The sequence below is a fragment of the Streptomyces sp. NPDC020747 genome, assembly GCF_044334695.1.
Classification (GTDB): domain Bacteria; phylum Actinomycetota; class Actinomycetes; order Streptomycetales; family Streptomycetaceae; genus Streptomyces.
Map to the genome: position 1 here is coordinate 1 of NZ_JBIRTJ010000026.1, position 97207 is coordinate 97207.

The window sequence follows — 97207 nt, forward strand, 5'->3', positions numbered from 1 at the left end:
CCCTCCGCCACACCGGCCGCGACTACCACCGGCCCCTACGAGCCCTCGGCCTCACCTGACGAACCCAGACAGATCCCGATCATGCAATGACCCTGAGGCGACGTCGAGGGTATCCAATTGAAGCCGCGCGGACTTGAGCCGTTCAGCCGCGGCTGATGCCCTCTCGCCGACGGACGAGTCCTCTGGATACCTGGACTCGTGAAGCACGGCGATGATGCTGTCCAGACCTGCCCCGACGCGGGCCCTGTCACGGAACGTACGGCCCAGTTCGTCGTTGATTGCCACGATGGTACGACTGATCTCCTCTTTCGCCCTGCTGCCGAGTTGCATCTCGGGGAGTTCGGATTGAAGCGTGGTTACGGCAGACCGTACACCTTGATATATGGCCTTGACCTGTTGTTCTGTGGGGGCCATGCGTTGGGCCACAGATTCGATAACAGTCGCAGACGTGCCCTTTTGCTGCCGCCCGCCCGGGAAGGTCGTACGAAGGAACTCATCCCGATCAGCCGTGAGTTCTTCGCGGAACTTGCTGGCCGCTTCCTCGATTTCGTTCTTGAAATCATCCTGTGTCAGCGTTTGCGTGACGTCTCTGTTGTTGAAGGCCCAGTTCGTGTGACTGACTGGGCCGTTGATGATGATGTTGACGGATCCGTCAGACGAAGGCGACTCGATCTGAGTCTGCTCGTACTGGGGTTCGGTCCACCGCGACGCGGTCTCCTGCTGCGGCATCTGTCGAAATGTATCGCGGACCTGGCGTGACTCGGTGTCCCTGGACAGCGACTCGCGCCGCGTCACCCCCTGCTTCGGCTGTTCGGCACGTGTCGTCCGTGTCTGCTGCATCCGATACATGACATCCCCCGTTCGGCACTGCGTTTCTAAATCCTAGTGACTCGGCCAGGAAGGGCAATCCTTTTTCGATAAATGTGACGTGCTGAATACCTGACGGCGAGCGGGTGCCACTTCCTTACCGAAATCATCTCGCGACACTCGAACCTCAACTCCTCGAACCAGGGATGATTTTTCACTTCACTCCCTCGTTTCGTGCCGGTTTCGAGTGGGCTGCCGTGGAGTGGAAGTCAGGTTGGCCGTGCCGTTCAGTGATAACTGGCCATGTGCATCGGTAGTTGGCCACAAACCAGGAACTGACCGAGCGCAACCATGCGTGGTATGGACGGACGAGCCCAAGCCGGCAAGGACCAGTGGAGCCGCCACGCCATGAGTACGCCACTGAGCCCATTCCAACTTCAGGCGACAGCCGATCGGCGCTGTGTCACGGGCATCTGGTAGACCCTGGCTATGACGTTTCTGGCGGTGGTCGAGGGTGATGCGGGCGGGTGGCGCATCGATCGAGAGGCACTGACTGACGCGATCTGTGCCCGGTGGTCTGGGGTCGAGATCGACTCGGTGCACCGCAGTGAAGTGCGCAGCCTCATTTGGCAGTTCGAGACGGAGAACGGCCCCGGTGAGGCGTATCTGCACGAGGACAGTACTTGCCTGTACATGGACGTCTGGGAGGAAGACGCCATCTGGTTGGCGATCGTCTTCCGCAGGCTGACACCCGTGGATCTCGACCTGGTGTTCTGCGATGAGGGCTACACCTTCGACGTTCGTCTGCGGGCCGGGACGACGGAGGCCGAATTGACGGTTCTGGTGAATGCTGCGGGTTGATCTCAGCGCGTGGCAGCGAGCTGGAGGACCAGGACGGCTTGGACGAGGCTCGTGATCCGAGTCGTCGAGCAGCGGAGTTTGCGGAGGAGTCGCCAGGACTTGAGGGTGGCGATGGCTTGTTCGACCAGTGCACGGATCTTTGCGTGGGACCGGTTGACGGCCTGCTGGCCGGTGGAGAGGCTGTCCCATCGGCCGCGGTAAGGGAGGCAGACTGTGCCGCCTGCGCCCTGGTAGCCCTTGTCGGCCCAGCAGCTGATGCCGGCCTCGGCGAGGGCGTCGATGATGCCGTGCTCGCGCGCGGCTCGGACGTCGTGGATGGCGCCGGCCAAGGCTGGTGAAGCCCACATCAGACGCCCCTTCGGGTCGGCTATGACCTGCACGTTCATGCCGTGCTTCTTGTGTTTTCCCGAATAGAACGGGCGGTCGGCAGCGATTCGGTCGATGGGCAGGAGGGTCCCGTCCAGGATCACGTACGCCTTCGTCGATGCCGCTCGTGCGGCTTCGGTGAGGGTGGGGGCGAGGGCGGCCAGGAGGTTGACGGCCTCGGTGATGTACCGGTAGGCGGTGGTGGTTGCGATCCCGAATCCGGCCGCGAGCTGGGCGTAGGGCTGGCCGGCGCGCAAGTGGGCGAGGGTGAGCAGGGCCTGTCGGCCTGCGTTCAGGCGCCGCCATCGGGTTCCGAGAGCGCGGCGGTGTTCCCTCAGGCGGGCGGCGAGGAAGCGCAGGGTAGAGCTGGACACGTCGACGCCGGACGGGTAGACAAGCATGCGAAGCCCCTGGTGGAGACGGTTCTCTTGGTCGAAAACCCATCTACCAGGGGCTTCATCTGTCTGTCAGCCCAACTGCCCGGCTGGCACGTGAGGTTGGAAAAGGGCTCACTGGGAGTTGGAGTGACTCGAACGTGAACCGGCCAGCGGCGGATACGTGATCTGCCTGCTTCGATAGCCAGGACGGTTGATCTGGAGCATGATCTGGCAGTCGGGGCGCGGGGCCGCTCGTGCGGGGCCTTGTCCAGGCGGCCCGTGAGGCCCGCCCTGGTATCCGGCCGCCTACGCCGGCTGCAGCGGGCGACCGGACACGAGAGATCGGGGCTAGGACGAGTTTCCGCCCGTCAGCACCCGTTGTTCGCCCGCCGGGATCGCGCACGGTGTGCCGCCCGCGTTGGTGAGGCCTTCCGGGCTGAGGGACCAGGTCGAGATCTGGCCGCCGGAGTAGCCGCTGTGGATAGTGTTGTTGAAGAAGCGGTCGTGGTACGAGGCGCACTGCCGGGAGATCTTGTTGTCGATCGCGCACTGCGTGTCGCAGAACTCGCCGCGATAGTACGACGCCCGCCCCGCGCGCGTGATGTCGTTGTACTCAATCGAGTTGTAGTTGCTCATGTTCCGTGACTTCACCACATAGCCGCTGACGTAGGAGAACTTGTTCCGCACCACCTGGTTGTTCGAGCTGAAGTGCGTGATGTACAGGCCGTGGATGTTCCCCTGATACGGGGCGGCGTTCTCGATGTTGATGAAGTGGCTGTTCTCCACCCGGTTGTTGGACGAGTTCGTGAGGACGATGCCGCCGTAGCCGAAGGTGGAGCCGCCGCTCCACTTGCTGCCCAGGTTGCGGAACTGCATCCCAAAGAACGTGTTGTGGTTCAGGCCCTTACTGCCGCGCACCTGGAGTGGCGGGTTGTAGTTCTCGTCGGTGACGTCACGCTCGGAGTCGCCGTAGACCGAGACGCCGCCCGCTGAGTAGTACTCCACCCGCAGATAGCGGAAGTCGAGATTGCTGTCGCCGCCGCCGTACAGCGGGTCGCCGGTGTCCCTGGGCAGCCGCGGCTGCAGCCAGAAACCGGCACAGTACGCCGTGCCGCATGTGGCGTTCTTGAAGACCGGCAGCCCGCCCGCCGGGACCCCCTGCCCCGGCACGTAGTCGATCGGCATGAACGACACCTTGTGCCCGGGCACGTAGAAGCGCCACTCGTGGAACGGCGGCGCAATGTAGGTGCCCTGCTTGATGCGCACCTCGACGTCGGTGGTCGGCTTCTGCTGCTGCAGCACCTGCTGCACCCGCGGCAGCGTGGCCACCGCCTTGCCGGAGCTTAGCCCGTCGTTGGCGTCCGAACCGCCGGCGCCCGCGGGCGCCATGTAAACTGTGAAGGCGGCCGCCTCCGCAGCGGCCGGGGCGGCCTTCACCGTCGTGACCGTGCCGACAACCAGCAGCACGGCCGCGCCGAGGCCAGCCAGAATGCCGCGGGTGATTCTGGTACGTCTCTCCCGAATACCCATGATCACCTTCCTTGTAGGGTGATGCGCAGCGTCTTCGTCTCTCCGGCCGTCCCGGTCACATCGACCGTGAAGGTCAGCGGATTGAGCGAGCCGACCGTGATGCCCTTGTCGGCGGAGACGACCTTGGCGGCGGCCACCGCGACCTCGAGCCTGACCCGGGTGCCATGGCGCGTCGGATCCGCCACCGACACGGCCAGTTCACCGTCGTCACGCCGCAGCACCACCGACCCCGCGTCGCGTCGGCGGGGTGCTGGCCGCGAACTTCTGGGGCGCCGGGCGCGGCCGCGGAGCTCTCCAGTTTCGCGCTGGGCGACCGTGTAGACCAGCGGCTTGCCGACGGCATCCGCGCCCACCGCGCCGCCGACGCACATGGCAGAGCTCATCGGACGCCCAGCGAAGTCAGTTCGCCGTTCGGGGCCGCGGCCAGCGCCGGACCCGCGGTGCTGGCCCAGCCCGCCCCCGCCCCCGTCGCCAGCGACAGCACCAGGAACTCTCTGCGTGAACATGCCCTCACCATGCACACCCCTCCCAGGAGCCCCAGGCATTACGGCCATAGCCGAAAATAAGTAGAGGAGCGGAAACCGTCAATGCGTCCGGCGGCTGCTGTTCACCAATTCCGCCCGTGGCGTGAGCCTCGGCGAGCAGGTCATGGCCACTCTGAAGGGCTGGCGCCTTCTGCGGAAGCTCCGCTGCAGCACCAACCGCATCACCGCGATCGTCCAGGCCGTTCTTGCCCTTCACCACGCGTCAGCGTGAGGTTGGAAAAGGCTCAATGGACCCGCCTTGGCAGTCACAGCCGCAGCTGACTATCGGTGGCGCACGCGAGGCCTGGGCTTGTCGGGGTCTGCGGCAGGGCCGGCTCCTGCGGAGCATCCCGCGCAGCTAAACCTCGCCTGCTGCCGCTCGCACGAGTCGGTCAGGTCCGACGGAGAGGATGCCGCGGCGCCGGGCGGAGGGGCCCATTTTTTTCACCTTGAAAAAGTACTACTAACGCATGATGCTTGCTCTTTCCGGGTTGTAAAGCGCATAATCTCCAACAAAGATCAATAGGAGATGGTCCATGGCAGACGAGCGTCAGGTTTCGCGCAAGCAGTCGCAATCGCAGCAGCGAGTTTCTTTTACTGACCCTATCTTGATTAAGAACACTGAAGGTTTGCACTTCGAAGTTCTGTTGCAATATATTAAGCGTAGTGCTGGCGATCAGATTGCTCCGAAGCTGATTTACTACAAGCGAGCTCAGGGCGCTTTTAGAGTAGGGTTCCCTGTCGAGTTCACATTGCAGCATGATGAGGCGAAGGAACTCAAGCGCGTGCTTGAGGAAGGTCTAGCCGTTGCAGAAAGTAGCCAGGACGGAGACTTCTTGGTGCTGCGCCTAGACGGCACCGGTACCGGCCTTTCGGGACGTGACCCGAAAGCTGTGGGCAAAGCTATCGCGCCGCTCGTTGCGAACGAAGATGTTTTGCGGGCGCTCGCCGATACCGAGGATGGCGCCGAACTGCTAAGGGGCGTCCAATCCAGCGTTCGACTGACCGAACTCTCGTTGGCCATCGGGGAGCTTCGGTCAAATTTGCAGGGCAGTGTAACCGCGGAGCAGGCCTACCAAGAATGGTGCGAGCGGCACGGATGGGTATTCGGCAACGTCTACGCCATGCGCGATGAGGTGCGGACGATTGCCATCGGCGACTCAGTTGATGGCCTGCTGGAACAAACGGCTAACGGCTTCCGTGACATCTTCGAATTGAAGCGTCCGGATATGGAACCAATGAAGTACGACAGAACGCACAAGTCCTATTACTGGTCTCGTGATGTCTCGATGGCTATCGGGCAATGTCACCGGTACCTCGATGTACTGCATGAGGCTGCTGCGAACGGGCTTCGCGACCATCGCGAAGTGGTTGCCTATCACCCAAGGGCGGTCATCATCATTGGGCGCTCAAATGATTGGGACGAGGAGTGGAACCGTGCCTTGCACGGGCTTAACGCCCGGCTGCACGGCATCAGTGTTATGACCTACGATCACTTGCTTGCGCAGGCCGAGCAGCTGCTAAAGACATTGCAGGGCTAGCCATCGTGGAGGATGTAAAATGTGCTGTGCTCCAATTTCGTCAGGCCGTCGAGGATTTCCATGACACGGGACTGATCTCTTTCGAGGAATTTCCGCAAGGTTCGTGTGGTGACGCTAGCCAACTACTTGGGGGGTTTCTGCGATCGCAAGGTTTGGAGACTGGGTTTATGTATCAAAAGTGACTGACGGTACGAAGTTTGGTAGCCATCCTTGGCTAGAGCGAGGTAGTTGGATTGTGGATATCACTGCCGATCGGTTCCCCGATGTGACAGAGTCGGTGATCGTTACCCAGGACCGTGATTGGTACAACCGTTACGTTCACTATCTAGACTCCTGGAATGAAGTTGCGTGAATTGGAATGTTTGGCTATTACGTGGCATTAACGGAACAACTTACTGTCGCGTACAGGCGGATCATGGCCGTGTATGTAGAGCGGCAAGAAAGCGGCTCGACAACCGACCTCTGATCCTGCTGTGGTTCCACCGTTATATTTCATAATGCCGTAACTGCGACAGTCTTGCCCGGTGCCTGCAATGGAAAAATGCAGACAACTACCAATTGTGATCATTCCGAACTTCGTTGGATAGATTTGATATTCGGAGGCATTGTGTCAGTTGATTCTGTGCTCGCTAAGCTGGCCCAACTGAAGAAAGTGGAGGCTGACCTTAAGAAGGAAGCAGGAAAATATGAAACTGATGCAGCGAAAAAGCGGAGTGCGGCTCAAGCGAAGAGAAAGTCCGCTGACCGGACTTCTTCCGCTTCTTCTAAGAAGAGTCTTCTAGATGCCGCGCTAAAGCTGGAAAAGGAGGCGGGCGCGCTCTCTTTGAAGGCGGCTGTTGTTGCCGGAAAGTTGGCTGACAATTCAAAAAGACAGCGGCAGGAGAATTCCAATCTGGCGCGAGCCCGGAAGGGTGTGACTACAGCTCAAGACCGCACGGACAGCAAGCGTCGGGAGGTTGAGAAGCGGCATGCACGTGAAGTGGCTCGTATCGCGAAGCCTACTGTGAGGCATATCCACGAAGTACGCCATATTCCAACGCCCAAGCAAGAGCAGCTGCGAGTGCTGTACTTGACCGCTAATCCTAGGATCCTTGACCAGGACCCTGATGGGGCTTTGGTGGTAACACGTATCCGAGTTGACAAAGAGATTCGAGACGTGCGCGCCGAGGTAAAGAGTGCGCTTCTTCGTGATCTCATCGAGATTGATCACTGGCCTGCAGCAACGGCTATGGATTTGCTAAATGGTCTAAACGACAAGCGGCCACACATCGTCCACTTCTCCGGCCACGGCGGAGGTCGCTTTCTGGAGTTTGATGATGGACAGCTGGAAGATCCGCAAGCAGTAGACGTTAGTTTCGAACACCTTGCGCGTGTCTTAGGGGCGACAGATCAGCCGCCACTTGTTCTCGTGCTCAATGCCTGTGACACTCTCGACGGGGCTGAAGAGCTTCTGGCGGCGGTTCCCGTCGTTATCGCGACTACCACGGAGATCTCTGACCAGGCAGCGAGTCTTTTTTCTACAGTATTCTATCGGGCGATCGCTTCCGGTCAAAACGTTCGCGCGGCGATTGAGCAGGCGCGAGTTATCATTGACATGCTGGCGGGTGGGGGTGGGGACGTTATTGCCTCCGTTACTCGCGACGACATCGACTTGAATGAGTTGGTGCTCATTAAGGTTCCAGAGGAAGGCGATCTTGCGTAGCCTACGGGTGATGGGTAGAAAGCCTGCATACGTGACGGCTGTCGGCCTTCTTTGCCCTTGGCGTGGCAGACAATGAGTCCTCGAACGCGGACAAACCGGGTTGGGTTACCGTGCCGTGGGCGAGAGAGGCGAACGGGTGAACTGGGACTTTGCCTTGGCGCGATGGACCCGGCAGGGGCTGCGCGGAAGGACCCGCGGCCAGTTGAGCTGACTGTGCCCAGCCGTGGCCAGCATTGAGTTGGCGAGCGGATGTAGTGCTTGGCTCGACAACGGCCGTTGACTGTCCCCTCGGTCAACCAGGTCAGCCACAGCTCGGAGAGAAGTTGGGTGAGCGTCGAGTGACTCAGGAGCGAGAGCTGCTTCGCTGTCCGAGTTGGCACACGGGAATGGGGGACGAGGGCCTTCAACAACAGTTGGTCGGGCTGCCTGGTCATGATGCTTCTGCCTTGGGTGGTTTGAGGTCGGGCGGGTAGCTCTTGGCGCGAAGCCAGGCGTCGAGGGCGAGCGCGACGATGTCACCATGCTGGATGTCATGATCGGCGTGGTAGCGGCGTATGCGCCGCTGGAGTTGGAGTACGTCGGGGACGGCGTAGTTCAGCTGTCCGCGTTTGGTGTGCCGGTTGTTGACGACGTCCAGGGTGTCCGGGTGCGGGGCGAACGGGTCGCAGGCCGGTTCTGATTGGGCTTCGAGCGCGTCTGCCAGGTCCCGCAACTGTCCTACGTGCGTGGATAGATCAGGCACGAATGTTGCTCCGGTCGGTCCGGCTAGGCGGCTAGTTAGCCGCCTAGCGGGCTAATGGAATAGTCGGTGGAAGGGGCGGCCGCTCCGTGTGCTGGCGGCCGCCCCGTGCGGGCTACGTCCTGGTCAGAACCCTCGGGTGGTAAGCCACTCGTCCAGTGCGACCGAGACAATGTCGCCGATGGGCAGGTGGTCGAGTTCGTTGTCCAGGGCGAAGCGCTTGATCCGCTTCTTGATTTTCAGCGCGGCGGGGACCGATGCGTCGAGGCTCTCGCGCGTGATGATGCGCTGGTTGAGGACGATCGCCGCTTCGGGTATGTCCTTTGGACGCCCCGGCCCCTGTGCCCAAGGCGTCCTGTCGCTGGGGGCGGGGGCCGAGCTGACGTGCTGCTCGTACTGAGGGCCGGGCGCTCCGGCCCTCGCTGGGAACGCCGTACTGCTCGTAGGCGGCGCAATTGTCTGGCGCACGGCCACCTCGGCCCGCTGTGCCAGACCAACAGGAGGTGTGGCTTCCGGCGGCGGTGCACTCGGCGTGGCCTCAGTCGTCGGCTGCTCGGGGGAAGCTGCGGTGGCGTGGTCCGCATCCCCGACGTGCTGCGAGGGCGTTGCGGAGGCGTGGGGCTTGGCAGGTGAAGGGTCGGTCTCCGCTGCCTGCTGTTCGTGGGGAGCGACGGCAACCGCAGGCTGCGCTTTGGACTCGGCGACGGCAGGGTTCGGGGTCTGCAGGGCCTCCTGTTCGGCAGTGAGCTGCTCGCGAGTGAGTTCGGCCGACGGGGGAGGCGCACTCGCCGCCTTCCTGGCTGCTCCACCGAGGACACGGCCCTTCGGCCGGGCCGGGGGCTTCATTCGTTCGGTCATACTGAGTTCAGCTCCTTCATGAGTGCGGCGTACTCGCTCAGCTCGGTCGGGATCTCACCGAAGGCCTCCATGTAGTGCACCCACGCGTGGATGACGGTCTCCGAAAGCGGGAACGGCTCGTTGCGATCCGGACCGATGCCCTCACCCTCGGCGGGCTCCAGCAGCTTCTCCTTCGCCGCGCGGGGCAGACTGGTGCGGTCGTCGGCCTTCACCAGGACAACGTGGGCGGTGACGTCGCGGGTGTTGCGGGCGGCGGCGCGCTCGGCCTCGTCGAAGGTGGCGATGAGCTTGCGGCGTTCGATTTTGGTGGGGGCGACGGGCACGATCAGCCGGTTCGCCTCGGTGACGGCCTCGTGGAACAGCTTTGCGCTGCCGCCGCCGGCGTCGACCACGATCGCGCCGAACTCGGCACGCTTCTCACGGATGTACTCGGCGATGTCATCGAACGGGTACCGCTCAACCACCAGGTTGTCGGGGACCTCGAAGCTCTCGGCCTGGGCGACCTTGAACCAGTCATAGGCGGACTGGCTAGTCGCATCGGCATCCAACAGCAAGGTCGGCAGTCCGAGGACGACGGCGTAGTACAGGGCGATGAACCAGGCGGAGGTGGTCTTGCCGGTGCCGCCCTTGAGCATGCCGACAACGATCACGAAGGCGTCCCAGGGGCGGGCTGAGGCCGCCGCCAGGGTCTTGTGACGGGTGTTCTCATTCACGTGTGTTCGATCTCCAGAAAGTAGAAGGGTGTTGTCTGGTGCGGTCGGTGGCGGCGCGCACGCGCAGCGGCGTGGGGGTGGGGCGCGTGCGGCGAAGCTGTCCTGGGAATGGCGCCGCGGCGGAGTCGGCAACCGACGGGCACGCTCGGCACGACCAGCGAGCAGCCGACCTCGGCCGGTCATGACCGCGTCCTGGGTCGGCGAGCGGGGCCGTGCCGGTGCTGGGGCCGCATCCGGGTGCCTGCCTGGTGCAGAAGCCGGTAGACCGTGGCGATCGAGTAGTTGCACTCCTTGGCGAGTTCCGGCACTGAGGCGCCGGCCTCATACCGCGACCGCAGGGATACCGCGAGCCTCATACGCGCTGCGGCATCCGCCGCGGTACGGATGCGGAGTGTCTGCTGGGTGGTGCGGGGCCTGCCCCCGGCCTCGATCAGCAGCTGCCGCGCGGCGCGTCTTGTTCCGGCCCCGGCCGCGGCCAACTCGGTGAGTGTCGCGCCGTGCTGCTCGTAGAGGCGGCGCAGGTGGGCGGCGAGGTTGCGGCGGGCCTGCCCGTCGCGCAGCCTGCGGGTCTGCCACGAGGTGCGCATGACGGTCCCGGCCTCGCGTAGGCGGTTGAGGACCGTGCCGTACGACAGTTCACTCGTGGCGACGAGTTGGGTGACCGTGGCCCCGGCTTCGTACTGCTCACGCAGGCCTTGAGGAGTGACCTCTCCCGTCTCGGTACCAGCGGGTGGTGGGGGTTGCGGGTTCACGCGACGGACTCCCATTCACTGAGGGCTTCGGCATGGGCAGCTGCCAGCTCGTCGTAACTGCGCTGGTCAGTGGCGGTGATGAGGATCAGTCGGCCGTCGGTGGCCACGCGCCAGTCAGCGGCGGGACGTCCGGTCGTCGGGTCGAGGACGGACCCGTCGGGGGAGTGCCACGAGGCCGGGATCTCGTCGGCTCGCGGTGCCGGGACCAGGACCTGGCGACCGCCGTGGACGATCACTACGGCTTTGCTGCGGTGTTCCGCGAGCCGTTCCAGCGCCTCCCGGTACGCCGCACGCTCAGCCACATGCAGCGCCCTGCGCCGGGCAGCGCTACCCGCGGTGCCGTAGCAGTGGGCGACGGCGTCCCAGCCCTGTGCGAGCGGCCCGTCCGGGGTTGTCCCCGGTGCGTGGGTGGGCAGCCCGACGCCTTCGAGGGCGTGGGGTGTCAGAGTCCAGGTCTGGTCGGTCTGCCGGACCAGTCCATGCAGGGCGAGGCGTCGCAGCGTTCGGTAGGCCGTGGCGCGGGAGACGGAGGAGGAGCCGACGAGGTCATCGACGGTCTGCCCGGAGCGCAGGTGCAGCGCGCCGATGACCATCAGGGCGGAGCTGCCGAGGCCGTGGTGGGCGAAGGCATCGTGGCTCATCAGGCGGCCGATGACGGTGGAGTCGATGTCGGCCCCCGTGGCCGTCTCAGGGGTGGGCCACTCCTCAAGTGCCGGGTCGGGGGGGTACTGAGTGGTTCGGGAACGAGACGGCGAAGCGGGCATGCCGTGGCGGCCGGAACTGCTGTCGTTGAGGTACCAGGTGGAGCCCTCCCGGCCGTGGCCGACCCGTAGCCGGCGCAGCCAGCCCCGCGGCTTGAGGACGGTCTCGTAGACGGCCCGCAAGGTCGTCCGGGAAATGCCTGCTTCCTCCGCCGTCTGCCGCTCGCTGGCGTGGTGCAGAGGACCGCCCGCGATCTCCGCGAAGTTCAGATGCGCCCGCAGGACCCGCAGCGCGGTGCGTCCCCGCTCTCCGCGCCAGGGCGTTGTCTCGATACGGTCCCGCAGCGCGGCGAGAACCTCGTACGAGTCATGGCGCGACTCCAGCGACCGTGTACTGCAGACCGCTGCCGAGGAGCTGGCCCACACCCGGCGGATGTAGTCCAGGGCCCGCGTCTGCCCGGAGCGCAGCGCGATGTGTCGGGCGTGCCGTCCGCCCTCGTGCTCGGGGTGCAGGAGCATCCGCGTCAGCTCGTCGACGGTTCCGCCGGCGCGTGCCACATGGCAGGCGATGGCCGCCGTGATCCGGTGACCGTGCTCAGCCACACCGTGGCGGTCCTCGCGCCGGACCACGGTCCGGCCGTCGGAACTCAGTCTGCTGTAACTGCCCGTCGCATAACGGCCGGTGAGGTCCCCGAGCAGAATGAGATCAGCTGCAGCCGTAGGCAGCTGGTGAAGGCCCAGTCGCTCGCTCGGGTGAAATGGGCGCTGGGAAGAACCTGTCTGGTGGGTGCTGTGTGGCACTGTGGAGCCGTCCCGCAAGGACAGAGACGCCACCCAGGCCCGCTAAAACCGCGGATGGTGTCCGGTACCGACCTCCAATCGGTGCCAGCGAAGCCTCCAGGATGGACATCCTGGAGGCCTTCGTATGCCTGGCTCCGATGCTGGAGGCAGGCGTCCCCATCGCGGCTCGACCAAGGTCGAATCCGAGTACCTTCAGAGGATTCATCTCCTCATCAACACCGTCCGACCTGGCCGACTCGGACCAAACCAGAGGGTGGGTGCCTCTGATCTGCTCCGAGCAGCTCGGTTCGAATCGGGGTCGAATCAGAGCGGTTTCCTCTGACTGTCTCCGATCACCTCTGCAACCCGACCTAGCAGGTCACAACCGATTCGGCCCGCAAAGGAGCAGGTCAGAAGGGTGCCTCGGATAGACCCGGCGTACAGCCCGACTCGTCTGCCCCCCCAGGGCCCATGACCAGCGTAATTGCAGGTCAGGGGACTTTTCGTAGGTCGACGGGCTTCGCCGCACCCCGGTCCATACCCGTTCGAACAGGACCGCGCGGCTACGTACGTAGCCATGAATGCAGCCATGCCTGTGGGGCCGGAGACGGGCGTCGTGGGGAGTGCTCCTCGCCGCATCGCCCGCCGGTCACCTCATGCCGGAAGCCAGGGCTGCCCCTTCACCTCTCGGGACTGGCCTGTCGGGTCGTGCGTTCAGGAGCAGGTCTCAGACCCAGCGGGTCGGGAGTTCGGGAAACCCCCGGCCGATCGTCGAGAACCTGACGTACGGATCGGATTCGACGAATCCGGACCGGGCCGACAGTTCGGGGTCCGCCACCACGACATGGATCTGTGGCGGGCGGCCGGGGGAGGCGGTCAGATACGGCTCCTCCAGGACGGCCGCGTCGTCGAAGCGCACCCACCGGGTGATGCTCCCACCTGTCACCGGGTGAGACCTCCCCCGGGAGATGACCTCCACGGCATCGGAGAACCGGAGCGCGGCACTCTTCATGGCCGTCCATCCCCGCATCGTCGACCAGAGCGTCTGCGTCTCCATGAATTCCGCGAAGTCGGCGAACATGTCCAGATATTCGCCGCTCCACGAGACTCCGACCCTCCCGTCGCGACGCAGAACGATCGCGCAGGGAGCGTCCTGGTTTTCCGCGATGCGGATGAACTCGTCTCCATCAGGGGACGACGTCCAGCCGTTTCGGGAGACCGAGAGCAGGGTCCACCCGTAGTAGTTCCCTCCGTGGCAAGGAAGGGTGCTTCCCTCCCATTCCCCCCTGAGCAGTTCGACCAGGTCTCCCGCCTCTGCCGGGAATTCGATCGAGTCGACCTCAGGAAGCCCACGAGGGGTACGTACTTCCTCGTTCAGGAATCGGACGGACTCTGCTGTCAGTCTCACGGGACGCTCCATTCAGGGATGACGGATCAGTGGTCGACGTTCAGCAGAACCCTGCAGTGGGGCGGCACATCTGCCCGAGGCACGCCATGACGATCCCATCCGTACCCCTGGGACCCACCTCGGACGTCGACGGACTGCGTCCTGGATCCTCCGATCGGCAGACCACGACTCTCAAGATCGCACAGTGCGCCGATCTCCCCGCGCTCTTGCCGTCGACTTCGATCAACAACACCGGCCTGAAGCTCAGTCGGGCGGATCTGCTGCGGAACTATCTGTTCATGCGGCTGCCGATGCTCGGCGAGCAGGTGTACGAAACGTACTGGCTGCCCATGCAGGACAGCCTGAGCAACGGCGAGCAACAGCTCATGTGGCTGCAGTTGGTGCTCGACGGCGACGACCGGGTCCGCCGCCAGGACCTCTTTGCCGCGCAGCAGCAGCGATTCGAGCGCCCGGAGGTGAGCGAGGCCGACATCGAGGCGTACATCAGGGAACTCCACCGCCGCAGCGCCCACTTCCGCCGGATCGTCCGCCCCGAGAACGAACCCGATCCGCTGGTACGAGGACACCTGATCCGGCTGCAGGACCGGCAGGCGGTGGTGGCCTACCCCGCGCTGATGCTGCTGCTCGACCGTCGGGCACGCGGGAAGGCGGACGCCGCGGAGACGGCACGGGCCATGGAGTACATCGAGAGCTTCCTCGTGCGCCGGACGATCTGCCGGGTGCCGCCGAACAACCTGAACAGGATCTTCCAGGCCGTCCCCGCACAGTTCCCGCAGGGCGTTCCGGTCGCGGACGGCCTGCATCAGCTGCTCTCCGCGGAGAACCGCTTCTGGCCCGACGACGAGGAGCTGCGTACGAAGGTCCGGGAGGCGCCCTTCTACCGGTACGGCCTCCCGCATCAGCGCAGGCGTGTGCTGCAACGCCTTGAGGAGGGTTACGGCCACCCCGAGCCAACCATCCCTTCGAGGGGAGACAGGGACTGCTGCAGGGCAGTCACCTGGAAGTGAACCGCCGTATCGCCGCCACCGACCGCTGGGGTGTGAAGGAGATCCTGGCCCGGGCCGACGATCTCGCCGACCGGGCGATCAGGTTGTGGCCGCCCCGTTGCGCGGCGTCGGCCGCGCCGAGCGAAGCCGCGACTGGCACCTTTTGCCGGTATCGCCGGCGTGGCCAACGTGTACCGGGGTGCTCAACGCGGAGGGGAAAGGTCGCCGACGGCTTTCGCTGGGGCTCAGAGGACCAGGGCGACCTCCGCGCTCTGCTGACGGCCGACGGCATCCACTTCACGATCACCGGGGCCGCCGATCCCGCCCAGCGGCTCACCAGCGACGACCTCGCCCTGCTCGTCGCGGACGCGGAGGACGAGCCGGAGGAGGCCGGGGAGGTGGCGCAGCCCGTACCCGGCGGCCAGGCCGTGCAGACCCGGGCCGCGCGGTTCCTCCGGCAGCTCTCGGCGGATGACAGCGCGCAGACCGTGAGCGCGGTGAGTGAGGTGCTGGCGCGATGGGAAGAACTCGGCGGCTGGGTCGGCTACGGCACCGGGAAGGCGACGAACAGCGCCTTCCTGATGCTGGGTGAAGCGGGCCTCCCGGGCCGAGGCGTCTGGCCGCTCACCCTGTACCCGGGCGGCGGCCGGGGCGGTACTGCCGAAGTCGTGTTCCAGCACATGGCGACCCGGGAGCCGTTCACGGACCGTGCGCTGCGTGCCGAACTCCTTGCGCGATTCAACGAGTTGGCGGGCGTCGACATCCCGGAGGGCAAGCTCGAACCGCGGCCCAACTTCCCCCTGGCGCACCTGGCGCACCTGGCGGAGAGCGGCAACCGCGAGTTGTTGATCGGGACGCTCACCTGGTTCCGGGATCGCTGGCAGGACCGGGACCCCGTCTGTGGTGCTGGGAAGGTGGGAGTCCGTCCGATGCGAGCGCCAGGTGTCTCGCGCCGCGCGTAGCGCCGTACGGGCCCCCTCCAGCAACTCGCTCCGCCGTCGCGACCTTTCGGCCTGCGTCGGCTTCTCTATGAGCATGAACCAGGGCTCGTGCTCGGCGAGGAGCGGGTTCAGCCCCCCCCGGAAGACATGAGCGGAGTGCAGCTTCCACTGGCTGTTCCAAGGGGCGACGCCGTGTTCCGGGCTTCCTTGCAAGCCGGAGTGGCGGGCGTCAACTCGTGGTGACCAGCTCTTCGAGTAGCTGCTCCAGCAGATTGTTGTCACCGAGGAAGCTCTTCACCGAGGCGTCCTCGTTGCGTTGAGGGTCCATGCCCGACCAGTTCAGGGCGTATCCCGCGTCGGCGCTGAGTTGGGCGAGGAACGCCCGCTGGGCACGGCCGTTGCCCTCGCGGAACGGGTGGAGGACGTTCAGGTCGCCGTACAACGTGGCCAGTTGGATGACGAATGCCTGCCGGTGGAGATTCTGTAGATGACCGGAGGAGGCGAGACGGCCGAAGATCTCTCCGGCGTAGGGCACCAGGTTTCTTGCCGGGCAGAACGGTGTGCGTTTGGCGATGTTCACAGTGCGTAACTCGCCTGCCCACGGATAGATGTCACCGAAGATCGCGGCATGGAACGCTTGGAGATGGCCGAGGTCGTACGCGCCGGGTAGGGGGCGTTCGGCGAGCATGACGAGGCGTGCCCGGGTGATGTCCGCTTCCGCTGCCGCGAGCGGCTGATGGTCGGTGATGCCGAGCTTGTTGCGCAGCACGCCGTTGGGCATGGAGTACGGATCGTTCACCCGGCCCGCCGCTCCGAAGTCTGCTTGTGGCGGGCGATCGCGCGGGCGACAAGGGTGTCCGCGTCGAGGTCGCCCTTCACGTATGCCTCGGTGTCGCGGTCTGAGGCATCGGAGGCATGGAGCCCCTCGGCCTCAATGGAGCCGGTGGCCGAGGCGACGGCCGCACGCCGTGCCGCTCGGCCGCTCAGCGCCTCGAAGGCCTCGACGGACAGCAGGACACCCTGGGGCTTGCGGTGGGCACCGATCAGGACCGGGTCAGCATCCGCGCCGGACTCCGACAGGTCAGTCAGGATCCGCGACAGTCGCGCGCGCGCGTCGCTGACGGTCACGACCTCAGGAATCTCCATGCTGTCACCGTACCTATATAGAGGCTTGATTCTGTACAGATTCTAGTACGGATTCCGGTGGGCGTCCCGCCTCGGGCGGCCTTGGAGGTATCCCCAACCCCGTCCTGGAGGCTGCCATCAACCGAGACCGCGAGGTCCGCGCCGATGCCGGCGGGTTTGAACCGGACCACCGGTACATCGCGCCGGTTGAGTTCGGTGATCACCATGTCGGCGGTGATGCCGCTCGCCTCGGTGGCCACCAGAACCCGCCTCTCCGAGAACGACGAAGCCCCCGTTCCGGACCGCTCCGGCGCGGGGCGGCTCCTTGCGTAGCCGTCAAGGTAGTCACGGAAACGTTCTCCCTGCACGTTTGTGCAGGTCATAGCGCTGCGGTGATTCTCCCCGGCGTACAGCCCGACTCGTCTGCCGCCCCGCATTTCTGCAGGCCGGCGCCCATTCGCCCAAGCTGGGCAACCCATGGAAGGCCCTTCGAGGGGCCGTGCCGCATCACGCGGTGGACTCTTTCTGTTCTCCGCAAGCTCGGAGAGGTGCTCTCCAGTGCCCTCCAGCGGGTTCTTCGGCGGGATGGCGACACGGGTGGACGCGGATGGAGAGATTTGGCAGGGCGATTTGGCCAGGGGCAGTGCTCCAGCCGTAGATCATGATCATGGATGCAGAAGTCGCCGGCCCGGTAGCCTGCCGATGTGGGTGGGCCCTGGTATGAGCGGCAGTTGATCGCGGACGGTTTCGAGCGGGCGTACGCCGTCCTGGAGTGGTACGACGGGCCGCGTAAGGGCCTCGCGGTCATCGATGGGGTCCCGCACTACTTCGAGGGCTGGGACCATGACCCCGCCGACGCGGCCGACGAGTACTTCGTGTGGCCCGCGAGTGAGGTGGCGGTGGCGATGGAGCGCGAGCAGTGGGCGATCTTCGTCAAGTACGAGGTTTCCGAGGCCGGGAGGGACGAGCATCCGGCGAACGGTGGGATCGATGCCCGCTACGATGAACTGGAATCGCTCCTCGCGCCCCACCGCCAGGCGCCGGAGGGTGCTCGGCGGCTGGCGGGTGAGGTGCGGTTGGACGACGGGGACCGCTACCGGCCTGACGGGGGCGACCTCTGGCTCCGGTGGCGCCCGAGCAGGTGAGGCCGCCGTCGGTCACGTTCCGCACCGGCCTCGGCGTCAACTTCATCTCCACCGGCCAGAGTTCACGGGGTGTTCCCCGAAAAGGATGGTCATTGCGCCGACCCACCCCTGGACGGCGGACGGCATCAGTAGCATGCCGCCGGTCAGTAGTCGTGCGAGTGTGCGGAGGCGGGGCCCATGACCACGGTTGAGAGCTACTGGGACAGAACCGACGACGAGCTGTATGCCTTGCTGGGGGCGGAACTTCTGGGCGAGGGCCTTGGCCTGTCGCCGGAGGACGAGGAAAGTCACCGGGAGTTCGGCCGGGAGTGGTTCGCGGACAAGCACGCCGAGTTGCAGCGCCGGATCTGCCATCACGAGAAGGCACAGCCGTTTCTCGGTACGACGTCGACGGACCGGCTCATCGACGCCTTCACCGTGCAGGAACTGATTGCCGACTTCGCGGGGGACGCCAAGACCGCTGTCCTGATCGCCGTGTTGGTGGGCAGGGTCGGACTCGGTGCGTTCTGCCGCAACGCTCCGGCACCGGAACTGTCCGCGTGAGCGGCGAGAGACTCGCCTTCCTTCAGTACCAGAAGCTCAAGGTCAACCGGGCACGCCAGCTGTCCCAGATACGCGAGCGGCTCACGGAGTTGGGGGACGACCGCGGGCTGCGGGAACTCGAAACGATGATGACCGAGTTCGGTGCGACCGGGCCCCAGGCACCGGACGACCCCATCGGTGAGACGCTCGCCGAACTGGTCCGGCAGATGAAGGACACCCTGGCCGATCTCGGGGCGAGCCGCGCGACCCTGGACGACGTATGGGCCGTGGCTCTCAAGCGCGACACGTTCTCCGCCCGGATGACACGCTTCACCGACAACTCGGGACTCGTCGCCGTCTCGGACGCCACCTTGAGCCTGTGCGGTCTGTACGCCCAGGCCCTGGGCCTTGCCGGGCAGCGCGGCCCCGAACCGCAGGTGCTGGCCGGTCTGCTGCGCTACTACAACACCCAGCAGAGGGTGTTCGGGCTCGCCGGGAAGATGGAGGTCCGGCTGGAGCCGGCGGCCGCGGAGCAGGCCGCCTTCTTCCAGTACATGGCCGCACAGTTCGTCCTGGCCCACGAACTCGCGCACTACGTCCTGGGGCACGCGTCCGCGGTGAGTGCCTTCGCGCCGGACGAGTACGTGCCTGTCTGCTCGGAGAGTCACCGGTTTGAGGCCGAGGCCGACCTGTACGCGCTGCGGGCCGTCCGGCGCGCGTGCGAGCGGCTCTTCGACGAACTGCCGGCCGCCGGCGGCGAGGCTGCGCTCGGGGCTGTGGGAGCAGCCATCGGGATGCTGGCCGTACACGCCACCGAACGAGGACTATTCGTCCGGCGGGGCGCCAGCCATCCCCCCGCCCGGCAGCGGGCGGCCGCGCTGCTGCGGGAAATGAACCCCGACGAGCGCAAACTCGCCCAGGAGACCCTCGACCTGGCCCTGACGGTGACCGAAGCCGCATCCACCATCGGGGCAGGAGCCGTCCCCTTCACCCCCGGGATGTTCGGCTCGGCCCCCATCCACACCCCGCTCGGCCCCTCCTACCTGAAAACCACCGAGGTCTGCGACGCGATCCAGTGCCGCCCGCGGGAGTGGTACGTAGAGCTCTTCGACCGGGCGGGCCGCGAGCTGGGCGAACTCTGGCTCGCTGACGGCGCCCATCTGGCCGCCGAGGGGGAGCCGGCACTGGCTCTGCGAACGTGGGGTCTGCCAAAGGGAACCATCGGAGCCCTGTGCGACCCGGAGCAGCCGCTCACCTTCAACTCCCTCTACACGAAGCTGCGGGCCGCCTTCACCTCCCGCAGGCTCCCGGAGGACCGTCTGCTCGCCTACGCGATCGCGGCGGCAACGCTGGTCGGCGAACCCCTGGGCGGGGAGACCGGCCGGCCGGCAGCCGAGTGAAGAATCCAGGATTGTCTTCGATGAGGCATGAAGTGCCGTGCCACGTAGTGCCGTTTGGTCTTTTGGGCGGAACGGCGGGTACGTGACATCCGTTGGGTGCGCTCGAATGAGCATTTGGTTTCGACAGTTGTAGAAACATTTCCGTGTTTCAAGAACTCGATGCCGGGTAACGCGGTGTCCGGTTACGGTTTTCGCTCCACTGCTGAGATCTAGCAAGAGCGGACGGGGAATGCTTCCGGAAATGGTGTCGCTTGCTGCCACAGGGGCCCACGCGTTGGTGCAGGCTGCCGGGTCGGATGCTTGGGTGCGGATAAGCGCCCAGGTGGCGAACTGGCTCGCACGAGGCAATGAGGGTCACGCACAGGGAGAGCTGGAGCGCCTGCAGTTGAGCGCGGCCGCGGTCGTCGACGCGCACGGCGACGAGAGAGTGGTCATCCGTCAGGAAGCCATCTGGCAAGAGCGGATGGAACGTGCGTTGGAAGCCCTCGACGACGCATCTCGAAACAACGCCGCGGCCGAGCTCACGGCTCTGATCGAAGCCTGGCGCGACTCGGCGAGTGCGGTGACACAGACGCACGGGAACGTTCTGTCGTACGGCGCGAACGCGATCAACACCCACACACAGATCGTGAACGGGAACGTGAACATCACCCCCCCTCTCCTTCCGGACCAGCAGCAGGGCTGACAGGGGCGGCGACCCCGTCGTTCGGCGTTCCCGCTCAGACTCATCGCGTTCGAGCGGCGGATCCGGCGACTGCGGCCGCCTTCCCGATGCAGCCCTACGAGGACGGGGTTCCTCGGCCACAGCTGAGGAACCCCGTGCAGGTCGGCACGATTCCAGGGCCGGCCAGGTGCTTCCAGCAGCGGGTTGTGGCCAGGGAGATGAACCCGCTGCCGTCCCACGACCGGCCTGCCGCCTACGTGCTGGAAGGCATGGGCGGAGTGGGCAAGACGCAGCTGGCCGCCGCGTTCGCCCGTGAGGCATGGGTGGCCGGCCAGCTCGACCTCCTGCTGTGGATCAACGCCGGCGACCGGATCGGCATCGAATCCGCATACACCGAAGCCGCCGTACAGCTGTCCGGTAGCAACACCAAGGATCCTCGGTCTGCCGCACAATCCTTCTTGGCGTGGTTGCAGTCGATAGCGCAACAGCACCTCTGGAGATGGCTCATAGTCCTGGACGACGTGGTCAACCCCGATGATGTGCACCAGCTTTGGCCGCCCGCCAGTCCCCACGGGTGCACCGTCATCACCACCCGCCGCCGAGACGCCGCTCTCTCAGGAGACAGCAGGCATCACATCCAGGTCGGCATGTTCGACGAGAAAGAGGCCGTTTCCTACCTCGCCAAATCCTTGGAGAAACACAGACGCTCGGAACCCCCGGGCGAACTGGCGGCGCTGGCGCAGAGTCTGGGACGTCTTCCTCTGGCCCTTTCGCAGGCCGCGGCTTACATGGTCGATTCGGGTAGCAAGGCCGTCGAATACCGCAACCGGCTGGTCGGCAAAGAACACTCCCTGGCTGATGTCGCCCCCGACAGCCTTCCTGATGATCAGGAATTCGCGGTCGCCGCGACCTGGGCCCTGTCGGTTCAGAAGGCCAATGAGCTGCGCCCGAAGCGTCTGGCCGAGCCCATGCTGCACCTCACGTCCGTACTGGACGCGAACGGTATCCCGGCAGCCGTTCTCACCAGCCCGCCCGCTCTGGCCTATCTTGCCCAGCAGAGCCGTGACCGGGGGAAGCACCGCCCGCAGCGTCAGCAGCCCGTCTGCGACGCGGTCAACGCCAAAGGGGCGCTGCGGGCCCTCCACCGCCTCAGCCTGATCGATCACACATCTGAAGATCCGTATACGAGTGTTCGCGTCCATCAGATTCTGCAGAGGGCCGTACGCGACGCGCTTCAACCCGCCCGTACGGACCAACTTGTCCGCGCGGCCGCCGACGCGCTCACCGCGGCATGGCCCCAGATCGAACGCGACACGGTCCTCGCTCAAGCCCTGCGCGCGAACGCCAGCTCACTCATCAGCTATGCGGGGGACGCCCTGTGCCGGAATCGTGCCCACCCAGTCCTGTTCCGTATCGGCCGAAGTCTGGGAAAGTCCGGGCAGGTAAGCGCCGCATGCGACTATTTCGAAAGCCTCATCAAGGCCCTGCTGGAGCAGTTTCCGACCAGGCACCGTGACGTCCTGGCAGCCCGCGGCTGTCATGCTCGTTGGCTGGGTGAAGCAGGAAGCCCTCGCAGCGCAGCTGAACTGACCGCCGACCTTCTCGTCGACCTACGTCACGTACTGGGCTCCGACGACGAAGAAACCCTGGCCGCACGCAGCAGACTCGCTCGATGGCGTGGCGAGGCCGGCAACCCCCAGGATGCCGCAGCCGCGACCACGGCATTGGTCGAAGACCTGAAGAGAATTCATGGGTGGAACCATCCTCGAACTCTTGCCGCACGCAGCAATCTCACGTATTGGAAAGGTCGGACAGGCGACTACGCCGCAGCAGTAATAGAAGCCGAGGACCTGGTCAACAGCATGACGCAGGCCCTCGAACCGGATCACCCGTACCTTTTCGCTGCCCGCAGTCACCTGGCCCATCTGCGTGGAATGGCCGAGGCGCCTCACGCCGCCCTCGCCGCTCTTACCGCACTCCTCGCGGACCGGAAGCGAGTCCTTGGCGACCACCATCCCGACACCTTTGCCACTCGTCAGGAACTGGCGCACTGGCAGGGGAAAGTGGGTGCCCTTCCGCAGACGGTCTCCGAACTGACCCAACTGCTCACGGACCAGGAACGCATCTGCGGACCCAACAGTCCACCGTCTCTCGCCACCCGCAACAATCTCGCCTGCTGGCGTCATACGGCGGGTGACCACTACACGGCGATGCGAATGATGGAGCAACTTGTTGATGACATGTTGCGCGCACTGGGTTCCGACCACCCCTACACGCGTATCGCGCAGAGTAATATGCAGAACTGGCGTGAACTCCCGAATGCGGAGTACCTGCCCATCTTCTACTGAGCCCGACCGGGCGGGCGGGGAGCGCTCGGGTGCTCGTCGCCTCCGGAGTGATTGACGTAGGTCCGGGAGCCTCTGTAATCGTCGCGGGCCACGCTCGACGAGGACGGCGGGCTCGCGGCGGCCGTGGGTGGTAACGGCGACGGTGTCTCCCTGGTGGAGCGGTTACGTGCCCGCTGCCTGGAGTACCGCCTCGGGCTGCATCACCACCACACCATGGCGGACGGCGCCTTCCCCGTCTTCGAGCGGCGCTATCCCGAGATCGCCCCCGTCATTGAGCGGTTGAGGGAAGAGCATCGGCAGGTGGCCGCGGGGCTCGATCGGCTCACCAGGCTTGTGGAGAGCGACGACGGTCAGGATGTGAACTGGTTGCGGGGGGAGTTGGAGCGGACCGTGGTCGGCATCGAGGAGCATTTCGTGTACGAGGAGACGTACCTGCTGCCCGCCCTCGGGGTGACCCCGCCCGGCCCCACCTCGTAGGACCGCGCCGGATCGCGCCGGACCACGGTCCGGTACCGTGGCGGATCCGGAGGTCGAAGCGATGTCAGAGGAGTCGGACGCCGGTAGTCGTCTCACCGCTGAAGAGGCGGTTCGGGCGATGCTCGTCACGTTGCCGCGGCTGGTCTCCCGTGCCAAGCGCACCCCCGTGCCCGAGCAGTTGCGGTCGCTGCGGCTGGCGCCCAGGCATCTCTCCCTGCTGTCCTGTCTGATCTTCGACGGGCCCACGTCCGTCAAGGACCTCGCCGCCCGGCTGGAGGTCGCGCCGACCACGGTCAGCCTGATGGTCAGCGATCTGCGGCGCGAGGGGGTCGTGGAGCGTCGCTCCGATCCCGACGACCGCAGGCGCAGCATCGTCTCGCTGCCCAGGTGTCCCAGTTGAGGGTGACCGTGGTGGGCTCCTCAAGGGTGAGGTCGGTGTACGCGCAGGTGTAGTCGCCGAGCAGGAAGTCGAGTAGAACCCAAGCCGACCGCGGCGGGGCACCCCTGGTGAGGGCGGGGGTCCCTCTCAAGGCGCGACGCGCGCCTTCGTCCCGGCCTCCAGGGGCAGGGCCGTACCGGCGGCGGCCGTCGCGTGACGGTGGCCGGAGCCGGAGCCGGAGCCGGAGCCGGAGCCGGAGCCGGAGCCGGAGTCGGCATCGGTGTCCGCGTCCGCGTCCGCGTCGAGGTCGCTCACGTCGACCCGTCCCGGTGGCAGCACGAGGGCGAGCAGTCCGGCCAGTGTGTAGAGGCCGACGACGGTCAGCAGGCCGACGACCGCCGAGTCGGTGGGTGTGTGCCGGTCTTCCAGCAGCGTGAAGTACACGGTGCCCACGATCGCGACGCCGGTGGCCACGCCGATCTGGATGGCTGTGTTGATCAGCGAGGACGCGGCGCCCGAGGCGGACTTGGGCATCTGGGCCAGCACGATGGTGAGCAGCGTGCCCGCGACCATGGCGAGGCCGATACCGGAGACGACCATTCCGGGTGCCAGGTGCCACCACTCCAGTGAGCCGGACCAGTGGTCGACGGTCCAGGTGATGACCCCCATGCCCACGGCCATGACCGCGCAGCCCAGGAGCACCACCCGGCGGCCGAGCGGCATGAGTTGCGGGGCCACGGCCGAGCCGATGCCCACGCCCACGGTGAACGTGACCAGGGCCACCGCGGTGCGCAGAGGGGAGTACCCCTCGCCCGTCTGGAGGTGGACCGTGAGGACCAGTTGGTAGGCCATCCCGCAGAAGAACAGGATGGCGACGAGCAGGCCGCCGAGCGAGCTGCGGTGGTGCAGCAGTGCCGGGTCGATGATCGGTGACTCGCCGCGGGCGATCACCCGGTGCTCGTAGCGGACGAACAGCCAGAGGACCACCGGGCAGGCGATCATCAGGGCGAAGGTCCACCATGGCCAGTCCAGTTCGCGTCCCTGTACGAGCGGGAAGAGCAGGCTGATCAGGCCGACGGTCGCGATCAGGGTGCCGCGGATGTCGAAGCTCTCCCGGGCCTCCACCCGCGACTCGCGGGTGAGGAGGGCGGCGGCGACCAGCGCGGCCAGTCCGACGGGAACGTTGACGTAGAAGACCGGCCGCCATCCCAGTCCGAAGAGGTCGGCCTCCAGGAGGACGCCGCCGAGCAGGGGGCCGCCGATGCCGCCCACGGCCAGCGACATGCCGTACATGGACATCGCCTTGGGGCGCTCGGACTTCGGGAAGTCCACCTGGAGCATCGCCAGGACCTGGGGCACCATCAGCGCGGCCGCGGCGCCCTGGAGGATCCGGGAGGCGATGAGCATCTCCGGGTTGACCGCCGCGCCCGCCAGCGCCGAGGTGACGACGAAGGCACCGAGGCCGATGAGGTAGATCCGCCGGCGGCCGAGCTGGTCGCCGAGGCGGGCGCCGGTGATCATGGCGGCGGCGAAGGCCAGCGTGTACCCCGCCACCGACCACTCCAGCTGGGCGGACGAGGCGTCCAGGTCTTCCTGGACGGCGGGCAGGGCCACGTTGAGGACGGTGTTGTCCACCATGTCCATGAACACCGCGAACAGGGTGACGGCCAGCGTCGCCCAGCGCTTCGGGCTGTACTGCGCGGGGGGCGCCGTATCAGCTTGTTGTTCCACCGTCATGGGACGGCCCTTCCGGTAGGCTCGGGAGCAGTAGGCGAGCAAGGCAAATCTATTTTGCTTTCAAAGCAAAGCTATTGCGGGGGCTGTGTCATGTCAAGCGATGGTCGGCAGGAGTCAGGGCTGAGCGTCGACAACGGGGTCCGGACGCTCCTGCTCCTCATGCCGCGTGTCGTCGCACGCACCAAACGCACGCCGGTGCCTCGGCAGTTGGAGGAGTACAACCTCGCTCCGCGCCACCTGTCCCTGCTGGCCTACCTGTACTTCGACGGGCCGCTCGCCGTCAGCGAGCTGGCCACCCGGCTGGAGTTGGCCCCGGCCACGGTCAGCCTGCTCGTCGGGGAGCTGAACCGGTACGGCGTGGTGGACCGCAAGGAGGACGAGGCCGACCGGCGCCGCAAGATCGTCAGCATCGCCGAGCCGTACCGGGACGCGGTGCGCAGCTGGCTGGAGAACGGCGTGAACGCCTGGCGGGTCGCACTCGAACCACTGAGCCCGGCCGAACGGCAGACCTTCATCGACACCCTGCGTGTGTACGAGCGGGAGCTCATGGGCGCGCAGGAGCGACAGGCGGCCGCTGCCACCGCAGACTGATCGACGTCCGCAGGCGCGCGCCAGCCACTCCGTGATGTGACGGTTGTTCGTGCGCCCCCGTGAACGACTACGGCTACGGATCCGACGACCGTGAATCGGGAATCGGCGTTGAATTAGGCACGACCGGGCTGCGACTGGCCCTGTTCATCACCGGCGCGGTCCAGTTGGGCTATGCGCTGATGGCAATCCTGAATCTGTTGAAGTGGCGGATCAGGCCCGGGGTGATCACCGTGTCTCCGGAGGCCACCGCCCGGATGCCCGCCGTCAGTTCGTCGGGGAGGACGTCCTTCAGGAGGAAGCCGCCGGCTCCGGCACGCAGGGCCGCGTACGCGTACGCACACTCGTCAAGGTCGAAGGTCGTGAGGACCAGGACGCGCGAACGGGCGCCCGACTCCACGATGCGGCGGGTGGCCTCGACGCCGCCCATGCCCGGCATGCGGACATCCATCAGTACGACGTCGGGGCGCGGTTCGGCCACGGAGTACTCCCAGCGGAGTCGTCGTCGAGACGGAGAGGAGGGACTGCGCGACCCGTGCCTCACGCCAGGTAGGGAATCCCGGCCGCCTGCGGTACCGGAGATGCGAAGACGGCGGGGGGAGTGGTACCGGGGTACCACTCCGCCCTCGCCCCGGGGAACTCGGACCACGGCTCCCGAGGAACACGCACCCTCGGCGCATGGCTAGCCGGCCGCCGGGGATCCCGGTCGCTCGGTCTGCCAGCCGGCCGCCGCCGCGATGCCGATGAGCAGCGGCCAGAGGGCGGCGCCCATCTCCTCCGGGGTGCCGGGGCAGTCGTGGCGCAGCCAGTCGACGACGCTGCCGAGTACGGCGCCGGCCACGAACGCGGCCGCCGGGTCGTGCGGGGTGCCGACGGCGTCCGCCCGGTCCTCGGCGCCCTCGGTCTCGTACGGGCCGGTGTCCTGGCCCGGGCTCCGCCTGAAGTGCGCGGTCACCGTCATGCGCTGGAGCAGGTGGTTGATGACCCGCGCGCTGCCGTCGTCGCCGAGCAGGGCCCGGTAGAGGGGAGCGTGTTCGGCGACGTGCGCGAAGAGGTCCGGCAGGGGGTTGTCCGGGGGGCCGCCGTCGGGGGTGGCCGGTGGGACCGCCGCGGGGCTGGCCGCCACCAGTTCGTCGAAGACCGTCGTGCACGCGGCGGCGGCCAGGTCGTGCACGTCGGTGTAGTGCTCGTAGAACGTCGACCGGTTGACGCCCGCGTGTTTGGTGATGTCCGAGACCGAGATCTGGCTGAGGTCCCGCTCGGCGATGAGTTCGCGCAGGGCGGTCTCCAGGGCGGAGCGGGAACGTCGGGTGCGGGGATCCATGGGACGCGCGGGCATTGTGCGAGCGTATCCTTTCCGCCACTTGTCGGTTAACCGACATATGCTGGATAGTGGCGGGGTCCACCGAACGGAGCCGCCATGTCCCTTCTCGCCCGGCCGGCGATGGCCTCCCTGGCCGCCAGGGCGCTGCAGCGCCTCACCGCTCTGGCGGGCCGGCGCATCGCGTCTCCCCTGCTCAGCCGCTATCCGGAGTACCCGAGGAACACCCGTGAGCTGACCGTCCCGACCTCGGCCGGCCCGGCCCGCGCGGTCGTGTACCTGCCCGGTACCGCCACGGTCACCGACACCGCCTCCGGCTCGATCCCGGCCCCACCCGTGCACGTCAACTTCCACGGCGGCGGCTATGTCCTGCCGCCGATCGAACTGGACGACCCCCTGTGCCGTTTCCTCGCCGCGGAAGCGGGCGTCGCGGTGGTCAACGTTGACTACGTCGTCGCTCCCCAGCACCCGTTTCCCGCCCCGCCCCATCAGGCGTACGAGATCGTCCGCTGGGTCGCCGCGCACGGCGCGGAGCACGGCTGGGACGGCGACCGGCTCACGGTGGGTGGCCAGAGCGCGGGCGGCGGCCTCGCGGCGGCGGTGGCCCGCCAGGCACTGGAGGCCCGCCAGGGCCGGCGGGCGGGAGGCGACGCCGTGAACACGAACGACGGCGCCCCGGCCATCGCGCTCCAAGTCCTCCACTATCCGCCCCTCGACCTGGCGACCCACGCCCGCGACAAGCGGGCCGCCATCGCCAAGCCGGTGCTGCGCCCCTGGATGGCGGACGTCTTCGACTCCGCGTACGTGCCGGACCCGCGGCGGCGCACCGACCGCCTGGTCTCGCCCGCCCATCCGTCGGACACCGCGGATCTCACGGGCATCGCCCCGGCCTTCGTCGTCACCGCGGAGCACGACCTCCTGCGCGCGGAGGGCGTCCGGTACGCCGAGCGGCTGCGCGAGGCCGGTGCGCTGCTCGACCACTACGACGTCCCCGGAGTCGACCACGGCTACGACCAGCGGGACGCCGAAACGGCCAGGGGCGTGTACGCCCTGATCGCCGCGCACGTACGCCGGGCCACGATCGCCGGGCCCGAGAACACCCCTAGGGAGAACCAGTCATGAGCACCACCACAGGTCTGTCGGGCAAGTCGGTCGTCGTCACCGGGGCCGGCTCCGGCATCGGCCGCGCCGCCGCCCTGCGCTTCGCCGCGGAGGGCGCCCGTGTCGTCCTCGCCGACATCAACGCCGACGGCGCCAAGGGGGCCGCCGAGGAGATCGTCGCGGCGGGCGGCACCGCGGTCACCGTGGTCGGGGACCTGAGCGAGCAGCAGATCGTCGACGAGGTCGTCGCCACCGCCGTGGACACCTTCGGCGGCATCGACGTACTCGTCAACAACGCCGGAATCATGGACAGGATGTCCGCCGCGGGGGAGACGGACGACGACGAGTGGGAGCGCGTCCTGCGGATCAACCTCACCGCGCCGTTCCTGCTCAGCCGCGCCGCGCTGCCCCACCTCCTGGCGAACGGCAAGGGCGCGATCGTGTTCACCGCCTCCGAGGCGTCCCTGCGCGGCAGCGGGGCGGGCACCGCGTACACCGTCTCGAAGCACGGCATCGCAGGCCTGACCAAGTCGCTCGCCGTGATGTACCGGGACAAGGGCGTACGGACCAATGCCATCGCCCCGGGCGGCACGGTGACGGGCATCCAGCTCCAGGCGGACATGGATGCCCACGGTCCGTCCGTGATCATGGGTTACATGGGCAATGCCGGCCGCCCGGCGGGCGCCGACGAGCAGGCGGCGGCCATCGTCTTCCTCGCCTCGGACGCCGCCAGCAACATCAACGGCGTCATCCTGCCGGTCGACAACGGCTGGGCCGCCGTCTGAGGCCCGGCCGAAGGGATTCCCGAGTCCCTAGGCCCGGCCGAAGGTGTTCCCGAGTCCCGAGTCCCGAGTCCTGAGGCCCGGTCGAGGGGGCTCCCGCGTCCCGGGGGTCAGCCGAGGGGGTTGTCCCTGTTCCGCAGGGTCTTCAGGACGGGCTCGTACATACGGGACTTGATGGTGCCGAGGGTCGGGCCGGCCTTGGCCACCTGGGCCCGGGCGAGATCCACGGCGGTGGCGCGTACGGCGTCCTCGGCCACCGCGCGGTCGACGAGGGCGGCGGCGAGGGCGTCGCCGCCCCCGTAGCGGCGGGCCGTGGTCATGGCCTCGTGCGCGGTCTGCGGGGTCAGCCGGGACTGGATCAGTGCGGACATGCCCGGTGTGAAGGGGATGTTGATGTCGGCCTCGGGCAGACACCAGAAACCGCGGTCGGCGCGCATCACGCGGAAGTCGTGGGCCAGCGAGAACATCGCGCCGGCCGCGAAGGTGTGCCCCTGGAGGGCGGCCACCGTGATCACGGGCAGGGACAGCATCCGCGCGAACAGCTCCTGGACGCCGGTGACGTACTCCTGTTGCTGGTCGGCGTGCGCGAAGAGCCAGTCCAGGTCGAGGCCGCTGGAGTAGAACTTGCCGGTCGCGGCGGTCACCAGGGCGCGCGGTCCCTCCGCCTTCTCCACCTCGTCCAGCGCGGAGCCGACGGAAGCGATCCAGTCGGGGTGGAAGCGGTTCTCACCGTCCCCGAGGTCGAGTACGAAGACGTCGTCCTGGCGGTCGAGCACGGGCATGGTGACTCCCTCATGAGGTTACCTACGGGTAACTTATGCCTGCCGCCGGGAATTGCGCAACGGTCCGGGTGTTCGTAGTGGCCGGTTTCGGTCTCCACCCTGTGGGAGCGCTTCCACGAAAGTCATGACCATGCCATGCGGCCGGCCCCGCCGCATGGTGCCGCTCCAGCACGCCACCACTCCATCGCGTCCTCCCCACGAGCCGCGATCCGGAAGGGACGGACATGTCCGCCACTGGCAGCAGCAACACCGTGAGGAGACCGTCGCGTTCGGGGCTCGCAGTGCTCTTCGGAGCGCTCGTGTCCCTGCTCGCGACCCTGCTTCTCGGCGCACCCGGGGCCTCGGCCCGCACGGAGCCGACCACGTCCGGGACGGCGGCCCGCGCGGCCGATCCCGCCGCGATACCGGCCGCGGCACCCGCGGCGGCACCCGCCGCCGCTCCCACCGCCGCACTCACCGAGGTCACCGGCTTCGGCACCAACCCCAGCAACCTGCAGATGTACCTCTATGTACCGGACAGCGTCACCGCGAACCCCGCGATCGTGGTGGCCGTCCACTACTGCACGGGATCCGGCCCGGCGATGTACTCCGGAACCGAGTACGCCTCGCTCGCCGACCGCTACGGGTTCATCGTCGTCTACCCGTCCGTCACCCGCGCCAGCAAGTGCTTCGACGTCTCCTCGCCGCAGGCGCTGAGGCGGGGCGGCGGCAGCGACCCCGTCGGCATCAAGTCGATGGTCGACTGGGTGACACGCACCTACTCCGCGGACACCGGTCGAATCTTCGCCACCGGTATCTCCTCGGGCGCGATGATGACGAACGTCCTGCTGGGCGACTACCCCGACGTGTTCGCGGCCGGCGCCGCGTTCTCGGGCGTGCCGTTCGGCTGCTTCGCCACCACCGACGGCTCCGAGTGGAACAGCGCGTGCTCCGGCGGCACCGTGCTCCACACCCCGCAGGAGTGGGGCGACCTCGTCCGTACCGCCTACCCGGGCTACACCGGCCCCCGGCCGCGGATGCAGGTGTGGCACGGCACCGAGGACGACGTCCTGCGCTACCCCAACTTCGGGGAGGAGATCAAGCAGTGGACCGATGTGCTGGGTGTCGGCCAGACCCCGGCCGCCACGGACTCGCCCCAGTCCGGCTGGACCCGCACCCGGTACGGCTCCACCGGTGACCGGGCTCCCGTCGAGGCCATCAGCCTCCAGGGTGTGGGTCACAACCTGTACGCGTACGGCATGGCGGCCCGGGTGCTCACGTTCTTCGGCCTGGACAGCTCGGGCCCCGGGCCCGGGCCCCAGCCCGGCGCCTGCAAGGTGACCGTCACGACCAACGCGTGGAGTACGGGCCTGACCGGCTCCGTGACGATCACCAACACCGGCACCACTCGCATCGAGGGCTGGAAGCTGGCCTTCACCCTGCCCTCCGGGCAGACCATCACCAACGGCTGGGGCGCCACGTACGCCCCGGAGAGCGGGGCGGTGACCGCCACCAACGCCACGTACAACGGCACGATCGCGCCGAACGCGAGCGTCGGCATCGGCTATCAGGCGAACCACGGCGGCAACAGCACGGCGCCGACCGCGTTTGCCCTCAACGGAACGGTGTGCGCAGTGAGTTGACGGATCGTCAGTAGTTGGTCGTGACGTTCCGTCACATCCTGGTGGCCGGAGGTGCCTCTTCGGCCACCAGGAACCCCGTCCGCCGCTCCGGAGGAGTTCACCGTGCCCGCGAAGCCGTCCACGCCGAGAAGAGTCCCGTTCGCCCGTCTGATCGCCCGTCTGCTCACTCCTTTCGTCCTCGTCCTCGCCCTCGTCGTGACCTCGTCCGCACTGGTGGCTCTCGTCAAGGGGGCCCCGGCCGCGGAAGGGGACGCCGGCCGTCCGGCGGTGTCGTCCGCCGCCCGGCACTGGGTCAACACCTGGACCGCGATGCCGCAGCTCACGGAGCCGGGCAATATGCCGCCCCCGCCGTTCACCGAGGACCGTGCCGTCCTGGCCGACACGACCCTGCGGCAGACCGTTCGTGTCTCGACCGGCGGCGGGCGCGTGCGGCTGCGGTTCTCCAACGCCTTCGGCGACACCGCGCTGCCGCTCACGGCGGTGACCGTGGCACTCCCGCTCGACGGACGGGCCGGCGTCGCCGCGATCGAGCCCGGCACCCTGCGGCGGGTGACCTTCGGCGGGCGCGGCTCGGCCACCGTGCCCGCCGGGGCCCAAGTCGTCTCGGACGCCCTGGAGTTCGGCCTCCGGCCGGGCTCCAACCTGACCGTGACCGCCTACCTTGCCGAGGGCCAGCCCTCTCTCGCGCTCACCTCGCACCCGGGATCGCGCACCACCTCGTACCTCCAGAAGGCCGACCGCACAAGGGACTTGGACCTCCCGGAGGCGACCCCCGTCAACCACTGGTATCTCCTCAGCGACGTCGAGGTGCTCTCCGGGCGCGGCACGGCGGCGGTCGCCGTGCTGGGCGACTCCCTGACCGACGGCAGGGGTTCCACCACCAACGGGAACAACCGCTGGCCCGACCGGTTCCTGGACCGGCTGCACGCCGGTGCCGCGACCGAGGACGTCGCGGTCCTCAACCAGGCCGCCGGCGGCAACCGCGTCCTCAACGACGGCCTCGGCCCCAACGTCCTCGCCCGCCTCGACCGCGACGTCCTGTCCCGCAGCGGCGTCTCCTGGCTGGTCGTCTTCGAGGGGGTCAACGACATCGGCACCGCCGCGGCCACCCCGGCCGCCCAGCGGAGTGTCACCGCCGAACTGATCGTCGCGTACGAGCAGATCGTGGTCCGCGCGCATGCGCAGGGCATCCGGGTGTACGGGGCCACGCTGACGCCGTTCGGCGGCAACGCCATGTACGACGACCCCACCGGGCACCGCGAGTCGGCCCGGCAGGCGGTCAACTCCTGGATCCGTACGAGCGGGACGTTCGACGCGGTCGTCGACCTCGACCGTGCCGTCCGCGACCCGCGGGACCCACGCCGGCTGCTGTCCACCCTGCACGACGGGGACTGGCTGCACCTGAACCCGGAGGGCTACCGGACGCTGGCCGAGGCGGTCCCGCTGCGGCTCTTCCGCGACCCGCGGGGATGAACGACCGCGTCCCTCGGGGCGGCGCTTGGTCCGCATGGCGGCCGGCTGTGGTCGAGGGGGCGCCCTCTCGACCGCGGCCCTTCGCGGGTTCGTGGCCCTTCGGCGGGCCGCTACTCCGGCTTCTCGGCGGTGTGCCCCTCGGCCGCCGCGGCCGGCGGCACCGGCAGCAGGTCGTGCAGTTCCGCGTACCGCTGGGCGCAGGCCGTCCGCGCGATGGCCTCGGAGACGGCGTCGGCGAGAGGGCGCGAGGACTCGCTCAGCAGACGGCGTGCCTTGTCCGTGAGCGTCACCTCGATGCCGCGCCGGTCGCCGCACGCCGAGTTCTTGCTGATCAGCCCCGCGTGCTGCAAGCAGGCGACCTGATAGGTCAGCCGCGTCTTCGGGCGCCCCAGCAACTCCGCGATCCGGGTCATCCGCAGGCCGGCGCCGGGCTGGTCGGCCAGCAGACACAGCACCAGGAACTCGTCGTGCGAGATCCCCATGGCGTCCTTGACCCGTGAACGCAGCGACTGCTCGATCGCCCCGGCCGCGGCCAGTAGCCGCATCCAGGACCGCAGCTCGGCCGGCAGCAGCCCGGCGTCGTCCGTCGGAAGCCCCGTGTCGCCCGCCGGCAGCCCGTCGCAGCTCGTCGGCTGGCGTTCGGGCTGGTCGGCGGGGGTGGAGGAGTCGGCCATAGTGCCACAGTCTACCCGTTATCCAATTTTGGATAATCGGCTAGCGTGTGGTCATCCAAATTTGGATTACTGATGTGGACTACTGAGTCGACCGTCCGAAACCGTCAGGAGAAATCCCATGACCGTCGCCGTGGAAACCGGCCTGTGGCAGCTCGACCCCGCCCGCACCACCGTCGCCATCAAGCACAGGACGATGTGGGGCATGGTCACCGTGAAGGGCGTCTTCGCCGGCGTCACCGGCGAGGGAGAGGTCCAGCCCGACGGCACCGCCCGCGGCACGATCACCCTGGACGCCGCGTCCCTCGACACCAGGAACCGCAAGCGCGACGAGCACCTGCGCGGCGGCGACTTCTTCGACGCCGCGCAGCACCCGTCCCTCGTCTTCGCCGTCCGTAACGCCACGGTCCGTCAGGACGACACGGCCGAGATATCCGGTCAGCTGACCGCCCGTGGCATCAGCCGCCCCCAGACCATCACCGCCCGCGTGACCGGCGCGACCGCCTCCGCGGTCACGCTCACCGCGGAGTTCACCGTGGACCGTGAGCAGTTCGGCATGGGCTGGAACCAGCTGGGCATGATCCGCGGCCTGACCACCGTCACGGCGACGCTCGGCTTCACGCGTACGTCCGCGTAGCCGGCGGGGTCGCGTTACGCGACGGCGGTCCCTTCGAGTTCGACCAGCTGGCCGGGGATCGCCAGCCGGGTCACGCCGAGCATCGTGGTGGTCGGCGCCACCCCGGCGGCGCCCAGCCGCGCCGCCAGCACGCCGTAGTGCTGGAAGAGCAGATCGACGTCGGTCGTGCAGACGTTGAGCCTGACGAGGTTCGCGAGGGACATGCCGGCCTCGCCGAGCACGGCCTCCACGTTGTCGATGCTCAGCGCCAACTGCGCCCCCATGTCGCCGTCGTGCTGGGGCTTGCCGTCGCCGCTCATCGCGGTCTGCCCCGAGATGTACAGGGTCCGGGTGTGCCCGGAGACGACCTCACCCTGGTTGAAGCCCAGTTCCGCCGACCACGTCACCGGGTTGACCGCCGTTCGTTCCACTGCCACGTCAGCTCCATTCGATTCAAGGGGAGTACGTACGTACGGCCGTACGTACGGCCGTCGGCTCGGTGGCCGGAGGCTTCCACGTCGTGCTGTCGACATCGTGCTGTCGACGTCGTGTCCTCGACGTCGTGGTGACGAGCCTCGCAACAAATCACGACACCCTCAGTCATGTATTCGATAGCGTTCTCGTATGCGCGCCGACCGGCTGGTCTCACTGGTGTTGCTGCTGCGTCAGCGCGGTCGGCTGACCGCGGACACGCTGGCCCGCGAGCTGGAGGTGTCCACCCGCACCGTGCTGCGCGACATCGAGGCGCTGTCCGCGGCCGGCGTCCCGGTCTACGCCGAGCGCGGCAGGCACGGCGGGTTCGCGCTGCTGCCCGGTTTCCGGACCGAGCTCACCGGGCTGAACCACGACGAGGCCCTCGCCCTGCTGACCGCCGGATCGGGGCGCGGCGAGCAGGCGTTCGGCCTCGGCTCGGCGCTCGCCTCCGCCATGCGGAAGGTGGTCGACGCGCTGCCCGAGAGCCACCGGGCCACCGCGAGCGACGCGGCCCGGCGGTTTCTCGTCGACCCGGAGACCGACCTGCTCGCACGCCGGCTGGTCACCGAGGAGGTGCCCGGCACCACCATGGTCGAGGTCCGGCGCGCGGTGCTCGCCGGAAACAAGCTGCGCATCCACTACGCGGCCACGGGCCAGGCACCGCAGTGGCGCACGGTGGACCCGATCGGCCTGGTCACCGCACGCGACCGGGCCTACCTGCTGGCCACGAGATCCGGCGCGGACCGCACCTACCGGCTGTCGCGGGTGCTGGCCGCCGAGGAACTCCCCGAACCGGCACAGCGGCCGAACCGGGTCGACCTGGACCGGATCTGGCGGGAACGCTCCGCGCGGTTTCTCTCCGGCAGCGACCACATCAACGTGCTGGTACAGGTGAACCCCGCGCGACGGGAGGACCTGCTGGACACCGCCCTGGCCGTCCGCGCGGAAGAACCCGACACGGACGGCCTGCTGCGGCTGGAGGTGACCTTCCAGGATTCCCGGCACGCCGAATGGGCGATGTGGCAGCTCGGCACGGACGCGGAAGCCCTTGCCCCGCAGTCGTTGCGCGCCTCCCTGCACGACCGCGCCGCCGCGATCGCCGCCCGCTACGGAGACTCGTCCTGAGACCGACGCTCCCCAATGACCGCACGACGTACGGCAGTTCCCGCTCGGAGCGTCACGGCTCCAGCGAGCGGTCCGTCACGCGCGCCAGGTGAGTGGCGAACACGTCGCGAGCCTCCGGCGACAGTGTCCGCAGGGCCACCGCGGCCGTGATGATCACGTCGCACAGTTCGGCCTGGACGTCGTCCCACGTGTGGGACACGCCCTTGCGCGGGTTCTGCCCGGTGGCGCCGATCACCGCCTCGGCGACCTCGCCCACCTCCTCCGAGAGCTTCAACATCCGCAGGAACAGGGTCTCTTGGGGCGGGCGGGCCGGCTGGGTGCTCACCAGCCAGTCCTGGAGGCGGTCGATGGACTCCCAGAGATCGTCGTCGCTCATGACGATCAGCCTGTCACGAGACCTCAAGCCCCCCAACGGCCCTACGCGCTGTACGACATGCTGTCCTCGTCGAACAACTCCCCCTGCTCGCCCTCCTTTTCGCTCCGTAGCCGCTTGTTGCGGAGGCCCACCACGGCCAGCGTCGCGGCCGCCGTACCCGCGAGGGCGACCGGCACCATCCAGCCCCGGTCGACCGCGTGGCCGAGGGCGTGGTCCAGGGAGAGCCGGCCGGGGCCCGTGACGGCGAGGCCCGCCGCCGCGAGACCCAGGGACGCGGCGTGTTCGAAGCCGCCGCTCTGGTTGAAGAAGCCGTTCGGGGCACCCACCGCCGACGCGCCCGCCATCGCCCCGGCCGCGGCGGCGCCGGCCGCCGGGGTCGCGAGGCCCAGCGCGAGGAGCGTGCCGCCGCCCGCCTCCGCCAGGCCCGCCGCTGCAGCGCTCGCCCTGCCGGGCGCGTACCCCACGGACTCCATGAACTGACCGGTCCCGGAGAGCCCGCCCCCGCCGAACCAGCCGAAGAGCTTCTGCGTCCCGTGCGCCGCGAGCACCCCGCCCGTGCCGAGGCGGAGCAGCAGCAGTCCCAGGTCGCGTCGGTCGAAAGAGGCCACGGTTCTCGTCACTCCTCGGATGTCCCGGCCGGTGTCCCAGGCGGTGTCTCAGGCGGGCAGTTCTCACGCGAACGGCCCTTTTGTCCCGTACGCCGCCTGCCCACCGTCGCACCGAACGGCGGCCCGGGTCCCGGCCCGCGCCGCCGTTCGGGTGGCGGGGGCGGCCGGGCGGTGTGAGTGTGACGTCCATGACGATTCAGGTGGCCAAGCTGAGCAACCCGGCCGTCCGCGGCTTCGTCAGTGCCGTGAACGCCCATGACCGGGACGCCTTCCGGGCCGTCCTCGCGCCCGGTGCGACCATGTCCGACGACGGCTCGGACCGTGACCTCGACGAGTGGACCGAGCGGGAGATCTTCGACTCCCACGGCCATATGGAGGTCGACAACGAGTCGGACGGCGGCCTCGCCCTCCTCGCCCGCTACAGCAACGACGCCTGGGGCGAGATGCGGACGCGGTGGAGCTTCACCGTCGACGACGGCGGCAAGGTCTCCCGCTTCGAGACCGGCCAGGCGTAACGACCGCCGCGATTCCGCTCGAGACCGGCCAGGCGTAACGACCGTCCGCGCTTGCGCCGTCGCGGTCTTGCCCCCGCGGTCTGGCCCCCGCGGTCCTGCTCTCGCGTGCGCTCCAACTCCTGGCGTCCATGGGCGTGGAGAGCAGCGGAAGCACGCGGAGCGACGACGGACGCAGGACCCTGGGGCGCAGCGGAATCGAGGTGGGCGCCCTCGGGTTCCGCTGCTGGGCCATCGGCGGCGAGTGGGCGAGACCCGACGGACAGCCCCTGGGCTGGGGCAAGGTCGACGAGTCCGTACGGGTGATCCGCCGCGCCCTGGACTCCCCGGCTTCCGCTCGGTCGCACAGGTGGAGGAGAACGCGGGCGCACCCGGCCAAGGCCCGCTCACCGCACGGCAGTTGACCGCGATCGACGACGCCCTGGGCCGCTGAGCGGCGGACGCGCGGGCTCCTGCCGGATCAGTTGGGCAGCCGTCCAGCGGCCCGGGTCACGATCCCGCGGTCCCACGCGGAATCCCCCCACCCGAGCCGCCGGAACGGCTGCCGCCTCCCCCCAGAGGTGTGGCATGGAAGTTCGTGTGCTCCAAATGTGAAGTTCTGGTGGAGGAGTGTCGATCATAGGCCTGTAACCGGCAGGTATGGTCCGGAGTGGAGCCCTCCGTTTGTGTAGGTTGCCCCGAGCCCCGAAGGGGCGCGGGGCACTGCGCGACCACCCACGGCCGACCCGCACCTCCCCTACGGCCGGCGGAGCCTACCCCCGCCCCACATACGGCATCGCGGTGGCGAGAACCGTCGCGAACTGCACGTTCGCCTCAAGCGGCAACTCCGCCATGTGGCGCACCGTACGAGCCACGTCCGCCACGTCCATCACCGGCTCGGGCGCCACCTCCCCGTTCGCCTGCAGCGCCCCCGTCTGCATCCGCTCGGTCATGTCCGTCGCCGCGTTGCCGATGTCGATCTGCCCGCAGGCGATCCGGTACGGCCGCCCGTCCAGCGACAGCGACTTCGTGAGACCGGTCAGCGCGTGTTTGGTCGCCGTGTACGCGGCCGAGTGCGGGCGGGGCGTATGCGCCGAGATCGAGCCGTTGTTGATGATCCGGCCGCCCTGCGGATCCTGCTCCTTCAGCTGCCGGTACGCCGCCTGCGCGCACAGGAACGCCCCGTCGAGGTTGGTGCCGACCACGTGCCGCCAGGCCTCGTACGGCAGTTCCTCGAACGGCACACCGCCGGGGCCGAAGGTGCCCGCGTTGTTGAAGAGGAGGTCGAGCCGCCCGAAGCGGTCCCGCACGGCGGCGAACAGCGCGGCCACCTCGTCGGGGCGCGAGACATCGGTGCGCACACACAAGGACGTGCCGTCTTTCGCGGCCGGCTGACCCGCGCGTGCCGTCTCCGCGAGCGCCGCCGTCTCCTCCAGGCGCTCCGCGCGGCGGCCCGCCAGCGCCACCGACCAGCCGGTGCGCAGCAGCTCCACGGCCACGGCCCGGCCGATCCCCGAGCCCGCTCCCGTCACGATCGCGATCTTCGTTCCCATGGCGTTCATGGCCCAGCAGCGTACGTGAGGACAGGCGATCTTCCGCCATACGGACCTCATCTGTCCGACATCTGACTGTTGTGTACGTGACAGTCAGGCGTCGAATCTGACCACTCCAATACCTAGTACAACAACAGTCAGGGGAAGGCCAGATGACACCCGCAGGCCACCAGCAACTGTCGCAGCACGCCCCCGAACTCCGCGCCGCCGCCCGTCACCTCGGACGCCGACGGTTCCTCACCGTCACCGGCGCGGCCGCCGCGCTCGCCTTCGCCACCAACCTGCCGACCGCGGGCGTGGCGGGCGCCGCCGAACTCGACGCGGCGAAGATCACCGACGACCCGTTCACGCTCGGTGTCGCCTCCGGTGACCCGCAGCCCACCTCCGTGCTGCTGTGGACCCGGCTCGCGCCCACCCCGTTCCAGGCCGACTCCGGTCTGCCGTCGCAACGCGTCACCGTACGCTGGGAGTTGGCCCGCGACGAGCGCTTCAGACACATCGTCAGACGCGGTGCGGCCGTCGCCCACCCCGAGTTCCACCACTCCATACACGTCGAGGTCGGCCACCTCGACTCCGACCGCGTCTTCTACTACCGCTTCCGGGTGGGCAGTTGGGTCAGCGAGACCGGCCGTACGCGCACCGCGCCCTCGTCCCGCTCGCGCGTCTCCCAACTGACACTGGGCGTGGTCTCCTGCCAGGCGTACCACGACGGGTACTTCACCCCGCTCGGCCATCTCGCCGAGGACGACGTGGACGTGGTCTTCCATGTCGGCGACTACCTGTACGAGTACGCGGTCAACTCCGCGGGCGGCGTGCGCAATTACACCGACCGCGTGCTGCCCGACGTCTTCAACCGGGAGACGATCACGCTGGAGGACTACCGGCTGCGGTACTCCCTCTACAAGACCGACCCCGACGTGCACGCCGTGCACGCCGCGCACCCCTTCGTCGTCACCTGGGACGACCACGAGACCGAGAACAACTACGCGGACGACATCCCCGAGAACGACGTACCGCCGGAGGAGTTCCTGCTGCGCCGCGCCGCCGCGTACCGCTCGTACTGGGAGAACCTGCCGCTGCGCCACCCGCAGCGGCCCGAGGGCGCCGACATGAAGCTCTACCGCCGTCTGAACTGGGGCCGCCTCGCGCAGTTCGACATCCTCGACACCCGGCAGTACCGCACCGACCAGGCGAACGGCGACGGCTGGAAGACGCCCACGCCCGAGTCGGACGCCGAGTCGCAGACCCTGCCGGGGCTCGCCCAGGAGCGGTGGCTCATCGACGGCTGGAAGCGGTCGGACGCGCTGTGGAACGTCGTGCCGCAGCAGGTCGTCTTCGCCCGCCGCAACCACGCCACGGCCGGCAACACCACCCTCAGCATGGACGCATGGGACGGCTACCCCGCCTCGCGTCGGCGGCTCCTCGCGGGCGCCGAAGCCGCGGGTGTGGAGAACCTGATGGTGCTCACCGGCGACGTCCATGTGTCGTACGCCTTCGACATCAAGAAGGACTTCGCCGACCCGGGGTCGCGGACGCTGGGCACCGAGATCGTCGCCACGTCGATCAGCAGTGGTCAGAACGGGGCCGCCCGGCCCGCCAACTGGGCGGGTTACCTTGCCGCCAACCCGCACATGAAGCACTACAACGGGCATCGGGGGTATTCGACGATCCGCCTCGGACGGGAACTGGCCCGGGTGGACTTCAAGACGGTGGCCGCCGTGACCACGCCCGGGGCCGCGATCACGACCGCCGCGTCATTTGTCACCGAGGTGGGGGATCAGGGGCTCAAGCCGGCGTAGCGCCTTCGGCGGGAGGGGTGGGGGACTGCGGGTGGGTCGTCGGCGCGGGTCGGTCGTGGCTGGTCGCGCAGTTCCCCGCGCCCCTAGAGGGGCGCGACCTCGCCCGGATATGTGACGCCGACGCGGTTCCGTACCGCGTCGAGCGTTCGCATGACTGCCAGCGTGCCGTCCAGTGGGACCAGGGGGGACTCGGTCTCGCCGGCGTTGAGGCAGCGCATGACCTCGATGGCCTCGTGTTTGAGGCCGGCGTGGGTTCCGTCGGCCGCGCTCGCGGTGAACTCCTGCGGGTCGCGGCCGTCGCGGTGCAGTACGAAGCGGTCGGCGTAGAAGAAGCCGGACGGGATGTCGATGCGGCCCTCGGATCCGGTGACCGAGGCGGAGGTCCCCGTGCCGCCCACCAGAGAGCAGTGCAACGAAGCGAGAGCACCGCTCTCCCAGGAGAGCACCATTCCTGTCTGGAGATCGACGCTCTCGTCGGAGAGCACCGCTCTCGCCATCACCTCCGAGGGCTCACCGAGCAGCAGCTGCGCGAACGACACCGGATAGACGCCCAGGTCGAGCAGTGCGCCACCGCCCTGCGCCGGATCCCGCAGCCGGTGGGTGGGAGGGAAGGGCCCGGACAGACCGAAGTCGGCCTGCACCGTGCGGACCTCACCGATCGCGCCCTCGTCGACCAGCGCCTTCAGGCGCCGGATCAGCGGGTTGCAGTACATCCACATGGCCTCCATCAGGAAGCTCCCGCGCTCCTTCGCGAGGTCGACCAGCTCCTTGGCCTCGCGCGCGTTCAGCGTGAACGCCTTCTCGCACAGCACGTTCCGGCCCGCGTCCAGACAGAGCCCGGCCGCCGCCCGGTGCGCCGAGTGCGGAGTCGCGACGTACACGACATCCACGTCCTCGTCCGCCGCCAGACTCTCCCAGTCGCCGTACGCCCGGGGGATCCCGAACCGCTCCGCGAACGCCTTCGCCGACTCCTCGGTGCGCGACGCCACCGCGACCACCTCGGCGTCCGGCAGATCGATCAGCTCCGCCGTGAACGCCCCGGCGATCCCACCGGTCGCCAGCACGCCCCACCGCACACGTTCTCCCGCCATCCCAACCCCTCGCTCCATGAGCACGATCACCCGATGGCCGACGACCCGAACCCGAACGCGGTCGACGCCCCGAACATCGCCGACGACTCGAACGCGATGGTCTCGACCACCTGTACGAGCTGAGAGCATAGGTGGCGTATTCCGCAAACAGGGAGGGGCACATGTCCGAGCGTGGCCGCACCACGCGGGACCAGGACGGCACGGAGGGGTACATACCGGGCGCGGCCGTCACCGAGGCCGTCGACGAGTCGGTCACCGACGCGATCACCGAGGAGACCGCGACCGCCGCCGCGGCGGCGCCGGTACCGCCACCGGCCGCCCGCCGTTCCGTGGGACTCCTGGTCACCCTCATCCTCGGCGGCCTCACCGCCGTACCGCCGCTGTCCATGGACATGTACCTCCCGGCGCTCCCGGAGGTCACCGACGCGCTCCACGCGTCCGCCGCCACCGTGCAGCTGACCCTCACCGCCTGCCTCGCCGGCATGGCCCTCGGGCAACTGGTCGTCGGCCCGATGAGCGACAAATGGGGGCGCAGACGGCCGCTGATCGCCGGACTGCTCGTCTACGTCGTCGCCACCGCCGTGTGCGCGTTCGCGCCCACCATCGAACTCCTCGTCGCCTTCCGGCTGCTGCAGGGCCTCGCGGGCGCCGCCGGGATCGTGATCGCACGGGCCGTCGTACGCGACCTCTACGACGGCCTCGACATGGCCCGCTTCTTCTCCACGCTCATGCTGATCTCCGGGGTCGCGCCGATCATCGCCCCGCTCATCGGCGGCCAGGTGCTGCGGATCACCGACTGGCGGGGCGTCTTCTACATCCTCACCGTCGTCGGCGTCGCGCTGACCGTCGTGGTCTGGCGGATGCTGCCCGAGACGCTCCCGCCCGAGCGCCGGCACAGCGGCGGCACCGTCGAAGCGCTGCGCACCATGCGCGGCCTGCTCGCCGACCGCGTCTTCACCGGCTACATGCTCACCGGCGGCTTCGCCTTCGCGGCGCTCTTCGCGTACATCTCCGCCTCGCCGTTCGTGATCCAGGAGATCTACGGCGCCTCCCCGCAGACGTACAGCATCCTCTTCGGCGTCAACTCCATCGGCCTCGTGGCCGTCGGCCAGATCAACGGCAAGATCCTCGTCGGCCGGGTCAGCCTCGACAAGGTCCTCTCCGTCGGCCTCGCGATCATCACCACCGCCTCGGCCGCGCTGCTGCTGATGGCGAGCGGGGTCTTCGGCGAGGTGGGCCTGGTCCCGATCGCCGTCGGCCTCTTCGTCCTCATGTCCGCGATGACACTGTGCATGCCCAACACCAACGCACTCGCCCTCATGCGCACCCGGCACGCCGCGGGCTCCGCGTCCGCGCTGCTCGGCACCTCCTCCTTCCTCGTCGGCGCGCTCGCCACACCCCTCGTGGGCATCGCCGGGGAGCACACCGCCGTCCCGATGGCCGTCGTCCAGTTGGCGTGTTCACTGGTCGCCGTCGGCTGCTTCGTGGGACTGTGCCGTCCCTGGCGGAGACAGGCGGACGCGAAGGGCGGGGGCTCCCCCGCCCTAGCCCGGCCGAGAGTGGGGGAGGAGAGCTGAGCGCACCGAGACTGCGCCCCGGCACACCGGAGCGTGCCGGGCTCGACCCCGACGAACTCGACCGTCTCGTACGGGAGTTCCGGCGGCTCACCGACGGGGACCGGCCCTGGGCCCCGGGCGCCGTACTGGTCGCCGGACGCGGGCCCGTGATCGCCGTCGAGGAGGCGGCGGGCTGGGCGGTGCGGTACTCCGCGTACGACGAGGTCACCGGCGCGGGCGTCGAGCTGCCCCGCGAGGCCCATGTCCCGATGACCGCGGACACCGCCTTCGACCTGGCCTCCCTCACGAAGCTCTTCACGAGCGTGGCCGCCGTGCAGCAGCTGGAGCGCGGCACGCTCGGCATCGACGCGCGGGTCGGGGCGTACCTTCCCGACTTCACCGCGGCCGCCGAGTACGGCATCACCGTGCGGCACCTGCTCACCCACACCTCCGGGCTGCGGCCCGAACTCCCGCTGTACGACTGCCGGGACGACCGGGCGCGGCTCGCCCTGCTGCGCGCCGAGGAGCCGCTGACCGCGCCCGGCGGCGCGTACGCCTACTCGGACCTCAACATGCTGCTCCTCCAGCACGTCCTCGAACGCATCACCCGGCGCCGGCTGAACGTCCTCGTCCGGGACGGCATCACCCGCCCGCTCGGGATGACGGCCACCGGGTTCGGACCCCGCCCGGGCGCGGCCGCCACCGAGGACCAGCGGCTGCCGTGGGCCAAGGCGGACCGGGGGATGCTGCGGGGCGAGGTCCACGACGAGAACGCCTGGGCGCTCGGCGGAATCGCGGGCCACGCGGGCCTCTTCTCGACGGCGGGCGACCTGGCGGTCTTCTGCCGCACGCTGCTGGCGGGCGGCTCGTACGGCACCGCCCGCATCCTCGGCCCCGACTACGTCGAACTCCTCCTCGCCCCGCCCGGCCTCGGCTTCGCCCTCGACCAGCCCTGGTTCATGGGCGAGCTGGCCGGCCACGGCGCGGCGGGCCACACGGGCTTCACGGGTACGTCGCTTGTGCTGGACCCGTCCACGGACACGTTCCTGGTGCTCCTCGCGAACACGGTCCATCCGCGCCGCCGGTCTCCGGACAGCGGCCCCCGGGCGGCAGCGGCGACCCGACTGGCACGGGCGGTGCGGGGGGCGTGAGCGGTGCGTGCGCTCCGCGAGCGGTGCTCTGGTCTGAGAGCGGTGCTCTCGGCTGTCGGCGCTGTACCGGTTTGTGAGCAGTGCTCTGGTGCGTGAGCGGCGCTTCCGGTTGCCGGTGTCGCGCAGCGGGTGAGCGGTGCTCTCGTCGGAGAGCACCGCTCACCCGGCCCACACCCGCACCCCTCGTAGAATTCCCCCGTGACCGCCCCCGTTTCCCCAGCCGAGACCCTGCGCGTGGCCCTGGCGGGGCTGCTCGACGGGCTGCCGACGAAAGCGGCCGCGCGGGCCGTCGAGCGGCTGATCGTGAACTACCGGGGGACCACCCCGACCGACGCCCCGATCCTGCGCGACCGCGCGGACGTGGCCGCGTACGCCGCGTACCGGATGCCCGCGACCTTCGAGGCCGTACGCGCCGCGCTGGACGCCTTCGCGGACGTCGTGCCCGAGTGGGCGCCGGGCCGTCATGTGGACGTGGGCGGCGGGACGGGCGCGGCGACCTGGGCCGTCAGCGCCACCTGGCCCGAGGAGCGGCCGGTGACCGTGCTCGACTGGGCCGAACCCGCACTCGTCCTCGGCCGTGAACTCGCCTCGCGGAACCCGCTGTTGAAGTCCGCCGAGTGGCACCGCTCTCGTATCGGAGCGGCGCTCACTATCGAGAGCACTGATCTCGTCACGGTGTCGTACGTCCTCGGCGAGCTCACCGAGCAGGCCCGCACCGAGGTCGTGGACGCCGCCGCGACCGCCGCCCAGGCCGTCGTGATCATCGAACCCGGCACACCCGACGGCTACGCCCGCGTCATCGAGGCCCGCGACCGCCTCGTCCGCGCCGGCTTCCACATCGCCGCCCCCTGCCCGCACAGCGCCGCCTGCCCGATCGTCCCCGGCGAGGACTGGTGCCACTTCTCGGCCCGGGTCAGCCGTTCCTCGCTGCACCGGCAGGTCAAGGGCGGCTCACTGGCGTACGAGGACGAGAAGTTCAGCTATGTCGCCGCCACCCGCTTCCCGGTGACCCCGGCCCCCTCCCGGGTCGTACGGCGGCCGCAGATCCGTAAGGGGCAGGTGCTCCTCGACCTGTGCGGGACCGAGGAGCAGCTGCGCCGCTCGACCGTGACGAAGCGCCACGGCCTCCTCTACAAGGCGGCCCGCGACGCGGACTGGGGCGACGCCTGGCCGCCCCAGTCCCGGTCGCCGTCCCCGCTCCCGCCTCCGGTGCAGGGCGAGAGCTCAGGCGCGTAGCTCCTGCGTGCAGCACTTCACGCTGCCGCCGCCCTTGAGGAGTTCGCTGAGGTCCATGCCGATCGGCTCGTACCCCCGTTCCCGGAGCGGGTCGAAGAGGCCGGTCGCGGACTGCGGAAGCAGCACGTGCAGACCGTCGGAGACGGCGTTCAGGCCGAGCGCCGCAGCGTCGTCGTCGCCCGCGAGGAGCGCGTCCGGGAAGAGCCGGCGCAGCACCTCGCGGCTGCCGGGGGAGAAGGCCGGCGGGTGGTACATGACCTGGTCCGTCGCGTCGTCGAGCACGGCGAGGGCGGTGTCCAGGTGGTAGTAGCGGGGGTCCATCAGATCGAGCCCGATCACCGGTCGCCCGAAGAACTCCTGCGCCTCGCCGTGCGACAGCGGGCTGGCCCGGAAACCGCGTCCGGCGAGCACGTACGAGGCGGTGACGGCGAAGTCGCCCTCGCCCTCGTTGATGTGGACCGGTTCGTGGACGCGGTCGAAGCCGTTCGCGCGGAACCAGTCCACGTGGGCCTCGGCCTCCTGCTCCCGCTCGCGGAAGGCGAAGCGGGCGCCCAGGACCCGGCCGTCGACCACGGTCGCGCCGTTAGCCGCGAACACCATGTCGGGCAGGCCGCGGCGGGGGGTGAGTTCCTCGACGGTGTGGCCGAGGGCGCGGTAGCGGTCGCGGAGGTCTTCCCACTGGGCGACGGCGAGCGGGACGTCGACCGGCTTGGCCGGGTCCATCCACGGGTTGATGGAGTAGGTGACCTCGAAGTGTGCGGGTGGGCACATCAGGTAGCGCCGGGGTGTGGCGCGGCGGGGAAGGTGCAAGGAGGGCTCCTTACGTGGACCGCGGGTGCCGCGGGGGCAGTTGATGCTCATGGTGCGCCGCGGGCGGGCATCTCGTCGGGAGCCGAACGGGTTGTTTCTCGCCCCCGCCGCCCCTACCCAGTCCCGTCCCTTACTCAGGGGCTCCGCCCCCGAACCCCCGCTCCTCAAACGCCGGAGGGGCTGATTATGAGGGGGCGAGAATCGTCGTCCCGCGAGACGGAGCGTCTTGCCTGCCTGGTAAATTTGAGCGTATGGCTCATACGTCCGCCCAGCCCCCGCAGAAGCCCGCCCCCGACTCCAGCCGCCGCAGCGAGAAGTCCCGCCGGGCGATCTACGACGCCGCCCTCGCGCTCGTGACCGAGGTCGGCTACCCGAAGACCACCATCGAGGGCATCGCCGCCCGCGCGGGCGTCGGCAAGCAGACGATCTACCGGTGGTGGTCGTCGAAGGCGGACGTCCTGCTGGAGGCGTTCATCGACCTGAGTGCCCAGGCGGCGGAGGCGGCCGCCCGCCCGGAGGTCATCGGGGAGCAGGCGGCGTACGAGATCCCCGACACCGGCGATCTCGAAGCCGACCTCAAGCTGGTGCTGCGGGCCACGGTCGACGAGCTGCTCGACCCCACGTTCGAGGCCCCGTCACGCGCCTTGGCGGCCGAGGGCGTCGTCAACGAACAGGTCGGCAGGGAGTTCGTCGGCAAGCTGCTCGAACCCCAGCTCCAGCTGTATGTGAAGCGCCTGCGCGCAGCCCAGGAACAAGGCGCCGTACGTGCCGACGTCGACCCGCGCATCGCCCTGGAACTCTTCGTGTCGCCCCTCGCCCAGCGCTGGCTCCAGTACACGGGCCCCATCACGTACGAGTACACGGACAAGCTCGTCGAGTACGCCCTCTACGGTCTCGCGCCACGCGGGCCCGCCGCCCCCTGACCCCGCGCGCGCAGGCCCGCCGCCCTCGCCAGCCGTCCCGGCGCGTCCGTGATGATCCCGTCGCAGCCGAGTGCGAGGGCGCGGTCGCGCTGCGCCGGGGTCACGACGGTGTGCGCCCACACGCGGGGGATGCCGGACCTGACGGCCCGTACGAGATCGCGGTCGCGGGCCTTGTGGTCCACGTCCAGGACGTCCACGAACGACCGCCACCGCTCGGGCCGGTCCGTACGCAGCTGCCGTGCCGACCGCCACAACTGCGAGACCAGGCCCATGCGGTGGGCCCGCCGCGCCACCGCCGGGTGGTTGGAGTTGACCAGTACCGAGCGGGTCAGGCCGCGTGACCTGATCATCGCGGCCAGGGTCGGCAGGCTCCGCGGGTCCTTGGCCTCCAGCATCAGCACCACCCGTCCGCCGAAACGGTCCAGCACCTCGGCGAGCGTCGGCGCCCGCTCGGAACGCCGGCCACCCGGCAGCCCGTCCCCGGGGCGCAGCCGGACGCCCTCCCAGTCCCGCCGGTCGAGCGCGTTCACCGGGCCGCCCGTGTAGGTCGTGCGGTTCAGGGTCGCGTCGTGCATGACCACCATCGTCCCGTCGCGCAGTATCCGGGTGTCCAGGTCGAGCACCTGGGCCGTACCGCGCTCGTACGCGGCCACGAGGCCCGACATGCTGTTCTCCGGCACCTCCAGGGCGCCGCCGCGGTGCGCGGTGTGGACGATGCGGGGGAGTGCGGACACTGTCATCGGGTCGGCGCCCCATTCGAGCGGGGCGAACGCCCCGCTCTGTCCCATCTGTCCTACGAGGGCCAGCGAGGCAAGACCTGCGATACCCGTCAGCGCGGTCCGTGTGACCATGCCGACACCGTAGGCAGGCAAATCATCTCAAAGTATGCAATGACACTCGATCGATGACCCGGTCGGGCATCGTCCCGCCTACCCCGGATGTGGGCTCCGGCCCCCTGTGGCGCAGGATGGTGGGACCATAGGGCATGCTGTCCGCACAACAGCCAGGGCGAGGGGATCGATGAGCGCAGAGATGGGCCGCCGCTCGGGCGGGCAGGGCAGGATCTCCCAGTGGCTGCGCGGTCGCCGTCCCAGAACGGACGCCGCGGACGAGGCCTCGGGTCGTGAGGAACTGCTGCTTGCCGCCGCCGGAGCCGGGCTGCCGCTCGCGCCCGCCGCCCATCCCTCCGCCTACCGGTGTTCCTGTGACCGTGTCGGGTGTCCCACCCCCGCGCGGCACCCCGTGTCCTTCGCCTGGCAGACGCAGTCCACGACCGACCGGGCGCAGATCGAGCGGTGGGCCCGGCATCAGCCGCTGGCCAACTTCATCACCGCGACCGGCATGGTGCACGACGTGCTGGACGTTCCGCTGGAGGCGGGGCAGGAGGCGCTGGAGCGGTTGCTCGCGCTCGGGGTCGAGGTCGGGCCCGTCGCGGTGTCCGGGGGCGACCGGATGCTCTTCTTCACCGCCACGCGGGGTACGCCCGAGGACGAGGACGAGTGGTGGCCGTGCGAGCTGGACTGCCATCCCGAGACGATGGACGAGCATCCCGGGTTGCGGTGGCACTGCCGTGGGTCCTATGTGCTGGTGCCTCCGGCGCGGTTGCCGGGGGAGTTGGCGGTGGAGTGGGTACGGGGGCCGGAGCATGGGCTGCCGGATCCTCTGTCGTTGCTTGAGGTGCTTACCGATGAGTGTGCTCGGTACGCGGGGGTGGAGCGGGACCACGTTGCGGCGTGGCCCCTTCGGGGCTGACGCCCCAGCCCCCTGCTCCTAAAGCCAAAAGACTGCGCCGTCCCCGCGCCCCTAAGACAAGACTGCGCCGTTCCTCGCGCCCCTAAAAGCCAAAAGACTGCGCCGTCCCCGCGCCCCCAAAGACGGGCGGGACGCCCCCTTACCCGCCCTTCGCCGCCGTCAGGCCCTGGATTCTGCCCAGGAACTCCACCTGTTGGTTCGCGGCGTCCTTGGAGGGGTCCAGTACTGCCTGGTTGGAGATGGATTCCAGGGTGAGGGACTGTTTTGGTTCGCCGGTCATGAGGGCCTTGACGTCGGCGTTGGTGACGTTGATGGGGACGCCCTGGGCCGCTGTCTGCTTCTGGTAGTGGCGGGTGCTGAAGAAGACGAGGGCGCCGCCGGTGGTGGTGCGCAGGGCCACCGGGGCGTAGTCGCCGGAGGCCAGGGGCTCGTCGATGTACTGCTGGGCGAGGCCGGGGCGGCTCGCGGTCTCCGTGCGGTCGGAGCGCCACTTCGTGGTGTGGGTGCCCGCGGCGAAGGTGTCTCCGCCGTCCTTGAGGTAGGTCGCGTAGTCCTCGGGGAGGTTCCCGGGCGCGACCGCCAGGTCCGCCGCGGTCGCCGTGACCGGTTCCGCCCAGCCGTCCTGGTCCTTCTTGAAGTCCGGCACCTTCTCGGCGGCGACGATCGTCAGATACGAGACCTGCCACACGTCGTTCGCGCCGCCCCGGGTGAACACCAGCAGCCAACGGTCCTCACCGCGGCCCTTGTTGGCCTTCGAGTCGGTGACGAACCAGCGCGGCCAGCCGGCCTTCTTCGGGATCGTGAAATCCGTGTCGCTCAGCTTCAGCGGCACGTAGTTGGGGTTGCCGCCCGGCTGGTTCTTGCCGCCGGCCTTCAGCTTCGCGCCGTCGATGTCTCCGAGGGCACCGGTGACGTGGTCCGCGTCCAGGGACGGGTCGTTGGCGCTGTTGGCCTCGTTGTAGGCGGCCGTGAAGTCCTGCAGCGCACGCGCGGCCTCGGTCTTCGTGGCCCCGGGGAGGACCTCCCGTTCCCCGTGCACCACCACACACCCGCTCGCCGTCACCGACAGCACGGTCACCGATGCCGCCGTCAGCGCGCTCCGGCCGAGCCTGCGAGGCCCCCGAGGGCCGTGATCCCTGCTCATCGGTACCGTCACACCTTCCCCTTCCCGGAGGGGAACCCTACCGGGGCCGGGGAGCACGCGGACGGCGGGATCACGTACCGCGCCCGCACCGTGATCCAGCACGCCCCGCCATGTCCCCAAACGTCCGTCTCAGACCTCTTCGCGTACGGGCGTGGCCGGCTTCGACTCGTCCCTGCCCGGTCGTGAGGGGGCCAGGAAGAAGGCGAGGGTCGGCACCAAGTACAGGGACCACACGACGACTTGGAGGACCGTCGGATCCGGCTGGAAGTTGAAGACGCCCTTGAGGAGCGTGCCGTACCAGCTGTCCGGCGGGATGGTCTCGCTGATGTCGAAGGCCTTGTTCGTCAGCCCCGGCAGGAAGTCGGCCTCCTGGAGGTCGTGGAAGCCGTACGCGAGAACACCCGCGGCCACGACGACCAGCATGGCGCCGGTCCAGGTGAAGAACTTGGCGAGGTTGATGCGCAGGGCACCCCGGTAGAAGAGGTAGCCGAGCACGACCGCCGTCACGATGCCCAGCAGCACGCCGATCAGCGGGCCCTCCGTGCCGTCGCCGGACGCGCGTACGGACGTCCAGACGAACAGGGACGTCTCCAGGCCCTCGCGTCCCACGGCCAGGAACGCGGTCGCGACCAGCGTGCCCGTGCCCATCCGCAGTGCCGCGTCCAGCTTGCCGTGCAGGTCGGCCTTGAGATGGCGGGCCGTACGCCGCATCCAGAAGACCATCCAGGTGACCAGGCCGACCGCGATGATCGACAGTGAGCCGCCGAGCGCCTCCTGCGCCTCGAACGTCAGCTCCTGGGAGCCGAATTCGAGCGCGCACCCGAAGCCGAGGGCGAGACCCACCGCGATGGCGATGCCGATCCAGATCGGCTTCAGGGCGTCCCGCCGGTCCGTCTTCACCAGATACGCGATGAGGATGCAGACGACGAGGCTGGCTTCCAGGCCCTCGCGCAGGCCGATCAGATAGTTCGCGAACACGGCCTACGCCTCCTTGGAGTCGGTGGAGTTCGTGGAGTTCCCGGAGCCATTGGACTTCTTCGAGTCCTTCGAGTCCTTTGAGAACAGCGCCCGGCCCCACCAGTCGTCCTTGTCGCGGACGCCCGGCGGGACGGCGAAGACCGCTGAACCCACGTGCTGGATGTACTCGTTGAGTGCGTCGGCCGCCAGGCTCCGCTGCACCGGGACGAAGCCCTTGCGCACGTCCCGCTGGTACGCGAGGAAGAACAGGCCCGCGTCCAGGCGGCCGAGGCCGTCCGTGCCGTCGGTGAAGGAGTAGCCGCGGCGCAGGAGCGTGGCCCCGGCGTTGGTGTCGGGGTGCGCGAGCCGTACGTGCGCGTCGGGCTTCATCGCCTTCAGGAACGGCTTGTCCCGCTCCTTGGCCTTCCCGACCGGAGCCCCCTCGCCCTTGTCACGGCCGAAGATGTCCTCCTGCTCCTGGAGGGAAGTGCGGTCCCAGGTCTCGATGTTCATGCGGATGCGCCGGGCCACGAGGTACGAGCCGCCGACCATCCACGTCGGGCCGTCCTTCTCCTCGACCCACACGAACTTCTTCAGCCGGTCCGTCTCCGTGCCCGCGATGTTGCGGGTGCCGTCCTTGAACCCCATGAGGTTACGAGGGGTCTGGGCCTCCGGAGTCGTGGACGACGTCTTGCCGAAGCCGAGTTGGGACCAGCGGATGACGACCTTGCCGAAGCCGATCCTGGCGAGGTTGCGGATGGCGTGCACCGCGACCTGCGGGTCGTCCGCGCATGCCTGGACGCACAGGTCGCCGCCGCTGCGGTTCGCGTCGAGGTTGTCACCCGCGAACTTCGGCAGGTCGACCAGGGCTTCCGGTCGCTGGTCCGCGAGGTCGAACCTGTCGAACAGGGACGGGCCGAAGCCGATCGTCAGGGTCAGCCGTGACGGCTTGAGGCCCAGCGCCTCACCGGTGTCGTCCGGTGGTGCCTCGGCCAGACCGCCGTACGCGCCCTCGCCGACCGCGTGCCCGGCGGTCATCCGCCGCGCGGCCTCGGTCCAGTCCTTCAGCAGCTGGACGAACGCGGCCCGGTCCGTGGTCTTCACGTCGAACGCGGCGAAGTGCAGCCGGTCCTGCACGGGGGTGGCGATGCCCGCCTGGTTCGTGCCGTGGAAGGCGACCGCGGCGCCCGCAGCGGCGGCGGTCGGCTCCGCGTCGTCCCCGTCGCGGACCATCGCCACCGCACCGCCGGCCGCGGCGGCCCCGAGCGCGAGCCCGGCACCGCCCCAGCCGATCAGTGAACGCCGCGACGGGGTACGGGAGTCGGCGTCCCGCCTCCCACCGCCGGGCTCCTCGGCTTCCGCCGCGCCCGTTGTCGTATCCGTCGTGTTCGTGGTGTCCGTCATGGCGCCAGGGCCCCTCTTACGTCACGTGCTACTTGACGACGGCGGCGGCGAGCTTGGACAGCGGCTCGGCGAGTGCGTTCACCGCGTCGGAGAGCTCCTTGCGGTCGGCCTTGCCGACCTTGTCGTACGAGGTGAAGTCGTAGGAGGTCTTGTCCTCGCGGTACTTGTCGAGCAGCGTGTTCAGCGCCGCGAACTGCGTGTCGAGCTCCTTGGTCAGCGCCGCGTCGTTCTCCGAGGCGACCGGCTTCAGCAGCTCGTACGACTTCTCCGCGCCCTCGACGTTCGCCTTGAAGTCGACGAGGTCGGTGTGCGAGTAGCGCTCCTCCTCGCCGGTGACCTTGCCGGTGGCGACCTCGTCGAGGAGTTCCTTGGCGCCGTTGGCCATCGAGGTCGGGGTGATCTCGGCCTTGCCGACCCGCTTCTGCCAGTCGGTGAGGTCGGTGATCAGCTGGTCGGCCAGCTCGGAGTCGCGGGCGGTGAGCTTCTTGTCCTGCCAGAGCGAACGCTCCAGGCGGTGCCAGCCGGTCCAGTCCTTCTCCGGGTCCTGGCCCTCCTCCAGGCCGTCCTCGCGCACGTCGACCTTCGGGTCGATGTCACCGAAGGACTCGGCGACGGGCTCGGTCCGCTCCCAGCCGATGCGCGAGCCGGCGTACGCCTTCTTCGCGGCCTCGATGTCGCCGTCCTTGACCGCCGCGGCGAAGACCTTCGCCTTGGGCAGGGTCTCGTCGGCCTGCTCCTGCGCGTACTCACGGTAGGCGGCGACCGCCGAGTCCAGGCGCGGGTCGCGCTTGGCGACCTTGCCGGAGCCGGTGGCCGTGACGTCCTGGCGGATGCCCTTGCCCTTCATGCCCGGCTTGCAGGCGATCCGGTAGTCGCCCTCCTTCACCTCGGCGGTGACCTTCTGCTTGGTGCCGGGGCCGATGTTCTCGCGCTCGGTGACGATCCGGTCGTCCGGGAAGAGGAGGTAGACCTCGGTGACCTTGGAACCCTTGTTCTCGATGTCTATCTGGACGTGCCCGGCCGGGAACTTCGTCGTCGACACCTCGCACTTGGAGTCCGTGGCGGTCACCTTGACGACGCGGTCGTCGCCGCCCGAGGCATCGCTCTTCTCGGTGCAGCCCGTGACAGCGGCCAGCGCGGCCGCGGTCACGGCGGCGGTGACGGAGAGTCGGACGGCTCGCATACAGGCTCCAAGAGGGTCACAGGAGAGACATGGAAGAGACAAAGAAGAGGCACAGGTCCTCGGTGAGGCTGCCCTAACTTATCTGAGGCTTACCTGACTGAAAGCTGCCCGTCCAGTGATTCAGCTCTCATTGGTGAGGTACGGCCACGGCCTGATCACGGCGGCTCAATCCACCCCCCACGAAACGGTCAAAGACCGGTCAAGAACCCCTCACCGGGGCCACCATGACCTCGCCGGTGCGTGGATGCGGGAACACCTCGACCGGCTGTTGGTAGACGTCCGAAAGCAGTCGGTCGGTGAAGATCTCGGCCGGCCGGCCGTCGGCCACCGCACGCCCGGCGCGCAGGATCACCACCCGGTGCGCGTAGGCCGCCGCGAGCCCCAGATCGTGCAGCACCACGACCACCGCGTCCCCGGCGTGCGCCCTCGCGCGGCAGACCCGGAGCACCAGTTCCTGGTGGCGCAGGTCCAGCGCGGCGGTCGGTTCGTCGAGCAGCAGCAGCCGGGTGCGCTGGGCGAGCACCCGGGCGAGCGCCACCCGGGCCCGCTCGCCGCCGCTGAGCGCCGAGAAGGGCCGGCCCGCGAAGTCCGTGACCTCGGTCGCCGCCATGGCCGCGGCCACCGCCGCGTCGTCCTCATCCTCCTCGGGCCGTCCGGCCCAGGGCGCCCGGCCCATCCGTACGACCTCCTCGACCGCGAACGGGAAGGAGAGCGCGGCGGACTGGGGGAGCACCGCCCGGCGCAGGGCCAGTTCCTGCGCCGACCACTCGGACGCCGGGGAGCCGTGGACGCGTACGACTCCCGTGGCGGGCGGGAGATCGGCGGCGAGCGCGCCCAACAGGGTTGACTTTCCCGCCCCGTTGGGGCCGACCAGGGCCAGCACCTCGCCCGCGCGGGCCGTGACGTCCACACCGGACAACACCTCGCGGCCACCGAGCCGGACGTGCAGGGCCTCGGCCTCGGCGAGTACGTCGCCGGGGTGCACGGGGCCGGGAGGCGCGGGCCGCGTACCGGTCAGTCCGGTCAGTCCGAGCAGCTTCACGCCCAGCCTCCTTGCCTGCGACGGGTCCTGCGCAGCAGCCAGAAGAAGAACGGGCTGCCGAAGAGTGCGGTGAGCACCCCGAGCGGCAGCTCGGCGGGCTCCGCGACGGTACGGGCCGCGAGGTCGCCCGCGAGCAGGACCACCGCACCGCCGAGCGCGCTGCCGGGGATGAGGAAACGGTGGCCGGGGCCCGCCGCCATACGCAGCAGATGCGGGACGACGAGCCCGACGAAGCCGATGACGCCGGAGACGCTCACGGCCGCGGCCGTCAGCAGCGCGACGACCAGGATCAGCACGACACGCAGCCGCTCGACGTCCACGCCCAGATGCCGGGCGGGCCGCTCGCCGAGCGCCAGCAGGTCCAACTTCCGTGCGTAGAAGGGCGCGACGGCCAGCCCGAGTGCCGCGCACGGCAGCACCGCGAGCACCTTCGGCCAGGTGGCCTGGGAGAGCGAGCCGAGCTGCCAGAAGGTGATCTGGTTCACCGCCGCGGTGTCCGCGAGGAAGATGAACAGGCCGATCAGCGCGCCCGCGAAGGCGTTCACCGCGATGCCGGTGAGGATCAGCGTCACGACCTCCGTACGGCCGCCCGTGCGGGACATCGAGTACACCAGCAGGGCCGTGCCGAGACCCGCCACGAAGGCGAAGGCGGGGAGGGTCCAGTTGCCGAGGAAGTTCAGGCCGAGCGAGATCGCGGCGACCGCGCCGACCGCCGCGCCCGACGAGACGCCGATGACGCTCGGTTCGGCCAGCGGATTGCCGAACACGCCCTGCATCAGCGCCCCCGCACACCCCAGCGAGGCACCGACGAGCAGCGCGAGCACGATCCGCGGGAAGCGCACGTTCCAGAGCACGGACTCGGGGACCCGGGCGAGTTCGCCGCCACCCAGTCCGGCGCGGTGCGCGATGGACGACAGGACGTCACCGGGGGAGATGTCGTACGCGCCGATCCCGGCCGAGGCCAGCGTGAGGAGCCCGAGGAGGACGGCCAGACCGACGGTGAGCAGCCAGGGGGTGCCGCGACGGGGTCCGGCGGGTCTGCCGGGGGTCGGCGACGCCTCCGGGGCCGCGTCCGCCGTCCCGGCCTCCGTCCCGGATCCGGGCGTGACGCCCTTGTCGGTCACGGTCACTTCGCGTCCCCGTACAACTGGTCGACCAGAGACTTCAGCACCTCGTCCGTGCGGGGACCATAGTTGAGGAGGACGCCGTCCTCGATCGAGACGACCCGGCGGTCCATTCCGGCGGGGGTCTGGGCGACGCCGGGGATCTTGACGAGGCCTTCGATGCCGCCGACGGATTCGAGGCCCTTGGACATGACGAGGATCGCGTCGGGGGCGGCCTCGGCGAGGGCCTCCGTGGTGATCGTGGTGAAGTCCTTCTCCAGACCCGACTCGGCGCCGCCGTCCACCGCTCCCGCCGCTTCGAGCAGCGAGGTGGCCCCCGAGTCCCTGCCGCCGATCAGATAGACGGAGGCGGTGCCCCGGAGGTAGAGGAAGGCGACGCGCGGCTTGTCGGTCCTCTTCGGAATGTCCTTGCGCACGGCGGCGATCCGCTCCTCGGAGCGCTTCGTGAGCTCCTTGCCCGCGGCCGGTACGCCGAGGGCGCGCGCCACCGTCTCGATCCGCGGGCCCACGTCCTCCAGCCCCTTCGCCGGGTCGACGACGAGCACCGGGACACCCGCGTCACGGAGCTGGTCCATCGCCTCGTCGGGCCCGGTGCTGGTCTCGGCGAGCACGAGATCGGGCTTGAGGGACAGGACACTCTCCGCGGAGACGTCGTGGTTGCGGGTGACCACCGGCAGCCTCTCCGCCTGCGCGAAGGTGGCGGTGATGTCACGGGCGACGACCCGGTCCCCGAGCCCCAGCGTGAACACGATCTCGCTGAGACTCCCCGACAGCGGAACGATCCGTTCGGCGTCCCTGACGGTGACCTTCCTGCCGTCGGACGAGCGCACGGTGACCGGGAGTTGGGGGTCCGGGGTGTCCGACAGAGGCTCGACCCGGTCGGCGGTGGCGGACGCGGCCTTGGCGGCCGGCTCACTCCCGGCCGTGCCGTCCTCGGAGGAGCAGGCTGAGGTCACCGTCAGCGCGAGCACCGCAAGCAGTGCCCCGGCCACTCGTGTACGCAGGCGTCGCACGGTCGCGTAGTTCCTTTCGGTTCGCCGATCGGGCACGGGCGCCCTCCGGAGAGGCTGCGCCCTTTGGGGGCGCGGGGCTGTATCGATATGCGGCTCCGCCGCGATGGGGGTCCCCCCGCTTGAGCGAAGCCGAGAGTGGGGGGAGCGACCAGCCACAGCGGACCGTCGGCCGACGAACGGCCCGCAATCCCCTCTTCTGTCTCATCCGGTGCTTCCCGCATCAGAAAACTTAGCTTAGGTTAGCCTTACCTTTCTTGCCAGGACCGCCTCGGATCCGGCCAGATCCCGCCCGTCCCGGAGGACCTCCATGCCCTCGCGCCCGCACCTACGCGCCTACGTGACCCTGCTCTGCGCAGCAGTACTCGTGGCGCTGCTCCCGGCCGGTCAGGCCCAGGCGGCCGGCCGTACCGTGCAGGGCGGCCGCCTGGACTGGGGCATCAAATCCTCCTTCCAGAGCTATGTCACCGGCCCGATAGCGAACGGCGGTTTCTCCCTCACCGGCGGCGCCGCCACGGTCGGCGGCAGCCAGTTCCGCTTCCACTCGGCGACCGGTACGTACGACGGCGGCTCGGGCGCCTTCGACGCCCGCTTCTCCGGCGGTGTCCACTTCCTCGGGCACAAGAAGGACGACGGCACGCATCAGCTCGACCTCACGATCAGCCGCCCCACCGTCCGCCTCGCCGGCAACGGCGGCACCCTGTACGTCGACGTCACCAGCAAGGCGAAGGGCACCGGGGCGGTCACGACGTCCTCGCAAGTGCCCTTCGCCTCCCTCTCCCTGGGCGGCATCAACATGAAGGGCGGCGGAAACGCAGTCCAGTTGAACAACCTGCCCGCCACCCTGACCGCCCAGGGCGCCAAGTCCTTCGCCGGCTACTACACGGCCGGTACGGCGCTCGACCCGGTCAGCCTCTCGGCGGACGTCAAGGCCGCGGCGGCCGCCGAGCCGTCGCGCACGCCGTCCCCCTCACCTTCCAAGTCCAAGTCCAAGGCGAAGAAGGAGACTTCGGGCCGCATCGAGAACGGCGCCGTCGACTGGGGCGTGCGCCGGACCTTCCGCGAGTACGTCACCGGGTCCATCGCCCAGGGCGAGTGGAAGCTCACCGACGGAGCCGAGGACGGCGGCGCGCTCTTCCGCTTCCCCGAGGGCTCGGGCACGTACGACGAGAAGAAGCAGACCCTCGACGCGACCTTCGCCGGAGCCGTCCGCTTCACCGGCGAACAGGGCCTCGACCTGAAGCTCGGCGCGCTCCGGGCCCAGGTCACGGACGACGGAAAGGGCACGCTCTACGCGGACGTCACCAGCGCGGGCGGCGCAGGCGGCGCAGGCGGCGCAGGCAGGACGAACGGCACGGACAAGGCCGACGGCACCACCAAGAAGGTCCCCCTGGTCACCTTCACGGCCAAGGACTTCAAGCCGAAGGACGGCCTCGCCCAGGTGACCGAGGCGCCCACGAAGCTCACCGCCGACGGCGCCAAGGCCTTCGGCGGGATGTACAAGGCGGGCACGGAGATGGACCCCGTCTCCCTCGCCGTCGCCCTGACCGACAGCGCCCGACTGCCCGCCCTGCCCGACCTGGGCAGCACGGAGTCGGCCACCCCGGAAGCAGCGGCCGCCGAGCGGAAGACGGCCGAACCCAGGTCCGAGGCCACCGCGAGCGATTCGGACGTCCCCGTCCTGCCCGTCGGCCTCGCGGCCGCTTCCCTGATCGCGGTGGCAGCGGCCTTCGTGATCATCCGCAGGCGTCGTGCCCAACTGGCCGCAGACGCCCCCGAAGAGAACTGAACTTCCCAGCGCTGTCCGCCGGTTGAGCGGACTCCCACACACTGAACCGAGGAGAACCCACGACCATGGCCGCCACCCGTCGCCGCCCCATAGCCCTCGCCGCAGCCTGCGCGACCGCCGTCACGCTGGGTGCCACCGCGCTCGCCGCGACGTCCGCGTCCGCCGCCGAAGTGCCGCTCAAGGGCTACGAGTTGACCTGGGGCATCAAGCAGTCGTACCGCACGTACGTGACCGGGATGGCGGCCGGCAGCTTCACGCCCGAGGGCGGCGCCACGCAGGCCAAGGACAACGGCGCGTTCACCTTCGTCAACGGCACCGGGACCTACGACTCCGAGGCCCACACCGTGGCGCTCGGGTTCGAGGGCGGCCTGAAGATCGTCTCCAAGCTGCACGGCTTCGAACTAGCCCTGTCCGACGTGAAGTTCGACAGCAAGGCGGCGAGAGTCACCGCGGACGTGACGAAGAGCGGCACGACCCAGCAGGACGTGCCGCTCGCCGAGGTCACCGTCACCCGCACGATGACGGACATGGCGACCAAGCTGACGAAGGAGGCGGGCGACGTCCTCGGGAGCGCCGGCTACACCGGCGCGGCCGGCGACCCCCTGACGGTGGTGGAGAAGAAGACCGAGTCGCCGACCCCGACGCCCACCGGCTCCACGACCCCCTCGCCCACCCCGTCCACGACGCCGTCCACCACCCCCACGGGCACCCCGTCCACCTCCCCCTCGCAGACCGCGAGCCAGACCCCCTCGCCCACCCAGGCGGCCACCAAGGGCGACATCACCGACGGCACCCTCGGCTGGGGCGTCAAGCAGTCCTTCCGTACGTACGTGGTGGACGGTGTCGCCAAGGGCAGGATCGCCGTGTCCGGCGGTGCCTCGCAGGCGTCCGGCAACGGGAGCTTCACCTTCCCCGGCGCCACCGGCACCTACGACACGGACGAGGACACCCTCAAGGCTGCCTTCAAGGGCTCGGTCAACTTCAAGGGCCATGAGACGAACGGCACTTACGGCCTCGACCTCACCCTCAGCGACCTCAAGGCGGAGGTCGACGGCGGCGCCGGCAAGCTGACCGCCGACGTCGAGAGCCTCGGCAAGAAGTCCGCCGACGTGACCCTCGCCGAACTCAGGCCCAAGTCCGACGACCTGACGGCCAAGAACGACGTCATCACCCTCGACGACGTCACCGCCACCCTCACCAAGGCGGGCGCGGAGGCCTTCGGCGGCTTCTACCAGGCCGGCGCCGAACTCGACCCGGTCGACCTCTCGGTGGCCCTGTCCGAGGACGCCGAACTCCCGGACACCGACCCGACGTCGTCCACGGGCGGGACGGGCGGCACCACGGGAGGCACGACCGGCTCCACCACCGGCGGCGCGGGCACGACCGGCTCCACCACGGGCGGCGTGACGGGCGGCCTCGCCTCCACCGGCTCCGACGTCCCCGTCGGCGCGCTGGGCGCCGCGGCCGCGGCGACGGTCGCGGCGGGCGCGGGCGTGGTGTTCGCGGTACGCCGCCGCCGCGCGACGGGCGCCACCCAGGCCTGACCGGAACCCGACCGCATCCGGCCGCCGCCCCTGCCATCAGGGGCGGCGGCCGGATGCGTACGCACCACTCCTGTAGTGCTTGAATGCCCGCGTGACTGATTACGACGTGCTGCGGGTCTTCTGCGGACCGCGCGGTGAGTACGGCAACGAACTCGGGGTCGTGCGCGAGGGTTCCGTGCTGCCGGAGCGGGACGAACGGCAGGAGTTCGCGGCCAAACTCGGCTTCAGCGAGACGGTGTTCGTGGACGACCCCGAGCGCGGGGTCATCGACATCTACACCCCCAGTGTGCGGCTGCCCTTCGCCGGCTACCCCTGTGTCGGCGCGGCCTGGCTGCTCGACGTACCCGAACTCGTCACGCCCGCGGGCGTGGTGGGCACCCGCCTCGACGGCGAGTTCACCTGGATCGAGGCCCGCCCGGAGTGGCCGGAGCCGCGCACACTGCGCCGGTACGACACGGCGGCCGAGGTCGACGCGCTTGAGGTGCCCCCGCCAGGGGAGTGGCTCTACGCCTGGGCCTGGGAGGACGAGGCGGCCGGCCGTATCCGCGCCCGCGGCTTCCCCGGCCGCGGCGACGGCGTGACCGAGGACGAGGCCACCGGCGCCGCGGCCCTCCAACTGACAGCCCAACTGGGCCGCGCCCTGAACATCCTCCAGGGCGCGGGCTCCCAACTCCTCACAGCCCCCCAGCCGGAGGGTTGGGTGGAGTTGGGCGGCAGGGTCGTCCTGGAACGCTGACCCTTCAAGAGCGGCCGCGACCCTGGCTTTCAGCCTTCCAGATAGGCGAGGACCGCCAGGATCCGGCGATTGTCGTCCTCGGACGGTTCGAGGCCGAGCTTGGTGAAGATGTTGTAGCTGTGCTTGCTGACGGTCTTCTCGCTGACGAACATCCGGCCGGCGATGGCGGCGTTGGAGCGGCCCTGGGCCATCAGCGAGAGCACCTCGTGCTCACGCGGGGTCAGCTCCAGCAGGCGGGGGTCCGCCGAGCGGTGGGTGAGGAGGGCGCCGACCACGTCGGGATCCATGACCGTACTGCCGGCGGCGACCTGCCGGACGTTGGCGACGAACTGGCCGACGGCCATGACCCGGTCCTTCAGCAGGTAGCCCACCGCCCCGGCGCGGTCCGACATCAACTCCCTGGCGTACAACTGCTCGACATACTGCGAGAGCACCACGACGGGAAGGCCGGGGAGCTGCCTGCGTACGTCGATCACGGCTCGCAGGCCCTCGTCGGTGAAGGTCGGGGGGAGGCGTACGTCGACGACGGCGACGTCGGGCCGGTGGGTCGTCAGTGCCCTGATGAGGGAAGGGCCGTTGTCGACGGCGTCGACGACCTCGAAGCCGTTGGCCTGCAAGATCCTGATCAGGCCCTCTCGGAGCAGGGCGAGGTCCTCGGCTATGACGACGCGCACGGCAGCGACATCCTTATCTCGGTGGGTCCGCCGGGCGGACTGTCGACGGTCAGGGTGCCGTCGAAGGCCGACAGACGGCGCGCGATGCCCCGCAGGCCGGTGCCGGCGTCGATGGCGGCGCCTCCGCGGCCGTCGTCGGACACCCACATTGTCAGCAGCCCCGCCGTTGTGCCCGGGTGGGGTGTGAACTCCACGGTGATCCCGATGCGTTGGGCCCGGGCGTGCTTGATGGCGTTCGTCAGGGCCTCGGCGACGGCGAAGTAGGCCGCGGACTCGACCGGCGCGGGCAACCGTCCGGGCAGGCGGGTGACCACCGACGTCGGTATGGGATTGGCCAGGGCCAGGGCCTTGAGGGCGCCGTCCAGGCCGCGGTCCGCGAGCACCGGCGGGTGGATGCCGCGTACCAGGTCGCGCAGTTCGGCCAGGGCGCCGGCGGTCGATGCGCGAGCCTCGGCCAGCAGCTGCTGGACGGCCTGCGGATCGTCGGGCAGGAGTTGTTCGGCCAGGCCCAGGCTCATGCCCAGCGACACCAGCCGGGCCTGTGCGCCGTCGTGCAGGTCCCGTTCGATCCGGCGCAGTTCGCCCGACTGGCTGTCCACGGTCTCGGCCCGCGAGGCGGCCAGCTGCGCGACACGGGCCCGTAGTCGTGCCTGCGCGGTGGGCCCCAGCAGGGAGCGGATCACCAGGGCGTTGAGGTTCGCCAGCCGCTCGGCGGTGGTGTACCAGAGCAGGAGGAACACCGGGCCGAGCGGAACCAGCGCGAACGACTGCTCGACGCTGTGCAGACGAAAGCCGTTGCCCAGCGGCGTGCGGAACACCTCCGGAGGGGTCAGCGCGTACAGCAGCGGATAGCTCAGGTAGAAGACGCCGCAGAGGAAGAACAGGAACGACAGCCCGTAGGTGAACCACCCGGTGACCGAGTTGGCCACCAGCCAGGCCCAGTCCCGCCAGGTCGCCGGGTCGCGCAGGATCGCCCACAACCGCACCGGCCAACCGCCGTCGGGTGCCGGCAGGTATGGCCGGGCCACCGGTTCGCCGAGCCGGTCGGCGGCCCACTGGCGGTGCAGGTCGGCGAACCAGCGCACCAGGACGGTCGAAAGCAGGGCCAGTGGGATGCCGACCCCGAGCGCGACGACCGCCACCGAAGTGATCCAGAGCGTGGCCAGGCCGAAACCCAGGACCGCGCCGAGCAGCAGCACCAGCGACCAGCCCAGCAGGGTCATCCGCAGGGCGAGACCGGCGTGCGGGGCCAGACCGGCGCGCGGGCCGACGCCCGTCCCGGGAGGTTCCCCCGATCGCGGTGTGCCACGGGGGGAGTGGCGCTCGCCGGAGTAGGTCATCGCGCTCCATCGTCGTGCGTCGGTCCATCGTTCGTGGGTCGGTGCCGCGTCGACCGACCGGCCGATGCCAGGCCACCGTCACGGGCCAGAAGTTGATGATGACCGGCCGGATCGCGTCCGCGCACTGGGGTTGTCTCCACCATCGCGGGGGCCCAGCACCCGTGTTCCTCGTCCCCGTCGCCGGGAGGCTGGAGCGGTCGATCGACCCAAGACCAAGACCCAAAGCCCATCCCCATCCCCATGCCCAGGAGGACACCTCATGCCCCGGAACACGCCCCGGTCGCGGCCCGCCCGGCACGCATACCTGACGCTGGCCCTGGCCGCGGCGCTGACGGGTACGCTCACGGGCTGCCAGGCGGCCGACGCGGCGCAGGACACCGCCCACGCCCCGACCGGACGAGCCAGCGTGGTGGCAGCCCAGAAGGACCGACTGGCAACGCTCGCCCAGCGGGACGTGAACGCCGGAGCCCCCGCAGTGATCGTCCGGGTCGACAAGGGCAACGGGCGGCCGATCGAGATCGCCCGGCAGGCGCCCTGGACCCGCGCCGACCACACCCTTGCCGCCGACGACCAGTTCCGGATGGGCTCCAACACCAAGACGATGGTCGCCACCGTGGCTCTCCAACTGGTCGCCGAACACCGGCTGAAGCTGACCGACCCGGTCGAGAAGTGGTTGCCGGGCCTGATCCCGAACGGGTCCGCGATCACGGTACGAATGCTGCTCAACCACACCAGCGGCCTGTTCAACTACCTGACCGACCCCGATGTGCTCAAGGCGTTCACCGGTCAGGACACCAGGGCCTGGACGCCCCAGGAGCTGATCGCCGCCGGCGTCCGGCACGACCCGCTGTTCGCACCCGGCACGGACTACTCCTACAGCAACACCAACTACGTCGCGCTCGGCCTGATCGCCGAGAAGACGACCGGACACACCCTGGGCGACCTGATCCAGCGGCGGATCACCGGTCCGCTCCACCTGAAGAACACCTACCTGGTCACCGGCTTCGGCCAGACGAACAACCCCCGACTCGCCCACGGCTACGAACCGGACGCCGACCGCCTCGCCCCGCTGCTCCCCCCGTACGCGCCCGCGGGAACCGCGTTCGCCGGCCCGGAGCGGTCCGCGGGATACGTCGACACCACCGGGATCAACGCCAGCACGCTGTGGGCCGCCGGAGGCATGGTCTCCAACGCGCAGGAATGGGCCCGCTTCTCCGGTGCGCTGAACTCCGGCAAGCTCCTGCCGCCCGCCCTGTTGAAGGAGATGCGCACCACCGTCGCCGAGGAGGCCGAGTTCCCGAACCGCCGGTACGGGCTCGGCCTGGAGAAGGTGTCCACGCCCTGCGGCACCGTCTGGGGCCACAACGGCCAGGCACCCGGCTACTCCAGCGAGGCCTACACCGACGCCACCGGCCGCCGTACGGTCTCGGTCTTCACCACGACCATCTTCGGCATCGCGAGCCCCAAGGCTGCCGCCGCCAACCGGGCCCTGGTGAACGCCGCAGTCTGCACCATGCTCGACAAGCCGATCCCCGCCGCACCCGCGTCCGCGCCGACCGACTCCTGAGCCCCCGCCGCACCCGCGTCCCCTGCCGGCCGACTCCTGAGCCCGACGCAGCCGCGCCGACCAGTGCGTGCCGGCCGTCCCATTCCACACCCCCGCACCGCGAAGAAGGTCGTTCAGTCATGTCCGCACTAGCCAGATGGTGCTTCCGGCACCGCCTCCTCGTCGTCGGGATCTGGGCCGCCGTGCTGGTCGCGCTCGCCGTGCCGTACGCGACGCTCGGCACCCACTACTCCGACGAGTTCAGCCTGCCCGGGCTGGAATCGTCGAAGGCGCAGGCGCGGCTCCAGGCATCCGAGCACCGACAGTCCGGGGACAGCGACCAGATCGTGGTGCACGTACGCCGCGACGGGTCGATCCGGGACGCCGCCGTCCGGCAGAAGGTGACCTCGATGCTGGACCGGGTCGCGGCACTGCCCTCGGTCACCTCCGTGACCAGCATGTACGGCCCCACGGGAGCGCCCCGGATCAGCGAAGACGGCAGGACCGCCTACGCGACGGTGACGTTCGACGCGCAGGCCGAGCGGATACCGGCCGCCGATGTCATCCGGGTCATCGACACCGCCCGGGCCGCGCGTGACGCGGATCTGCAGGTGGAACTGGGCGGCCAGGCCATCAGCCTCGCAGCCGAGGGCAAAGCGCAGGGCACCGAGGCGATCGGGCTGGTCGCCGCCGGCATCATCCTCTTCGTCGCCTTCGGCTCACTCCTGGGCATGCTCCTGCCCCTGCTGGTCGCGATCGCCGCGCTCGGCGCCGGACTGCTCGCCGTCGGGCTGACCTCGCACGTGATGACCCTGGGCACCGACGCCCCGACGGTCGCGGCCCTCATCGGGCTCGGAGTCGGCATCGACTACGCCCTGTTCATCGTCACCCGCCACCGGACCGGCCTGCGGAACGGCCTGACACCCGAGGAGGCAGCCGTACGTGCGCTGAACACCTCCGGGCGGGCGGTGGTCTTCGCCGGACTCACCGTCGTCACCGCCCTCCTCGGCCTGCTCGTCCTGCGGATCGGCCCCCTCACCGGGATGGGGATCAGCGCCGCGACGGCCGTCCTGGCCACGGTGATCGCGGCGGTGACCCTGCTGCCGGCCCTGCTCGGCCTCTTCGGGGGCAGACTGCTGAACAGGCGTCAGCGGCGAGCCGTGGCCACCCGGAACGCGGGGACCGTTCACCCGCCCCTGAACACACAGCGGCACGCAACGGCAAGGCCCCGGGGCCGCTGGGCCGAGCGGGTCGAGCGCCACAGGACTCTGTTCACCCTGGCCGCGCTCCTTGTCGTCACCGTCCTCTCGCTGCCCGCGCTGTCGCTGCGTCTGGGGACCTCGGACGCCGGGAACGACCCGAAGGGCACCACCACCAGAGCCGCGTACGACCTGCTCGTCCAGGGCTTCGGCGCCGGCTCCAACGGTCCGTTGGTGCTGGTCGCGCAGCTGGGCACGCCCAGCGACGCGCCGGCCCTGGACAGGCTGGTCTCGGCCGTGCGCAGTACTCCAGGGGTGGCCTCGGCGACGCCCGGGCCGGTCACCGCGGCGACCGGACTGTCCGTCATCGACGTGGTGCCGACCGGCGCGCCGCAGGACGAGGCCACGAGCGCCCTGATCACTCACCTGCGAGAGGACGTCGTCCCCGCCGCGGAGCTGGGCAGCGGTCTGACGGTCTACGTCGGTGGCACGACAGCTGCCTCCGGTGACCTGGCCGACCTGCTGGCGGGCAAGCTGCCGCTGTTCCTCGGGGTGATCGTCGGACTCGGCTGCCTGCTGCTGATGGTCGCCTTCCGCAGCGTCCTGGTGCCGCTGACCGCCGCCGTGATGAACCTGCTCGCCTCGGCCGCGGCGTTCGGAGTCGTCGTCGCCGTGTTCCAGTGGGGATGGGGCTCCGAACTCCTGGGCCTGGGGAAGGCCGGTCCTGTGGAGGCCGAGCTTCCGGTGATCATGCTGGCGATCCTCTTCGGCCTGTCCATGGACTACCAGGTCTTCCTGGTCAGCCGGATGCACGAGGAGTGGGAGCAGACCCGCGACAACCACCGCGCCATCCGGATCGGTCAGGCCGAGACCGGCCGGCTGATCAACGCCGCCGCCCTGATCATGATCTGCGTGTTCACCGCCTTCGTCCTCGGTGGCGAGCGGGTCATCGCCGAGTACGGCGTGGGACTGGCCGCGGCCGTCGCGATCGACGCCTTCGTCCTGCGCACCGTGCTGGTCCCGTCACTGATGCATCTGCTGGGACGGGCGAACTGGTGGCTGCCCGCCTGGCTGGAGCGAATCCTGCCGCGTGTCTCCATCGAGGGCGTGCCCACCCGCGAGTCCGCCCCCGTGTCCGCGAGGACCGTTCGGGCGGAGCGGACAGCAGCTCCTCACCTCACGGGCGTGGCGACGGCCGAGAGCCGACCCCCGGTGGTGCCACCACCGTCTCGACCCGAGCCGCCGCTACGACAGGACAGCACGCCGGGTGCTCCGAAGTCGGTCGCTGTGGCGTACCTCTGGTGGTTCTTCCTCGGCCTGTTCGGGATGCATCACTTCTATCTCGGCCGGACCGGCCGTGGGCTGCTGTACCTGTGCACCCTCGGCATCTGCGGGCTGGGCTGGCTGGCCGACGCGCTCACCCTGCCCCGCCAGGTCCGGAGCGCGAACGCCCGCATCGTCCGGCAGGACATCGCACCCCGCACCGACGCCACGGTCGCCCCGGCCCTGGACGACCACGTTCACTGACCGGCGCAATCGCCGGTCCGCCCCCGCGCACCCGCAGCCGACAATCAACGCCCCGGCGGAGCGCTCACGCGCTGATGCGGAACTCTTCCCCCAAGGCGACGAAGACCGCGATGTTGAGCGCGAACGCCCGCTTGCACTCGGCGATGATCCGCTGCTTCTCCAGATCGTCCGCGAGCACACCGTCGAGCAGTTCGCGATACCCCCGCTTGAACGCGGCAGGGTTGCCGATGTCCTCGAACACGTAGAACCGCACCCCGTCGCCCTTGCGGGCGAAGCCCCACGTCTGCTCCGCCTTGCTCCGCAGGACCTGGCCACCGGAGAGGTCGCCGAGGTAACGGGTGTAGTGATGCGCCACGTACCCACCGGGCCACGTACGCGCGCACTCGGTGATCCGCGCCGTGTACTCCTCGGTCGCGGGCAGCGCCGTGACGCCCTCGCGCCAGTCCGGGCCCCGCAGATGCGCGAGGTCCCGCTCCAGCGCGGCCACCCGCACCAGCTCGGGGCGCATGAACGGCCCCGCCACGGGATCGCCGGCCAGCTCGCGCCCGCCTTCCTCCAGCGCCCGGTAGACGAACCACAGCTGCTCGGTGTACCGCGTGTACGCGTCCACGCCCAGCCTGCCGCCCAGCAACTCGCTCATGAACGACGAGTCGTGCGCCTGCCCGTGCTGCTCGTGCGACGCGGTGCGGATGAGCGTCGAGAACGGTGTGCTCGACGAGTTCATGAAGACCTCCGGGGCCGAAGGGGGGACGAGAGCCGGGCCCATCTTGTATGGTTAGGCTTACCTAAGTCAACAGGTTTCCCGACGCCCTGTCGGTAAAACCGTACCCCGGATCCCCGTCCGATCCACATAAAAAGCCGCCCCTCTGTTCGAGCGGGCGGCTTGGTGCGGAACTTGGTCGGAAAAGGGCGGTTACGGCAGGGTCAGCACCTCGGCCCCGCTGTCCGTGACGACCAGCGTGTGCTCGAACTGGGCGGTCCGCCGCCGGTCCTTCGTCACGACGGTCCACCCGTCGTCCCACATGTCGTAGTCGTGCGTGCCCAGCGTCAGCATCGGCTCGATCGTGAACGTCATCCCCGGCTGGATCAGGGTCGTCGCCTGCGGGCTGTCGTAGTGCGGGATGATCAGCCCCGAGTGGAACGACGAGTTGATGCCGTGCCCGGTGAAGTCCCGCACGACCCCGTACCCGAACCGCTTGGCGTACGACTCGATGACCCGGCCGATGATGTTGATCTGCCGGCCGGGCTTGACGGCCTTGATGGCACGGTCGAGGGACTCACGGGTCCGCTCGACGAGCAGCCGCGACTCCTCGTCCACGTCACCGACGAGGTACGTGGCGTTGTTGTCGCCGTGCACACCGCCGATGTACGCGGTCACGTCGAGGTTGATGATGTCGCCGTCCCGCAGGACCGTGGAGTCCGGGATGCCGTGACAGATGACCTCGTTCACGGATGTGCACAGGGACTTCGGGAAACCGCGGTAGCCGAGCGTGGACGGGTAGGCGCCGTGGTCGCACATGTAGTCGTGGGCGACCCGGTCCAGCTCGTCCGTGGTGACGCCGGGCGCGATGAGCTTCGCGGCCTCGGCCATCGCCCGGGCGGCGATCCGCCCCGCGACACGCATCGCCTCGACCGTCTCCGGGGTCTGGACCTCCCCTCCGGTGTACGGCGTGGGGGCGGGCTTGCCCACGTACTCGGGACGCCTGATGTTTCCCGGCACGGGACGGGTGGGAGAAAGCTCCCCTGGTACGAGCAGCGACTGGCCAGACATGCCAGCGAGTCTAACCAGCGCGTGGTGGGGGACGATGTCCCTGGCGAAAGGAGCCCAGCCATGGCCCTGTTCAAGAAGCGGACCGTCGGGAAGCCGGGCGAGTGGTACTACTGCCTGGAGCACAAGAAGGTCGAAGAGGGTCCCGACTGCCCGGGCAAGGACCGTTTCGGTCCGTACGCGTCGCGCCGCGAGGCCGAGCAGGCGATGGAGACCGCTCGAGAGCGGAATCTTGAATGGGAGACCGACCCCCGCTGGCATGACTCCGCTGCGCGGAACTCGGACGACGACTGAGGGCTCCGCCGCAGGGGTGGTCATTAACGTGCGGGTCCGTCGGGGTTGAGCGCACAGCTCCCCGCGCCCCTGGCTTTTAGGGGCGCGGGGAGCTGTGCGCTCAACCCCCACCGGCCCGCACCCTATGAACCGGCCGCGACCTTCCCCCGCGCCTCCTTCATCCGTACCGCGTGCTCGTTCGTCCGGACGTCGTACGTCATGAGCTTCGGCAGGCACAACGCCAGCGCCCCCACCGCGGCCACGCACAGCACGCCCCCGGCCCACACGGACCCCCGCACACCGATCCACGCGGCCATGCCGCCGGCCCGTACCTGTCCCAGCTGGGGCCCGACCGAGTACGAGAGCAGCTCGATGCCCGCCAGCCGCCCCCGCAGCTCGTCCGGGATCGTCTGGTTCCACATCGCCGCGCGGAAGATCCCGCTGACCATGTCGAAACACCCGCCCAGCATCAGGAACAGCAGCACCAGCCACACATCGTGAACGGCCCCCGCGGCCACCATCGCGAGCCCCCAGAACGCCGCCGCCAGCACCACCATCCGCCCGTGCCGATGCACCCGGGACGTCCACCCGCTCGTCAGGCTCACCAGCAGTGACCCGGCGGGCAGGGCCGCGTACATCAGGCCCAGCGACCACTCGGCGTCCAGCTCGTCGGCGAGGAAGGGCAGCACGGCCAGCGGGAAGGCGAAGAACATGGCGGCCAGGTCGATGGCGTACGTACCCAGGAGCTCCTTGCGGCTCCACGCGTACTGGGCGCCCTCCAGGATCGACCGCAGTGAAGGCTTCGCGGCCTCGTGGGAGGCGGGCGACGGGGCGAGGCCCACGGCGAGCACGACCGACACCGCGAAGGTCGCCAGGTCCGCGGCATAGGCCCAGCCGAGCCCGGCGTACGCCACGACGAGCCCCGCGACCGCCGGACCCGCGACCCCGCCGACCGTCCACCGCAACGAGTTGAGCGCCGCCGCCGCGGGCAGGTGCTCGTGCCGCACGATGCGTGGCGTGAGCGCGTCCAGGGCGGGCCGCTGGACGGCGACGAGCGAGGAGGAGAGCGCGGCGACGGCGTACAACGGCCACACCAGGGGATCCGGCAGCAACGCGTTGACCAGCAGCACGGCGCTCAGCAGCCCCTGCCCCACCTCCGTCCAGAGGATCAGCTTCCGCTTGTCCAGGGCATCGGCGAGCGCCCCGCCGTACAGCCCGAACACGATCAGCGGGACGAGTTCCACCGCGCCGATCGCGCCGACGGCCACCACGGAACCGGTCAGTTCCTTCATCTGCACCGGCAGCGCGACGAAGGTCAGGAAGCTGCCGAAGTTGGTGACGAGCCCGGCCACCCACAGCCGCCGGAAGTCGGCGGAGGTCCGCCACGGCGCCAGATCGGGCAGCAGCGCGCGCAGGCGCGAGGGGGCCGGGCCGGGGGCGGATTCGGGGGCTGATTCGGGAGTATCGCAATCGGGTTCCGTCACGAGGTGCCATGGTCCGGCGCGGCCCCCGACCAGGACAACCGCTTTTCCGACCGCGGAGGACCTTCAGGCCACCGGCGAGCAGGTCACCGGCACGGCGTCACCGGCGAGCACGCCACCAGCCAGGCGTCACCGGTGCGTACGTCACCACCGGGCAGGCGGCGGAGACGTCAGCTGGTCCGCCAGCCGCGACAGCCGGTCCCGCAGTCGCCGCCGGCCCCGCGGGGAGGGCAGCGAGTTCTCCCCGGCCGCCGCGCTCACCAGGTGCTGCACGGTGTCCAGGTCGAGGTGCGGCTCGGACGGCACGGCGAGCGCCTCGTGCGCCATCGCGTGCAGGTCACGGTCGCCGCGGTCCAGTGCGAGGACCGTCGCCCCGGCCCGGCGAGCGTCGTGGACCCGTTCCAGGAGCGGGGCCCCGGGGGCGTCCGGCGCCACGACGAGGAGCGTCTCGCCCCGCCTGGCCGCCTCGATCCGGCCGAGTCCGACGGCCAGCTGGGCCGGGTCTCCGGGCCGCGCCCCGTGCCGTACGAGCGTCGGCGTCAGCTCCGGCGTGCCCGACCAGGCGGCCTCGTCCACGAGGTGCGCGGCCAGGTGCCACGGCTCGTACTCCGCCGTCCCCACCAGCAGCAGCCCGCCCCCGTGCGGCAGCACGGAGGACCGCAGCGCTCCCGCGAACCGCCGCGTGGCACCCGGCCACTCGGTTCCGGCGAGCACTTCGCGCAACAGGGCGACCCGTACGGCATCCATGCGCACGCATCCTGCCGCAACCGGCCACTCGTCAGGTGGGGTTCACCATGAATTCGCCCGGGGTGGGCAGAGTGTCCGTCCGAGTCGGTGAGGGAGGGTTTCATGGCCAGTACTGAGACATCCGTGCCGTTCCGGGCGGGACGGGAGGGCTACGCGAGCTTCCGCATCCCGGCCGTCGTCGCCACCGGCGGGGGTACCGGCAGCGGCACCCTGCTGGCCTTCTGCGAGGGCCGGGTCGGCTCCCGCGACGACTTCGGGAACATCGACATCGTGCTGAAGCGCTCCACGGACGGCGGCCTGACCTGGGGCCCGCTCCAGGTCGCCGCCAGGAACGGCGACGCGCTCTCCGGGAACCCGGCCCCCGTCGTCCTCGCCACCGGCCGCGTCCTGCTCGTCCACCTCCGCAACGCCGCCCTCGCCACCGAGGACGCCATCCGCCGCGGCAAGGTGAGCGCCGCCGACGGACGCCGCGTCTGGGTCCAGCACAGCGACGACGAAGGGCTCACCTGGTCGAGCCCGAAGGAGATCACCAAGCAGACGAAGAAGGATTCCTGGCGGTGGTACGCCACCACCCCGGGCCACGCCGTCCAGTTGAGCACCGGCCGGGTCGTTGTCCCCGCCAACCACTCCCTCCCGCCGGCCGGCGAGGACACCGGCACCGAGGGCAGGTACAACGGCGGGCACTGTCTGCTGAGCGACGACGGCGGCGGGACCTGGCGCATCGGGTACGTCGACGACAACACCGACAACTACGTCAACGTGAACGAGACCACCGCTACCGAACTCCCGGACGGCCGCGTCTACTTCAACACCCGCACCGACTCCGCCGCGCCCGGCACCCGCGCCGACGCCTACTCGCGGGACGGCGGCCGGAGCCTGGTCAAGCCCTTCCGGCCGCAGGCCTGTCTCATCGGCCCGGTCGTCGAGGGCAGCGTGCTCCAGCTCCGCGATCCGGACGTCCTGCTGTACTCCGGCCCCGCCGACCCCGGTTTCCGCGCCCTGATGACGATCCGCGCCAGCACCGACGACGGCGTCACCTGGCGGCCCGCGCACACCGTGGACGGGCTGCCCGCCGGGTACTCCGATCTCGTCCGCGTCGACGAGGACACCGTCGGACTCCTTCACGAGACGGGCGACTTCGGCGCGTACGAGACCATCGTCTTCCGCAGGGTGCCAGTGACAGCGCTCACGTGAGCGCCGCGGACGCGAACCGCGCACGTAAAGTCGGCCCATGACCTCTACTGACAGTGCACAGAAGGCGCCCGCGAAGGATCCCTGGGACCTTCCCGACGTGTCCGGGCTCGTCGTCGGCGTACTCGGCGGCACCGGTCCGCAGGGCAAGGGCCTCGCCTACCGGCTGGCGCGGGCCGGCCAGAAGGTGATCATCGGGTCGCGGGCCGCGGAGCGCGCGCAGGCCGCCGCCGACGAGCTCGGCCACGGCGTCGAGGGCGCCGACAACGCCGAGACCGCCCGCCGCAGCGACATCGTGATCGTCGCCGTGCCGTGGGACGGACACGGCAAGACGCTGGAGTCGCTGCGCGAGGAACTGGCCGGCAAGCTCGTCGTCGACTGCGTCAACCCGCTCGGCTTCGACAAGAAGGGCGCGTACGCGCTGAAGCCCGAGGAGGGCAGCGCGGCCGAGCAGGCCGCCGCCCTGCTGCCGGACTCGCGGGTCACCGCCGCCTTCCACCACCTCTCCGCGGTCCTCCTCCAGGACCCGGAGATCGCGGAGATCGACACCGACGTCATGGTCCTCGGCGAGGAGCGCGCGGACGTCGAGATCGTCCAGGCGCTGGCCGGCCGCATCCCCGGCATGCGCGGCGTGTTCTCCGGGCGGCTGCGCAACGCCCACCAGGTCGAGTCGCTGGTGGCGAACCTGATCTCGGTGAACCGCAGGTACAAGGCCCACGCGGGTCTGCGTGTCACCGACGTGTAGGAGTGCGGCGGACTCCGGACGGAGCGTGCGGACGGGCTCCGGACGTGGGGGACACTGGACGCAGCAGTGTCCCCCCGACGGGACCGACAGCAACCACAGGACCGACAGGAGCCGCACCCCATGTCCCGACTCGCCCTCTACGCCCTCGTCGTCTGCCTGCTGGCCACCGCCGCGGCCGTCGTCTCCTTCGTCCAGGGCAGCTGGCTGGGGATCGTGTGGGTGCTGCTCGCGGGGCTCTCGTCCAACATGACCTGGTACTACCTGCGCCGGGACCGGGCCAGGCGCGCGGCGTCGTCCGTCACGGGCTGACCGTGCAGTACTGGTTGGTCTCCGTCCAGAAGCGGTAGAGGTTCTGCCCGCAGTACGTCCGGAACTCGTCGATGTCCAGGCTGCGCAGCAGCGCGTCGATCACGTCGAAGAACACACCGTTCACCGCCGGGATCCACAGGATGGCGATCACGAGGAGCAGCCCGAAGGGCGCGAGGGGCTCCACCTGGCGGCGGATGTTGTGCGACAGCCAGGGCTCGATCATGCCGTAGCCGTCCAGGCCCGGCACCGGCAGGAAGTTCAGCAGCGCGGCCGTGACCTGGAGCAGCGCGAGGAACGCGAGGGCGAACTGGAAGTCCGCCGGTACGCCGTCCAGCGCGTCCAGCCAGAACGGGGCCGTGCAGACCACCGCGAACAGCACGTTCGTCAGCGGGCCCGCCGCCGAGATCAGGCTGTGCTTCCAGCGGCCCTGGATGCGGTTCCGCTCGATCCAGACCGCGCCGCCCGGCAGACCGATACCGCCCATCATCACGAAGATGACGGGCAGCACGATGCTCAGCAGGGCGTGGGTGTATTTGAGCGGGTTGAGGGTCAAATACCCTTTCGCGCCGATCGAGATGTCGCCGCTGTGCAGGGCCGTGCGCGCGTGCGCGTACTCGTGCAGACAGAGCGAGACGATCCACGCCGCCGTCACGAACAGGAAGACGGCCACACCGGGCTGCTCGGCGAAGCCCGTCCAGGTGGCCCATCCCGTCACCGCGGTGACGGCCACGATCCCGAGGAAGACGGGGCTGATCCGCCGGTCGCTGTGGCGGGTGGTGGCGGTGGTCATGGGGTCGGGCTCCCTGGGGTTCGCTCAGCGGGCTTCATGCTGAGGGGCGTGCCCGACCGTACCGGGCGTATGCCGAAAACGTCTCGCGATCGCCTGTGAGTTCCAGGGAGGGTGGACCCATGGGGTCGTGGCAGGTGTTCTACGCGGGTCGGCAGGCGCAGTGCTGTGGCACGGCGTTCTCGGTGGGGGACGAGGTGAAATGGCCGCTGCTGCTCGCGGACGCCGACGAGCTGCTCGGGGGCGGCTGGTGCGAGGAGCTCAGCAAGGTCGTGGGGCCTGTCGAGCGGGTGCGGGACGAGGACGGCGGCGCGATCGACGCGATCCGGTCGGAGGAGGGATTCCTCGTGGCGCTGCCCGAGGAACGCGTGCCCGAGGACCCCGTGGACGAGTCCCCCAGGGAGGAGGGCGGGTGGATCCGCCGGGTCGGGATGCTCACCGTGGAGTGGCACGGCGCCGAGTGGCCCTTGTCTGCGGGGACGGTGCGCGCGATCCGGCTGGTGAACCAGCGATACACCGCGACCGCGCCCGGCTCGCGCACCCGTGAACCCATGCCGGGGGAGCGGTCGATGCGTTCGGCCGACACCTGGCCGAACTGGTCCGAACTGGCCGGAACCCGTACACCGGAGGACCTCGTCGAGACCGGGGCCCTCGTCACGATCGACATCCCGGGCGCCACTCCGCGGGAACCCCGCGACCCGTGCTGAGACCACCGGAGACAATGGACCCCGTGCGCTACCGCATTCTCGGCACCACCCAGGCACTCCGCGGCGACGGCACCCCCGTCCCGGTCGGCGGGGCGCGGCTGCGTGCCCTGCTGACCGTGCTCGCCCTGCGGCCGGGACGGACCGTGTCCGCGGCCGTACTGGTCGACGAGGTGTGGGGCGCCGACCCGCCCGCCGACGCCACCGGCGCGCTGCAGGCCCTGGTGGGCCGGCTGCGCAGGGTGCTCGGCGCGGACGCCATCGCCTCCGCGGAGGGCGGCTACCGGCTGTGCGCGGTGGCCGACGACATCGACCTGCACCGCTTCGAGCGGCTCGCCGGGGAGGGCGTCCGCGCGCTCGCCGACGGCGACCCCGGCAAGGCGGCCGTCGTCCTCGACGACGCCCTCGCGCTCTGGCGGGGCCCCGCCCTCGCCGACCTCCCGGACCGCACCGCCGAGTCGTCCCGCTGGGAGACCCGCCGCCTCGACGCCCGCCGCGCCCGCCTCACCGCGGCCCTCGCCCTCGGCCAGGCCGAGCAGTACCTCCCCGACCTCACCGCCCTCTGCGACGCACACCCCCTGGACGAGCCCCTCCAGATCCTGCGCCTGCGCGCCCTGCGCGACGCGGGCCGCACCGCGGAGGCACTGGCGGGCTACGAATCCGTACGACAGCTCCTCGCCGACCGGCTCGGCACCGACCCGGGACCCGAACTGCGGTCGCTGCACGGGGAGTTGCTGCGCGGGGAAACGAGCGAGAACGGACACCGGCCGACGCCGTACGAGCACACGCCCGGGCCCAACCCCCCGTCCGGCCCCCGCGACCGCACCGCACCCGTCGGCAACCTCCGCGCCCGGCTCACCTCCTTCGTCGGCCGGCACACCGACCTGGAGACCATTCGCGGGGACCTCGGTTCCGCCCGGCTCGTCACCCTGCTCGGGCCGGGCGGGGCCGGCAAGACCCGGCTGTCCCAGGAAGCCGCCGAGAGCGTCGCCGCGTCCGTGCCCGACGGGGTGTGGCTGGCCGAACTCGCGCCCGTCGACGACCCGGAGGCCGTGCCCGAGGCCGTGCTCACCGCGGTCGGAGCGCGGGAGACCGTGCTGCGCGGCGCCGGCGCCGAGGAGATGCGGGCCGTCACCGACCGGCACGACGACCCCCTCGTCCGGCTCACCGAGCACTGCGCCAAGCGCCGCATGCTGATCGTTCTCGACAACTGCGAACACGTCGTGGACGCCGCGGCCCGCCTCGTCGAACAGCTCCTGGAACTCTGCCCCGGACTGACCGTGCTGGCCACGAGCCGCGAACCCCTCGGCGTACCGGGGGAGTTGCTGCGGCCGGTGGAACCGCTGCCCGAGCCCTACGCGCTGAAGCTGCTCGCCGACCGGGGCGCCGCGGCCAGGCCCGGCTTCCGGATCGACGCCGACGCCGAGACCGCGGCGGCCGCCGCCGAGATCTGCCGGCGGCTCGACGGACTGCCGCTGGCCATCGAACTGGCCGCCGCCCGGCTGCGGATGCTCACCCCGCGGCAGATCGCCGACCGCCTCGACAACCGCTTCCGCCTCCTCACCTCCGGCAGCCGTACGGTCCTGCCGCGCCAGCAGACACTCCGTGCCGTCGTCGACTGGTCCTGGGACCTCCTCGACGAGGACGAACGGGACGTGCTGCGGCGGCTGTCCGTCTTCGCCGGCGGCTGCGACCTCGCCGCCGCCGAGGCCGTCTGCGGTCCCGCCGCGCTGGACGCCCTCGGCTCGCTCGTCGACAAGTCCCTTGTGGTGGCGGCGCCTTCCGCGAAGGGAGCGGCCGACGGCGGGATGCGCTACCGGCTCCTGGAGACCGTCGCCGAGTACGCCGGGGAGCGGCTCGACGAGTCCGGCGAGCGCCCCGCTGCCGAGCGCGCCCACCTCACGTACTACCGCGAACTCGCCCGCACCACCGACCCGAAGCTGCGCGGCCCCGGCCAGCGCGCGGCCATCGAACTGCTCCAGGTCGAGAGCGAGAACACGCGCGCCGCACTGCAGCACGCCGTCGCCGAACGCGACGAACAGGAGGCGCTCTGCCTCGTCCTCTCCCTCGCCTGGTACTGGCAGATCCGCGACCTGCGCACGGCGGCGCGCAACTGGACCCGCGAGATCATGGCGCTCGGCCCCGACCCGTTCGTGCCGACCGCCGAGCCCGCCGTCCCGCTCTACGAACCCTGCACCGCGACTCCGCCACCGATGCGTCCGGAGGTCCTCGCCGAGGCCCGGCGCGGTGTCCACCTCCTCCATCTCGCCTGTATGGACCTGGAGTTGGAGACCTGGCAGACACCGGAGGCCGAGGTGAAGCTGCTCGCCATCACCGAGGCCTACCGGCCCGGCCTCCCACAGGTCTGCCGCAACCCCGGCTTCCTCTGGTTCTACGCCGTGATGCTGACCGGAGACATGGACCGGCTGCGCGAGATCATCGACGCGAGCGTCGAGACCAGCCGGCAGCTCGGCTACCAGTGGGAGCTGGCCGGAGCCCTGCACATGCGCGCCAACATCCTGGCCAACCGCACGGACTGGGCCGGCGACGCGACCCGTGACGCCGACGAGTCACTGGAGATCTTCGTCCGCATCGGGGACGCCTGGGGCGCCGCCGAGGCGCTCTCCGCACGGGGCGAGGCCAATGAGCGCAAGGGTGACCACCTGCTCGCCGCGGCGGACTACCGGGCGGCCATCACCTACGCCGAACGCCTCGGTGCCCATGCCCAGACGGCCATCCTCACCACCCGCCTCGGCAGCGCACTCATCGACTCGGGGGAGGCCGAGCAGGGCGAGCGGCTGCTCCGCGACGTCCTGGAGCGGGGCCACGGAGCGCACAACGAGGCGATGCCCGCGGCCCGGCTCTTCCTCGCGATGTGGCTCGGCCGCACCGGCCGGCTCGCCGAGGCCCGCACCCAGATGGACCGGATGCGGGAGGAGTTCGCCGCTGTCCACTTCGTGGTCTTCGACGGGTATGTGCTCGGGGTGGAGGCCTGGCTGGACGCCGTGGACGGGCTGTACGAGGCAGCGGTGACGAAGGTGCGGGGTGCCCTGCAGCGGGCGCAGGACCCGCTGAGCCACATGATCTCGCCGAACATGATGTCGGCACATCTGGCCACCGCCGCCCTCGCGCTGTCCGGCGTCGACGGCGGACAACGGCTCCGGGACGCCGCCCGCTGTCTCGGCGCCGCGGACGGGCTGCTGCCGTCCGGCCACTTCCGGTCCGCGATCGAACGCCATGTGCGGGAGCGCGCCGAGACGGCCGTGCGCGCCGCCCTCGATGACGAGACGTACGAGGCCGCGTACGCCGAGGGCGGCGGCCTCTCCGCCGAGGAGGCCGCCGCCCTGGTCTGACGACGCGGATCGTGGACGTGCCGTGGTCCGGACGAGCTGAACGTCAGCTCTTGGTACGGAACTTGTGGATCGCGACCGGCGCCATCACGGCGGTGATCGCCACCGACCAGCCGAGGGTCACCCACAGGTCGTGCGCGACCGGGCCGCCCACCATCAGCCCGCGGGCCGCGTCGGCGAGCGTGGACAGCGGGTTGTAGTCGGTGAACGCCTGCAGCCAGCCGGGCATCGATGCCGTCGGGGCGAAGATCGACGAGCCGAACTGCAGCGGGAAGAGCACGAGGAATCCCATCGCCTGCACGGACTGTGCGTTCTTCAGGATCACGCCCAGGGTGAGGAACACCCACATGATCGACGAGGCGAACACCGCGGCCAGCGCCACGGCCGCGAACAGACCGGGCCAGCTGTTGATGTCGAACCCGACCAGGACGGCGACGATCATCAGCACGGTCGTCGCGAACAGCATGCGTACGAGTTCCACGGAGATCTTCGCGAACAGCACCGAGCCGCGCCCGATCGGCAGGGACCGGAAGCGGTCCATGACACCGGAGTTGAAGTCCTGGCTGAAGCCGGTGCCGACGCCCTGGGACAGCGTCATGCTCATCATCGCGATCATGCCGGGGATCACGTACTGCACGTACCCGTCCTGGCCGCCGCCCAGGGCCTGCCCGATCGAGCCGCCGAAGACGTACACGAACAGCAGGGTGAAGACGACGGGCATCAGCAGCGCGTCGAACATCGACTCGGGGTCCTGCCGGATCCACAGCAGGTTGCGGCGGACGAGGGCGCCGGTGTGGCGCAGATGACCGCGCAGCGGGATCCGGCCGTCCGCCTTGAGGTCGGCCTTGACGTCGGCGGGGAGAAGAGTGGTGGCGCTCATACGGCGACCTCCTCGAGGTCGGGGGCGGGCGTCGCGTCCTGCGGGGCACTGGCACGGTGACCGGTCAGGGACAGGAACACCTCGTCCAGGCTGGGCAGTTCGGTGGTTACGGAGGAGAGCGTGATGCCGCGCGCGATGACCGCGCCGACCACGGCGGTCAGCTGCTCGTCGCTGAGGATCGGGACCAGGACGGCACCGCGTTCGGTGTCCACGGTGCTGGCGGCGAGGCCGGTGAGGCCCAGCTCGTCGAGCGCGGCGGCCAGCGGCCGCAGCTGCAGCGGATCGACCGGGCGGACCCGCAGCGTACGGCCGCCGACCTTCGCCTTCAGCTCCTCGATGGCGCCGCCCGCGATGACCTTGCCGTGGTCCACGACGGTCAGCTCGGAGGCGAGCTGCTCGGCCTCCTCCATGTACTGGGTGGTGAGCAGGACGGTGACTCCGTCGCCGACCATGCGCTTGATCTCGGTCCACACCTCGTTGCGGGTGCGCGGGTCGAGACCGGTGGTGGGCTCGTCGAGGAAGAGGACGGAGGGCTGCCCGATCATCGACGCGGCCAGGTCCAACCGCCGCCGCATGCCTCCGGAGTACGTGCTCGCCGGCCGCTTGGCGGCGTCGGTCAGCGAGAAGCGCTCCAGCAGTTCGTCGGCACGGGCGCGGGCGTCCTTGCGCGGCAGGTCGAGGAGCCGGCCGATCATGTAGAGGTTCTCCCAGCCCGGGAGCTTCTCGTCGACGGAGGCGTACTGGCCGGTGAGGCCGATCACCCGGCGCAGCTGTCGCGGCTGCCGTATGACGTCGTAGCCGGCGACGGTCGCCTGCCCGGAGTCGGGGGAGAGGAGGGTGGACAGGATGCGTACGAGGGTGGTCTTGCCGGCGCCGTTCGGTCCGAGCACACCCATCACGGTGCCCTCGCGGACGTCCAGGTCCACGCCGTCCAGTGCCTTGGTCTCGCCGTAGTGCTTGACCAGCCCCCGTACGGAGACGGCGGTGCTTCCGCCGCTGGGGTTCTTGTCGATTCGCGTCATGCCGCCAAGGTGTCAGCCCCCACCGACAAACCACCGACATCCCACCGACAGGTTCGACATGTCACCGACAGTCGCTTGTCCCCGGACGAAAGACAAAGAGGCAGCCCGCCGACGGGGGAAGTTCGGCGGGCTGCCTGGTGCCGCAGTGGACTAGTGGACGGAGTGCTCCTCCTGAGGGAACGTTCCGCCGACGACGTCGTCGGCGAAGGCCTTCGCCGCGTCGCCCATGACCTCACGCAGATTGGCGTACTGCTTCACGAACCGAGGCATCTTGCCCCCGGTGAGCCCGAGCATGTCCGTCCAGACCAGTACCTGCGCGTCGGTGTCCGGCCCCGCCCCGATCCCCACGGTGGGAATGTGCAGCACCCGGGTCACCTCGGCGGCCAGCTCGGCCGGAACCAGCTCAAGGACGACCGCGAACGCGCCCGCGTCCTGGATGGCCTTGGCGTCCCGCAGAAGCTGCTGGGCGGCCTCCTCGCCGCGCCCCTGGACGCGGTACCCCATCGAGTTCACGGACTGGGGGGTGAGGCCGATGTGCGCCATCACCGGGATACCGGACTCCACGAGCAGCTCGATCTGCCGGTGCGACCGCTCGCCGCCCTCCAGCTTCACCGCCCCGACCCCGGCTTCCTTCACCATCCGGGTCGCCGAGCGCAGCGCCTGCACGGGCCCTTCCTGGTACGACCCGAAGGGCAGGTCGCCGACGATCAGGGCACGCGAGGTGCCCCGTACGACGGCGGCCGAGAGCATGGTCATCTCGTCGAGGGTGACGGGCACGGTCGACTCGTACCCGAGGTGGCAGTTGCCCGCCGAGTCGCCGACGAGGATGACCGGGATACCGACCTCGTCGAAGACGGACCCGGTCGTCGAGTCGTACGCGGTGAGCATCGGCCACTTCTCGCCGCGCTCTTTGGCGGTGATGAGGTCGCGGACGGTGATGCGGCGTGTGCCCTTGCCTCCGTACAGCGCCCTACTGCTGCTGTCGGTGGTCGTCTGGGCAGCCGAAAGCTGCGTCATTGCAACGGCTCCTTCTGTCATCTCGAAGCGCCCTCACGGCGTCCCCGGATCCCCTCCATGGTGGCACCTCGTGCCAGGGAACGGCTAGAGGGGGCACCCGCTCGCCCTGAGAGGGGGCTCCGTCCCCCACGTCCCCGTAAGGTCTCGGTAAAGGGTTTCAAATACGAGACGGTCTCGTATCGAATCTCCTCTACGCTTTTCCGCATGACAACTCCCGCCGTTCCCGCCACCCGCATACCGGAAGCCGTGCACCGGCGCCGCTGGGCGATTCTCGGCGTCCTGATGCTGAGCCTGCTGATCGTCGTCCTGGACAACTCGATCCTGAACGTCGCGATCAAGACCATCTCGACGCCCGCCCCGACCGGCCTGGGGGCCACCCAGAGCGAGCTGGAATGGGCCATCAACGCCTACACCCTCGTCTTCGCGGGCCTGCTCTTCTCCGCGGGCCTCCTCGGCGACCGGCTGGGACGCAAGAAGGTCCTGCTCGGCGGGCTCTTCGTCTTCGGCGTCGGCTCGGCACTCGCGGCCTCCTCCGGGACACCGGCCGAGCTCATCGGGTTCCGCGCGCTGATGGGCCTCGGAGCCGCCTTTGTGATGCCGGCCACCCTCGCCGTGCTCATGAACGTCTTCGAGCGCGACGAGCAGCCGAAGGCCATCGGCATCTGGGCGGGTGGCGTCGGCCTCGCCATCGCCATCGGCCCGATCACCGGAGGCGTACTCCTCGACCACTTCTGGTGGGGCTCGGTCTTCCTGATCAACGTGCCGATCGTGATCCTCGCCCTGGGCCTGATGATCTGGCTCGTTCCGGACTCCCGTGACCCGAAGCCGGGCCGGATCGACCCGGTGGGTGTGGTGCTGTCCGTCATCGGGCTCGTCCTGCTCGTCTACGGCATCATCAAGGGCGGCCAGCTCGCCGACTTCACGGACCCCACGGTCCTTGCGACCATCGGCGCCGGACTCGCCGTACTCGTCGGCTTCGTGGTGTTCGAGAAGCGCAGCAGTCACCCGTCGATCGACGTCACGTACTTCAAGGACAAGGTCTTCTCGGCGGCGATCAGCGCCATCGCGCTCGTGTTCTTCGCGCTGATGGGCGTCACGTTCTTCGCCGTCTTCTACACCCAGAGCGTGCGCGGCTACTCGCCGCTGCAGACCGGCCTGCTGATGCTGCCGCTGGCCGTCGCGCAGCTCATCTTCGCGCCGCGCGCCCGGCTGGTCGTGGACCGCTTCGGCAACAAGGCCACCACCACCGGCGGCATGCTCCTCATCGCCGCCATGCTCGCCGCGTTCGCCGTGCTGGAGGCGGACACGCCGATCTGGATCCTGGAGGTCATCTTCTTCCTCATGGGTGCCGGCATGGCGCACATCATGACGCCCACCAGCGTCGTGATCATGCAGGCCCTGCCCCGCGAGAAGGCCGGTTCCGCCTCCGCGCTCAGCAACACGTTCCGGCAGGTCGGCGGCGCCCTCGGTATCGCCGTACTCGGCTCGGTCCTGTCCGCCGCCTACCGCACGGGCATCGAGGACAAGCTGCCCGCCGCGGCCCGGCACACCGCGGGCGAGTCCATCGAGGCGACGCTCGGCTTCGCCGCGAAGCTCGGCCCCAGGGGAGACGCCCTCGTCGGCCCGGCCAACGACGCCTTCCTGCACGCGATGCATGTCACGGCCCTGTGCGGCGCGGGTGTCGCCCTCGTCGGCGCCGTGGTCGTGGGCCTGTTCCTGCCGGGCCGCACACCGGCCCCGGAGGAGAAGGACGCGGAACTGGTGGGCGCGGACAGCTGAGTCGACCGAGCAGTACGGCAAGGATCCGGCCACCCTGGACGGCAGGTGACCGAACTCCCCGCGCACCGGGGAGAATCAACGGGGCAGGCGGCCGAACACGGGCGGCGCGGCAGCGGGACGGACAGAGCGGAGCGAGGACGTGGGCGTCGCGGAGCAGGAGGCGGGAGCGGCCGGCGGGAGTGGGCCCGCCAGAGGGCGCCCGCGCAGCGAGGCCGTCGAGCACGCGATCGTCGAGGGCGTCATGAAGCTGCTGGAGGAAGGCATTCCGCTCGCGGACATCTCCATCGAGCGGGTCGCCCGCATCGCCGGTGTGGGAAAGGCCACCATCTACCGGCGCTGGAGCGGTCGCGAGGAACTCTTCTGCGACGTGCTGCGCACCGCCGAACCGCCCGACCCGGAACTGCCCGGCGTCTCCATGCGCGAGGACCTGATCATCCTGCTCGAATCGCTGCGGCAGCGCGGTCTGGCCAACCGCTCCTCGGCGATCATGCACAACGTCCACGCGCAGATGAAGAGCAGCCCCAAGCTGTGGAAGGTCTACCACTCGGCCGTCATCGAACCGCGCCGCCGCATGACGTTCGACGTGCTGCGCCGCGGCCAGCTCAACGGCGAACTCCGCGCGGACGTCGACGTGGAACTGGCCAACGACCTCTTCGTGGGACCCATGCTCGTACGCGCCGTCATCCGCCCGGACGCCGGACTGGAGGAGGGCCTGCCCGAACGGATCGTCGACACGGTCCTGGCGGGACTGGGGTCCGCCCGCCCCTGAACGCTGCCCGTGGACGCCGTCCGAATCGGCGTCCAACCCCCCGCGGGAATGTGCGTGTTTCGTCACAGGCCGCCTCCGCCGGCCTTGCGACCGGAACTCCTCACGTCGACTATTTCGTCCTCGTGCCCGTACGGCCGTCATGGCACGGCGAGAACAAACGCGATCATCCCCTAGGGTCTTAGACGCAGGGATGGTGTGCACGGCACTCGGTGAGGCGACGGTATGGCGCAGGCGTACAAGACGGAGACGGGCAGCGGTGACCAGGGGGCCGACCGCAGAGAACCCCGGCTTCGGCGCCTGCTCTCCACCCTCCGCAACGACCGGGGCATCTGGCGCCGGGGCATCGTCCTCGCCGCGTTCGCCCTCGTACTCGCCCTGGTCATGGGGCTGCACGCGCGGATCCCGAACACCATCGGCAACCTCGGCAGCCTCACGGAGACGTTCCTGCCCTGGCTGGCCGTCCTCATCCCGGTGCTGCTCGTCCTCGCGCTGGTCCGCAGGTCCGCGACCGCGCTGATCGCCGTGCTGCTGCCGGCGACCGTCTGGCTCAACCTCTTCGGCGGACTGCTCGCCGACCGGACCGGCAGTGGCGGAAATCTCACGGTCGCCACGCACAACGTCAACGCCGAGAACCCGGACCCGGCCGGCACGGCCCGCGACGTGGCCGCGTCCGGCGCCGACGTGGTGGCCCTGGAGGAGCTGACGGCCTCGGCGGTCCCGGTGTACGAGCAGGCCCTGGACTCGACGTACAAGTACCACTCCGTGCAGGGCACGGTCGGCCTGTGGAGCAAGTACCCGCTGAGCCAGGCCCGGCCGGTCGACATCAAGCTCGGCTGGACTCGCGCCATGCGGGCCACGGTCACCGCGCCGGAGGGGAAGCTCGCGGTGTACGTGGCCCATCTGCCCTCCGTGCGGGTGAAGATGGAGGCCGGGTTCACCGCGCGCCAGCGCGACAAGAGCGCCGACGCGCTCGGTGAGGCCATCGCCGACGAGAAGCTCCCGCAGGTCGCCCTGCTCGGCGACCTGAACGGCACGATGAACGACCGCGCGCTGAACGCCGTCACCTCGCAGCTGCGCTCCACACAGGGCGCGGCGGGCAGCGGCTTCGGGTTCAGCTGGCCGGCTTCGTTCCCGATGGCCCGGATCGACCAGATCATGGTCAAGGGCGTCGAGCCCGTCACCTCCTGGACGCTCCCGGAGACGGGCAGTGACCATCTTCCGATCGCCGCCCGCGTGAAGCTTTCGGCAACCAGCTCGTAACCCCTGGGAATACTGGGCCTGAGACGCTTTGTTCCGTAGATGAACATAAGCTGTACGGAACACCGCACTCGTTTGGAAGGTCCCTCATGCCCCTGGCCCTGCTCGCCCTAGCCGTGGGCGCCTTCGGCATCGGCACCACCGAGTTCGTGATGATGGGCCTGCTGCCCGACGTCGCGAACGACCTGAACATCTCGATCCCCACCGCCGGCCACCTCGTCTCGGCGTACGCGATCGGTGTCGTCATCGGCGCCCCGCTGCTCGCCGCGGTCACCGCGCGCATGGCCCGCCGCAAGGTCCTGATCGGTCTCATGGTGCTGTTCGTCGTGGGCAACTCGCTCTCGGCGTTCGCCCCCGACTACCACTGGCTCGTCGCCGCCCGCTTCCTCAGCGGGCTGCCGCACGGCGCCTTCTTCGGCGTCGGAGCCGTCGTCGCCACCGGCCTGGTCCCCGCCGAGCGCAAGGCTCGCGCCGTCTCGTTGATGTTCCTCGGCCTGACCGTCGCGAACATCGCGGGTGTGCCCGCCGCGACCCTGGTGGGCCAGAACTTCGGCTGGCGTGCCACGTTCCTGGGCGTCAGTGTGATCGGCCTGCTGGCCATCGCGTCCCTGGCGCTGGTGCTGCCCCGCGACCACGCCCACGCGCCCGCCGCCGGACTCCGCGGCGAGCTGGCCGCGCTCAAGTCCCTGCCGGTCTGGCTGGCGCTCGGCACCACCGTCGCGGGCTTCGGCGCCCTGTTCTCGGCGTACAGCTACATCACGCCGATGCTCACGGACTCCGCCGGTTACGCCGACTCCAGCGTGACGCTGTTGCTGGCGCTGTTCGGTGTGGGCGCGACGATCGGCAACCTGCTCGGCGGACGGCTGGCCGACCGCTCGATGCGCGGCACGCTCTTCGGCGGGCTGGTCGCCCTGGTGGCCGTGCTGGCCCTCTTCCCGGTCCTGATGGGCACGGCGTGGAGCGCGGCGCTGGCCGTGGTGCTGCTCGGGGCCGCCGCCTTCGCCACCAGCTCCCCGCTGCTGCTGATGGTCATGGAGAAGGCCTCCTCGGCTCCGTCCCTGGCCTCCTCCGCCAACCAGGCCGCGTTCAACCTCGCCAACGCCGGGGGTGCCTGGATCGGCGGGCTGACCCTGGCGGCCGGTTTCGGCGTGACGTCTCCCGCCCTCGCGGGCGCGGCGCTCGCGGTTCTGGGGCTGGGTGTGGCGTCGGTCGCGTACGTGGTGGACCGCCGGCGGGTGACGGTCCACCACGGTGGGCGCGTCGTCGCCGGGAGCGTTCCGCGGCGTGCGGAGACGTCGGTGCGCCGCTGACGTCCACCTCGCCGGTGGTCGCCCGCGGGGCGGGTACGGCCGGTCGCGCGGTTCCCCGCGCCCCTTCGGGGGCGCGGGGCCGTAGCAATGTACGGCTCCTCCGCCTGGGCGCGGCTAGCCTCCACCTCCCGGCGGACGACAACATGCGAAACGCGTGCCCCGCCCCGATCATGGACGTCAATGATCAAGCCCCGCCCGACCGCAGCCGCCCTCCTGGCCCTCGGCGCGCTCACCTACACCGCCTGGGCCCTCGAAGCCGTCCTGACGACAGACCTCGCCCCCGCGCACAGCTACGTGAGTGAACTGGCCGCCAGGAACCAGCCGTACGGCACCCTGTTCCGCACGGCGGACCTGCTCGCGGGCACCCTGGTGTGGGCCGCGGGCCTGGTGGCATGGCTGCGGCGGCCCTCCCCGGGGCGGTGGGCGCAGGCCGGCTGGGCCGGTCTCGTCCTCTTCGGCGCCGCCACGGCCGTGGACTCCCGCCTGCCCCTGAGCTGCGCACCCACCGCGGACCCCGTGTGCGCCGCACAGGAGCGCGCGGGTCTGCTGCCGGTGGCCCATTCCGCGCACTCCGTGACCAGCACGCTCGCCCTGTGCGGCATCCTCGTCGCCATGGTGGCCCTCACCCTCACCGCCCGCCGGTACGCGCCCCGGGCGCCCCTCGCCCGTTCAGGACCCGCCCTGGTGACGCTCGAACTCGCGGCCACCGCCTGGACGCTGGCCGCGATCGCCGCGCTGGAGGCGGGCCACGACGGGTGGGGCCTCGGCGTCGCCCAGCGCCTTCAGGTGGGCGTCGTCGCGCTCTGGCTGACGGTCCTGGCCGCCTCGCTCGTGCACCCCGCGACACCCGGAGTACCTCAGGGGAGCCGGATCCCGGACGTACGCGACAGGGAGCGCGCCCCGTCCGGTTCCGGAGAGCCCCGCCCATGACCTTCGTACGCGTCTGCGGAGTCTCCCACCACATCCGCGTCGACGGCACCGGTCCCGTCTGCGTCCTCAGCGCCGGCCTGGGGATGGCGTGGTTCGACTGGGACCCCGTCGTCCCGCTGCTCGCCCCGCACCGCACGGTCGTCCGCTTCGACCGGCCGGGGCTCGGGCTCAGCGGCCACGCGCGCGCGTGGCCCACGCTCACCGGTGAGGCGGAGCGCATCGCGCGCGTGCTCGACGCGGCCGGGGCCGGAGCGCGGACGTCCGCGACCGTGGTGGGGCACTCGCTCGCCGGGTTCCACTGCGAGGCGTTCGCCCGGCTGTTCCCGGAGCGGACCGCCGGGCTCGTGCTGGTCGACTCCAGCGTCGAGGAGGCGCCCCGGGCCAGGAGGGCCCCCGAGTTCACGGACGCGTGCACGCGCGCGTGCGGCACGTTGCTGTCCACCGTGGGGGTTCCGCGTGCGCTGGGGCCCCTCCTTCGGCGTACCGCGGTCCGGGCCGGACGGCACAGCGGCGGCGACCCGGCCCCGTACGACCTTGTGCGGGGCGCCTACTCCACCAGCCGCTTCCTGCACGCCGTCCTCGCCGAGAACGGCCGCTACCGGGACCAGGCCGTCGAACTGGCCTCCCTGAGGGGACGGTTCCCGCTCGGCGCCCCGGTCACCGTGCTCGCCGCGTACGAGGGCGGCTCACGGCGGTGGCTCGACCGGCAGCGAGTCCTCGCCGAGCGGCTCGGCGGTACGTTGCGGGTGTCCGCGCCCGCCGGTCATCTCGTCATGCTCGACCGCCCCCAGGACGTCGTGGACGCGATTCTGGAGACATGAGCGCGCCCGCCTCTCGCCGACCGGCAACGAGGGGCGGGCGCCCAACACATGGGAAAAGCGTCAGCGACGGTATGAGCTCACATAGCCGGGGGCGGGCGAACCCACCCCGGTGACGTCGTCGTAGCCCCGCACGGCCTTCAGCGAGCTGTCCTTGCCGAGGCTGCGGACGGAGGTCAGCAGACCCTCCGACGCGTCGAAGGAGTTGACGAAGTCGACGCGCGCCACCGCGAGGTCACGGCCCGTCGGGCGGTCCTTGACGTCGTGGTAGAGCTTCGAGCCGTACCGGTCGTAGATCGCCGGGTTGGCGAAACCGATCGGGTGGCCGCCGCGCTGCTGCTGGGCCAGCGCCTGGATGCCCGCGATGACCGGCGAGGCGAGCGAGGTGCCGCCGAGCCGGTACTCGTCGTACTTCTGCGTCCCGTCCGGGAAGGTCTGCGTCTGCCCGACCAGGAACCCGGTGTTGGGGTCGGCGATCGCGGAGATGTCGGGCACCGTCCGCATGGCCTGCCTGCCGTTCGCCTTCGCGAGCGCCGACGGGACCACGCCCCGCTGGTAGAACGGCTGCTTCACCGTCGCGCTGGTGCCGCCGCCCGCGCCGGAGGTGTACGCGCCAGGGAAGTCCGTCCAGCTCCTGCCGTCGTCCGACAGCGTGGCCCTGAGCGTGCCCCAGCCGGTCTCCCACTTGTACGTGTCGCCCTTGCCGACGGCCAGCGAGGTGCCGCCGACCGCCGTCACCCACGCCGAGTTGGCCGGGGTGTCGACCTGCTTCGTACCGGTGTTCGCGACCTCGTCGCCGTTGTCGCCGGACGAGAAGTAGAAGCCGATGCCCTCGATCGCGCCCAGCTGGAAGACCTGGTCGTAGGCGGCGGCGAGGTCCGGCGTCTGGTTGGCCTCGATGTCGCCCCACGAGTTGGAGACGATGTCGGCCAGATGCCCGTCCACGATCTTGCCGAGCGAGTCGAGCAGATCGTCGTCGTAGCAGGACTCGGCGCCCACGTAGACGATGTTCGACGCGGGCGCGACGGCGTGCACGGCCTCGACGTCGAGGGTCTCCTCGCCGTACCAGCCGGCCGCCCCGCACTCCTCGGTCCGCGTGTACTGGGCCGGCAGCACCTGGCTCAACTGCCCGCCGCCGTACGCCGCGTCACCGTGCCTCGCCGCGTACGTGGAGGCGTCCGCCGCGATGGTCGGCGAGGCGTACGCGTCCGTGATCGCCACGGTCACGCCCTTGCCACTCGCCCCGCCCGCCACGTACGCGGCCCGCAGCTGCTTGCCGGTGTAACCCTTGACGGCGTACGGGATCTTCGTGCCGTACGCCGTCGGGAGCGTCGTCGCGGTCTTCGAGCCGTAGTACGAGGAGAACGGCCCGGCATTGTGGAACACGGCGTCCGGCGGCGGCAGTGTGTCGGAGTGGTTCGCCTTGTGCGGGGCGTTGTCCAGGCCGGTGACGGTCAGGACGGCGCCGTTCAGCTCCGCGGGTGCCGAGGCGGTCTTCGAGGGCGCCCGGTAAGTCTTCTTGCCCTTGGCGTAGTTGTGCAGCTGGGTGCCGAACGCCTTCTCCGCGTCGGCCACTTCACCCGTCACCGAGAGGTAGTGCCGTGTGGTGCCGGTGACGGTCAGGCCCGCCGACTTCAACCACGCGGTCACCTCGGCCACTTGGGCCTTGGTCGCGCCGAAGCGGGCCTCGGCCTGCCCCGCGCTCAGGTACTTCCCGTACGAGGCCGACGACGGGTCGGAGACGGCCTTGGCGTAGGCGCTCAGGCCCGCCGCGTCCCGGCCGGCGAGATAGACCCGGGCCGAGACCCGGGAGGCGTCCGCCGTGGCTCCCTTGTCCGCCCGGGCGGTGGCCCACAGCGGTTTGGTGCCCTGGAGCGTGTCACGGCCGTCCGGGTCGGTCGACGCATGGGCCGCGGGTATGCCGAGGGCCAGCGCGCCGGCGAGCAGAGGCAGTGTCGCTGCCATGCTCACACCGGCGCGTACCGCGGCTCGGTTGGATCTCATGGAGAACCCCCTAATGGATCTCTGGATGGGGGTCACTCTTGCGATGAACCGTTCATGCCAGGGGAATGGCGGGGGCATGGCTGGGCCAAGAAGCGCCCAAGGAACCGTATGGGCAAGGGATTTGGGGCGCGATGCCCGACATGAGGCGGGTCGCGCCCGGCTCAGTTCTGCGGCTTCGCGCCGCGCTGCTTCAGCAGGTCGGTGATCAGGTTCATCTCCGACTCCTGCGCCTGGACCATTCCCTGAGCGAGGCGTCGTTCGACACCGACCTGGCACCGCTCCACACAGCCCTTGGCCATGTGCACCCCGCCCATGTGGTGGGCGTACATGAGCTGCAGATAGCGGATCTCGGCGGCCTTGCCGTTCAGCTTGCCCAGCGACTCCATCTGGGCCGTCGTCGCCATGCCCGGCATCAGCGAGCCGTCCCCGGCGGACGGCATGCCGCTCATGTCCATCCACGCCATGGGCTCGTCGGCCGACACCTTGGGCAGCTCCCACAGGTCGAGCCAGCCGAGCATCATGCCGCGCTGGTTGGCCTGCGTCTGCGCGATGTCGTACGCGAGACGGCGTACCTCTTCGTTCTTCGTGCGGTCGCGCACGATGTACGACATCTCGACGGCCTGCTGGTGGTGCACCGCCATGTCACGCGCGAAGCCGGCGTCCGCGGAGTCCGCCGCCGGGGCCTTCATGCCGGAGTCGTCGCCGTCGGCGACCGCGTACGTGATCGCCCCGGCCGCCACGACGACGGCCGCGGCGACCCCGGAGATCCAGCCGGCGAACTTCATCTTCCTCACTGCGACAGGCCGTTGGTGCAGGCGGCGCCCGGCTCGGGCGTCTGCTTGCCCTGGACGTACGTCTCGAAGAACTTGGCGACGTTCGGGTCGCTCGCACTCGTCACCGTACGCTGGCTGCCCCACGCGGAGAGCATGATCGGGTCCTTCTGGTCCTCGACCGGGCTCATCAGCGTGTAGGGGGTCTTCTTGACCTTCGCGGAGAGCGTCTTCACGTCCGCGTCCGACGCCTTGCTGTTGTACGTCACCCAGACCGCGCCATGCTCAAGGGAGTGCACCGCGTTCACGTTCTTGATCGCCTTGGTGTAGACGTCGCCGTTGCAGTTCATCCACACCTGGTTGTGGTCACCGCCGACCGGGGGCTCCATCGGGTACTTCACGTCCTTGGTGACGTGGTTCTGCGTGAGCTTGGTGCTCCACGTCCTCACCCCGTCCTTGCCCGTGACGAACTTCCCCGACGTCGACTTCGAGTCGCTCGACGCGCTGTCCTTGTCGTCCGACTGCGAGTTGATGAGGAACGCACCGCCGGCGACGAGACCGGCGACGACGATCACGCTGGCGGTGATCGTGAGGACCCGGCCGCGGCGCTCACGTGCCTGCTCGGCACGCCGCATCTCCTCTATCCGCGCCTTGCGCGACTTGGACTCTGTCTTCTTGGCGGAACCCATGGGGTGGTCCTTCTGGGGGAATGGGACAGTCGTGTGGTCAGCTGATCGTAGTGGGGGAGAAGTGGATGGAGGCGGGGAGGCCGGAGGAATGGCCAAATGAGGGTTTCGTCCCCTGCCCCTGAGACGGCGGTGGCCGGCCATTACATGTGTGGCGGTCAACAGGCAAGATGGGCGGCAGAGCAGTACACCTGCCGTACGTGAGGCGTTCACGCGGAGGTCGGCCGGGCGATCAAGGTCCGCAACGCGCATGAAATGCTGTTGTGGTGTGATGCGCAGGTGCCCGACCGCCTCCCTGGGACGGGAGCAGGCGGCCTGACCAGCAAGATTGGGTGGAAGCGGAAGATGGACAAGCAGCAGGAGTTCGTGCTCCGTACTTTGGAAGAGCGCGACATCCGTTTCGTACGCCTGTGGTTCACGGACGTGCTGGGCTTCCTCAAATCCGTGGCCGTGGCCCCGGCCGAGCTGGAGCAGGCCTTCGACGAGGGCATCGGCTTCGACGGGTCGGCCATCGAGGGCTTCGCCCGCGTATACGAGTCCGACATGATCGCCAAGCCGGACCCCTCGACCTTCCAGGTCCTTCCGTGGCGTGCGGAGGCCCCCGGCACGGCCCGGATGTTCTGCGACATCCTCATGCCGGACGGCTCGCCGTCCTTCGCGGACCCGAGGTACGTGCTGAAGCGGGCCCTGGCCAAGGCCTCCGACCTGGGCTTCACCTTCTACACCCACCCGGAGATCGAGTTCTTCCTGCTGAAGGACAAGCCGGTCGACGGCTCGCGCCCGACGCCCGCCGACAACTCCGGCTACTTCGACCACACCCCGCAGAACGTCGGCATGGACTTCCGCCGCCAGGCGATCACCATGCTGGAGTCGATGGGCATCTCGGTCGAGTTCTCCCACCACGAGGGCGCCCCCGGCCAGCAGGAGATCGACCTCCGGTACGCGGACGCGCTCTCGACGGCGGACAACATCATGACGTTCCGCCTGGTCATGAAGCAGGTGGCGCTTGAGCAGGGCGTGAACGCGACCTTCATGCCGAAGCCGTTCTCGGAGCACCCGGGCAGCGGCATGCACACACACCTCTCCCTCTTCGAGGGCGACCGCAACGCCTTCTACGAGTCGGGCTCCGAGTACCAGCTCTCCAAGGTCGGCCGCTCCTTCATCGCGGGCCTGCTGAAGCACGCGGCGGAGATCGCGGCGGTGACGAACCAGTGGGTCAACTCCTACAAGCGCATCTGGGGCGGCTCCGAGCGCACCGCGGGCGCCGGCGGCGAGGCCCCCTCGTACATCTGCTGGGGCCACAACAACCGCTCGGCCCTGGTCCGCGTCCCGATGTACAAGCCCGGCAAGACGGGCTCGGCACGGGTGGAGGTCCGCTCCCTCGACTCGGGCGCGAACCCGTACCTGGCGTACGCGATGCTCCTCGCCGCCGGCCTCAAGGGCATCGAGGAGGGCTACGAGCTCCCGCCGGGCGCCGAGGACGACGTCTGGGCCCTCTCCGACGCCGAACGCCGCGCGATGGGCATCGAGCCGCTTCCCCAGAACCTCGGCGAGGCCCTGACCCTCATGGAGCGCAGCGACCTCGTCGCCGAAACCCTCGGCGAACACGTCTTCGACTTCTTCCTCCGCAACAAGCGCCAGGAGTGGGAGGAGTACCGCTCCGAGGTGACGGCCTTCGAGCTGCGGAAGAACTTGCCGGTGCTGTAAGAGCAGGTCAGAGAGTTTTTCTCGTCGATCAGGCGAGTGGGCCGACGGTCGCATGCCGTCGGCCCAACGCCGTCTTACTGCCCCTGGGCCGTCTGTGGGCCGTCCGGCTCCGGATCGGTCCCCTCGTACAGGCTGTCCACGGCCATGCGGGCACGCGCGTCGCTGTTCGGCATGAGATGGGTGTAGACCCGGAGTGTGAACCCCGGATCGTTGTGCCCGAGGTAGCGGCTCAGCGCCTTGATGTTCTCCCCCGCGTTCAGCAGAACCGACGCGTAGAAGTGCCTCAGGGCGTGCATGCCGTGTTCGCGGGCAGCTTGGTGACGCGTGCCCGGCTCCGGCTCCGGCAGCACGCCGGCCGCTACGAGAGCGGGCTTCCAAGCGCGGTCGTTGAAGTCGGTTCGGCGAACCGCGCCCGCGCCGTCAAGGCGAGTGAACAGCAACTGCCGTGTCACCGGACGGCCGTCCTTCCGAAGCCACGGCAGGGTGATCGAGACCGGCGGGAACTCCCTGGCCCGCCACCGGTCGGCTCCCTGTCATCCGTCGGCGGAAGCAGAACCATTGCTGTCGCGGTTGGCGCGGCGCCACCGTCGACGGCCTTGTCCTCCAGGGCCATACGCGCCTGCGACTCGGTACCCAGGGCGAGCGAGGCGCGGGTGTGGGCGCCCTCGCGGACCAGCTTGGGCAGGTGCTCGTTCGTCGGGTCCTGGGTGCCCTGCCACATCAGGACGTTGACCGCACGCCCCTGGTTGTGAATCTTGCGGACCGCCATGAAGTACCGGGAGTTGGCCTTGGCACCGCCGTAGGGGCGCCGGTCCTCATCCTTGGCCGGGCACATGAACGCCACCTGCGCTTCGTCGACCAGCACGATCAGCACGGGGAAGACGGTGCCGGGCGGGGCCTGGATCCGGCGGTTCATCTCGTCGACTGCGCCCTCGACCATCTCGGTCACCTGGATCAGGGTGGTGGCGAGCCCGTCGAACATGGCCCAGTCGCCCACGCCCTTCAGGTCGCCCATCAGGAACTGCACGGAGCGGTCCAGCGCGACCCACAGGGCGAGCGACCGCAGCGCAACGGTCTTGCCCTGGTTGGACAGGCCCGTGATGAGCAGGTGCCGCTGATACAGGCTCAGGGCCGCCGCATCCCCGCGCAGATCCTGCCCCACGGGGCGCGGCCCTTGGCATAGTCGGCGGTCATCGTCTCGTCGGTGACCAGCGGAGACGGGCCGATCGGCTCATCCAAAGCACCGGAGTCGGCCACCCACAGCCGCACCGTGCGCGCGGCCTGCGGGATGGTGATGAACACCTCGTGCTCGTGCCGGGGCAGGTTCTCCGCGAGCTTGCGGCGCTTGCTCTGTACCTCGTTGGTCGCCACACCCGACGGAAGCGTCACGTCGACCTCGACACCGCATCCGGCGATCCGGATCGGACCCAGCATGGACGCGCCGCCGTCACCCATCTCCTTGATCGCGCCCCGTAGGGCGGGCACGCCCAAATCGCGCAGGGCCTTGACCACGATCGAGGGCGTGATGGGCTCGCCCTCGCCGGAGCGGATGTTGTCCGGCAGCGCCCAGGCGGGGGCGGCCTGCTGCTTGCTGCCGACGGTCCACAGGGCGAGCAGGGCGAGGAACGGGCCGATCGTGAGCGCCGGTCCCCACACGACCTGAACGATGGTGATGACCAGGCGGATGAACTCGATCACGGCCATGATCGGGGTGATCACGTCGGCGATGTCCTTGTTGGCGATGGCCAGCACGACCCCGAGGGCGACCAGCGAGCCGATGCCCAGACCGGTGCCGACCAGGGCGCCCTTGGCCGCGTCGATGGGTGAGGTGAGCAGGTCCATGCCGCGGCGGTGGCGCGCGTCGCGGAAGTGCTGCAAGCGCTCTTCCCACTCGCCGGCCAGTTCCATGTTCCCCGCGGCTTCGGCCGCGCGCAGGAACCGTTCGTAGTTCCGCCATGCCCGGGCGTTGGTCAGGGTGACCTGAACGTTCGGCATGCTGCCCGGCACGGCCCGGTTCACGATCCGTACGGCCTGGTCGGTGAGGCGCTTCGCGGTGCGCAGGGTGGCGCCGTATCCGGGCAGCTTGTGGGTGCTCACGGTGGTCTTCACACGTGTCTCCGTCTCGCCAGCGCGAGCGCTTCCCACCTGCGCGAGGTCATCGGGCGGACCGGCTTGGCCAGGTCCTCGCGGTAGAGGTAGGCGACGCGGACGCCGCCGGCACGCCGGTTGACCCGCATGACCTGCACCTGTATCGGCTGACCACCCGGACGCAGACCCCGCGCCCGTAACTGCCGGCGCGAAGCCAAACCGTCCGGAGCGCACCGCCACCGGTACACGGAAACCAGCGGGTTCGCAGAATCTGAAGGCCGCCTGGTCGAGAACGCGCCGACGGAGGGTGGTAATTAGCCGGAGAAGCACGCGGGTTCGCCCGGGATGACGGCTTCGGGCTGGTCTCGGCTGGTTGTCAGTGTGGTATGAGAGCCTCGCGGGCATGAGTGTCAGTCACACTCAGTGGTGTCTGCCTCGGTACCATCGCCGGTCCGGCCCTTGGAGGGTGGGGCAAGCCCTACCCCCCGTTGGCCAGGTAGCAGGCTGGGCGCGGCCGCGCGAAACCGGGACCGTAGTGCCATGCCTGAGACCGCTTCACTCCGCACCGTTCCGCAGGCGTCCACCGAGAACGGGCCCGTTGCCCACCGGTTCCGCCGAGAGATGGGATATCTACTGTCCGGACTGCCCCTCGGGGTGGCGGCGTTCACCGTCGCGGTGACCGGATTCGCCCTCGGGGTGTCCACCCTCGTGGTCTGGATCGGGCTGCCGATCCTGGCCGGGACCCTGCGCACGGTCCGGGCCCTGGCCAACCTGGAACGCCGGCGGGTGACGGCCGTCACGGGCCGCCCGTTGCCGTCGCAGCACCCCCGGCCGGCCGGCACGGGATGGGACGGGGCGCTGCGCGCGGTGCGCGAACGACAGTCCTGGCGCGACCTGGTCTATCTGGTTGTCGCCTTCCCGCTCCAGGTCACCACGTTCAGCGTGGCGCTGACGTGGACCCTCGGCGGTGTCGGCGAGCTGCTCTACGGCACCTGGTCGTGGTCCCTGCCGCAGGGGCCGGACGACCAGGGACTGGTGGAGCTGATATTCGACAACTCCTCGCGGGCGGCCGACATCGGCTTCAACACCGCCATGGGGGTGTTCATGTTGGCCACCGCGGTCCCGGTGGTCCGCTGGCTGGCCGCGATGCAGACCCGGCTGGCCCGCGCCCTGCTGACCGACCGGGCCGCGTAGCCATGGGCTGGGCCCGCACCGCGCGGCTAGGGCCCTTCTGATGGATCTCCGCGGCGTCGCGACGCCCGGCACGCACGCTCGCCGCACGGCGCGAAGGGCCAGGTGGCTCCGCCACATG

Annotated in this window: 90 protein-coding genes and 5 pseudogenes; 48 read left to right on the top strand and 47 right to left on the bottom strand. The window is 69.7% G+C overall.

Annotated features, from left to right (window positions below):
- Positions 1-51: 51 nt before the first annotated feature.
- Complete coding sequence (locus tag ACH4YP_RS44245; protein WP_398496999.1) at positions 52-729, bottom strand: hypothetical protein; 678 nt, start codon at positions 727-729, stop codon at positions 52-54.
- A 567-nt stretch (positions 730-1296) separates the two neighbouring features.
- On the opposite strand from ACH4YP_RS44245, the gene ACH4YP_RS44250 reads away from it, so the two are divergent.
- Entirely contained in the window at positions 1297-1668 is a 372-nt protein-coding gene (locus tag ACH4YP_RS44250) for a hypothetical protein (protein ID WP_265652166.1), read from the top strand.
- Positions 1669-1670: 2 nt separating this feature from the next.
- Here ACH4YP_RS44250 and ACH4YP_RS44255 read toward each other — a convergent pair whose 3' ends face one another.
- The 3 genes from ACH4YP_RS44255 to ACH4YP_RS44265 all read right to left on the bottom strand — a co-directional run bounded on the left by ACH4YP_RS44255 (position 1671) and on the right by ACH4YP_RS44265 (position 4324).
- A complete protein-coding gene (locus tag ACH4YP_RS44255) occupies positions 1671-2435 on the bottom strand; it encodes an IS5 family transposase (RefSeq protein ID WP_398497000.1) in 765 nt (254 codons plus the stop codon).
- Positions 2436-2759: 324 nt separating this feature from the next.
- A complete protein-coding gene (locus tag ACH4YP_RS44260; RefSeq protein WP_398497002.1) occupies positions 2760-3941 on the bottom strand; it encodes a hypothetical protein in 1182 nt (393 codons plus the stop codon).
- Positions 3942-3943: 2 nt separating this feature from the next.
- Positions 3944-4324: a hypothetical protein gene (locus ACH4YP_RS44265; protein WP_398497004.1), complete on the bottom strand. Its 381-nt coding sequence runs from the start codon at positions 4322-4324 to the stop codon at positions 3944-3946.
- A 250-nt stretch (positions 4325-4574) separates the two neighbouring features.
- On the opposite strand from ACH4YP_RS44265, the pseudogene ACH4YP_RS44270 reads away from it, so the two are divergent.
- From ACH4YP_RS44270 to ACH4YP_RS44280, 3 genes and pseudogenes are all read left to right on the top strand, one after another.
- Positions 4575-4697, top strand: a pseudogene (locus ACH4YP_RS44270) (IS5/IS1182 family transposase); the annotation flags it as partial.
- A 304-nt stretch (positions 4698-5001) separates the two neighbouring features.
- Positions 5002-6006, top strand: a complete 1005-nt coding sequence (locus tag ACH4YP_RS44275; protein ID WP_398497006.1) for a Shedu anti-phage system protein SduA domain-containing protein — start codon at positions 5002-5004, stop codon at positions 6004-6006.
- 541 nt (positions 6007-6547) lie between these two features.
- Positions 6548-7708, top strand: coding sequence for a CHAT domain-containing protein (locus ACH4YP_RS44280; RefSeq protein WP_398497008.1), 1161 nt, complete (start codon positions 6548-6550; stop codon positions 7706-7708).
- Positions 7709-8138: 430 nt separating this feature from the next.
- Here the strand turns inward: ACH4YP_RS44280 and ACH4YP_RS44285 are convergent, their stop codons facing one another.
- The 6 genes from ACH4YP_RS44285 to ACH4YP_RS44310 all read right to left on the bottom strand — a co-directional run bounded on the left by ACH4YP_RS44285 (position 8139) and on the right by ACH4YP_RS44310 (position 13659).
- On the bottom strand, positions 8139-8450 hold the full coding sequence (locus tag ACH4YP_RS44285; RefSeq protein WP_398497010.1) for a hypothetical protein: 312 nt from the start codon (positions 8448-8450) through the stop codon (positions 8139-8141).
- 123 nt (positions 8451-8573) lie between these two features.
- Positions 8574-9305, bottom strand: a complete 732-nt coding sequence (locus ACH4YP_RS44290; RefSeq protein ID WP_398497012.1) for a hypothetical protein — start codon at positions 9303-9305, stop codon at positions 8574-8576.
- On the bottom strand, positions 9302-10018 hold the full coding sequence (locus ACH4YP_RS44295; protein ID WP_398497014.1) for a ParA family protein: 717 nt from the start codon (positions 10016-10018) through the stop codon (positions 9302-9304). Before ACH4YP_RS44295 ends, ACH4YP_RS44290 begins: the two co-directional genes overlap by 4 nt.
- A gap of 179 nt (positions 10019-10197) precedes the next feature.
- On the bottom strand, positions 10198-10770 hold the full coding sequence (locus tag ACH4YP_RS44300) for a helix-turn-helix domain-containing protein (RefSeq protein ID WP_398497016.1): 573 nt from the start codon (positions 10768-10770) through the stop codon (positions 10198-10200).
- Positions 10767-12074: a transcriptional regulator gene (locus tag ACH4YP_RS44305; RefSeq protein ID WP_398497018.1), complete on the bottom strand. Its 1308-nt coding sequence runs from the start codon at positions 12072-12074 to the stop codon at positions 10767-10769. Before ACH4YP_RS44305 ends, ACH4YP_RS44300 begins: the two co-directional genes overlap by 4 nt.
- A gap of 904 nt (positions 12075-12978) precedes the next feature.
- Positions 12979-13659 carry a hypothetical protein gene (locus ACH4YP_RS44310; RefSeq protein ID WP_398497020.1) on the bottom strand — a complete coding sequence of 227 codons (681 nt, stop codon included), beginning with the start codon at positions 13657-13659 and terminating at the stop codon, positions 12979-12981.
- A gap of 86 nt (positions 13660-13745) precedes the next feature.
- Here ACH4YP_RS44310 and ACH4YP_RS44315 point away from each other — a divergent pair, with 86 nt between their 5' ends.
- Together ACH4YP_RS44315 and ACH4YP_RS44320 are read left to right on the top strand one after the other, a co-directional pair.
- The gene (locus ACH4YP_RS44315) at positions 13746-14666 is read left to right on the top strand and encodes a hypothetical protein (RefSeq protein WP_398497022.1); all 921 of its coding nucleotides are present in this window, start codon (positions 13746-13748) and stop codon (positions 14664-14666) included.
- Positions 14663-15607: a hypothetical protein gene (locus ACH4YP_RS44320; RefSeq protein WP_398497024.1), complete on the top strand. Its 945-nt coding sequence runs from the start codon at positions 14663-14665 to the stop codon at positions 15605-15607. The genes ACH4YP_RS44315 and ACH4YP_RS44320 overlap by 4 nt, the downstream gene beginning before the upstream one ends.
- Before the next feature lie 208 nt (positions 15608-15815).
- On the opposite strand, the gene ACH4YP_RS44325 is transcribed toward ACH4YP_RS44320, so the two are convergent.
- A complete protein-coding gene (locus tag ACH4YP_RS44325; RefSeq protein ID WP_361058744.1) occupies positions 15816-16385 on the bottom strand; it encodes a Fic family protein in 570 nt (189 codons plus the stop codon).
- Entirely contained in the window at positions 16382-16732 is a 351-nt protein-coding gene (locus ACH4YP_RS44330; protein WP_361058745.1) for a type II toxin-antitoxin system Phd/YefM family antitoxin, read from the bottom strand. The genes ACH4YP_RS44325 and ACH4YP_RS44330 overlap by 4 nt, the downstream gene beginning before the upstream one ends.
- 186 nt (positions 16733-16918) lie before the next feature.
- Here ACH4YP_RS44330 and ACH4YP_RS44335 point away from each other — a divergent pair, with 186 nt between their 5' ends.
- The 8 genes from ACH4YP_RS44335 to ACH4YP_RS44370 all read left to right on the top strand — a co-directional run bounded on the left by ACH4YP_RS44335 (position 16919) and on the right by ACH4YP_RS44370 (position 23667).
- Complete coding sequence (locus ACH4YP_RS44335; protein WP_361058827.1) at positions 16919-17044, top strand: hypothetical protein; 126 nt, start codon at positions 16919-16921, stop codon at positions 17042-17044.
- A gap of 371 nt (positions 17045-17415) precedes the next feature.
- Positions 17416-17856: a hypothetical protein gene (locus tag ACH4YP_RS44340; RefSeq protein WP_398497026.1), complete on the top strand. Its 441-nt coding sequence runs from the start codon at positions 17416-17418 to the stop codon at positions 17854-17856.
- Positions 17857-18033: 177 nt separating this feature from the next.
- Positions 18034-18399, top strand: a complete 366-nt coding sequence (locus tag ACH4YP_RS44345) for a hypothetical protein (RefSeq protein WP_361058748.1) — start codon at positions 18034-18036, stop codon at positions 18397-18399.
- Complete coding sequence (locus ACH4YP_RS44350; RefSeq protein ID WP_398497028.1) at positions 18396-19778, top strand: hypothetical protein; 1383 nt, start codon at positions 18396-18398, stop codon at positions 19776-19778. Before ACH4YP_RS44345 ends, ACH4YP_RS44350 begins: the two co-directional genes overlap by 4 nt.
- Positions 19779-20019: 241 nt before the next feature.
- Positions 20020-20463 carry a hypothetical protein gene (locus tag ACH4YP_RS44355; protein WP_398497030.1) on the top strand — a complete coding sequence of 148 codons (444 nt, stop codon included), beginning with the start codon at positions 20020-20022 and terminating at the stop codon, positions 20461-20463.
- Positions 20464-20597: 134 nt separating this feature from the next.
- The gene (gene fxsT, locus ACH4YP_RS44360; protein ID WP_398497032.1) at positions 20598-22790 is read left to right on the top strand and encodes an FxSxx-COOH system tetratricopeptide repeat protein; all 2193 of its coding nucleotides are present in this window, start codon (positions 20598-20600) and stop codon (positions 22788-22790) included.
- A 123-nt stretch (positions 22791-22913) separates the two neighbouring features.
- Positions 22914-23267, top strand: a complete 354-nt coding sequence (locus ACH4YP_RS44365) for a hemerythrin domain-containing protein (protein ID WP_398497034.1) — start codon at positions 22914-22916, stop codon at positions 23265-23267.
- A gap of 61 nt (positions 23268-23328) precedes the next feature.
- Positions 23329-23667, top strand: coding sequence for a MarR family transcriptional regulator (locus ACH4YP_RS44370; RefSeq protein WP_398497035.1), 339 nt, complete (start codon positions 23329-23331; stop codon positions 23665-23667).
- A gap of 126 nt (positions 23668-23793) precedes the next feature.
- Here ACH4YP_RS44370 and ACH4YP_RS44375 read toward each other — a convergent pair whose 3' ends face one another.
- Positions 23794-25383 carry an MFS transporter gene (locus ACH4YP_RS44375; protein ID WP_398497037.1) on the bottom strand — a complete coding sequence of 530 codons (1590 nt, stop codon included), beginning with the start codon at positions 25381-25383 and terminating at the stop codon, positions 23794-23796.
- Between the two features lie 90 nt (positions 25384-25473).
- On the opposite strand from ACH4YP_RS44375, the gene ACH4YP_RS44380 reads away from it, so the two are divergent.
- Positions 25474-25974 (top strand): MarR family winged helix-turn-helix transcriptional regulator, encoded by a 501-nt coding sequence (locus ACH4YP_RS44380; RefSeq protein ID WP_398497039.1) that lies wholly within the window; start codon positions 25474-25476, stop codon positions 25972-25974.
- 205 nt (positions 25975-26179) lie between these two features.
- Here ACH4YP_RS44380 and ACH4YP_RS44385 read toward each other — a convergent pair.
- Positions 26180-26590: pseudogene (locus ACH4YP_RS44385) on the bottom strand (response regulator transcription factor); the annotation flags it as partial.
- Positions 26591-26653: 63 nt separating this feature from the next.
- Complete coding sequence (locus ACH4YP_RS44390) at positions 26654-27310, bottom strand: TetR/AcrR family transcriptional regulator (RefSeq protein ID WP_398497041.1); 657 nt, start codon at positions 27308-27310, stop codon at positions 26654-26656.
- An 81-nt stretch (positions 27311-27391) separates the two neighbouring features.
- Between ACH4YP_RS44390 and ACH4YP_RS44395 the strand changes: the two genes are divergently transcribed.
- Together ACH4YP_RS44395 and ACH4YP_RS44400 are read left to right on the top strand one after the other, a co-directional pair.
- Positions 27392-28414 carry an alpha/beta hydrolase fold domain-containing protein gene (locus ACH4YP_RS44395; RefSeq protein WP_398497043.1) on the top strand — a complete coding sequence of 341 codons (1023 nt, stop codon included), beginning with the start codon at positions 27392-27394 and terminating at the stop codon, positions 28412-28414.
- On the top strand, positions 28411-29178 hold the full coding sequence (locus ACH4YP_RS44400; RefSeq protein ID WP_361058765.1) for an SDR family NAD(P)-dependent oxidoreductase: 768 nt from the start codon (positions 28411-28413) through the stop codon (positions 29176-29178). The genes ACH4YP_RS44395 and ACH4YP_RS44400 overlap by 4 nt, the downstream gene beginning before the upstream one ends.
- Positions 29179-29285: 107 nt before the next feature.
- On the opposite strand, the gene ACH4YP_RS44405 is transcribed toward ACH4YP_RS44400, so the two are convergent.
- Entirely contained in the window at positions 29286-29957 is a 672-nt protein-coding gene (locus ACH4YP_RS44405; RefSeq protein WP_398497045.1) for an enoyl-CoA hydratase-related protein, read from the bottom strand.
- 224 nt (positions 29958-30181) lie between these two features.
- Between ACH4YP_RS44405 and ACH4YP_RS44410 the strand changes: the two genes are divergently transcribed.
- Both ACH4YP_RS44410 and ACH4YP_RS44415 read left to right on the top strand, forming a co-directional pair.
- Positions 30182-31579, top strand: a complete 1398-nt coding sequence (locus ACH4YP_RS44410) for a PHB depolymerase family esterase (protein WP_398497046.1) — start codon at positions 30182-30184, stop codon at positions 31577-31579.
- Between the two features lie 159 nt (positions 31580-31738).
- Complete coding sequence (locus tag ACH4YP_RS44415; protein WP_398497104.1) at positions 31739-33052, top strand: SGNH/GDSL hydrolase family protein; 1314 nt, start codon at positions 31739-31741, stop codon at positions 33050-33052.
- Positions 33053-33162: 110 nt separating this feature from the next.
- Here the strand turns inward: ACH4YP_RS44415 and ACH4YP_RS44420 are convergent, their stop codons facing one another.
- On the bottom strand, positions 33163-33726 hold the full coding sequence (locus tag ACH4YP_RS44420) for a MarR family winged helix-turn-helix transcriptional regulator (protein WP_398497047.1): 564 nt from the start codon (positions 33724-33726) through the stop codon (positions 33163-33165).
- Positions 33727-33844: 118 nt separating this feature from the next.
- Here ACH4YP_RS44420 and ACH4YP_RS44425 point away from each other — a divergent pair, with 118 nt between their 5' ends.
- Positions 33845-34360, top strand: a complete 516-nt coding sequence (locus ACH4YP_RS44425; RefSeq protein ID WP_398497049.1) for a YceI family protein — start codon at positions 33845-33847, stop codon at positions 34358-34360.
- Between the two features lie 14 nt (positions 34361-34374).
- On the opposite strand, the gene ACH4YP_RS44430 is transcribed toward ACH4YP_RS44425, so the two are convergent.
- Entirely contained in the window at positions 34375-34770 is a 396-nt protein-coding gene (locus tag ACH4YP_RS44430) for a RidA family protein (RefSeq protein WP_361058821.1), read from the bottom strand.
- Between the two features lie 193 nt (positions 34771-34963).
- Between ACH4YP_RS44430 and ACH4YP_RS44435 the strand changes: the two genes are divergently transcribed.
- Complete coding sequence (locus ACH4YP_RS44435; protein ID WP_398497051.1) at positions 34964-35938, top strand: helix-turn-helix transcriptional regulator; 975 nt, start codon at positions 34964-34966, stop codon at positions 35936-35938.
- 52 nt (positions 35939-35990) lie between these two features.
- Here the strand turns inward: ACH4YP_RS44435 and ACH4YP_RS44440 are convergent, their stop codons facing one another.
- Both ACH4YP_RS44440 and ACH4YP_RS44445 read right to left on the bottom strand, forming a co-directional pair.
- Complete coding sequence (locus ACH4YP_RS44440; protein ID WP_398497053.1) at positions 35991-36314, bottom strand: MazG-like family protein; 324 nt, start codon at positions 36312-36314, stop codon at positions 35991-35993.
- Positions 36315-36355: 41 nt separating this feature from the next.
- Positions 36356-36922: a DoxX family membrane protein gene (locus tag ACH4YP_RS44445; protein ID WP_361058779.1), complete on the bottom strand. Its 567-nt coding sequence runs from the start codon at positions 36920-36922 to the stop codon at positions 36356-36358.
- 188 nt (positions 36923-37110) lie between these two features.
- Between ACH4YP_RS44445 and ACH4YP_RS44450 the strand changes: the two genes are divergently transcribed.
- On the top strand, positions 37111-37437 hold the full coding sequence (locus ACH4YP_RS44450; RefSeq protein WP_361058781.1) for a nuclear transport factor 2 family protein: 327 nt from the start codon (positions 37111-37113) through the stop codon (positions 37435-37437).
- A 128-nt stretch (positions 37438-37565) separates the two neighbouring features.
- Positions 37566-37757: pseudogene (locus ACH4YP_RS44455) on the top strand (aldo/keto reductase); the annotation flags it as partial.
- A gap of 429 nt (positions 37758-38186) precedes the next feature.
- On the opposite strand, the gene ACH4YP_RS44460 reads toward ACH4YP_RS44455, so the two are convergent.
- Positions 38187-38975, bottom strand: a complete 789-nt coding sequence (locus ACH4YP_RS44460; RefSeq protein ID WP_398497055.1) for an SDR family oxidoreductase — start codon at positions 38973-38975, stop codon at positions 38187-38189.
- A gap of 143 nt (positions 38976-39118) precedes the next feature.
- On the opposite strand from ACH4YP_RS44460, the gene ACH4YP_RS44465 reads away from it, so the two are divergent.
- The gene (locus tag ACH4YP_RS44465) at positions 39119-40765 is read left to right on the top strand and encodes an alkaline phosphatase D family protein (RefSeq protein ID WP_398497057.1); all 1647 of its coding nucleotides are present in this window, start codon (positions 39119-39121) and stop codon (positions 40763-40765) included.
- Positions 40766-40848: 83 nt separating this feature from the next.
- Here ACH4YP_RS44465 and ACH4YP_RS44470 read toward each other — a convergent pair whose 3' ends face one another.
- A complete protein-coding gene (locus tag ACH4YP_RS44470) occupies positions 40849-41856 on the bottom strand; it encodes a Gfo/Idh/MocA family protein (protein ID WP_398497058.1) in 1008 nt (335 codons plus the stop codon).
- A 161-nt stretch (positions 41857-42017) separates the two neighbouring features.
- Here ACH4YP_RS44470 and ACH4YP_RS44475 point away from each other — a divergent pair, with 161 nt between their 5' ends.
- The 3 genes from ACH4YP_RS44475 to ACH4YP_RS44485 all read left to right on the top strand — a co-directional run bounded on the left by ACH4YP_RS44475 (position 42018) and on the right by ACH4YP_RS44485 (position 45799).
- The gene (locus ACH4YP_RS44475) at positions 42018-43433 is read left to right on the top strand and encodes a Bcr/CflA family multidrug efflux MFS transporter (protein ID WP_361058789.1); all 1416 of its coding nucleotides are present in this window, start codon (positions 42018-42020) and stop codon (positions 43431-43433) included.
- Positions 43358-44563, top strand: coding sequence for a serine hydrolase domain-containing protein (locus tag ACH4YP_RS44480; protein ID WP_398497106.1), 1206 nt, complete (start codon positions 43358-43360; stop codon positions 44561-44563). The genes ACH4YP_RS44475 and ACH4YP_RS44480 overlap by 76 nt, the downstream gene beginning before the upstream one ends.
- Before the next feature lie 198 nt (positions 44564-44761).
- Positions 44762-45799 (top strand): small ribosomal subunit Rsm22 family protein, encoded by a 1038-nt coding sequence (locus ACH4YP_RS44485; protein WP_398497060.1) that lies wholly within the window; start codon positions 44762-44764, stop codon positions 45797-45799.
- Here the strand turns inward: ACH4YP_RS44485 and ddaH are convergent.
- Positions 45788-46660, bottom strand: coding sequence for a dimethylargininase (gene ddaH, locus ACH4YP_RS44490; RefSeq protein ID WP_398497062.1), 873 nt, complete (start codon positions 46658-46660; stop codon positions 45788-45790). The two genes, ACH4YP_RS44485 and ddaH, sit on opposite strands and share 12 nt — an antisense overlap.
- Positions 46661-46860: 200 nt before the next feature.
- Between ddaH and ACH4YP_RS44495 the strand changes: the two genes are divergently transcribed.
- On the top strand, positions 46861-47532 hold the full coding sequence (locus ACH4YP_RS44495; protein WP_398497064.1) for a TetR/AcrR family transcriptional regulator: 672 nt from the start codon (positions 46861-46863) through the stop codon (positions 47530-47532).
- Here the strand turns inward: ACH4YP_RS44495 and ACH4YP_RS44500 are convergent.
- Positions 47496-48383 carry a glycerophosphodiester phosphodiesterase gene (locus ACH4YP_RS44500; protein WP_361058797.1) on the bottom strand — a complete coding sequence of 296 codons (888 nt, stop codon included), beginning with the start codon at positions 48381-48383 and terminating at the stop codon, positions 47496-47498. The two genes, ACH4YP_RS44495 and ACH4YP_RS44500, sit on opposite strands and share 37 nt — an antisense overlap.
- Before the next feature lie 169 nt (positions 48384-48552).
- Here ACH4YP_RS44500 and ACH4YP_RS44505 point away from each other — a divergent pair, with 169 nt between their 5' ends.
- Positions 48553-49284 (top strand): bifunctional DNA primase/polymerase, encoded by a 732-nt coding sequence (locus ACH4YP_RS44505; RefSeq protein WP_361058798.1) that lies wholly within the window; start codon positions 48553-48555, stop codon positions 49282-49284.
- A 139-nt stretch (positions 49285-49423) separates the two neighbouring features.
- Here ACH4YP_RS44505 and ACH4YP_RS44510 read toward each other — a convergent pair whose 3' ends face one another.
- The 7 genes from ACH4YP_RS44510 to ACH4YP_RS44540 all read right to left on the bottom strand — a co-directional run bounded on the left by ACH4YP_RS44510 (position 49424) and on the right by ACH4YP_RS44540 (position 57151).
- Positions 49424-50428, bottom strand: coding sequence for a hypothetical protein (locus ACH4YP_RS44510; protein WP_398497066.1), 1005 nt, complete (start codon positions 50426-50428; stop codon positions 49424-49426).
- A gap of 129 nt (positions 50429-50557) precedes the next feature.
- Positions 50558-51406: an iron uptake transporter permease EfeU gene (gene efeU, locus ACH4YP_RS44515; RefSeq protein ID WP_361058800.1), complete on the bottom strand. Its 849-nt coding sequence runs from the start codon at positions 51404-51406 to the stop codon at positions 50558-50560.
- Positions 51407-51409: 3 nt separating this feature from the next.
- Positions 51410-52789 carry an iron uptake transporter deferrochelatase/peroxidase subunit gene (efeB, locus tag ACH4YP_RS44520; RefSeq protein ID WP_398497068.1) on the bottom strand — a complete coding sequence of 460 codons (1380 nt, stop codon included), beginning with the start codon at positions 52787-52789 and terminating at the stop codon, positions 51410-51412.
- A 28-nt stretch (positions 52790-52817) separates the two neighbouring features.
- Positions 52818-53972 carry an iron uptake system protein EfeO gene (gene efeO, locus ACH4YP_RS44525; protein WP_398497069.1) on the bottom strand — a complete coding sequence of 385 codons (1155 nt, stop codon included), beginning with the start codon at positions 53970-53972 and terminating at the stop codon, positions 52818-52820.
- A gap of 199 nt (positions 53973-54171) precedes the next feature.
- Entirely contained in the window at positions 54172-55014 is an 843-nt protein-coding gene (locus tag ACH4YP_RS44530; protein WP_361058803.1) for a heme ABC transporter ATP-binding protein, read from the bottom strand.
- Positions 55011-56138 carry a FecCD family ABC transporter permease gene (locus ACH4YP_RS44535; protein WP_398497108.1) on the bottom strand — a complete coding sequence of 376 codons (1128 nt, stop codon included), beginning with the start codon at positions 56136-56138 and terminating at the stop codon, positions 55011-55013. Before ACH4YP_RS44535 ends, ACH4YP_RS44530 begins: the two co-directional genes overlap by 4 nt.
- A 2-nt stretch (positions 56139-56140) precedes the next feature.
- A complete protein-coding gene (locus ACH4YP_RS44540) occupies positions 56141-57151 on the bottom strand; it encodes a hemin ABC transporter substrate-binding protein (protein WP_398497071.1) in 1011 nt (336 codons plus the stop codon).
- 307 nt (positions 57152-57458) lie between these two features.
- Between ACH4YP_RS44540 and ACH4YP_RS44545 the strand changes: the two genes are divergently transcribed.
- The 3 genes from ACH4YP_RS44545 to ACH4YP_RS44555 all read left to right on the top strand — a co-directional run bounded on the left by ACH4YP_RS44545 (position 57459) and on the right by ACH4YP_RS44555 (position 61217).
- A complete protein-coding gene (locus ACH4YP_RS44545) occupies positions 57459-58937 on the top strand; it encodes an HtaA domain-containing protein (protein WP_398497073.1) in 1479 nt (492 codons plus the stop codon).
- Between the two features lie 65 nt (positions 58938-59002).
- Positions 59003-60481 carry an HtaA domain-containing protein gene (locus tag ACH4YP_RS44550; RefSeq protein ID WP_398497075.1) on the top strand — a complete coding sequence of 493 codons (1479 nt, stop codon included), beginning with the start codon at positions 59003-59005 and terminating at the stop codon, positions 60479-60481.
- 91 nt (positions 60482-60572) lie between these two features.
- Positions 60573-61217 (top strand): PhzF family phenazine biosynthesis protein, encoded by a 645-nt coding sequence (locus ACH4YP_RS44555; protein ID WP_398497077.1) that lies wholly within the window; start codon positions 60573-60575, stop codon positions 61215-61217.
- A 29-nt stretch (positions 61218-61246) separates the two neighbouring features.
- Here the strand turns inward: ACH4YP_RS44555 and ACH4YP_RS44560 are convergent, their stop codons facing one another.
- Positions 61247-61891, bottom strand: a complete 645-nt coding sequence (locus ACH4YP_RS44560; protein WP_266740459.1) for a response regulator transcription factor — start codon at positions 61889-61891, stop codon at positions 61247-61249.
- Complete coding sequence (locus ACH4YP_RS44565) at positions 61876-63231, bottom strand: sensor histidine kinase (RefSeq protein ID WP_361072347.1); 1356 nt, start codon at positions 63229-63231, stop codon at positions 61876-61878. Before ACH4YP_RS44565 ends, ACH4YP_RS44560 begins: the two co-directional genes overlap by 16 nt.
- Before the next feature lie 259 nt (positions 63232-63490).
- On the opposite strand from ACH4YP_RS44565, the gene ACH4YP_RS44570 reads away from it, so the two are divergent.
- Together ACH4YP_RS44570 and ACH4YP_RS44575 are read left to right on the top strand one after the other, a co-directional pair.
- On the top strand, positions 63491-64798 hold the full coding sequence (locus ACH4YP_RS44570; protein WP_398497080.1) for a serine hydrolase domain-containing protein: 1308 nt from the start codon (positions 63491-63493) through the stop codon (positions 64796-64798).
- A 119-nt stretch (positions 64799-64917) separates the two neighbouring features.
- Positions 64918-67503: an MMPL family transporter gene (locus tag ACH4YP_RS44575; RefSeq protein WP_398497082.1), complete on the top strand. Its 2586-nt coding sequence runs from the start codon at positions 64918-64920 to the stop codon at positions 67501-67503.
- Between the two features lie 64 nt (positions 67504-67567).
- On the opposite strand, the gene ACH4YP_RS44580 is transcribed toward ACH4YP_RS44575, so the two are convergent.
- Both ACH4YP_RS44580 and map read right to left on the bottom strand, forming a co-directional pair.
- Positions 67568-68227: a biliverdin-producing heme oxygenase gene (locus ACH4YP_RS44580; protein ID WP_326760958.1), complete on the bottom strand. Its 660-nt coding sequence runs from the start codon at positions 68225-68227 to the stop codon at positions 67568-67570.
- Positions 68228-68416: 189 nt separating this feature from the next.
- The gene (map, locus tag ACH4YP_RS44585; protein ID WP_398497083.1) at positions 68417-69274 is read right to left on the bottom strand and encodes a type I methionyl aminopeptidase; all 858 of its coding nucleotides are present in this window, start codon (positions 69272-69274) and stop codon (positions 68417-68419) included.
- Positions 69275-69334: 60 nt separating this feature from the next.
- On the opposite strand from map, the gene ACH4YP_RS44590 reads away from it, so the two are divergent.
- The gene (locus tag ACH4YP_RS44590; RefSeq protein WP_361072333.1) at positions 69335-69565 is read left to right on the top strand and encodes a hypothetical protein; all 231 of its coding nucleotides are present in this window, start codon (positions 69335-69337) and stop codon (positions 69563-69565) included.
- Between the two features lie 122 nt (positions 69566-69687).
- Here the strand turns inward: ACH4YP_RS44590 and ACH4YP_RS44595 are convergent, their stop codons facing one another.
- Together ACH4YP_RS44595 and ACH4YP_RS44600 are read right to left on the bottom strand one after the other, a co-directional pair.
- Complete coding sequence (locus ACH4YP_RS44595) at positions 69688-71028, bottom strand: MFS transporter (RefSeq protein WP_398497085.1); 1341 nt, start codon at positions 71026-71028, stop codon at positions 69688-69690.
- Between the two features lie 141 nt (positions 71029-71169).
- Positions 71170-71772 (bottom strand): hypothetical protein, encoded by a 603-nt coding sequence (locus ACH4YP_RS44600; RefSeq protein ID WP_361068135.1) that lies wholly within the window; start codon positions 71770-71772, stop codon positions 71170-71172.
- Between the two features lie 102 nt (positions 71773-71874).
- On the opposite strand from ACH4YP_RS44600, the gene ACH4YP_RS44605 reads away from it, so the two are divergent.
- From ACH4YP_RS44605 to ACH4YP_RS44615, 3 genes are all read left to right on the top strand, one after another.
- Positions 71875-72966 carry an exo-alpha-sialidase gene (locus ACH4YP_RS44605; protein WP_398497087.1) on the top strand — a complete coding sequence of 364 codons (1092 nt, stop codon included), beginning with the start codon at positions 71875-71877 and terminating at the stop codon, positions 72964-72966.
- 37 nt (positions 72967-73003) lie between these two features.
- Entirely contained in the window at positions 73004-73708 is a 705-nt protein-coding gene (gene npdG / locus ACH4YP_RS44610; RefSeq protein ID WP_361068141.1) for an NADPH-dependent F420 reductase, read from the top strand.
- 120 nt (positions 73709-73828) lie between these two features.
- Positions 73829-74017, top strand: a complete 189-nt coding sequence (locus ACH4YP_RS44615; RefSeq protein ID WP_361068144.1) for a hypothetical protein — start codon at positions 73829-73831, stop codon at positions 74015-74017.
- Here the strand turns inward: ACH4YP_RS44615 and ACH4YP_RS44620 are convergent.
- The gene (locus ACH4YP_RS44620) at positions 74007-74807 is read right to left on the bottom strand and encodes a site-2 protease family protein (RefSeq protein WP_361068147.1); all 801 of its coding nucleotides are present in this window, start codon (positions 74805-74807) and stop codon (positions 74007-74009) included. The two genes, ACH4YP_RS44615 and ACH4YP_RS44620, sit on opposite strands and share 11 nt — an antisense overlap.
- A gap of 119 nt (positions 74808-74926) precedes the next feature.
- Between ACH4YP_RS44620 and ACH4YP_RS44625 the strand changes: the two genes are divergently transcribed.
- Together ACH4YP_RS44625 and ACH4YP_RS44630 are read left to right on the top strand one after the other, a co-directional pair.
- Positions 74927-75511 carry a DUF6578 domain-containing protein gene (locus tag ACH4YP_RS44625; RefSeq protein ID WP_398497090.1) on the top strand — a complete coding sequence of 195 codons (585 nt, stop codon included), beginning with the start codon at positions 74927-74929 and terminating at the stop codon, positions 75509-75511.
- Between the two features lie 14 nt (positions 75512-75525).
- Positions 75526-78861, top strand: coding sequence for an AfsR/SARP family transcriptional regulator (locus ACH4YP_RS44630; protein WP_398497092.1), 3336 nt, complete (start codon positions 75526-75528; stop codon positions 78859-78861).
- Positions 78862-78904: 43 nt separating this feature from the next.
- On the opposite strand, the gene ACH4YP_RS44635 is transcribed toward ACH4YP_RS44630, so the two are convergent.
- The 3 genes from ACH4YP_RS44635 to panB form a co-directional block, all read right to left on the bottom strand.
- Positions 78905-79738: an ABC transporter permease gene (locus tag ACH4YP_RS44635; RefSeq protein ID WP_361068153.1), complete on the bottom strand. Its 834-nt coding sequence runs from the start codon at positions 79736-79738 to the stop codon at positions 78905-78907.
- Entirely contained in the window at positions 79735-80760 is a 1026-nt protein-coding gene (locus ACH4YP_RS44640) for an ATP-binding cassette domain-containing protein (RefSeq protein WP_361068156.1), read from the bottom strand. Before ACH4YP_RS44640 ends, ACH4YP_RS44635 begins: the two co-directional genes overlap by 4 nt.
- Before the next feature lie 150 nt (positions 80761-80910).
- On the bottom strand, positions 80911-81777 hold the full coding sequence (gene panB, locus ACH4YP_RS44645) for a 3-methyl-2-oxobutanoate hydroxymethyltransferase (RefSeq protein WP_398497094.1): 867 nt from the start codon (positions 81775-81777) through the stop codon (positions 80911-80913).
- Positions 81778-81981: 204 nt separating this feature from the next.
- Here panB and ACH4YP_RS44650 point away from each other — a divergent pair, with 204 nt between their 5' ends.
- The 6 genes from ACH4YP_RS44650 to ACH4YP_RS44675 all read left to right on the top strand — a co-directional run bounded on the left by ACH4YP_RS44650 (position 81982) and on the right by ACH4YP_RS44675 (position 88643).
- Positions 81982-83556 (top strand): MFS transporter, encoded by a 1575-nt coding sequence (locus ACH4YP_RS44650; protein ID WP_361068162.1) that lies wholly within the window; start codon positions 81982-81984, stop codon positions 83554-83556.
- A 139-nt stretch (positions 83557-83695) separates the two neighbouring features.
- Positions 83696-84325: a TetR/AcrR family transcriptional regulator gene (locus ACH4YP_RS44655; protein WP_361068165.1), complete on the top strand. Its 630-nt coding sequence runs from the start codon at positions 83696-83698 to the stop codon at positions 84323-84325.
- 222 nt (positions 84326-84547) lie between these two features.
- Positions 84548-85585 carry an endonuclease/exonuclease/phosphatase family protein gene (locus tag ACH4YP_RS44660; protein WP_361068168.1) on the top strand — a complete coding sequence of 346 codons (1038 nt, stop codon included), beginning with the start codon at positions 84548-84550 and terminating at the stop codon, positions 85583-85585.
- An 86-nt stretch (positions 85586-85671) separates the two neighbouring features.
- Positions 85672-86892, top strand: a complete 1221-nt coding sequence (locus tag ACH4YP_RS44665) for an MFS transporter (protein WP_361068171.1) — start codon at positions 85672-85674, stop codon at positions 86890-86892.
- A 180-nt stretch (positions 86893-87072) separates the two neighbouring features.
- Positions 87073-87822 carry a DUF998 domain-containing protein gene (locus tag ACH4YP_RS44670; protein WP_398497097.1) on the top strand — a complete coding sequence of 250 codons (750 nt, stop codon included), beginning with the start codon at positions 87073-87075 and terminating at the stop codon, positions 87820-87822.
- A complete protein-coding gene (locus tag ACH4YP_RS44675; RefSeq protein WP_398497098.1) occupies positions 87819-88643 on the top strand; it encodes an alpha/beta fold hydrolase in 825 nt (274 codons plus the stop codon). The genes ACH4YP_RS44670 and ACH4YP_RS44675 overlap by 4 nt, the downstream gene beginning before the upstream one ends.
- A 60-nt stretch (positions 88644-88703) precedes the next feature.
- Here the strand turns inward: ACH4YP_RS44675 and ACH4YP_RS44680 are convergent, their stop codons facing one another.
- The 3 genes from ACH4YP_RS44680 to ACH4YP_RS44690 all read right to left on the bottom strand — a co-directional run bounded on the left by ACH4YP_RS44680 (position 88704) and on the right by ACH4YP_RS44690 (position 92103).
- Positions 88704-90644 (bottom strand): protease pro-enzyme activation domain-containing protein, encoded by a 1941-nt coding sequence (locus tag ACH4YP_RS44680; RefSeq protein WP_398497099.1) that lies wholly within the window; start codon positions 90642-90644, stop codon positions 88704-88706.
- Positions 90645-90805: 161 nt separating this feature from the next.
- Entirely contained in the window at positions 90806-91429 is a 624-nt protein-coding gene (locus tag ACH4YP_RS44685) for a DUF305 domain-containing protein (protein WP_361068183.1), read from the bottom strand.
- A gap of 5 nt (positions 91430-91434) precedes the next feature.
- A complete protein-coding gene (locus tag ACH4YP_RS44690; RefSeq protein ID WP_361068186.1) occupies positions 91435-92103 on the bottom strand; it encodes a DUF3105 domain-containing protein in 669 nt (222 codons plus the stop codon).
- A 342-nt stretch (positions 92104-92445) separates the two neighbouring features.
- On the opposite strand from ACH4YP_RS44690, the gene glnA reads away from it, so the two are divergent.
- A complete protein-coding gene (glnA, locus tag ACH4YP_RS44695) occupies positions 92446-93807 on the top strand; it encodes a type I glutamate--ammonia ligase (RefSeq protein WP_307525202.1) in 1362 nt (453 codons plus the stop codon).
- Positions 93808-93881: 74 nt separating this feature from the next.
- Here glnA and ACH4YP_RS44700 read toward each other — a convergent pair whose 3' ends face one another.
- The 3 genes and pseudogenes from ACH4YP_RS44700 to ACH4YP_RS44710 form a co-directional block, all read right to left on the bottom strand.
- Complete coding sequence (locus ACH4YP_RS44700; protein ID WP_361068190.1) at positions 93882-94259, bottom strand: tyrosine-type recombinase/integrase; 378 nt, start codon at positions 94257-94259, stop codon at positions 93882-93884.
- Positions 94260-94378: 119 nt separating this feature from the next.
- Positions 94379-95889, bottom strand: a pseudogene (locus ACH4YP_RS44705) (ATP-binding protein); the annotation flags it as partial.
- Between the two features lie 41 nt (positions 95890-95930).
- Positions 95931-96152: pseudogene (locus ACH4YP_RS44710) on the bottom strand (RRQRL motif-containing zinc-binding protein); the annotation flags it as partial.
- A gap of 283 nt (positions 96153-96435) precedes the next feature.
- Here ACH4YP_RS44710 and ACH4YP_RS44715 point away from each other — a divergent pair.
- On the top strand, positions 96436-97089 hold the full coding sequence (locus ACH4YP_RS44715) for a sensor domain-containing protein (protein ID WP_398497102.1): 654 nt from the start codon (positions 96436-96438) through the stop codon (positions 97087-97089).
- Positions 97090-97207 lie beyond the last annotated feature (118 nt).

Excerpts from the sequence above, each read along its gene's own strand:
- ACH4YP_RS44245 (WP_398496999.1), bottom strand. The coding sequence starts at position 729 with ATGCCGCAGCAGGAGACCGCGTCGCGGTGGACCGAACCCCAGTACGAG.
- ACH4YP_RS44250 (WP_265652166.1), top strand. The coding sequence starts at position 1,297 with ATGACGTTTCTGGCGGTGGTCGAGGGTGATGCGGGCGGGTGGCGCATC.
- ACH4YP_RS44255 (WP_398497000.1), bottom strand. The coding sequence starts at position 2,435 with ATGCTTGTCTACCCGTCCGGCGTCGACGTGTCCAGCTCTACCCTGCGC.
- ACH4YP_RS44260 (WP_398497002.1), bottom strand. The coding sequence starts at position 3,941 with ATGGGTATTCGGGAGAGACGTACCAGAATCACCCGCGGCATTCTGGCT.
- ACH4YP_RS44265 (WP_398497004.1), bottom strand. The coding sequence starts at position 4,324 with ATGAGCTCTGCCATGTGCGTCGGCGGCGCGGTGGGCGCGGATGCCGTC.
- ACH4YP_RS44275 (WP_398497006.1), top strand. The coding sequence starts at position 5,002 with ATGGCAGACGAGCGTCAGGTTTCGCGCAAGCAGTCGCAATCGCAGCAG.
- ACH4YP_RS44280 (WP_398497008.1), top strand. The coding sequence starts at position 6,548 with ATGCAGACAACTACCAATTGTGATCATTCCGAACTTCGTTGGATAGAT.
- ACH4YP_RS44290 (WP_398497012.1), bottom strand. The coding sequence starts at position 9,305 with ATGACCGAACGAATGAAGCCCCCGGCCCGGCCGAAGGGCCGTGTCCTC.
- ACH4YP_RS44315 (WP_398497022.1), top strand. The coding sequence starts at position 13,746 with ATGACGATCCCATCCGTACCCCTGGGACCCACCTCGGACGTCGACGGA.
- ACH4YP_RS44330 (WP_361058745.1), bottom strand. The coding sequence starts at position 16,732 with ATGGAGATTCCTGAGGTCGTGACCGTCAGCGACGCGCGCGCGCGACTG.
- ACH4YP_RS44345 (WP_361058748.1), top strand. The coding sequence starts at position 18,034 with ATGACCACGGTTGAGAGCTACTGGGACAGAACCGACGACGAGCTGTAT.
- ACH4YP_RS44355 (WP_398497030.1), top strand. The coding sequence starts at position 20,020 with ATGGTGTCGCTTGCTGCCACAGGGGCCCACGCGTTGGTGCAGGCTGCC.
- ACH4YP_RS44370 (WP_398497035.1), top strand. The coding sequence starts at position 23,329 with ATGTCAGAGGAGTCGGACGCCGGTAGTCGTCTCACCGCTGAAGAGGCG.
- ACH4YP_RS44375 (WP_398497037.1), bottom strand. The coding sequence starts at position 25,383 with ATGACGGTGGAACAACAAGCTGATACGGCGCCCCCCGCGCAGTACAGC.
- ACH4YP_RS44380 (WP_398497039.1), top strand. The coding sequence starts at position 25,474 with ATGTCAAGCGATGGTCGGCAGGAGTCAGGGCTGAGCGTCGACAACGGG.
- ACH4YP_RS44390 (WP_398497041.1), bottom strand. The coding sequence starts at position 27,310 with ATGCCCGCGCGTCCCATGGATCCCCGCACCCGACGTTCCCGCTCCGCC.
- ACH4YP_RS44395 (WP_398497043.1), top strand. The coding sequence starts at position 27,392 with ATGTCCCTTCTCGCCCGGCCGGCGATGGCCTCCCTGGCCGCCAGGGCG.
- ACH4YP_RS44400 (WP_361058765.1), top strand. The coding sequence starts at position 28,411 with ATGAGCACCACCACAGGTCTGTCGGGCAAGTCGGTCGTCGTCACCGGG.
- ACH4YP_RS44405 (WP_398497045.1), bottom strand. The coding sequence starts at position 29,957 with ATGCCCGTGCTCGACCGCCAGGACGACGTCTTCGTACTCGACCTCGGG.
- ACH4YP_RS44410 (WP_398497046.1), top strand. The coding sequence starts at position 30,182 with ATGTCCGCCACTGGCAGCAGCAACACCGTGAGGAGACCGTCGCGTTCG.
- ACH4YP_RS44420 (WP_398497047.1), bottom strand. The coding sequence starts at position 33,726 with ATGGCCGACTCCTCCACCCCCGCCGACCAGCCCGAACGCCAGCCGACG.
- ACH4YP_RS44425 (WP_398497049.1), top strand. The coding sequence starts at position 33,845 with ATGACCGTCGCCGTGGAAACCGGCCTGTGGCAGCTCGACCCCGCCCGC.
- ACH4YP_RS44435 (WP_398497051.1), top strand. The coding sequence starts at position 34,964 with ATGCGCGCCGACCGGCTGGTCTCACTGGTGTTGCTGCTGCGTCAGCGC.
- ACH4YP_RS44440 (WP_398497053.1), bottom strand. The coding sequence starts at position 36,314 with ATGAGCGACGACGATCTCTGGGAGTCCATCGACCGCCTCCAGGACTGG.
- ACH4YP_RS44450 (WP_361058781.1), top strand. The coding sequence starts at position 37,111 with ATGACGATTCAGGTGGCCAAGCTGAGCAACCCGGCCGTCCGCGGCTTC.
- ACH4YP_RS44460 (WP_398497055.1), bottom strand. The coding sequence starts at position 38,975 with ATGAACGCCATGGGAACGAAGATCGCGATCGTGACGGGAGCGGGCTCG.
- ACH4YP_RS44465 (WP_398497057.1), top strand. The coding sequence starts at position 39,119 with ATGACACCCGCAGGCCACCAGCAACTGTCGCAGCACGCCCCCGAACTC.
- ACH4YP_RS44470 (WP_398497058.1), bottom strand. The coding sequence starts at position 41,856 with ATGGCGGGAGAACGTGTGCGGTGGGGCGTGCTGGCGACCGGTGGGATC.
- ACH4YP_RS44475 (WP_361058789.1), top strand. The coding sequence starts at position 42,018 with ATGTCCGAGCGTGGCCGCACCACGCGGGACCAGGACGGCACGGAGGGG.
- ddaH (WP_398497062.1), bottom strand. The coding sequence starts at position 46,660 with ATGAGCATCAACTGCCCCCGCGGCACCCGCGGTCCACGTAAGGAGCCC.
- ACH4YP_RS44495 (WP_398497064.1), top strand. The coding sequence starts at position 46,861 with ATGGCTCATACGTCCGCCCAGCCCCCGCAGAAGCCCGCCCCCGACTCC.
- ACH4YP_RS44500 (WP_361058797.1), bottom strand. The coding sequence starts at position 48,383 with ATGGTCACACGGACCGCGCTGACGGGTATCGCAGGTCTTGCCTCGCTG.
- ACH4YP_RS44505 (WP_361058798.1), top strand. The coding sequence starts at position 48,553 with ATGAGCGCAGAGATGGGCCGCCGCTCGGGCGGGCAGGGCAGGATCTCC.
- ACH4YP_RS44510 (WP_398497066.1), bottom strand. The coding sequence starts at position 50,428 with ATGAGCAGGGATCACGGCCCTCGGGGGCCTCGCAGGCTCGGCCGGAGC.
- efeB (WP_398497068.1), bottom strand. The coding sequence starts at position 52,789 with ATGACGGACACCACGAACACGACGGATACGACAACGGGCGCGGCGGAA.
- efeO (WP_398497069.1), bottom strand. The coding sequence starts at position 53,972 with ATGCGAGCCGTCCGACTCTCCGTCACCGCCGCCGTGACCGCGGCCGCG.
- ACH4YP_RS44545 (WP_398497073.1), top strand. The coding sequence starts at position 57,459 with ATGCCCTCGCGCCCGCACCTACGCGCCTACGTGACCCTGCTCTGCGCA.
- ACH4YP_RS44550 (WP_398497075.1), top strand. The coding sequence starts at position 59,003 with ATGGCCGCCACCCGTCGCCGCCCCATAGCCCTCGCCGCAGCCTGCGCG.
- ACH4YP_RS44565 (WP_361072347.1), bottom strand. The coding sequence starts at position 63,231 with ATGACCTACTCCGGCGAGCGCCACTCCCCCCGTGGCACACCGCGATCG.
- ACH4YP_RS44570 (WP_398497080.1), top strand. The coding sequence starts at position 63,491 with ATGCCCCGGAACACGCCCCGGTCGCGGCCCGCCCGGCACGCATACCTG.
- ACH4YP_RS44575 (WP_398497082.1), top strand. The coding sequence starts at position 64,918 with ATGTCCGCACTAGCCAGATGGTGCTTCCGGCACCGCCTCCTCGTCGTC.
- ACH4YP_RS44580 (WP_326760958.1), bottom strand. The coding sequence starts at position 68,227 with ATGAACTCGTCGAGCACACCGTTCTCGACGCTCATCCGCACCGCGTCG.
- map (WP_398497083.1), bottom strand. The coding sequence starts at position 69,274 with ATGTCTGGCCAGTCGCTGCTCGTACCAGGGGAGCTTTCTCCCACCCGT.
- ACH4YP_RS44590 (WP_361072333.1), top strand. The coding sequence starts at position 69,335 with ATGGCCCTGTTCAAGAAGCGGACCGTCGGGAAGCCGGGCGAGTGGTAC.
- ACH4YP_RS44600 (WP_361068135.1), bottom strand. The coding sequence starts at position 71,772 with ATGGATGCCGTACGGGTCGCCCTGTTGCGCGAAGTGCTCGCCGGAACC.
- ACH4YP_RS44605 (WP_398497087.1), top strand. The coding sequence starts at position 71,875 with ATGGCCAGTACTGAGACATCCGTGCCGTTCCGGGCGGGACGGGAGGGC.
- npdG (WP_361068141.1), top strand. The coding sequence starts at position 73,004 with ATGACCTCTACTGACAGTGCACAGAAGGCGCCCGCGAAGGATCCCTGG.
- ACH4YP_RS44615 (WP_361068144.1), top strand. The coding sequence starts at position 73,829 with ATGTCCCGACTCGCCCTCTACGCCCTCGTCGTCTGCCTGCTGGCCACC.
- ACH4YP_RS44620 (WP_361068147.1), bottom strand. The coding sequence starts at position 74,807 with ATGACCACCGCCACCACCCGCCACAGCGACCGGCGGATCAGCCCCGTC.
- ACH4YP_RS44625 (WP_398497090.1), top strand. The coding sequence starts at position 74,927 with ATGGGGTCGTGGCAGGTGTTCTACGCGGGTCGGCAGGCGCAGTGCTGT.
- ACH4YP_RS44630 (WP_398497092.1), top strand. The coding sequence starts at position 75,526 with ATGGACCCCGTGCGCTACCGCATTCTCGGCACCACCCAGGCACTCCGC.
- ACH4YP_RS44635 (WP_361068153.1), bottom strand. The coding sequence starts at position 79,738 with ATGAGCGCCACCACTCTTCTCCCCGCCGACGTCAAGGCCGACCTCAAG.
- ACH4YP_RS44640 (WP_361068156.1), bottom strand. The coding sequence starts at position 80,760 with ATGACGCGAATCGACAAGAACCCCAGCGGCGGAAGCACCGCCGTCTCC.
- panB (WP_398497094.1), bottom strand. The coding sequence starts at position 81,777 with ATGACGCAGCTTTCGGCTGCCCAGACGACCACCGACAGCAGCAGTAGG.
- ACH4YP_RS44650 (WP_361068162.1), top strand. The coding sequence starts at position 81,982 with ATGACAACTCCCGCCGTTCCCGCCACCCGCATACCGGAAGCCGTGCAC.
- ACH4YP_RS44660 (WP_361068168.1), top strand. The coding sequence starts at position 84,548 with ATGGCGCAGGCGTACAAGACGGAGACGGGCAGCGGTGACCAGGGGGCC.
- ACH4YP_RS44665 (WP_361068171.1), top strand. The coding sequence starts at position 85,672 with ATGCCCCTGGCCCTGCTCGCCCTAGCCGTGGGCGCCTTCGGCATCGGC.
- ACH4YP_RS44670 (WP_398497097.1), top strand. The coding sequence starts at position 87,073 with ATGATCAAGCCCCGCCCGACCGCAGCCGCCCTCCTGGCCCTCGGCGCG.
- ACH4YP_RS44675 (WP_398497098.1), top strand. The coding sequence starts at position 87,819 with ATGACCTTCGTACGCGTCTGCGGAGTCTCCCACCACATCCGCGTCGAC.
- ACH4YP_RS44680 (WP_398497099.1), bottom strand. The coding sequence starts at position 90,644 with ATGAGATCCAACCGAGCCGCGGTACGCGCCGGTGTGAGCATGGCAGCG.
- ACH4YP_RS44685 (WP_361068183.1), bottom strand. The coding sequence starts at position 91,429 with ATGAAGTTCGCCGGCTGGATCTCCGGGGTCGCCGCGGCCGTCGTCGTG.
- ACH4YP_RS44690 (WP_361068186.1), bottom strand. The coding sequence starts at position 92,103 with ATGGGTTCCGCCAAGAAGACAGAGTCCAAGTCGCGCAAGGCGCGGATA.
- glnA (WP_307525202.1), top strand. The coding sequence starts at position 92,446 with ATGGACAAGCAGCAGGAGTTCGTGCTCCGTACTTTGGAAGAGCGCGAC.
- ACH4YP_RS44715 (WP_398497102.1), top strand. The coding sequence starts at position 96,436 with ATGCCTGAGACCGCTTCACTCCGCACCGTTCCGCAGGCGTCCACCGAG.